The organism is Diaphorobacter sp. LI3, assembly GCF_022807955.1.
Taxonomy (GTDB): Bacteria; Pseudomonadota; Gammaproteobacteria; order Burkholderiales; family Burkholderiaceae_C; genus Diaphorobacter; species Diaphorobacter nitroreducens.
In genome coordinates this window covers 3046394-3157148 of the sequence record NZ_CP094346.1, presented here as the reverse complement: position 1 = coordinate 3157148, position 110755 = coordinate 3046394, and the positions used below count along the sequence as shown (strand labels likewise).

Here is a 110755-nt window from a genome sequence, read left to right as displayed (position 1 = left end):
GCCGAAGTGCGGATTCACACCTACGCCGGAGAAGGCGAACTCCACCATGTGCGTGCGGCCGATGAACGCTGCGCCCGCGCGGCGCAGGCGCGCCACGGCCGGGCTGTCGGCCGGCGCGGGCGGCGCATCCCGCAACACGGTGGAGCCTGCGGCGGTGGTCATGCCCTGGATGTCAAACAGATCCTTGACCGAGACGGCAAGGCCCGCCAGCGACAGACGCTCCACGCCGGGCACGGCGGCTGCTGCGCGGGCCTGGTCGAAGCTGGTCTGGCGGAACACATGGGCGCAGGTGGGCCCTTCGGCAGCGGCGACGCAGCGCTCGATTTCATCGCGTGCGCTGCTATGCCCGGCAGCTACGTGGCTGCGGGTGGAGACGAGGTCAGCCAACATGGGGATATGCTAGAATCTTTGGGTTTTGCTGAGAGCTGCGCGCCGCCGTGCTGCCAGGCACCATGCAGAACTTAATCGCAAACCAGCCCTCTCAAGGTGTTGCCCTCTGCCCTCTCGTGGGACTGCAAGTTCCACGCAAGAGCGATTCAGTGGGCAAGTATTGAGGCTGGATTTTAGACCCAACCTTCGGAGAAACCTCATGTCCGTCACCATGCGTGAAATGCTGGAAGCCGGTGTCCACTTTGGTCACCAAACGCGCTTCTGGAACCCCAAGATGGCCCCCTTCATCTTCGGCCATCGCAACAAGATTCACATCATCAACCTGGAAAAGTCGCTGCCGATGTTCCAGGAGGCGCAGAAGTTCGCCAAGCAGTTGGCTGCCAACCGCGGAACGATCCTGATGGTCGGCACCAAGCGCCAGGCCCGCGAACTGGTGGCCGAGCAGGCCCAGCGCGCTGGCGTGCCCTATGTCGATCAGCGCTGGCTGGGCGGCATGCTGACCAACTTCAAGACCGTCAAGACCTCCATCAAGCGCCTGAAGGACATGAAGGCACAGCAGGAAGCCGGCCTGGAGTCCATGAGCAAGAAGGAGCAGCTGATGTTCTCGCGCGAGCTGGAAAAGCTCGAGAAGGACATCGGGGGCATTCAGGACATGGCTGCGCTGCCCGACGCCATCTTCGTGATCGACGTGGGCTACCACAAGATCGCCGTGTCCGAAGCCAAGAAGCTGGGCATCCCGCTGATCGGTGTGGTGGATTCCAACCACTCGCCCGAGGGTATCGACTATGTGATCCCCGGTAATGACGACTCGGCCAAGGCTGTGGCTCTGTACGCCCGCGGCATCGCCGACGCTATCCTTGAAGGCCGTGCCAACGCCGTGACGGAAGTGGCCAAGGCTGTGGCTGCCGAAGGCTCCGACGAATTCGTGGAAGTGGACGAGAACGCCGCCTAAGTCAAGGGCCGCGCGATGCGTCGCAAAAAAAGCGGGGCCCCTGGTGAGCCCCCTTTTTTTTAGCTTCTGATCCTGTAACGAACTGAACTCAAGAACTGGAGAAACACGATGGCTGCAATTACCGCAAGCATGGTTGCCGAACTGCGTGGCAAGACCGATGCCCCCATGATGGAATGCAAGAAGGCCCTGACCGAGGCCGACGGCGACATGGCCAAGGCCGAAGAGCTGCTGCGCGTCAAGCTGGGTACCAAGGCCGGCAAGGCCGCTTCCCGCGTGACGGCCGAAGGCGTGGTGGCATCGTTCATCAACGGCAACGTGGGTGCGCTGATCGAAGTGAACAGCGAAACCGACTTCGTGTCCAAGAACGACAGCTTCATCGCCATGGCCAACGCCGCCGCCAAGCTGGTCGCTGAGCACAACCCCGCGGACATCGAAGCACTGGGCCAATTGGCCTATGAGCAGGATGGCTTCGGCCCCACCCTGGAAGATGTGCGCAAGGGCCTGATCGGCAAGATCGGCGAGAACATGTCTTTCCGTCGTTTCAAGCGTTTCAGCGGCTCCAACCTGGCCGCCTACCTGCACGGCTCGCGCATCGGCGTGGTGGTGGAGTTCGACGGCGATGCCGTGGCCGCCAAGGACGTGGCCATGCATGTGGCCGCCATGAAGCCCGTGGCGCTGACCAGCGCCGACGTGCCTGCCGACCTGATCGCCAAGGAGCGTGCCGTGGCCGAGGGCAAGGCCGCCGAGTCCGGCAAGCCGGCCGATATCGCCGCCAAGATGGTCGAAGGCTCGGTGCAGAAGTACCTCAAGGAAGTCTCGCTGGCCGACCAGGTCTTCGTGAAGGCCGCCGATGGCAAGCAGACCGTGGCCCAGATGCTCAAGGCCGCCAACACCACGGTGAAGGGCTTCACCCTGTACGTGGTGGGCGAGGGCATCGAGAAGAAGGTGGACGATTTCGCCGCCGAGGTGGCTGCGCAAGTCGCTGCCGCCAAGTCGGGCGCCTGATAGCGCCTGCCGCCCACGCCCTTCATCCCCCCAGTCCAGCCTTACGGAGAATTGCCCATGACCCTCGCCACGCCAGCCCACAAGCGCATCCTGCTCAAGTTGTCTGGTGAGGCGCTCATGGGCGATGACGCATTCGGCATCAACCGTGCCACGATCGTGCGTATGGTCGAGGAGATCGCCGAGGTCACCCGCCTGGGCGTGCAAGTGGCGGTGGTGATCGGCGGGGGCAACATCTTCCGCGGTGTGGCGGGCGGGTCCGTGGGCATGGACCGCGCCACGGCCGACTACATGGGCATGCTGGCCACCGTGATGAACGCGCTGGCCCTGGCGGACGCCATGGACAAGCAGGGGCTGACGGCCCGCGTGATGTCCGCCATCGGCATCGAGCAGGTGGTGGAGCCCTACGTGCGTCCCAAGGCGCTGCAGTACCTCGAAGAGGGCAAAGTGGTGGTGTTCGCCGCCGGAACCGGCAACCCGTTCTTCACCACCGACACGGCCGCCGCGCTGCGCGGCGCCGAGATCGGCGCCGAGGTGGTGCTTAAGGCGACCAAGGTCGACGGCGTGTACACGGCCGATCCGATGAAGGACCCGTCGGCCACCCGCTATGCCAAGCTCACGTTCGACGAGGCCATGAGCCGCAACCTGGGCATCCTGGACGCGACGGCCTTTGCCCTGTGCCGCGACCAGAAGCTGCCGATCCGCGTGTTCTCCATCGTGAAACATGGCGCGCTGAAGCGCGTGGTGATGGGCGAAGACGAAGGCACGTTGGTGTACGCTTGACGGCTTTGCCGCGCCTGGCCTGATTGCCCGCTTGCAGAGGAACCACACATGACGATTGCCGACATCAAGAAGACGACCGAGGCGAAGATGGACCAGTCCATCGCCGCCTTCAAGAACAACCTGGCCAAGATCCGCACCGGCCGCGCCAACCCGCAGCTGCTCGACACGATCCATGTCGAGTACTACGGATCCATGGTGCCGTTGTCCCAGGTGGCCAACGTGGCATTGCTCGACGCGCGCACCATCAGTGTGCAGCCCTGGGAAAAGAACATGGGTGCCAAGATCGAGAAGGCGATCCGTGAAAGCGATCTGGGGCTGAACCCGGCCTCCATGGGCGACCTGATCCGCGTGCCCATGCCGCCGATGAGTGAAGAGCGCCGCAAGGAGATGACCAAGCTGGCGCGCAGCGAAGGCGAGGGCGCCAAGGTGGCCATCCGCAACCTGCGCCGCGATGCCAACGAGGGCGTCAAGAAGCTGGTCAAGGACAAGCTCGCCTCCGAGGACGATCAAAAGCGCGCCGAGGCCGATGTGCAGAAAACCACCGACAAGCACATTGCAGAGATCGATGCCTTGGTGGCGGCCAAGGAGCAGGAAATCATGGCGATCTGATCCGGTTCTGCGGATCGATCCTGGATTCATGCCCACCGTGCAGGGAGCCATTCCCCACCACATTGCCATCGTCATGGATGGCAACGGCCGCTGGGCGACGCGCCGCTTCCTGCCGCGCCTGGCGGGGCATCGGCAGGGCGTGGAATCGCTGCGGCGCTGCGTGCATGCTTGCGTCCAACGCGGCGTGGGCGTGCTTACCGTGTTCGCGTTTTCCTCCGAGAACTGGAACCGTCCGGCGGACGAGGTGTCCGGTCTCATGGATCTGCTTGCCAAGGCGCTGACACGTGAGGTGCCGCAACTGGCCCGGGATGGCGTGCAGGTGCACTTCGTGGGGGAAAAATCGGGCATTTCGGCGCAGGTGCGCGAAGGGCTCCAGCGTGCCGAGGCGGCCACCGCAAGCAACCAGCGCCTGGTGCTCAATGTCTGCTTCAACTACGGCGGCCGCTGGGACATCACGCAGGCCGCAGCTGCGCTTGCAGCGCGGGGCGAGCCCATCACCGAGGCCAGCCTGCATGCCGCCATGGGCATGGCCCATGTGCCCGATCCGGATCTGCTGATCCGAACCGGTGGCGAGCGGCGCATCAGCAACTTCCTGCTGTGGCAGGCCGCCTATACCGAACTGTATTTCAGTGACCGCCTGTGGCCCGATTTCGACGAGGCCGCACTGGATGAAGCCATCGCGGACTTCGCGGCGCGCGAGCGCCGCTTTGGCCAAACCTCCGACCAGGTACAAGCGCAGCAGCCCGGTTCGCTGCGTGCCTGATTCCGTCCACCGCACATCGCTGAAGGGGCCTGGATGCTCAAGCAACGTGTCATCACCGCGTTGGTCCTGCTGGCCATTCTGTTGCCGGCATTGTTCTATCCCTCGTTCGTGCCCTTTGCCGTGGTGACGCTGGTCATGATGGCTGCGGCGGCGTGGGAATGGGGGCGGCTTAACGGCCTCGGCGGCGGCGCCAGCATCGGCCTGGGGGCGGCGTGTGTAGTGCTGTGCGGCCTCGGGTGGGCCGCGGGCTGGCTGCACCAGCCGCTGCCCTGGCTGTGGCTGGTGGGCGGCGCTGCCTGGGTGCTGGGTGGGGCCGCCTTGCTGCGCGTCGGCGTGGCCGGCTGGCCGCAGCTGCCGCGCGGGCTGCGCGTGGCTGGCGGCGTGCTGGCGCTGTGGATGGCCTGGCTGGCCGTGGCCCAGGCGCGCGTGGTGGGGGGCAATTACCTTCTGTCGGTTCTGACCCTGGTGTGGGCGGCCGATATCTTTGCCTACTTTGCCGGCCGCGCTTTTGGCCTGCGCTTCACGCGCAACAAGCTGGCTCCCTCTATCAGCCCCGGCAAGAGCTGGGAAGGGGTGTGGGGTGGCATGCTGGGTGTGCTGGTGCTGGCCGCGGCCTGGACTGCGGCCGATGGGGCCTGGCAGGCCAGCGTGCCCAGCCTGTACTCACGCCTGGCAGCCCAGGGCGTATGGCTGCTGGTCGTTGGCGCATTGTTCATGGCCGCCATGAGCGTGGTAGGCGACCTGGTGGAGTCGCTCATCAAGCGCAGCGCCGGTGTCAAGGACAGCAGCGGCCTGCTGCCCGGCCACGGCGGCGTACTGGACCGCATTGATGCGCTGCTGCCCACGCTGCCCCTGGCCATGATGCTTTCTCATTTCGCATCCGCATGAAACAACGTCTCACGGTGCTGGGTTCCACGGGATCCATCGGCACCAGCACCCTCGACGTGGTGGCACGCCACCCCGATCTCTACGAAGTCTTTGCGCTGAGCGCGGCCACGCAGGTGGACCTGATGCTGGCGCAATGCGCGCAGTTCCGTCCGCGCTATGCCGTGATGGCCAGCAGTGCGCATGCGCGCCAGCTGGCAGACAAACTGCAGCAGAGCGGCTTGCCCACCGAGGTGCTGCAAACACCCGATGCGCTGCAAGCCATTGCCTCGCACGAAGAGGTGGACGCGGTCATGGCGGCCATCGTGGGCGCGGCGGGCCTGGCGCCGTGCCTGGCGGCCGCGCGTGCGGGCAAGCGCCTGCTGCTGGCCAACAAGGAGGCGCTGGTCGTCGGGGGCGAGGTGTTCATGGCTGCGGTGCGCGAAGGCGGCGCCACGCTGCTGCCCATCGACAGCGAGCATTCCGCCATCTTCCAGAGCCTGCCCGAAGACCCCGCCACCTGGCCGCGGCGCGTGGACCACGTGCTGCTCACCGCGTCGGGCGGGCCGTTTCGCACGCGCGACCCGGCCACGCTGCGCGACGTGACACCGGCGCAGGCCTGCGCGCATCCCAACTTCTCGATGGGCCGCAAGATTTCCATCGACTCGGCCACGATGATGAACAAGGCGCTGGAGGTGATCGAGGCGCGCTGGCTGTTCAACCTGGCGCCCGAGCAGATCAAGGTGGTCATCCACCCGCAGCAGATCATCCACTCCATGGTGCAGTTCGTGGACGCGTCCATCATTGCCCAGTTGGGCACGCCCGATATGCGCGTGCCCATCGCCTGTGGCCTGGCCTGGCCCGAGCGGGTGGAAAGCGGCGCGGCACCCCTGGATTTCACGCAACTGGCAGCGCTGACCTTCGAAGAAGCGGATGCCACGCGCTTTCCCGGCCTGCACCTGTCCTGGCAGGCGTTGCGCGCGGCGCCCGGCACCACGGCCGTGCTCAATGCAGCCAACGAGGTGGCAGTGGCGGCTTTCCTGGAGCAGCGCATACGTTTCGACCAGATCCATGCGCTCAACCTTGCAACTTTGGAAGCCGTCGAACCGTCCAACCCGGACTCGCTGGACGCACTGCTGGCGCTGGATGCGCGCACGCGTGCGCGGTCCGCGGAGTTGATGGCGCGCCTGTGACGGATGCTCTTAAAAGGTGAGCGTTTTGCGCTTGTCACATAAGGGTTACAGGTGCCTTTTATATTCAAACCATTGGTGGATAAGCGCCAGGCGCTCTGATTTTTGTAGGAAACCCCAGGCATGCTGCTGACTGTCGTTGCCTTCATCGTTGCGTTGGGCGTACTGATCGCCGTGCATGAGTACGGCCATTACCGCGTGGCGGTGGCCTGCGGTGTCAAGGTCCTCCGCTTCTCGGTCGGCTTTGGCAAGCCTTTGCTGCGTTGGCAGCCCAAGGGTTCACCCACGGAATTCGTCATCGGCGCCTTTCCGCTGGGAGGGTACGTGCGCATGCTGGACGAGCGCGAGGCGCCCGTCGAGCCGCATGAACGCCACCTGGCCTTCAATACCCAGCCCCTGCGTTCGCGCGCCGCCATCGTTGCCGCGGGGCCGCTGGCCAATCTGCTCCTGGCGGTGTTGTTGTATGCCGCCGTCAACTGGAGCGGCGTGGACGAGCCCAAGGCCTACCTGGCCAGCCCTGTAGCGGGCTCGGTGGCCGAGCAGGCGGGCCTGCGCGGCGGCGAACTGGTGGTGTCCGCCGGGCTGGGCGAGGGCGATTTCGAGCCCGTGCGCTCGTTCGAAGATCTGCGCTGGACGCTCACGCGTGGCGCGCTGGACGGGCAGAACGTGCGGCTGCTGCTGCAGCCAGAGCGCGGAACGACGCCGCGCGAGGTGCTGTTGCGCATAGATCAGCTGGACGTGCGCGAGGCCGATGTGCAGCTGTATCGCCGCATCGGCATCACCGCGCCCTGGACGCGTCCCGTGTTGGGCGAGGTCGTGCCAGGCGGCGCGGCTGCGCGTGCGGGGCTGCGCGCTGGCGATGTGGTTCTGCGCCTGGGCAGTGCGGCGGTGGTGGATGGCGTGCAACTGCGCGAGCTGATACGCGCGTCCGTGCAGGCGGGCCAGCCGCTCACGCAGGTCTGGCGCATCGAGCGCGACGGTCAGCCGCGCGACCTGGAAGTCACGCCCGAAGTGGCGCAGGAGGCGGGCGGCGCCGTGGGACGCGTCGGCGCCTATGTGGGCGCGCCGCCCGAGATGGTGAACGTGCATTACGGCCCCTTGGAAGGGCTCTGGAAAGGCACGGTGCGCACATGGGAGGTGTCGGTCCTCACGCTGCGCATGATGGGCCGCATGGTGATCGGTGAGGCTTCGCTCAAGAACCTCAGCGGGCCGCTGACCATCGCCGATTACGCAGGCCGTTCCGCCAGCATGGGGCTGACCCAGTACCTCAGCTTCCTCGCACTCATCAGCGTGAGCCTGGGAGTGCTGAACCTGCTTCCGCTGCCCGTATTGGATGGGGGGCACCTGATGTATTATCTTTGGGAGGGGGTGACGGGACGGGGCGTGTCCGAAGCCTGGATGGAGCGGCTGCAGCGCACAGGCGTCGCGGTGCTTCTCCTCATGATGTCCATCGCCCTGTTCAACGACCTCACCCGGCTTTTTGGCTAACCTTTTCGCCGCCGTTGCGCTGCACTGTCGGCTCCAGCTTCATCCATGAGAAAACATATCAATCGCCTGGGCGTGCGTACGGCATCCGCCCTCGCAGCCATGGTTTTTGCCTCCCAAGCCGCATGGGCGCTGGCGCCGTTCAAGGTGCAGGACATCCGTGTGGAAGGCCTGCAACGTGTGGAGCCGGGCACCATCTTCGCGTCGTTGCCGCTGCGCGTGGGTGACGAGTACAACGACGACAAGGGTGCAGCAGCCATCCGCGCGCTGTTTGCCCTTGGCCTGTTCAAGGACGTGCGCCTGGAGGCTTCCGGCAACGTGCTGGTGGTGGTGGTGGAAGAGCGCCCGACCATTGCCGACGTGGATTTCGCCGGCACCAAGGAGTTCGACAAGGACACCCTCAAGAAGGCCATGCGCGACGTGGGTTTGACCGAGGGGCGCCCCTTCGACAAGGCCCTGGCCGACCGCGCCGAGCAGGAACTCAAGCGCCAGTACATCAACCGCAGCCTGTATGGCGCGGATGTGGTGACCACCGTCACGCCGATCGAGCGCAACCGCGTCAACCTCACCTTCACCGTCACCGAGGGCGAGCCCGCCAAGATCAAGGAAATCCGCATCGTCGGCAACAAGGCCTTCAGCGAATCCACGCTCAAGGGGCTGTTCGACCAGGACACGGGCGGTTGGATGAGCTGGTACACCAAATCCAACCGCTATTCGCGCGCCAAGCTCAATGCTGACCTGGAGACGCTGCGCTCGTACTATCTGGCGCGCGGCTTCCTGGAGTTCCGCATCGAGTCCACGCAGGTGGCGATCTCGCCGGACAAGCAGGACATCTCGATCACCGTCAACGTGAACGAGGGCCAGAGCTATGTGGTTTCAGGGGTGAAGTTGGAAGGCAACTACCTGGACCGCGACGACGAGTTCAAGTCGCTCATCACCATCCGCCCCGGCGAACCCTACAACGCCGACAAGGTGGCCGAAACCACCAAGGCTTTCACTGACCACTTCGGGAACTTCGGCTTCGCCTTCGCGCGCGTGGAGGCCGTGCCCGAGATCGACCGCGAGAACAACCGCGTGGCCCTGGTGCTGCGTGCAGAGCCCTCGCGCCGCGCCTATGTGCGCCGGATCAACGTGAGCGGCAACAACCGCACCCGCGACGAAGTCATCCGCCGCGAATTCCGCCAGTTTGAAGCCTCCTGGTACGACGGCGACAAGATCAAGCTGTCGCGCGACCGCGTGGACCGCCTGGGCTATTTCACTGAGGTGAATGTGGAAACCAAGGAGGTGCCGGGCGCGCCCGACCAGGTGGACCTGGTGGTGAACGTGGCCGAGAAGCCTACGGGATCGCTGCAACTGGGGGCGGGCTTTTCCAGCGCCGAGAAGGTCTCGGTGTCGTTTGCTATCAAGCAAGAGAACGTCTTCGGTTCAGGCAACTACCTTGGCGTGGACGTCAATACCAGCAAGTACCGTCGCACGCTGGTGTTCTCCACCACCGATCCGTACTTCACGCAGGATGGCATCTCCCGTACCTTCGACGTGTACTACCGCACGGCCAAGCCCTACGAATACCAGGGCGGCAACTATGAGCTGGTCACCGCGGGCACCAGTGTGCGCTTGGGCGTACCCTTCAGCGAGACCGACACCGTGTTCTTCGGGGGGGGAGTGGAGCAGACGCGCATCAAGACCGGTACCAATATCCCCGCCGCCTACCTCGCCTATGCGCAGCAGTTTGGTGAAACCAGCCTATCAGTGCCGCTCACCATTGGCTGGTCGCGCGATGACCGTGACAGTGCGTTGGCACCGAACTCCGGGCGGTACCAGCGCCTGAACTCCGAATGGTCCGTGGCCGGCGATGCGCGCTATGTGCGAGCCAACTACCAATACCAGCAGTACATTCCCTTGAACAAGCAGTTCACCATCGCCTTCAACGGTGAGTTGGGCTTAGGCAAGGGCATGAATGGCCGTCCCTTCCCGGTGTTCAAGAATTTCTACTCCGGCGGCCTGGGCTCGGTGCGCGGCTTCGACCAGGGCACACTGGGTCCGCGGGACGTGACCGGTGCGTCGCTGGGCGGCCCCAAGAAGATCACGCTGAATGCCGAACTCATCGCGCCGTTCCCCGGCGCCGGCAACGACCGCACGCTGCGCTGGTTCACTTTCGTGGACGCGGGCAACGTGTACGGCGAGGATGAGAGCTGGGAGCTGGGCGACATGCGCGTCTCAGCTGGTCTGGGCCTGAGCTGGATTTCCCCGCTGGGCCCGCTACGTATCGCCATCGCGCAACCGGTGCGCAAGTTCGCCGGCGATAAAATCCAGAAACTGCAATTCCAGATCGGAACGTCTTTCTAATGAAATCCCTTTCCCGCCACATTCCCCTGGTCGTCCTGTTGGGCTCCCTGGCTGCCGCCGTGCCTGCACAGGCACAGGAGTTCAGGGCCGGCTTTGTGAATACCGACCGCATCTTCCGCGAAGCCAACACCGCTAAGGCGGCGCAGGCCAAGCTGGAGCAGGAGTTCTCCCGCCGGGAGAAAGAACTGGTGGACATGGGCAATTCGCTCAAGTCCGCCACCGAGAAGTTTGAGCGTGAGGCGCCCACGATGGCCGAGAGCCAGCGCACCGCACGGCAACGCCAGTTGGTGGACCAGGACCGCGAATTCCAGCGCAAGCGCCGCGAATTCCAGGAGGACCTGGGCGCGCGCAAGAACGAGGAACTGGGCCAGGTGCTCGAGCGCGCGAACCGCGTCGTCAAGCAGGTGGCCGAGCAGGAGAAGTACGACGTGATTCTGCAGGAGGCCGTCTACATCAATCCCAAGCACGACATCACCGACAAGGTGATTAAGGCGATGAACGCTGCCAACGGCGGCAAGTAAAGCACCGGCACGGGACAGTAGCGCGTGAGCTTGCGACTCGGGCAGATCGTCGATGCACTTGGGGGCAGCCTGGAAGGAGGGGAGAGGGATACCGAAATCCTCCGCATCGCCCCGCTGGAATCCTCCGGCCCGGGCGACCTGTCCTTCCTGAGCAATCCGCGCTACCAGTCACAACTGGCCGCCTCCCAGGCGGCCTGTGTCATTGTGGCCCCCGCGATGCGCAATGCAGCCTTGGAGCGCGGCGCTTGCATCGTTGCGGAGCAGCCCTACACGTACTTTGCACACGTGACGCAGCTGTGGGTGCGCGCGCATGGCCAAGGTGCGCCTGCGGGCATCCACCCCAGCGCCGTAGTCGATCCGCAAGCCCGGGTGGCCCCGACAGCCTCGATCGGTCCCCTGTGCGTGGTCGAGCGCGGCGCAGTGATTGGAGCGCACACGGTGCTCAAGTCGCGGGTGACGGTCGGCGAGCGTTGCACGGTTGGCGAGCGCTGCATCCTGCACCCTGGCGTGGTCATCGGGGCGGACGGCTTCGGCTTTGCGCAGCAGCGCGGCGAATGGATCAAGATCGAGCAACTGGGCGCGGTGCGCATCGGCAACGATGTGGAGATCGGTGCGAACACCTGCATCGACCGCGGAGCGCTCGACGACACGGTCATCGAAGACGGCGTCAAGCTCGACAACCTGATCCAGATCGCTCACAACGTGCACATCGGCCGCCACACCGCCATGGCGGGCTGTTCCGCGGTGGCGGGCAGCACCCGCATCGGCGCGCACTGCACGATTGCAGGGGCCGCGTCCATCGTGGGGCACCTGCAGTTGGCGGACAATGTGCACATCTCCACCAACACGGTGGTGACGCACTCGATCACGCAACCGGGGCAGTACACCGGGGTGTTTCCCATGGACGACAATGCGAAGTGGGAAAAGAACGCGGCCACGCTGCGGCAGCTGTACCGGCTGCGTGAACGCATCAAGGCTCTCGAACAAACACGAAAAGACGGCTAGGCCGCTCACAGAAAAATGATGGATATCCACCAAATTCTCAAACTCCTGCCCCACCGCTATCCGTTCCTGCTGGTGGATCGGGTGAATGAGCTCGAACGCGGCAAGCGCATCCTGGCCATCAAGAACGTGACCATCAACGAGCCGTTTTTCACGGGGCACTTCCCCGCACGCCCGGTGATGCCGGGGGTGTTGATTCTCGAAGCACTCGCGCAGGCGGCGGGCTTGCTGTCGTTCGACATGATGGGTGAGGCGCCGGGCGACGACAAGGTCTTTTACTTCGTCGGTATCGATGGTGCGCGCTTCAAGCGCCCCGTGGAGCCAGGCGATCAGCTCATCCTTGACGTGGAACTGGATCGCATCAAGGGCGGCATCTACAAGTTCAAGGGCGTCGCGCGCGTGGGCGATAGCGTCGCGTGCGAGGCCGAGATCATGTGCACCATGCGCACGGTGGCCTGACGGGCCGAGGATTTCGCTTGGCGCCCAACATCCATTCCACGGCCCTTGTTGATGCGGCCGCGCAGTTGGACCCTACTGTTACGGTGGGGCCGTATGCGGTTATCGGCCCCCACGTGCAAATCGGCGCGCGCACGTCGATTGGCGCGCACTGCGTGATCGAGGGCCATACGCGCATTGGCGAAGACAACCGCATCTTCCAGTTCAGTTCGCTGGGAGCAGCTCCGCAGGACAAGAAATACGCGGGCGAGCCCACGCGTTTGGAGATCGGCCACCGCAACACGATCCGCGAGTTCTGCACCTTCAACGTCGGGACCGTGCAGGACCGGGGCGTCACCTCCATCGGGGACGACAACTGGATCATGGCCTATGTGCACATCGCGCACGACTGCGTGGTGGGCAACCAGACCATCCTGGCCAACAACGCCACGCTGGCCGGACATGTGCAGGTGGGTGACCAGGCCATCATCGGCGGCTTGACCGGCGTGCACCAGTTTTCACGCATCGGCGCCCACGTCATGGCGGGCTTTGCCAGCCGCATCTCGCAAGATGTTCCGCCCTTCATGATGGTGGACGGCAATCCGCTGGCCGTGCGCGGGCTGAACCTGGAAGGCCTGCGCCGGAGGGGTTTTTCCGTGCAGCGCATGGCGGGCATCAAGCAGGCCTACCGCCTCCTGTACCGCCAGGGCCTCACGCTGGAGGCCGCGCTGTCGGCCATGGCCGACGTGCCGCATTCGCATCCCGAGGCGGAAGGCGATATCGCCCTGCTGCGTGATTTCGTGATCGCGTCTCAGCGCGGTATCGCGCGCTGAGACGCCGCTGGCGCCATGGTGGCTGAGTCTCCCCGCGTCGCAATGGTGGCTGGCGAAACCTCTGGCGACCTGCTGGCCGGCCTGCTGCTGGACGGCCTGCGTGCGCGGTGGCCCGCCGTGGCCAGTATGGGCATCGGCGGGCCGCGCATGCAGGAGCGGGGCTTTCAGGCCTGGTGGCCCAGCGAACGGCTGGCCGTGCACGGCTACAGCGTCGAGCTGGTGCGGCGCCTGCTGGGCATTCTGCGGATCCGCCGGCAGCTGCGTGCCAGATTGCTGGCGGACAAGCCCGACGTCTTCATCGGCGTGGATGCGCCCGATTTCAACCTGGGGTTGGAGGCGGACCTGCGTGCCGCCGGCATAAAGACGGTGCACTTCGTCTGCCCTTCGATCTGGGCGTGGCGCGCCGATCGGGTCGAGAAGATTCGTTCCAGCGCGGACCATGTCCTGTGCATCTTTCCGTTTGAGCCGAAACTGCTCGCGCGCCAGGGCATCGCCGCCACCTATGTCGGCCACCCATTGGCCAGTGTCATCCCCCGGGTGCCCGACAAGGCGGCTGCGCGCGCACAGCTGGGCCTGACGGTACACGATGAAGTGCTGGCCATCCTGCCGGGCAGTCGCTCGGCAGAGGTGGCCTACATTGCCAAGCCGTTCTTTCAGGCTGCAGCGCTTATCAAAAAAGCGCGACCAGCTATAAAAATAGTAGTACCCGCGGTGCCGGCCCTGAGGGCTCGTATCGAGCAGATCGCGCGCGAATGCGGGGTGCTGGATGCGCTGACCATCGTCACGGGCCAATCGCACCTGGTGCTCGCGGCCTGCGACGTGACGCTGATTGCCAGTGGCACCGCCACGCTGGAGGCCGCGCTGTTCAAGCGGCCGATGGTCATCTCCTACCACATGCATCCGATCAGTTGGCGCCTCATGCGCCGCAAGCAGTTGCAGCCCTGGGTGGGCTTGCCCAACATCCTGTGCAGGGAGTTCGTGGTGCCCGAGCTGTTGCAGGACGCCGCCACGCCCGACGCACTGGCCACCGCGGTCCAGGACTGGCTGGACGCGCGGTTGCAGGATCCGGCCCGTATCCAACGGCTGGAACAGCGCTTCACGGCATTGCACGACGATCTGCAGCGCGATACCCCGCGACTGGCTGCCCATGCGATCCAGAACCTCCTTGCTTGAGCAGGCCGCCCTGGACTGGCATCCGCCCGGCCTCGTCGCCGGCGTGGATGAGGCCGGGCGTGGGCCGTTGGCCGGCCCCGTGGTGGCGGCTGCGGTGATCCTGGACGACCTGCAGCCCATCGCTGGCCTGGCCGACTCCAAGGTGCTTACGGCCGCACGGCGCGAGAAACTCTACGACGAGATCCGTGCCAAGGCGCTGTGCTGCAGCATTGCGGAAGCATCGGTGGAGGAGATCGATCAACACAATATCCTGCAAGCCACGATGCTGGCCATGCGCCGTGCGGTGCTGGGGCTGCGGCTGAAGCCGGTGCGGGTGTTGGTGGATGGCAATCGCTTGCCGCCGCTGGACGTTCCGGCGGAGGCCATCGTCAAGGGCGATGCGCTGGTCGCATCGATCTCAGCCGCCTCCATTCTTGCAAAGGTCACGCGCGACCGCTGGTGCGCGCAATTGCACCAGCAATACCCGGTGTATGGCTTTGCCGGCCATAAGGGCTACGGCACGGCAGAGCACCTGGCCGCGCTGGAAGTGCATGGGGCCTGTCCCCAGCACCGGCGCTCGTTCGCGCCGGTGGCGCGCGCCTTGCAGGCGCCCGTCGCCGCCTGAGTCTGATCGCTATCCCCCTTTGCGTTTCCTATGCACGCCACGCCTGCTTTCATCCAATCGCGCGACAACGCACTGCTCAAGGAGTTGCGCCGCCTGTCGCAGGACAGTTCCGCATACCGCAAGCAGGGCCGTGTGTGGCTGGAGGGAGATCATCTGTGCAGCGCCGCGCTGGCGCGTGGACAAAAGCCAGCGATAGCGGTGTTTTCGGAGTCATTTTGGCCCCAAGCGCTCGCTGAATATGCGCGAGCAGCTACGAAAAATGTAGTGATCGCTGATGTGCTCTGGAGTGACATCAGCGCTCTGGAATCTCCGGCGCCCATGGGTTTTGTGTTGCCGCTGCCTGAAGCGGAGGGGTTGGACGGCAGGATGCCGACTGTCGTGCTCGATCGCCTGCAGGATGCGGGTAACGTGGGCTCCATCCTGCGCAGCGCATCGGCATTCGGGTTCACGCAAGTGGCGGCGCTGAAAGGCACCGCAGCGCTCTGGAGTGGCAAGGTGCTGCGCGCGGGCATGGGCGCCCATTTCGCCCTGCGGCTGGTCGAGGGGTTGGCGCCCGCAGACATCGACCGGCTAGAGGTCCCGTTGCTGGCAACCAGCTCGCACGAGGGCGACTTCCTCCATCGCGCAGCCTTGCCCTGGCCGTGTGGCTGGATCATGGGCCACGAAGGGCAGGGCGTCTCGCCCGCCCTGCAGCAGCGTGCGCGGCGCCACATCCGCATTGCCCAGCCTGGGGGCGAGGAGTCGCTCAACGTGGGGGCCGCCGCGGCCATCTGCCTCCATGCCAGCGCTGCGGCGCGCGACTCGGCTGGCTGAGGCGTTCACGGGCCTGGCCGCGCGTCCGCCGGCGGTAGGGCGAATCGGTGGGAGAGCCTACTCAGTGCCCGCGAGACAGGGCACATTGATGTCGCGCGCGAACAGCCGGCAATTGATCGAGTGGCTTGCTTCCACGCCGGCGTTGCGGTTGCGTTGGAATGCCGCCAGCTTGTTCTCTTCGTAGCGCGGATGGGGCGGCGCGCCTTCGGGGCGGTCCAGGCTCTCGGCCCACACGGACGCATGGCACAGGCTCTTGCCTTCGCAGGCATTCGCCGCGGCGCGCTGCACATAGGCGCGGTTGCCTGCCTTGTCGGTCGGCACCATCACATACACATGATGGCCATATCGGCCGATCACGGCATCTTGGGCCAGGGCATGCGGGGCGCTCAGTGTGAGCAATAGTCCCAGCAGGGCGAAAGTTGGTCGCTTCATCATGCTCCTCCGGTAATGGTTTTTTCTGTGGCTCGCTGTGCCAGCAGTGAATCTGGGGCCTGCAGGGGCGTTACAAACAAAAAAGCCGCTGAAAAAATCAGCGGCTTTTGCTTGTCTTTGGTGCCCAGGAGAGGACTCGAACCTCCACGATGTTACTCGCTAGTACCTGAAACTAGTGCGTCTACCAATTCCGCCACCTGGGCATTTCAGGGAAGCTCTGATTATAGGAGCCTTTTTGATCGCCTGAACGGCATTTCCAAAAATTTTATGTGTCCCTTGCGCTGCTCCAACACGCCCACATTGTTGAGACGCAGGTAACAAAAAAGGCCACTTCAAATGAAGCGGCCTTTGCTGTCAGAACCCTGGCGGGTTCTCGTTAAACTTGGTGCCCAGGAGAGGACTCGAACCTCCACGATGTTACTCGCTAGTACCTGAAACTAGTGCGTCTACCAATTCCGCCACCTGGGCATTTCAGGAAAGTCATAGATTGTATATCAAAAAAAATCACTCTGAATCATCCGTCGCCAAAGTTTCACTGGACGAGATCGAAGGCACCGTCCAGGGACACCGCGACGGGCATGGCTTCGTCCTGCGCGATGACGGCCAGCCTGACATCTACCTTCCTGCCAATGAGATGCGGGCGGTATTGCACAAGGACCGGGTGCGCGTGCGCATCGCGCGCCAGGACCGGCGCGGCCGGCCTGAAGGCCGCGTGGTCGAGATTCTGGAGCGCCCGCCCCAACCCATCATCGGGCGCCTTCTTCAGGAGAGCGGTGTCTGGCTGGTCGCCCCTGAGGACAAACGGTACGGCCAGGACGTGCTGATTCCCAAGGGTGCCACGGGGGCTGCTGCGACGGGACAGGTCGTGGTGGTGGAACTGACCGAGCCGCCGGCTTTGTTTGGGCAACCCGTGGGACGGGTGGTCGAAGTGCTGGGGGAGGTAGACGACCCCGGGATGGAGGTGGAAATTGCCGTGCGCAAATACGGGGTTCCGCACGAATTCTCCGAAGCGTGCCTTGACCAGGCGAAGGCGCTGCCGGACAAGGTGCGCGCTCAGGACAAGCGTCGACGCGTTGATCTGACAGATGTCCCCCTGGTCACCATCGATGGTGAAGACGCGCGCGACTTCGACGACGCGGTGTATTGCGAACCCGCCAAGATCGGGCGCGCCAAGGGGTGGCGCCTGCTCGTGGCCATCGCGGACGTGAGCCACTATGTGGAGACAGGCAACGCCATCGATATTGACGCCTATGACCGGGCGACCAGCGTTTATTTCCCGCGGCGCGTTATCCCCATGCTGCCGGAGAAACTCTCCAACGGGCTGTGCTCGCTGAACCCCCATGTCGAGCGCCTGTGCATGGTGTGCGACATGATGGTTACCGCCAAAGGTGAAATTCACGCCTATCAGTTCTATCCTGCGGTCATGCTCAGCCACGCGCGGCTTACCTATACCGAGGTGGCTGCGGTGCTGGCCAATACGCGCGGCCCGGAAGCGCTGAAGCATCAAGAGCGCGTGGGCAACCTGCTCAACCTCTACGAGGTCTACCGCGCATTGCTGGCCGCGCGGCAGGCGCGCGGCGCCGTGGACTTCGAGACGACCGAGACGCAAATCGTCTGTGATGACAATGGCCGTATCGAGAAAATCGTCCCGCGTGTACGCACCGAGGCGCACCGCCTGATTGAGGAGGCGATGCTCGCCGCCAACGTCTGCAGCGCCGATTTCATCGGTCATGCCGGCCGGGCGGGGCTGTATCGCGTTCATGAGGGGCCTACGCCGGAGAAGCAAGAGATCCTGCGTGCATATCTCAAAGCCATGGGTGTTGGCATGTCGATCGGGGACGACCCGCGGCCGGCAGAATTCCAGGCGATTGCCGAGGCCACCAAGGACCGGGTGGATGCGCAGCAGATCCACACCATGCTGCTGCGTTCGATGCAGCAGGCGATCTACACGCCTGTCAACAGCGGTCACTTCGGTTTGGCATTCGAAGCCTATACACACTTCACCAGTCCTATTCGCCGCTACCCGGATCTGCTGGTGCATCGCGTGATCAAGTCCATCTTGAGCGGCACCAAATATGTGCTGCCCGCGCTGCCGACGCCGGGGGAGGCTCAGTTCAAGCTGGCCAAGCGTCTGGCTTCCAAGGGGGGGGAATCCTCTGCACGCCCTTCCAAGACGGGTGGCGTTATCAGCGTCCGGGAGACGCAGGCGTGGGAGGCCGCGGGACTGCACTGCAGTGCGAACGAACGCCGTGCGGACGAGGCCAGTCGTGACGTGGAAGCATGGCTCAAGTGCCAGTACATGCGTGAGCATCTGGGTGAGGAGTACAGCGGTGTCGTCAGCGCGGTGACGAGCTTCGGCATCTTCGTGACGCTTGATGCCCTCTATGTGGAAGGGTTGGTGCACATCACGGAACTGGGTGGGGAGTACTTCAAGTTCGATGAGGCGCGGCAAGAACTGCGGGGGGAGCGCACGGGTATCCGCTATGCGATTGGTGCACGCGTGCGTGTTCAGGTCAGCCGCGTCGACCTCGATGGCCGCAAGATCGACTTCCGGCTGGTGCACGAAGCCGGCGACGGTTTCTCCACCAAAGGCCCCAAGTCCAGGGATGGCGCGAAACGCGGTTCCTCGGCAGCGGCCTTGGATGGTCGATCCGCCTCGGTGCCCACGGCCCGGGAAAGCAGAGAGGAGGGGAGCCGGCGGCGCCCGCATAAGCAGGCCTTGGCCGGCAAAAAAGCGGCAGGTGGCAAGAACCCTTCTAAGGGCCGCAAATCCCGCGGTTGAGTAGATTGATGGGTAAGAAGGACAGGAGACAAGCGTCGCATATGGTTAAAGCATCGAAGGTGGCCATCGTTACGGGGGCTGGGTCAGGGATTGGCAAGGCGGCGGCTTTGGCGCTGCTGCGCGATGGATGGAGCGTTGTTCTCGCTGGGCGGCGTGAGTCGCTATTGCAGGAGGTCGTGGGCGAATCAGAGGGTGGGGTGCGTGCGCTCGCCGTTCCCACCGATGTGTCCGACCCCGCTGCGGTGCGCACGCTGTTTGACCGGGCTGTGCTTCAGTTCGGGCGCGTGGATCTGTTGTTTAACAATGCGGGCGTGAGTGCTCCCGCCGTGCCGCTGGAGGATCTGGCGGTGGAGCAGTGGCGGCAGGTGGTCGACGTCAACCTCAATGGCATGTTCTTTTGCATGCAGAACGCTTTTCGGGTCATGAAGACGCAGTCGCCACGGGGCGGGCGCATCATCAATAACGGCTCGATTTCAGCGCACGCCCCGCGGCCCAACTCCATCGCCTACACCGCCACCAAGCATGCGGTGATGGGCCTGACAAAGACAGCGGCTCTCGATGGGCGCAAGTACGATATTGCGGTGGGACAAATCGATGTCGGGAACGCCCAGACCGAGCTGGCCCAGCGCATGACGCAGGGCGTGCAACAGGCCAATGGCCAGATTGCGGCGGAACCTCTGATGGACGTGGACATCGTGGGGCGGTCCGTGCTTTACATGGCCAATCTTCCGCTGGAGGCCAATGTGTTGTTCCATACCGTCATGGCGACCAAAATGCCTTTTGTCGGGCGTGGCTGAGAAATTCATACGCGCCTTGCTGCACGCGGCAGGGGCGCTGTGCATGCTGCTCGCTGCCTCGGTGGCCGCCGCGCCGGCCGTGGATATGGCGCCGCGTGTGCAGGCCTGCACTGCGTGCCATGGCAAGCAGGGGCGTGCTACTCCTGACGGTTATTTCCCTCGCATCGCGGGAAAGCCGGCGGGATATCTGCACAACCAACTGCTCAATTTCCGGGATGGCCGGCGCAGCTATCCGCAGATGGCGTACTTGCTGCAGCATCTGACGGATGACTATCTCCAGGAGATGGCGGACTACTTCGCAAGACTGGACCTGCCCTATGCGCCACCGGTAGCTGCAGCTGTATCAGCAGCCACACTGGCGCAGGGAGAGAGGCTTGTGCGGTGGGGGGATGCGAGCCGCCAATTGCCGGCCTGCGTGCAGTGCCATGGCGATACTCTGGCGGGCGTCGCGCCTTTCATTCCAGGGTTGCTGGGACTGTCTCGCGATTATGTGAGCGCCCAGTTGGGGGCCTGGCAGACCGGTCTGCGGCGCGCCCATGCGCCAGATTGCATGGCGCGCATCGCCGGCAAACTGACCGCTGACGATGTAAGTTCCATCGCGGCGTGGCTGTCCTCCCGTCCTGTTCCCTCAAGGTTCACACCGGCGCCGGCATTCAAGGCGCCGCTGCCAATACCTTGTGGCGGCATGGGTTCTCCGGCGTTGCAGGCTGGCGCGGAGCAGGTGCAATGAGTGCTTGGCGCAAAAGGCTTGCGACGGCGGGGCTTTCCGTAGCGCTGGTTGCGGGAGGGATCTGGGTATTGAACCGGGTGGATGAGGCTCCGCTGCCGCACGCCGAACGCGTGACCACCACGGCCTCTCTCGACATTGCCAGAGGCCGGTACTTGGCACGTGCTGGTAACTGCCTCGCCTGCCACACCAGGCAGGGAGGCGTGGCATTCGCAGGGGGCCGTGGGATAGAGACGCCTTTTGGCGTGATTTACGCCCCCAACCTTACACCCGACCGGGAAACGGGTATCGGAGCGTGGTCTGCATCGGAATTCTGGCGTGCCCTGCACAATGGCCGTTCGCGCGATGGCAGGCTGCTTTCGCCGGCCTTTCCTTATCCCAGCTATACGCGCGTCACCCGTGAAGACTCGGATGCCATCTTTGCCTTCTTGCAAAGCTTGCCGCCGGTGGTGCAACCCAGCGTGCCGTCGCGCATGCGCTTCCCGTTCAATACCCAAGCGGCATTGGCAGTGTGGCGAGCGTTGTATTTTCGGCCTGGTGTATTCGAGCCCGTAACGTCCCGCTCTGCGGAATGGAATCGAGGCGCCTATCTCGTGCAGGGGCTCGGGCACTGTGCTGCATGCCATTCGCCGCGCAACGCGATGGGGGCGGTATCTACAGACGGGCGTTTGAGCGGGGGGATGGCGGCAGGCTGGTACGCCCCAGCGCTCAACACCTCGAATGAAGGAGGTGTGGCGGAATGGCCCAGGCAGGATGTGGTCATGCTTCTGGGGGCGGGGCGCTCACCCCGGGCCGCGGTATCCGGCCCCATGGCGGAGGTGGTCTACCACAGCCTTCAGTATTTGAGCGATGCCGATCTGCAAGCGATGGCGGACTATCTGCAAGCGCTGCCGCCAACGGACAAGGTCGCCGCGCCTCGGCGGCCCCCTTCACCTGCGTCGATGCAGCGTGGGCGGGCCACGTACGAGCGTCAATGCGTGCAGTGCCATGGAGGCGAGGGCCAGGGCGATCCTGAGGCCTTTCCTCCGCTGGCAGGCAACCGGGCGGTGATGCTGGAAAATCCTGTCAATCTGGTGCATATGGTGCTGCGGGGCGGGTATCTGCCAGCCACCGGCGGTAATCCGCAACCCCATGGCATGCCGCCATTCCTGCAGCGTTTGAGTGACGCAGAAGTGGCGGATGTGCTTTCATATATTCGCAACGCCTGGGGTAATGCGGCTTCCAGGGTCGATACGATCGATGTCCATCGGGCCCGTGAGGGGCGTGATTCTTAAGGAACTTCTCATGGGCTCCGAAGCCTTTTTGCCCGATGTTGCTTCACATGCCAGCGCAACGCCGCAGTGGTGGGTTGTGTGTCTGTGCGCACAATGGTGCGGTGTATGCCGTGAATACCGTCAAGCCTTCGACCAAACTGCGCGCGCTTGGCCGCAAATGCGCTTTGAATGGGTGGATGTGGAGGATGAGGAAGAAGTGGTCGGCGACCTGGATGTAGAGACTTTTCCTACTGTCTTGATTGCCGATGGGAGGGCTGCACGGTTTCTGGGGCCCCTATTGCCTCAGGCCACAGTGTTGGGGCGCATGCTTCAAAGCTTGCAGCAGGCTTCCCAAGTAGCCACGATGGACAGCGCAGCGCAGGACCTTTTTGAAAGAATACGGTCAAGCCGCCAGGGTTGATTCCCGCCCGAATGCAAGATACGTGCCTTTGGTCTTTGCAGGTGGCTCGCATATTGGCTACAATACTGGCTTCACGACCAAAACGGGCGGGTACTTACCGCCCTTTTTTTTTGGGCGTTTGATTTTTGGTTTTTGCAGCCTTGCCGGCCCCGGCGGGGCCTTCACTTGGAATTGGATAGAGCGCACGCACGTGGCACTGCAGCAAATCGTAGAACAAACCGTGGCCGGGCTGGGCTATGACCTGGTGGAGATTGAGCGCTCCGCCGGAGGGTTGCTGCGCATTACCATTGACCTGGTTTGGGTGGCGCCCACGGATGAGGTGTCCGCTGCCGTAGGCGTCGAGCAATTCATTACCGTAGAGGATTGTGAAAAGGTCACCCGTCAGCTGCAGTTCGCGCTGGAGGTGGAGGGGGTGGACTACACGCGGTTGGAAGTCTCATCCCCTGGGATCGATCGCTTGTTGCGCAACGAGGCGGACTTCAAGCGTTTCGAGGGCGAGGTGATCGACATCACCCTCAAGCAGCCCATGGGCGCTGCGGCGGGAGGGCAAGTGCATGCCAACCGCAAGAAATTCCGGGGAACGCTCGAGCGTGCCGATTCGGGCGGTTGGCAGATTGTCTGGAGCGATGAGCCGCCCGTGAAGCCGGGGCAGCGCATCAGCAAGAAGCGCGTGCCAGCGCCTTTGCAGGCCCTTGGTTTCACTTTGGATGAGTTGCGCGAGGCGCGGCTTGCGCCGATCGTGGATTTCAAAGGACGAGGGACCAAGCCTGGGGAGCCGGGCTGAAGGTTGCATAACCGGACTGTTCTCTGAGCGGGCAGTTCGTCAGGAATTGAGAAACAGGAGAGCCGTCGCATGAATCGCGAGTTGTTGATGTTGGTAGAAGCCATTTCGCGCGAAAAGAACGTGGAGCGCGATGTGGTCCTGGGCGCTGTGGAGTCTGCTCTGGCACAGGCCACGAAGAAGCTCTACCAGGGTGAAGTGGACATCCGCGTGTCGATTGATCGCGACAGCGGCGAATACGAGACTTTCCGTCGTTGGCTGGTGGTGCCCGACGATGCCGGATTGCAGAACCCCGACGCAGAAGAGCTGCTGATGGATGCCCGCGAACGGGTGGCCGATATCGAGGTGGGGGAGTACATCGAGGAAGCCGTCGAGTCGGTACCGATCGGCCGCATCGGGGCCATGGCGGCCAAGCAGGTGATCCTGCAAAAGATCCGCGATGCCGAACGCGAGATGCTGCTCAACGATTTCATGTCACGCGGCGAGAAAATTTTCACCGGCACGGTGAAACGCATGGACAAGGGCGACATCATCGTCGAGAGCGGCCGGGTGGAAGGGCGCCTGCGTCGCGGCGAGATGATCCCGAAGGAAAACCTGCGCAATGGGGACCGTGTGCGCGCCATGATCATGGAGGTGGACCTCACGCTGCGCGGAGCGCCCATCATCCTCTCGCGCTCCGCGCCGGAGTTCATGATCGAGTTGTTCCGCAACGAGGTGCCCGAGATCGAGCAGGGCCTGCTGGAGATCAAAAGCTGTGCACGTGACCCCGGCAGCCGCGCGAAGATCGCTGTGCTCAGCCATGACAAGCGCGTGGACCCCATCGGCACCTGCGTTGGCGTGCGCGGAACGCGTGTGAACGCCGTGACCAACGAGCTGGCGGGGGAGCGCGTGGACATCGTGCTGTGGTCCGACGACCCCGCGCAGTTCGTGATCGGCGCGCTTGCTCCGGCCAACGTGACTTCCATCGTGGTCGACGAAGAGAAGCACGCCATGGACGTCGTGGTGGATGAGGAAAACCTCGCCATCGCCATCGGGCGCGGCGGCCAGAACGTGCGCCTGGCGTCCGACCTCACGGGCTGGAAGATCAACATCATGGATGCGGCCGAATCCGCGCAGAAGCAGGCCAATGAAACCGATGCTGCGCGTCGCCTGTTCATGGAGAAGCTGGATGTGGATGAGGAGATCGCCAACATCCTGATCGAGGAGGGCTTTGCCAGCCTCGAGGAAGTGGCCTATGTGCCGCTGCAGGAGATGCTGGAGATCGAGAGCTTTGACGAGGACACGGTGAACGAGCTGCGCGCACGCGCTAAGGATGCGCTGCTCACCATGGAAATCGTTCGTGAAGAAAGCGTGGAAAGCGTATCGCAAGACCTGCGTGACCTCGAAGGTCTAACGCCCGAACTGATCGCCAAGTTGGCGGAAGGCGGCGTGCATACGCGTGACGACCTGGCCGATTTGGCCATTGACGAACTGACCGAGCTGACCGGCCAGTCTGCCGAAGATGCGACCGCCTTGATCATGAAGGCGCGCGAGCACTGGTTCTCGGGGCAAGAGTAAGGGTCAGGGAGGTTCGAACACAATATGTCGAGTAACACTGTTGCTGAGTTCGCTGCAGAGCTCAAGAAATCGCCTGAAACCTTGCTGGACCAGCTGAAGTCCGCCGGTGTGGTCAAGGCGTCGCCGTCGGACGTTCTAAACGAAGCCGACAAGCAAAAGCTGCTGGCCCACCTGCAGGCCAGTCATGGCACTGCGGGGGGTGACCGCAAAAAGATCACCCTGGTCAAGAAGTCCACCAGCGAGATCAAGCAGGCCGACGCTTCTGGCAAGGCACGCACGATCCAGGTCGAAGTGCGTAAGAAGCGTACTTTCATCAAGCGTGACGACAGTGTCGACGCGCCTTCCGATGCGACTGAATCCGCTCCTTCGGCGGAGGATCTCGAGCTCGTGCGCCGCGAGGAAGAGGCGCGCCGTCAGGCAGAGCTGATTCGCCGCCAGGAGGAAGAGTTGGCCTTGACACGCCGCGAGCGTGAAGAGCGCGAGCGCCGCGAGCGCGAAGCCGAAGAACGCGCTGCCGCCTATGCCGCCCAGCAGGCGGAAAAGAAGGCGCAGGAGTCTGCGGAGCGTGCCGAGGCGCAGCGCGAAGCTGCCGTGGAGGCCGAAGAACGTGCGAAGGCGCAGGCCGATGCCCGGGCAAAGGCCGATGAAGAATCCAAGGCGCGTGCGGCGGAAGAAACCGCGCGTGCGGCCGACCTGGACGAGCGCCGCCGCAAGGCGCTTGCCGAGGCCGAGGCCATTCGCGCAATGATGGCTGCCCCCAAGAAGGTGCTCGTGGCGAAGAAGCCCGAGGAACCCAAGCCTGCCGCCAAGGCGGGAGCTTCCGGGGATGCCAAGAAGGGTACGCTGCACAAACCCGCCACCGGTTCCGGCACGGGCGCGCGCACCGCTGCGCCATCGGCGCCAGGCGGGGCGGGCAAGGAGGTCAAGTCGGCCAAGCTGTCGTCCAGCTGGGCCAACGACACGACCAAGAAGAAGGAAATCAAGACCCGCGGCGACAGCAGTGGCGGCGTGGGTCGCAACAACTGGCGTGGCGGCCCCCGCGGCCGCCGCGGCAATGACCGCGACGACCAGCGCCAGCAGCAGGCAGCCACAGAGTTCCGCGTGCTCGAGGTCTATGTGCCCGAGACCATCACGGTGGCCGAGTTGGCGCACAAGATGGCCATCAAGGCTTCCGAAGTGATCAAGTCGCTCATGAAGATGGGCCAGATGGTCACCATCAACCAGCCGCTGGACCAGGACACCGCCATGATCGTGGTGGAGGAAATGGGCCACACCGCGAAGGTGGCCGCTCTGGATGATCCGGAAGCCTTCACCGCCGAGGAAGTGTCCAGCCAGGATGCCGAACAACTGTCCCGCGCCCCCGTGGTGACGGTGATGGGCCACGTGGACCACGGCAAGACCTCGCTGCTGGACTACATCCGGCGCAGCAAGGTAGCCTCTGGCGAAGCTGGCGGCATTACCCAGCACATCGGCGCCTACCATGTGGAGACGCCACGCGGCATCGTCACGTTCCTGGACACGCCGGGCCACGAGGCCTTCACGGCCATGCGTGCGCGCGGCGCCCAGGCCACCGACATCGTGATTCTGGTGTGTGCGGCAGACGACGGCGTGATGCCCCAGACCAAGGAAGCCATCAAGCACGCGAAGGCGGCTGGTGTTCCCATCGTGGTGGCGCTTACCAAGGCAGACAAGCCCGAGGCCAACATCGAGCGCGTCAAGCAGGAACTGGTGGGCGAGCAGGTGGTGCCTGAAGAATACGGCGGCGATTCGCCATTCGTGGCCGTGTCGTCCAAGACGGGCATGGGCATCGATGCTCTGCTGGAGCAGGTGCTGCTGCAGGCCGAGGTGCTGGAACTCAAGGCTCCCGTCGATGCGGCTGCCAAGGGTATCGTCATCGAGGCCCAGTTGGACAAGGGCCGCGGGTCCGTGGCCACCGTGCTGGTGCAGTCCGGTACGCTCAAGGTGGGTGATGTGGTGCTGGCAGGCCAGACTTTCGGCCGCGTGCGCGCCATGCTGGACGAAGACGGCAAGCAGACCAAGGAAGCCGGCCCGTCGATCCCGGTGGAGATCCAAGGCCTGAACGAAGTGCCCCAGGCGGGCGACGACTTCATGGTGCTGCAGGACGAACGCCGCGCCCGCGAGATTGCGACGTACCGCGCTGGCAAGTTCCGCAACACCAAGCTGGCCAAGCAGCAAGCGGCCAAGCTGGAGAACATGTTTGCCGAGATGGGGGCGGGCGAGGTGCAGACCCTGCCGCTGATCATCAAGGCGGACGTGCAGGGCTCCCAGGAGGCGCTGGCGGCTTCGCTGCTCAAGCTCTCCACCGAAGAGATCCGCGTGCAGATCGTGTACTCCGGCGTGGGCGGCATCAGCGAGTCGGACGTCAACCTGGCGATCGCCTCCAAGGCCATCGTTATTGGCTTCAACGTGCGCGCCGATGCGCAGGCCCGCAAGACGGCCGAAGGCAACGACGTGGACATCCGCTACTACAACATCATCTACGACGCCGTGGATGAAGTGAAGGCAGCGATGTCCGGCATGCTGGCGCCCGAACAGCGCGAAGAAGCCATCGGCACGGCCGAGATCCGTACCGTGTTCGTGGCCTCCAAGATCGGTACCGTGGCGGGTTCGTACATCACGTCGGGCCAGGTCACGCGCAACTGCAAGTTCCGCCTGCTGCGCGACAACATCGTCATCTACACGGGCGATGTGGAATCGGTGCGCCGCATGAAGGACGACGTCAAGGAAGTCAAGGAAGGCTTCGAGTGCGGTATCAAGCTCAAGAACTACAACGACATCAAGGAAGGTGATCAGCTGGAGTTCTTCGAGATCAAGGAAATCGCACGCACGCTGTAAGGTCTGCACGACATGGCTGCCAAGAAATCATCTTCCCCCAACCGCGGCTTCAAGGTCGCGGATCAGATCCAGCGCGACCTCACCGAGCTGATCCGCGATCTCAAGGATCCGCGGATCGGCATGGTGACGCTGCAAGGGGTCGAGGTGACGCCGGACTATGCGCACGCCAAGGTGTTCTTCAGTGTGCTCATCGGTGATGGTGAGGCCTCCGAGGAGGCCTTGAACCAGGCGGCTGGCTTTCTACGCAACGGCCTGTTCAAGCGCCTGCACATCCACACCGTGCCCACGCTGCACTTCGTGTACGACCGCACCACCGAGAAGGCGGCCGACATGAATGCGCTGATCGCGCGTGCGGTGGCCTCTCGTTCCAAAGACGACGACGCAGCATGACCGAACGCGCTCCCCGCATCCGGGTGCAGCGGCGCCCGGTGCACGGAGTGCTGCTGCTCGACAAACCCCTGGGCCTGTCCAGCAATGACGCCTTGCAGAAGGTGAAGTGGCTGCTGCGCGCCGAGAAGGCTGGCCACACGGGCACGCTGGACCCGCTGGCCAGTGGCGTGCTGCCGCTGTGCTTTGGTGCCGCCACCAAGTTCAGCCAGTTGCAGCTGGAAGCGCCCAAGACCTATGAAGCCGTCGCATTGTTGGGTACCACCACAAGCACCGGTGACGCCGAGGGTCAGGTGCTGGCGCAGTGCGCGGTCGATCCGGCCATGCTCACGCCCGAGCGGCTGGCGGCGGTGCAGGCGCAGTTCACCGGCCCCATCCGCCAGGTGCCGCCCATGCACAGCGCGCTCAAGAAAGACGGCAAGGCGCTGTACGAGTACGCGCGTGCCGGCATTGCCGTGGAGCGCGAGGCGCGTGATGTCACGATCCATGCATTGAAACTGGCGCTAACGCATACGGAGCAAGCGCAACCAGCTATTAAAATAGTAGTGACCTGCAGCAAAGGTACCTACATCCGCACCCTGGGCGAAGACATCGGCCAGGCGCTGGGCTGCGGCGCGCATCTCACGTTCCTGCGCCGTATCGACACGGGCGGTATCGGCGTGGAGCGCTGCGTGACGCTGGAGGCGCTGCAGGCCATGGACGAGGATGCGCGCATGGCCTGCGTGCACCCGGTGGAGACCTTGCTGGCGCAGCACACGGCTGTCACGCTGGACGATGACAATGCCGGGCGTTTCCTCTCGGGCATGCGCCGGCGCGGCCCCTGGCCCGACGCGCCCGCCGTGGCCGTGTTCGGGGCGCGCCCGCGCGTGCTGCTGGGGGTCGGGCATGTGCGGGGAGGAGAGCTGATTCCAGACCGGCTGCTCAGCCCCCTTGAAATTCAACAGATTCTGGAGAGCTCGCCGCGGGCTGAACGCGGCACATTGGAAGCAACTACGCTATGAGCAAACAAATCCGCAACATCGCCATCATCGCTCACGTCGACCATGGCAAGACCACGATGGTGGACCAACTGCTGCGCCAGTCCGGCACCTTCGCCGAGCACGAGAAGGTCGTGGACACCGTGATGGACAGCAACGCCATCGAGCGCGAGCGCGGCATCACCATCCTGGCGAAGAACTGCGCCGTGAGCTGGAACGGCACGCACATCAACATCCTGGACACGCCCGGCCACGCGGACTTCGGCGGCGAGGTGGAGCGTGCCCTGTCGATGGTGGACGGCGTGGTGCTGCTGATCGACGCGCAGGAAGGCCCCATGCCCCAGACGCGCTTCGTGACCAAGAAGGCGCTGGCGCTGGGCCTCAAGCCCATCGTGGTGGTCAACAAGGTGGACAAGCCCGGCGCGCGCCCCGACTACGTGGTGAACGCCGCTTTCGACCTGTTCGACAAGCTGGGCGCCACCGACGAGCAATTGGACTTTCCCGTGGTCTATGCCTCGGGCATCAACGGCTGGAGCGCGCTGGAACAGGGCAACCCTGGTGAGCAGTGGGGTCCCGACATGTCGGCGCTGTTCGAGACCATCCTCAAGCACGTGCCGTCCGTGAAGGGCGACGCCACGGCGCCGCTGCAGATGCAGGTTTCGGCGCTGGACTATTCCACGTTCGTCGGCCGTATCGGTGTGGGCCGTATCACCCAGGGTACGCTCAAGGCCGGGCAGGATGTGCTGGTCATGGCAGGGCCGGATGGCGCCAGCTACAAGGGCCGCGTGAACCAGATCCACCAGTTCCAGGGCCTTGACCGCGTGCAGGTGACCGAAGCCGGCCCCAGCGAGATCGTGCTCATCAACGGCATCGAGAACGTGGGTATCGGCGAGACCCTCACCGACCCCGCCAACCCCCAGCCGCTGCCCATGCTGAAGATCGACGAGCCCACGCTGACGATGAACTTCTGCGTGAACACCTCGCCGCTGGCGGGCCGTGAAGGCAAATTCGTGACCAGCCGCCAGATCTGGGACCGCCTGCAGAAGGAGCTGCGTTCCAACGTGGCCCTGCGCGTCAAGGAAACCGACGAGGACGGCATCTTCGAGGTGTCCGGCCGCGGCGAACTGCACCTGACCATCCTGCTGGAAGAAATGCGCCGTGAAGGCTACGAGTTGGCCGTCTCCAAGCCGCGTGTGGTGTACCGCGACATCGACGGCGAGCGCTGCGAGCCTATCGAACTGGTGACCGCTGATATCGAGGAAGGCCACCAAGGCGGTGTGATGCAGGCCCTCGGCGAGCGCAAGGGTGAACTGGTGAACATGGAGCCCGACGGCCGTGGCCGCGTGCGCCTGGAGTACCGCATCCCGGCCCGTGGCCTGATCGGTTTCACCAACGAATTTCTGAACCTGACGCGCGGCTCGGGCCTCATCAGCAACATCTTCGACAGCTATGAGCCGCATAAGGGCGACATTGGCGGCCGCAAGAACGGCGTGCTGATTTCCATGGACGATGGTGAAATTTTTACCTACGCCCTGGGCAAGCTCGACGACCGTGGCCGCATGTTCGTGAAGGCAGGCGACCCGGTGTACGAAGGCATGATCGTCGGCGTGCACAACCGCGACAACGACCTGGTGGTGAACGCCACGCGTACCAAGCAGCTCACCAACTTCCGCGTGAGCGGTAAGGAAGACGCGATCAAGATCACGCCCCCGATCGACCTCACGCTGGAGTACGGTGTGGAGTTCATCGAGGACGATGAACTGGTGGAGATCACGCCCAAGAGCATTCGCCTGCGCAAGCGCCACCTCAAGGAGCACGAGCGCAAGCGCGCCAGCCGCGAAGGCGCGTGATCGGCAAGGCCTGTTCTGCCTGAACCGGCTTGGCTGCGGCAGCCAAGGCGCTGCGAGCCGACGAAGGGTGAGCCCATCCGCAAGGAGGGTTCGCCCTTCGCGCATCTGAGGCAGCGCGGTATGGCGCCAGCCGCTACCATGCGGGGCTCACGGCATGCGTGGGTAGCACATGCCGACGACACAAGAAATCCACAGGGAGGAGACAGCGATGACCGCGAATGCCTTGCCCGGCCACGCGCGGGCGGTCTGGCTGATGGTGGCCGTCACCTTCATGTGGTCCATCGCGGGCGTCGTCACGCGCCATCTGGACCAGGCGCGCAGCTTTGAAGTGACCTTCTGGCGCAGCTTTTTCATGCTGCTGTCGCTGTGCGTGATCCTGCCGGTGCTGCAGGGCAGGGCGTTGCTGGCCAATCTGCGGCGCGGGGGGCGGGCGGTGTGGATCTCTGGAGTGTGCTGGAGCGTGATGTTCACGGCCTTCATGATCGCCATATTGCTCATCCCAGTGGCCAGCGTATTGGTCACCATGGCCATCGGACCGCTGCTCACGGCATTGCTGGCGCGCGCCTTCATCGGCCACCACATCGCGCCGCGCACCTGGTGCGCGATTGCATTGGCGGGCGCAGGCATCGGGTGGATGTATGGCTCGGGCATCTCCGGCCTGTCCGTGGTGGGCGTGCTTGTTGCCTTGTGCGTGCCGGTGGCGGCGGCCGTGAACTGGGTGGTGGTGCAGCACTCGCAGCGCCAGGGCCATGCGGTGGACCTGGTGCCCGCCGTGCTGCTGGGGGCGGCGCTGTCCGCCCTGGCCACGCTGCCGCTTGCGTGGCCGTTCCAGGCCACGGCGCGTGATTTGTCCCTTCTGGCCCTGCTGGGTCTGGTCCAATTGGCAATCCCCTGCGTGCTGGTGGTGTACTGCGCGCGCGTGCTCAAGGCGCCCGAGATTGCGCTGCTGGGCCTGCTGGAAGTGATCTTTGGCATTCTGCTGGCCTGGGTGGGCGCTGGAGAGCGCCCAGCCCCGGCCGTGCTGATGGGAGGCGCGCTGGTGATCGGCGCGCTCATTTTCAATGAACTGCTTGGATGGAAGGAACAACAATGACGGAGATGACGGCGGAAGTCGTGACCGAGGTGCGCGGCCAGGTGGGCTGCATCACGCTGAACCGCCCGAAGGCGCTGAATGCCTTGTCGCTGGGCATGGTGCGCGACCTGATGGCGGCGCTGCTGGCCTGGCAGCATGACGACAAGGTACTGGCCGTGGCGATCCGCGGCAACGGCCGCGAAGGGCCCTTCGGCGCCTTCTGCGCGGGCGGCGACATCCGCTTCTTGCACGCCGCGGGCAGCACGGGCAATCCGCAACTGGAGGACTTCTTCACCGAGGAATACGCCCTCAACCATCTGATCCACACCTTCGGCAAGCCCTACATCGCCTTCATGGACGGCATCGTCATGGGGGGCGGCATGGGCATCAGCCAGGGCGGCACGCTGCGCATCGTGACCGAGCGCACCAAGATGGCCATGCCGGAGACGGCGATCGGCCTGTTCCCCGATGTGGGCGGCGGCTACTTCCTCTCGCGCTGCCCTGGCCGCGTGGGCGAGTGGCTGGCACTGACGGGCGACGCCATCGGCGCAGCCGATGCCATTGACTTCGGCCTGGCGGACGGCTTCCTGCCGGCGGACCAGCAAGCGGCGGTGTGGGACGGTCTGGCGTTGCAGACGTTTGCCGACGGCGCTGCCGTGCAGCAGTGGGTTGCATCAAAATTTGTAGCTGCTGGCGCTTGTTCTGTAAGCGCTAGAGGCCAAATTGATCACTACTTCGCGTTGGATGATGCGGCGGCCATCGTGGCTGCGCTGGAGCAGTCTGACGACGAGTGGGCATGCGCCACGGCTGCCACGTTGCGCAAGCGCTCTCCACTGATGCTGCATGTCGTGCTGGAGCAGGTCCGCCGTGCGCGCAGCATGGGTCTGGCCGACGACTTGCGCATGGAGCGCGACATGGTTCGGCACTGCTTCTACCTGCGTCCCGGCCAGAGCGAGACGGTGGAGGGCATTCGCGCCCTGGCGGTGGACAAGGACCACAGCCCGCGCTGGAGCCCCGCGCGCGTGGAGGATGTGGAGCCCGCGCTGGTGCAATCGTTCTTCAAGAGCCCTTGGCCGGCGCACGCGCACCCGCTTGCGGCGCTGCGCTGATCTGCTGGTACACCGCCGTGGCCAGCGCCTGCAGCGTGGGCCGCGGCAGTTCGCCGCTGAGGGCGTAGCCAAAACCCTGGTCCACCCAGTAGAAACTGGACACGGTCCCTTCGTCGTGGAACTGGAACGCGGTGGTAGGTGCGGCCGCAGCCTGTAGGCCGTCGAGTGCGCCCAGGTACAGCGTGATTCGCGCACCCGCGGCGTTCTGGTACATGAATTGCGCGCGCGCCCCGCTGCCGCCGGGCAGCAGGCGCCCGCCCATCAATTCGAACCCCTCGGCCTGCAGCCGCGGCACGGTGAGCGGGCGCGCCAGCCGCTTGGACAGCCACTGCACCAGGTGGTCCTGCTGCGCGGCCGCCACTTCCACAGGATGGCGCTGTTCGGGTTGGTAGACCGCGTGCGCCACGGCCGCCTGCTGCACGAACCGTTGCGGGGGGGCCGTGGCCAGTGTGGTTTGTTTGCCGTCCGTCGCATGCAGGCTCCAGCCCAGCCCGAACGCCAGCACCCAGCCCGCGGCAAAGCCGCCCCAACGGGCCCAGTGCTGTTGCGCGGCGTGTGCGTATTGCAGGCGCTCTGCCGCCTGTACCAGCACATTGGGCACAGGCTGCCGCAACCAGTCAGCGTGCAGGGTCTGCAGCTGCGCACGCTGTTGCGCCCACGCTTCGGCACGCTGCCTCTGCGAGGAGTCCATGCGGGAGTGCAGCGACTCTGCCTGGGCGCGCGGCAGCCGGTCGTCCGCCAAAGCATGCAGATGCGTCTCGTCCGAAGGGCTGAAAGGGTCGGGCTTCATGGCGGGCTCACTACGGGCGGAAAGGGCGCTTCATTTCATGCGGCGCAAGGCAGTCGGGGTGGATGACGGCTGGGCGTGGACTGAGGGCTCCATCAATTCGCGCATGCGTGCGCGAGCACGGGACAACCGCGACATCACCGTGCCTTCCGGTATACCCAGCACACGCGCCACGTCGGCATAGGCCATGTCTTCCAGTGTCACCAGGAGCAGCACGGCCCGTTGATCGGCGGGCAGGCGTTGCAGGCAGCGGTCCAGGTCCATGGCTGTTTCGTGGGAGGCGTCAGGCGCGTCCGCGATGGCCGCCAGGGCATCCACATCCAGCGCCTGCACGGGCACCAGGCCGCGGCGCTGGTTGAGGTACAGGTTGTGCATCAGCGTGAAAAGCCAGGCGCGCAGATTGCTGCCGCCGCGCCACAGCAGCCACTTGCGGCAGGCGCGCTCCAGCGTGTCTTGCACTAGATCGTCGGCTGCCCATGCGTCGCCGGTGAGCGCGCGCGCATAGCGGAGCAACCCCGGCAGTTGCTCCACGATCTGGACGCGGTTCATGGACGCATTGTGGGGCTCATGGCTTGGCGGTGCGCCACAGGTTGTTCACGCCGTCCCCCGTCTTGTCGCCGGGCTTGCCGTCCTTGATCCAGTAGTACAGCGGTTTGCCCTTGTAGGCCACCTGCTTGCTGCCGTCGGCGCGCTGGATCAGACTGTAGCCTTCACCCGCGGGGGCGCTGGTGGCGGTCAGGGGCGGCCAGTTGGTGGCGCAGGCGCCGTTGCAGGCCGACTGGCCATCGCCCGCTACGTCCTTGTCGAAGGTGTAGAGCGTCATGCCGTTCGGGCCGACGAGCACGCCGTCCTGGGTGCTGACTTTCGCGGGCGCGAGGGAATAACAGCCGGCGAGTGCCAGCGCGGCGAGCAGGGAACTGAGCTTGGTCATGGTGTTCTCCGGAAGGGTGCCGGCCAGAGGAATTGTGGCCGGACGCTGGCATGAACACCGGGGGCGGTGCGTTTATTCCACCCTCCGCCAAATAAAGATCAGCGGTGGCGGCTCTTCATGACGCGTTCCACCTCGCGCTTGCCTTCGCGCTCCTTGATGGTGTCGCGCTTGTCGTGCTCGGCCTTGCCCTTGGCCAACGCAATCTCGCATTTGGCGCGGCCGTCTTTCCAGTGGAGATTCAGCGGCACCAGGGTGTAGCCTTTTTGCTCGACCTTGCCGATCAGGCGCCGGATCTCGTCCTTGTGCATCAGCAGCTTTTTGATGCGCGCCGCGTCGGGGCTGACGTGCGTGGACGCGGTCTTGAGCGGGTTGATCTGGCAGCCGATGAGAAACAGTTCGCCATCTTTGATGATCACGTAGCCGTCGGTAAGCTGCACCTTGCCCTCGCGCAGTGCCTTGACCTCCCAGCCGTGCAGCACCAGCCCCGCCTCGTAGCGCTCTTCAAAGAAATAGTTGTATGCCGCCTTCTTATTGTCGGCGATGCGGGACGATGTGTCAGGTTTCTTGGCCATGGTGAATAGATGCGGCGCAAACCGGGAGATCAAGGGTCTCCCTACAATTGTTGTCGTCTCGCACCATCGATTCTAGGCCGGCTGTGCCACCAGGCCCATCCAGCCTTCGCCTGCATGAAAACTGTCAACAAGTCCGTCCTCATCTGGTACAGCCCCGAAGAAATGTTCGCCCTCGTGACGGACGTGGCCAAGTATCCGCAGTTCCTGCCGTGGTGCGACCACGCCACCGTCCTGGAAACCCATGCAAACGGCATGAAGGCGGAAGTGGGCATTGCGTTGGGCGGCATACGCAAGTCGTTTGTCACGCGCAATACGCATGAGCCAGGACGCCGCGTCAAGATGGAACTGGTGGAGGGCCCTTTTTCACAGCTCGACGGCGACTGGCACTTTCATCCTGTGGGAGACGGCACGCAGCGCGCATGCAAGGTCGAACTGCAGCTGAGCTACGGCTTTGACAACCGGGCGTTGGCGGCGTTGGTGGGCCCCGTGTTTGACCGCATCGCCGCCACGTTCATCGATGCCTTCATCAAACGGGCCGAGCAGGTTTATGGCTGAAACCTCGCCCCCGCCGGGGCGGCTGCGCATCACGGTGGCCATCTCGCGGCAACCTGCCGATGTGCAGGAGTGGGAGGTGCTACTTCCCGCTGGCGCTACGGTGGCCGATGCTCTGAGCGCCTGCGGACTGGATGCACAGGCTGAGAGGCTTGTCTGGGGCATTTGGGGCAGGGAAGGCGGACTCGACGACCTGCTGTACGATGGTGACCGCGTGGAAGGCTGCCGCCCCTTGCGGGTTGACCCCAAGCTGGCGCGCCGCCAGCGCTTTGCGCGCCAGGGCGCTCGTGCGGCGGGATTGTTCGCCAAACGCCGGCCGGAGGCCAAGTCCGGTTATTGAGAGTGCTTATCAGCATGCGCTGAAAACAAAACGGCCGCCTCATCCATGCGGAAGGGCGGCCGGTGGCAGCGGTTATGGGGTAGCTGCTACTTGCAGTCGGAAGCGATGGTTGCTTCCGCTCGGCGTAATTCTGCTGCGCGGGTTGCATCGTCCATGAAGCCCCGCTCCCCCTTGGCATTGACATTGCTCACCAACTGGCCTGGCGCCAACTGCTCCTTTGCGCGTTTGGCGCGCGCGCAGTTATCGGCACGGGCCTTGGCCACGCGGTCCTCCTCCGCTTTCTTCTTGGCGGCTTCGGCGGCGTCAGCCTTGGCCTTGTTCTCCTCCAGCTGTTTGTCCTTGCCGCTGGCAGGCGGGGCGGCTTCGGATGCGGGGGCCGACGCTGGCGATGCGGGCGCTGCCATGGCGGTACGCGGCAGGGCGCGCTGCGGTTGCTTGAGGATGCTCTTGTCAGGAATGTCCTGTGGCGGCGGGCGGTCGCTGAACACCTTGCGCCCATCCTTGTCCACCCATTGCCATTGAGCCGATGCGCCCATGGCCCAGGAGCAGCCCAGCGTCAGCAGAAGAAGCTTGTGCGGTTTCATGCGAGCGAGTGTAGCGGTGAGCGGCTGCACCCACCAAGGGGCGTTCACGCGGGGTGTGTGCGATTTGTCGCGCGGCGGGTACAATCCTTTTTTTGGAGCTTTCACATGCGCCTTCTTGGAAAAGCGCTCACCTTCGACGATGTGTTGTTGGTGCCGGCGTACTCCCAGGTCCTGCCCAAGGACACCTCCCTCGTCACGCGCTTTACGCGCAACATCACCCTGAACCTCCCGCTCGTGTCCGCCGCCATGGACACCGTGACCGAAGCGCGTCTGGCCATCGCCATCGCGCAAGAAGGGGGGATTGGCGTCATCCACAAGAACATGACGGCCGAGCAGCAGGCGGCCGAGGTGTCAAAGGTCAAGCGGCATGAATCCGGCGTGGTGCACGATCCCGTGGTCATCACGCCCGAACACACGGTGCTGCAGGTGCTGGAACTGTCCGAGAACCTGGGCATCTCGGGCTTCCCGGTCTGTGATGGTGGCAAGGTGGTGGGCATCGTCACCAGCCGCGACGTGCGCTTCGAGACGCGCTACGACGTCAAGGTGCGTGAGATCATGACGCCGCGCGAGAAGCTGATCACCGTCAACGAAAAAGACGGCACCACCCCGGCCCAGGCCAAGGCGCTGCTCAACCGCCACAAGCTGGAGCGCCTGCTGGTGGTGAACGACGCCTTTGAGCTCAAGGGCCTCATCACGGTCAAGGACATCAACAAGCAGACCACGTTCCCCAACGCCGCGCGCGATGCGGCAGGCCGCCTGCGCGTGGCTGCTGCCGTGGGCGTCGGCGCGGGCACCGAAGAGCGCGTGGCGTTGCTGGTCAAGGCCGGTGTGGATGCCATCGTGGTGGATACAGCCCACGGCCACAGCAAAGGTGTGATCGACCGCGTGCGCTGGGTCAAACAGAACTACCCGCAAGTGGACGTGATCGGCGGCAACATCGCCACAGGCGCTGCCGCGCTGGCCCTGGCCGAGGCAGGTGCCGATGCGGTCAAGGTCGGCATCGGTCCCGGCTCCATCTGCACCACACGCATCGTGGCTGGCGTGGGTGTGCCCCAGATCATGGCCATCGACAGCGTCGCCACCGCGCTTCAGGGCACAGGTGTGCCGCTGATCGCCGACGGCGGCATCCGCTTCTCGGGGGATATTGCAAAGGCGCTGGCCGCGGGCGCGTCGACCATCATGATGGGCGGCATGTTCGCTGGCACCGAAGAAGCGCCCGGCGAAGTGATCCTGTACCAGGGCCGCTCCTACAAAAGCTACCGTGGTATGGGCTCGATCGGCGCCATGCAGCAGGGCTCGGCCGACCGCTACTTCCAGGAAGCCACCACGGGCAATCCCAACGCCGACAAGCTGGTGCCCGAGGGCATCGAAGGCCGCGTGCCCTACAAGGGCTCCATGGTGTCCATCGTGTTCCAGATGGCCGGCGGCGTGCGTGCGGCCATGGGCTACTGTGGTTGCGCAACCATCGAAGAGATGAACAACAAGGCCGAATTCGTGGAGATCACGGCGGCTGGCATCCGCGAGTCGCACGTGCACGACGTGCAGATCACCAAGGAAGCCCCCAACTACCGGGCGGACTGAGTCTTCGCCATTCCGCAGGCCCGAACCCGTCTCCAGGTGTTCGGGCCTTTTGTCTTTTACCGACCCTGTCGCTCTCCATGCAACACGCCAAGATCCTCATCCTCGACTTCGGCTCCCAGGTCACCCAACTCATCGCGCGCCGCGTGCGCGAGACGCATGTCTACTGCGAGGTCCACCCCTGCGACGTGAGCAGCGACTGGGTGCGCCAGTTCGCCGCAGACGGCAAGCTCAAGGGTGTGATCCTGTCGGGCAGCCACGCCAGCGTCTACGAAGTGGACGACCGAGCCCCTGACGCCGTGTTCGAGTTGGGCGTGCCCGTGCTGGGCATCTGCTACGGCATGCAGACCATGGCCGCGCAACTGGGCGGCAAGGTCGAGGGCTCGCACAGCCGCGAGTTCGGCTATGCCGAAGTCCGCGCCCATGGCCATACCGCGCTGCTCAAGGGCATCGAGGATTTCTCCACGCCCGAGGGCCACGGCATGCTGAAGGTGTGGATGAGCCACGGCGACAAGGTCACCGAGCTGCCTCCCGGTTTCAAGCTGATGTGCTCCACCGCCAGCTGCCCCATTGCCGGCATGGCGGACGAAACACGGCGCTTCTACGCCGTGCAATTCCACCCCGAGGTCACGCACACGGTGCAGGGTGCGGCGCTGCTCAACCGCTTCGTGCGCGAGATCTGTGGCGCCCAGGCGGACTGGATCATGCGCGACCACATCGAGGAAGCCGTGCAGAAGATCCGCGAGCAGGTGGGCGACGAGGAAGTGATCCTGGGCCTGTCTGGCGGCGTGGATTCGTCGGTGGCTGCGGCCCTGATCCACCGTGCGATTGGCGACCAGCTTACCTGCGTGTTCGTGGACCACGGCCTGCTGCGCCTCAACGAAGGCGATATGGTCATGGACATGTTCGCAGGCAAGCTGCACGCGAAGGTGGTGCGCGTGGATGCCTCGGACCTGTTCCTGGGTGAGCTGGCCGGTGTGTCCGAGCCCGAGCAAAAGCGCAAGATCATCGGCCGCCTGTTCGTGGACGTGTTCAAGGCCGAAGCCGAAAAGCTCAAGGCCAGCGGCCAGGGCCACAAGGGCGCGACCTTCCTGGCGCAAGGCACCATCTACCCCGACGTGATCGAGTCCGGCGGTGCCAAGAGCAAGAAGGCCGTCACCATCAAGAGCCACCACAACGTGGGCGGGCTGCCCGAGCAACTCGGCCTCAAACTGCTGGAGCCGCTGCGCGACCTGTTCAAGGACGAGGTGCGCGAGCTCGGCGTGGCCCTGGGACTGCCGCGCGAAATGGTCTACCGCCATCCGTTCCCCGGCCCGGGCCTGGGCGTGCGCATTTTGGGCGAGGTGAAGAAGGAATACGCCGACCTGCTGCGCCGCGCCGATGCCATCTTCATCGAAGAGCTGCGCAACTTCACCGACGAAGCCACGGGCAAGACCTGGTACGACCTCACCAGCCAGGCCTTCACCGTGTTCCTGCCCGTCAAGAGCGTGGGCGTGATGGGCGATGGCCGCACCTACGACTATGTGGTGGCATTGCGCGCGGTGCAGACCAGCGACTTCATGACAGCCGACTGGGCGGAGTTGCCCTACGCGCTGTTGAAGAAGGTCTCCAGCCGCATCATCAATGAGGTGCGCGGCATCAACCGCGTGACCTACGACGTTTCGAGCAAGCCGCCTGCCACCATCGAGTGGGAGTGATTCGGCGTCCGGCACCGGCTGGCACCTAGTAGCACGAAAACACACCTAAGCCCGCGTCACTGCGGGCTTTTTTGTGATTGCGTTCGGCACCGTCTGGCAACATTTGGCATCGCCAAGCACCGTTTTTTCATGGCATGATGGATGGCATTGAATGCTTCTATGCCATGAGAAGTCGCCGATACCATGCAGCCACCTTGAGGATGTTCATGGTATCGAAGTTGCGTAACTCGATGATTTAATTGCTGTTTTACGCCAGAATGGCCGGTTTCCGGATCATGGTATTTTGGCTGAATCAGGGCGAGAACCATGTTGACCGATACCAAGCTGCGCAACCTCAAGCCGAAGGACAAGCTCTACAAGGTGAATGACCGTGACGGCCTCTATGTAGCCGTCACGGCTGCCGGAGCGATCTCGTTCCGCTACAACTACTCGATCCACGGTAGGCAGGAGACCATCACCTTTGGCCGCTACGGTGTCGGCGGCATCACCCTGGCGGAAGCCCGCGAGCGGTTGGGCGAGGCCAAGAAGATGGTCGCGGCCGGGAAGTCACCGGCCAAGGAAAAGGCGCGGGACAAGGCCCGCGTCAAGGACGCGGAGACGTTCGGGGCCTGGGCGGAAAAGTGGCTGCGCGGCTACCAGATGGCCGACTCCACCCGCGACATGCGCCGCTCGGTCTACGAGCGCGAGCTGAAGCCGAAGTTCGGCAATCAGAAGCTGGTGGAGATCACCCACGAAGACCTGCGCGCGCTGACCGATGCCATCGTCGAGCGCGGCGCGCCGGCGACGGCCGTGCATGTCCGCGAGGTGGTGCTCCAGGTCTTTCGCTGGGCCATCGAGCGCGGCCAGAAGGTCGAGAACCCGGCCGAGCTGGTGCGCCCGACGACCATTGCCAAGTTCGAGCCGCGCGACCGTGCGCTGACGCCCGACGAGATCGGCCTGATGTACCAGTACATGGAGCGCATCGGCACAGCGCCATCCATTCGGGCGGCGGCCAAGCTGCTGCTGTTGACGATGGTGCGCAAGAGCGAGCTGACCAACGCGACCTGGAGCGAGATCAATTTCAGCGACGCGCTTTGGACGATCCCGAAGGAGCGTATGAAGCGGCGCAATCCGCACCTGGTGTTCCTGTCCCGGCAGGCGCTGGACATCTTCATTGCCCTGAAAACCTTCGCGGGGGGATCGGACTACGTGCTTCCGTCGCGGTATGACTCGGACTTACCCATGAGCAGCGCCACGCTCAACCAGGTGCTGACGCTGACATATCGGCTGGCGCAGAAGGAAGGGAAGTCGCTCGCCAAGTTCGGGCCACATGACTTGCGGCGCACGGCCAGCACGTTGCTGCATGAAGCCGGCTACAACACGGACTGGATCGAGAAGTGCCTGGCGCACGAGCAGAGAGGCGTCAGGGCTGTCTACAACAAGGCAGAGTACCGCGAGCAGCGCACGGCGATGTTGCAGGACTGGGCGGACATGATCGACGAATGGACGCTGAGACGGCCGAAGGCGTAAGCCAGAAGAAGGCAGGTTAGGCAGCCCGCCTGAGCATCGAGGCATGGCCTCGGGTTTCATTGACACTTGAGGGGCGCAGCGTTTTAGCCGCTAAAAGGGGCAGCAGAGCCGCCGGCTGCGTATTCCACGCGATGGCGGACACGATTCCATGCTGATGGCGGACAGTGTTCCAGCGTGATGGCGGACAGTGTTCCACGCTGAAGGCGGACAGCATTCCAAACTGATGGCGGACACCTGCGGGGTGTTCTGAGTGACCCGAACGCGGCATACGCTGCCCGGTTTTTTGACCGGAACCAGCGATGCCCACACCCAGGGTCACCATGAGCAAACTACGACACACACTGCAACTGCTGCACCGCGGGGCCTTGAGCACCCGTCAAATCGGTGCCGCCCTCGGCATCTCCAAATCCACTGTCAGCGAGATAGCCAGCTACGCGCGCGTGGCCGGCGTGGACTGGGCACTGGCCCAGAGCCTGAACGACGACGAACTCCAGGCCCGGCTCTACAAGCCACCCGTGGCGCGCGAGTCCCGGCACCTTGAACCCGACCACGCCCACATCCACCGCGAACTGCGCCGACCTGGCGTGACGCTGCAGTTGCTTTGGGAGGAATACCAGCAACAGCACAGCGGGCAGGCGTACAAGTACAGCGCCTTCTGCGAGAAGTACAAGGCCTGGGCCCGGCGCCTGCAGCGCTCCATGCGCCAGACCCACACGGGCGGTGACAAGCTCTTTGTGGACTACGCCGGCCAGACCGTTCCCGTGGTGGATGCCGACACTGGCGAGATACGCCAGGCCCAGGTCTTCGTGGCCGTGCTGGGCGCATCGAACTACACCTACGCCTGCGCCACCGCCAGCCAGAAGACCACCGACTGGGTGGCCAGCATCATTAGCGCGCTGGAGTTCATCGGCGGCGTGCCCCGCCTGCTGGTGCCTGACCAGCCGCGCGCCCTCATGGCCCGACCCGACCGTTACGAGCCCACCGCGCACCGCCTGCTCGAAGAGCTCTGTGCGCACTACAGCCTGGCCGTGATGCCCGCGCGCCCGGCCAAGCCACGCGACAAACCCAAGGTGGAGGTCGCTGTGCAGGTGGTCGAGCGCTGGATTCTGGCCAGGCTGCGCCACCAGACCTTCTTCAGCCTGGCCGAGCTCAACCGGGCGATTGCCGCCTTGCTGGTGGACTTGAACCAGCGCGCGTTCAAGAAGCTGCCGGGCAACCGCACTAGCGCCTTCGCCGAACTCGACCGGCCAGCCCTGCGCCCCCTGCCGCCGGTGCGCATGCCCATCGCGCGCTTCAAACCCGCCCGCGTCAACATCGATTACCACGTTGAGCTCGATGGCCACTACTACTCGGTGCCCCACGCCCTGGTGGGTGAGCCGGTGGAGTTGCGCATCACGGCCGGCACGCTCGAAGTCCTGCACGGCAGCAAACGCGTGGCCGCCCACGCCCTCAATCCCCGACGGGGTGCACACACCACCACGCCCGAGCACATGCCGGCCTCGCACCGGGCGCACCTGCAGTGGACGCCGGCCAAGCTCATCGCCTGGGGTGAGCGCGTGGGCGCGGCCACCGCCGCCGTGGTGCGCTGGCAGATGGAGCACCGCCAGCATCCCGAGCAGGGTTACCGCTCCTGTCTGGGCCTCATGCGCCTGGGCCGTGAGTACGGGGCTGACCGGCTGGAGGCCGCCTGTGCGCGGGCGCAGTCGATTCGCTCACCGTCCTACAAGAGCATCGCCTCCATCCTGGGCTGCGGCCTGGACCAGCGGCCGCTGGATGCGCCGATGGCCGCACAGGCGAGCCTGCCGCTGCACGAGAACGTGCGCGGGCCGGGCTACTACCACTGAACTCCAACGTGCAAGCAAACCTAACAAGGAAGAACCATGCTCAACGAACAGACCTTGAACCAACTGCGCGCCCTGCGCCTGGACGGCATGGTGGCCGCCCTCAGCGACGCGGCCACCCACATCACGGCCAGCGAGCTGCCCTTTGAACAACGCCTGGCGCTGCTGGTGCAGCGCGAGGTGGACTGGCGTGACAGCAAGCGCCTGGAGCGCCTGTTGAAGGCGGCCCGCCTGAAGGTCTCCAGTGCCTGCCTGGAGGACATCGACTGGCGCGCCAGCCGGGGCCTGAGCCGAGAGGTCATCACCAGCCTGGCCGGCGGGGACTGGCTGCGCCATGGCCACAACGTGCTGCTCACCGGCGCCACCGGGTGCGGCAAGACGTGGCTCGCCTGCGCACTGGGGCAGCAGGCCGCGCGCCTGGGCTTCTCGGTGCTCTACACCCGCGCGCCACGGCTGCTGCAGGAGCTGCACGTGGCCCACGGCGATGGCAGCCTGGGCAAACGGCTGGCGCAACTGGCGCGGCTGGACCTGCTCATCCTGGACGACTTCGGCATCGCGCCGATTGCCGCGCACGAGCGAAACGACCTGCTGGAATTGCTGGACGACCGGGTGGGCACGCGCTCGACGCTCATCACCAGCCAGTTGCCGGTGACGGCCTGGCACGCCTGGCTGGACGAGCCCACGCTGGCCGACGCCATCCTGGACCGCATCGTGCACGGCTCGCACAAGATAGCCCTCAAGGGCGAGTCGATGCGCAAGCTCACCAAGGCCGTCTGAGCCGGCCGCGCCGACCGCCATTCCACGCTGATGGCGGACACTTCGGCTACGATTTGAGCGTCACTCAGGACACCCGCGCAACGTGTCCGCCATCGCCTGGAACGCTGTCCGCGATGGGAATGGAATCACTGTCCGCCATCAGTGGAATGCGCAGCCGGCCACGGCAGACGGAGTGAAGCCAGGGCGCATGGCCTGAGTGCCCGACGACTTCCGCGCCTCGATCCATTCCTCGACCTCGGCCAAGTCCCAGGCGACGTTTCGGCTGGTGAGTGCGATCCGGCGCGGAAACTCCCCGCGCTGCTCCATGTTGAAGATCGTGCGCTCAGACAGCGGGATCATCGCCAGTAGCTTCTTCCGATTGATGAGCGTCTTGCTTGTCGTTGCCTGCATCCCCTGGCCTCTTTCAGTCACTTGCGAACATGTGCCTGATGGTGCCTGGCAATGCGGATTGCTTCGTCCTATTAGTTGGTCAATTTGGTTGACGCCGCGAGCGTGGCTTTGTACTCAAGCGGAAAATTGCGGGGATCGCCGCCAGCGCCTTCGATACCGCTTGGCGCTCGATGCCGAGCTTTCGCGCAATCTCCGACTGGTTGAGTCCAGACCACTGGAGCATCAGCATCTGCTTCTTGCGGTCCGACAGCTTCGAGTCCACCATCAGCCGCGCTTGATTGCGCAACTCCGCCTTGTCCGCCGGTTGTAAGGTCTGGCCCGCGACGTAGTGGAAGAAGTAGCTGTCAACCAGTTGATCGCCCGATTTCACTTGGGCAGTGGCCGGCTTCGCGCATTGCTGGCTGAGTCTCGCCAGTTCGAGGTCGAATTGCGCGAGGGATCGCCTTGCTTGTCTGTAGACAGGGTTCCATGCGCCGCTCGGCAATTTAGGCCGGTGATCCAGGCAATACAGGCTGCTTAGTCGAAGCTTTTCCTCTGGATCGTCCGCCTTCGGATCATCGCTCCCGCCGGCGAATGAGGTCAGCTCGGCGAGTGATCCGCAGAACCGGCAGAACCCCTGGAGGCGTTCGCCATTCAGTCGGGTGTCGCGCACCTTCGACTTCACCGGCCGTTTGCAGGCGCAGTCCCATACAAGCCCAATCAACGATTCGAGTGTCGCAACAAACCGCCGATCCTTTGGGGTCTGCGTGTCCTCCGTTTTGATGAACTGGCGCAGCAACTGCCGCTGCATGCGAACCATCGCATCAAGTCCCACCAGTCGAATGATTCCGCTGAAGCTCACCCCTGTTCCTGCTCCGGGGATATGGCCCAAGTAGCGTTGCGGCAGCGTCGCCGTGTACGCAGCCACGGCGGGGTCAATGAGTTCCTGTATCAGCCCAACGATGGGGTAGCGCCGCGAGGAGGCGGAATACGGCCGCCAGCGATCCTCAAACTGCTCGATGGCTTCCGAGACAGTGGGATCGCAGCCTTCCCAGATGACAATGGTTGGATCGTTCTTCATGTCAACCATTTTGGACAACTAATAAGATGTAGGCAACCCCCAATAGCGCCTAACCTTCGTAGCAATTCAGTTGATAACGGAGGTTTACGCAATGACGATAGAAGACACGCTGCTGCAACGCTTCGGCCCGCTGCTGAGCATGGCGCAGCTCGCCTCTGTCCTGGATCGATCACCGGATGGCCTGCGGGTCAGCTTGCGCACGACGAGCGAATGGGCGCGGCGAATCAACAAGGCTCGCTTGAAGATCGGTCGACGGGTCTACTTCCGAACCTCGCAGATCGCCGAGGTGTTGAGCGACGAGTCCCTGTACGGAACGGGGAACTGAGTCGTGGCGATTGACGTCCTGGCGGCGTTCGAGTGCGAACCGCCGGTGCTGGACTTCATATGGCCGGGCTTCCTCGCGGGAACCGTCGGCGCGCTCGTCGCCCCAGGGGCCACGGGCAAGAGCTTCTGGGCGCTGGAAGCGGCCATGAGCATCGCATGCAGCGTTGCCGGCGGCGACCTCGTGGGCCTGGCCCCCGCACACACCGGGCGCGTGGTTTATCTGGCTGGGGAAGACCCGCCGCCCGCGCTTGTGCGGCGCATTCACGCCATCGGCCAGCACCTCGGACACGCGGCACGCCAAGCCATCGCAGAGAACCTTGCGCTTGAACCGATCATGGGCAAGCGCCTGAACGTCATGGACGAGGCTCACTTGCGCCGCGTCATCGAGTACAGCGCTGGGGCGAGGCTGATCGTGCTGGACAGGTGTTGTACGTTGTATGTTGTAGCGCGCTACAACATACAACAGTTCAATTCGATTCCCGGCCACGCCATGAGGCCGGCCATTCTTTTGCGCGCACGTCGAGCTGCAGCATCGTCATTTTCGGCGAGGCTGGCCACGTCCAGGCCACGGTCGACCATCGCCAGTTCCGACGATGGCGGCCGCCGGCGCTGGATCTCGCATCGCCGCTTCTGACGATGACATCCACTCTTTGACACTTGAGGGGCCGAGCGGCGGGGGATTCTCCCGGCCTCCCTCTTGGCGTTCAACCTTCCGTGCTGAATGGGCCGCCATCCCTGTTTAGATGGGCGTGCCTGTGTCATCGGCTCCATGTCAACCATTTCGGCCAATTATTGGAATGTTGTGTAGGCCGGCACTCCGTAACCTTCGGAGTAGTTCAGTTGATAACGGAGGTTTACGGACATGGCGACGACAGAAAGCAGCTATCCCGACGAGCTGGCCGCACGGCTCGCTCTTCAGCAGCAGACCTCGCAGATAAAGCGCAGGGACTACCTGGCCGCTTTCATGGCGGCGCGCGCGGACGTGAAGGAAGCGATGGAGGCCGGCTACGCGCTCAAGATCATCTGGGAGCACATGCGCGAGATCGGGCGAATCCCTTTCCGCTATGAGACGTTCCTGAAATACGTTCGCCAGCACATCACCAATGCGCCGCCTGGCTCCACGGGTCACGGCACGAAGTAAGCAAAGTCCCATGCTCAATCGCTGCAAGCGCATGGCTGAAACGCTGTTACCGGCCTCTTGGATCGCTGCAAGCACACGGACGTTGGCAATTTCCGTTGATTTTCCCGCTGCTGGCGCGCTGTTGCGAAGCAATGGTGCGGTTACAGCGCGAAATTCGATGAGTCATACGAGGCAAAAACAACGCCGTAAGGCGGGCAGGATGTGCGAAGTTAGCTAACCGGGCGAGCCGGTTATCTATCTTCGCTGTCCCTTATTCGCGCCTGCGGCACTCAACGGGCATCCTGCTCTGCGAGGCTCCCGGCTACCGCCGGGGAGAAGCGAGGCAAACGACATGAGTTCCACCTTTCCGCCACTGGACTTGCCCGAGGGCAACGCGGCGAAATCAAAGCCCGCCGAGAAGCGGCGGCAGCACCTACGGGTGCCGGTGTTCCCCGATGAGAAGGAGCTGATCGAGGCGAACGCCAAGAGGGCCGGGGTCAGCGTTGCGCGCTACCTGCGCGACGTGGGCCAGGGCTACCAGATCAAGGGCGTCATGGATTACGAGTACGTGCGCGAGCTGGTGCGGGTAAACGGCGACCTTGGCCGGCTGGGCGGCTTGCTCAAGCTATGGCTGACCGACGACCCGCGCACCGCCCGGTTCGGCGATGCCACGATCCTTGCCTTGCTGGGCCGGATCGAAGCCACCCAGGACGAAATGAGCCGGCTCATGAAGTCGGTGGTTCAGCCGAGGGCCGAGCCTTGAGCGTTTTAGCGGCTAAAACGCCGGAGGCCGGCCGATGATCGCCAAGCACGTGCCCATGCGTTCGCTGGGTAAGTCCGACTTCGCCGGGCTGGTGAACTACGTCACCGACGCGCAGAGCAAGGACCACCGGCTGGGCCAGGTGCAAATCACGAACTGCGATGCCGTGTCGGTGCAGGACTCCATCACGGAGGTTCTGGCGACCCAGCACACGAACACGCGGGCCAAGGGCGACAAGACCTATCACTTGATCGTCAGCTTCCGGGCCGGCGAGCAGCCCGGCGCCGACACCCTGCGGGCGATTGAGGAACGTATCTGCGACGGGCTGGGCTACGGCGAACACCAGCGCGTCAGTGCCGTTCACAACGACACCGACAACCTGCACATCCACATCGCCATCAACAAGATTCACCCGGCGCGGCACACGATGCACGAGCCGTACTACTCGCATCGGGCGCTTGCCGAGCTTTGCACGGTCCTGGAGCGCGACTACGGCCTGGAGCACGACAACCACGAATCGCGCCGGCGGGGTGCCGAGAGCAGGGCGGCCGACATGGAGCGGCACGCGGGCGTGGAAAGCCTGGTCGGCTGGATCAAGCGCGAGTGCCTGGACGAGATCAAGGGCGCGCAATCCTGGCAGGAGTTGCACCAGGTCATGCGTGACAACGGCCTGGAGCTGCGCGAGCGCGCGAACGGCCTGGTGATCGAGGCCGGCGACGGAACGATGGTCAAGGCGAGCACCCTGGCCCGCGACCTTTCCAAGCCGAAGCTGGAGGCGCGGCTTGGCCCGTTCGAGGCTTCGCCCGAACGGCAGGCGCGAACCAAGGCGAAGCGCCAGTACCAAAAAGACCCGATCCGCTTGCGCGTGAACACGGTCGAGCTGTACGCCCGGTACAAGGATGCACAGCAGCACCTCACGGCCACCAGGGCCAGCGCGCTCGCCGAGGTGAAACGCCGGAAGGATCGGGCCGTCGAGAACGCCAAGAAGGCGGCGGCCACCAGGCGGGCGGCGATCAAGCACCTGACCGATGGCCGGCTGACCAAGCGGCTGCTTTACAGCCGAGCCAGCGCCGCGCTGCGGGCCGACCTGGAGGCGATCCACAAGCGTCACGACCAGGAGCGGGCGGCGATCTACCAAGCGCACAGCCGGCGCACTTGGGCTGACTGGCTCAGGCAGCAAGCCCAGGCCGGCGATGGCCAGGCACTCGATGCGCTGCGCGCCCGCGAAGCGGCCCAGGGCCTCAAACGCAACACCATCCAGGGCAACGGCCCCGCCAAGCCCGGCCATGCCCCGGTGATCGACAACATCACGAAGAAGGGCACGATCATCTACCGCGCCGGCAGCTCGGCCGTGCGCGATGACGGCGAGCGCCTGGCCGTGTCCAGCCAGGCCGACCACTCCGGCGTCGTGGCGGCCCTGCGCCTGGCGATGGAACGCTACGGCGAGCGCATCACCGTTAGCGGCAGCGTGGAGTTCAAGGCCGTCGCGATCCGGGCGGCCGTCGATGCCCAGCTACCCATCACCTTCGCCGATCGGGCGCTGGAAAGCCGGCGGCAGGCCGAGGCCATCAAGGCCCAGGTTAAGCGCCGGCCAGGCGTGCCCCCTGTCGGCCAGGAACCGCCGCCGCATCGCCGGCATGGCTTGCGCACGCTGAGCCAGCTCGACGGCCTGCACATCGAGGGCGAGGCCCAGCGACCGGCGCAAGTGCCGACCACCTCGGCCCCGACGCCGGCCAGGGTCCAGAAGTCGGCACCGTCCGAGCTGGAGCAGCGCGAGGCACGGATACGGGCGCAGATGGAAGCCAAGAAGGCGAGACGCCAGAGCAGGAAGGGGCGTGGAGCTTGACGCTTGTGAAGATGACTGCATTTATCTATGATTGCAGTCATGGACAGCAGATGAGGGGTTTTGAATCATGGCAATCTTGACTGTAAGGAATGTGCCCGATGACGTGCATCGCGCTTTGCGCGTGCGGGCGGCCCAGCACGGCCGCAGCACGGAAGCGGAGGTGCGCGAGATTCTGGCGGCCGTGGTCAAGCCGGAGAAGCGCGTGCGTGTAGGGGAAGCCCTGGCCGCCATCGGCCGCAAGATCGGTCTGACCAATGAAGATTTCGCCGTTTTCGAGAGTGTGCGCGACAAGACGCCGGCCAAACCGTTGAGCTTTGACTGAATGATCGTCCTGGATACCAACGTCGTTTCCGAGGCGATGAAGCCGGAGCCAGACGCGGCCGTAAGGGCCTGGCTGAACGACCAGGCGGCGGAAACCTTGTATCTGTCGAGCGTCACGCTGGCCGAGTTGCTGTTTGGCATCCGGGCGCTGCCGGCAGGCAAGCGCAAGAACATGCTCGACCGCGCCCTGAACGAGCTGCTGGAGCTGTTCAAAGATCGGGTGCTGCCGTTCGACACGGATGCAGCGCGCCGTTACGCCGACCTGGCCGTGACGGCCAAGAACGGCGGGCGTGGCTTCCCGACGCCAGACGGCTACATTGCGGCCGTTGCCGCATCGCGGGGCTTCATCGTGGCATCACGCGACACATCGCCCTATGAAGCGGCCGGTGTGGCCGTCATCAACCCTTGGAAGGACGTATAGGGCCAGGGACACCCCGTAAGGGCCGAGAACAGAATCACCGAAGCCCGGGCCTCAGTGCCAAGGGCGATACCGATTAGCTAGTGGCGTAGCTCTTCGATGAAACCTTGCCGTGGGCAAGCGCGAGCTTGGTCAAGGCATTGCCTTTCTTTCATCGAATGGAGATTGCGACCATGAAGCACGTCCGTTTTTTAGCGGCTAAAACCGCGCTCGCCGCCGCTCTGGCCGGCAGCATCATCATCACCCCGGCGCAGGCAGGCATCCCCGTCATCGACGGCGGCAACCTGGTGCAAAACGTCATGACGGCCATCGAGTCGGTGGCGCAGACGCTCAAGCAGATTGAGCAGTACCAGACCCAGTTGCAGCAATACGAAAACATGCTGCAAAACACGATGGCCCCGGCCGCGTATATCTGGGATCAGGCGCAGTCCACCATCAACGGGTTGATGGCAGCCCAAGACACGCTGAACTACTACAGGAACCAGCTCGGCAGCGTCGATGCGTACCTGGGCAAGTTCCAGGACGTGGCCTACTACCGCAGCTCGCCGTGCTTCTCGGCTGCCGGCTGCTCGGATGCCGAGCGCGCCGCGATGGACGAGAACCGCCGCCTGGCAAGCGAGAGCCAGAAGAAGGCGAACGATGCGCTTTTCAAGGGCCTGGATCGTCAGCAGGACGCCTTGAAGAACGATGCCCGACAGCTCGAACGGTTGCAGGCGGCAGCGCAAGGCGCGACCGGCCAGCAGCAGGCCCTCGGCTTCGCCAACCAGCTCGCCAGCCAGCAGGCGAACCAGCTTCTGCAAATCCGTGGCCTGCTGATCGCACAGCAGAACGCCGCGACCGCCAGGATGCAGGCGCAGGCCGACCTAGAGGCGCAACAGCAGGCCGCCGGCGCGACTTCCAGGGAATCCAGGATCGAGCGCACGGCCAACCCAAGAAACTGGCTCGAACTGACCCGCTGACGGAGGCCCTGCACCATGAAGAAAACGATGCTGCTTGCCGGCCTCGTGGTGGTGCTGGTGGCTGGTTGCGACAACAAGCCAGCCATCCCGCCCATGCCCGAGGTCAATGACACCAATTGCCAGATTGAGGCGATCAAGAAGATCGAGGATAGGGCCACGCGCGAGAAATTCGCCGGGCTGTGCTCGCGCCGGTTGCCGGCCGCCGGCGGCATCGCGCCGACCGAGAAGCCCATGAACTGGCTCGAACTGGCCGACCCGAAAGACCAGAAGGAGGTGAAGCCATGAAAGCACTGCACAAGGCGGCGCTGATCGGCGTCGCCCTCGCGCTTTACTCCACCGCCGCATCGGCCCAGCTCACCAACCAGGGGATGCTTGACCAGGTGGTGACGGAGTTCGCCACGCGGGCCACCTCCTGGCAGGCGGTGGTGATGAATGCCGCGATGTTCCTGTTCTGGACGCTGGGCACGATCTCGCTGGTTTTTACGTTCGGCTTCATGGCGCTGCGCAAGGCCGACATTGGCGAGTTCTTCGCCGAGTTCATCAGGTTCATCCTGTTCTTCGGCTTCTTCCTCTGGCTGTTGCGCAACGGCCCGGCCTTCGCAAACTCGATCATCCAGTCACTGGCCCGGATCGGCGAGCAGGCGTCCGGGGTGGCGTCGGTGACACCCTCGGGCATCGTGGATATCGGCTTCATGATCTTGAAGCAGGCATTCAGCAACTCGTCGATCTGGTCGCCCGTGGATAGTTTCATCGGTGTGGCATTGAGCCTCGGCATCCTGATCCTGCTGGCTGTCGTCGCCATAAACATGTTGCTGTTGCTCGTGTCGGGCTGGCTGCTGATGTACGCCGGTATCTTCTTCCTCGGCTTCGGCGGCTCGCGTTGGACTTCGGACATGGCGATCAACTACTACAAGACTGTGCTGGGCGTGGCCGTGCAGATCATGACGATGGTGCTCCTGGTCGGCATCGGGAACGACTTGCTCTCCAGCTTCTACGCCAGGATGAACACCGGCACCCTGAACTTTGAAGAGCTGGGCGTGATGCTGGTTTTCTGCGTGGCGTTGCTCATGCTGGTCAATCGCGTGCCCCCGCTTGTCGCCGGCATCATCACCGGCTCGGGTATCGGCGGGGCTGGTGGGATCGGCAACTTCGGTGCAGGTGCCGCCATCGGTGCGGCTATGGGCGCGGCGAGCATGGCCGCCGGAGCGGCAAGCGTGGCTGGCGCGGCCGTGATGGGTGGTGCGGCCTCGGCCGCCGGCGGCATGTCGGCGATCAAGGCAGCGTTCGAGAAAGCGGGGTCTAGCGCCGGTGGCGAGTCGGGCGGAATGCCCATGCTTGGTGGTGGTTCTGGCGGTGATTCAGATGCTGGATCGTTCGCGCAGGCGGCGGGCGTTGGTGGCGGCGGTTCCAGTGCCGGAACAAGTACGCCGCTCGGCCAGGCGGCCGGCTTCTACAACTCGGGAAGCTCCAGCAGTTCGGGCAGCAGCGGCCAGAGCAAGGGGGCACAGCAGGCCAGCCACGCCGACAGCTCGGGTAGCGGTTCCAGCTCGAAGGCCAGCGGCGGCGGCGCCGGCGGCTCGACGGCCGGCCAACGTGCGGGAAGCCTTCTCGCGGCGACGGCTGCGAACCTGGCGCAAGGCATTGGCGACGTTGCGAAGGCCAAGGCGGCCAGCATCCGCGATGCCGCTGCCGAACGCATCGCCGACACCACTGGCGGAAAGATCGCCGCCGCGATCCGGGCGAGCAGCCAGACAGACCAGGCGGCCGAGGAGGCGCCCAGCTTCGGCGGCAACAGTCTGGCAGGGGCCGATTCGGCCGCTGCTGATCCTGATGATGAAGTGGCGGCGTTCGCCAACCGCGACAAGGAGGTATGACGATGATGCCGAGAGGATTTTTCGACTGCCTGGACGTTGCCGCTGCCGAGCAGCGCCAGGCGCAGGCGATTGAGGTTGAGCCGGTCGACGATCAATCGACTGATGCAGACCCCGCAGCAGAAGTTGCGGCCTTTGTCGATCGATCTGCCCCGCCCGTCATTGAGGCCACCAAGCCGGCGGCCAGGTCGGGCGGCAACGCCAGCAGCTACGGCAGCAGCGCGAGAAACACGCCGCTGGCCGAGGCCGCCGGCTTCTACGGCACCGGCAGCCGATAAGCGCGCCGGCCGGCGTGGGGCCGGCCGACACTTCCACAACCCACCTGTTAGAGAGGTGAATCATGGCAACCCTGAATCCTATCAATGCAACGCAGGCCGTTCATCATGCAGCCGTGCAGCTCGCCGCGCTCGACTGGCTCGACCAGGACGCAGCGCGGCAGCTCGGGCCGCTCGCCGAGGCCGTGGCAAATGCTTTCATGGTCGTGTTCTATCAGGCCGAGACGGGCCGGGCGACGCCTGCTGACTTCCGCGAGGCCCTGGAGGCGGTGCGGCAGTCACTCCGCGCCGCGTAGGCACGCGCACCAGGAACAGCAAGGGCGGCCACTGGCCGCCCTTGCCATTTTCGGGCCTGCATCGTCAAAGATGACGATGCGCGCCGGCGTGCTCGAGCATCGCCGGATCGGACGATGACGACCGCTCTGGCCTTCTCCCTTGGCGTGGATCTCGCGTCGTCGCTTCTAGCGATGAGATCCCGCGCACCAGGTCACGCACGTCGAGCTGCAGCACCGCCAGGAATGACGATGCTGGCCGGCTCTCCTACTCGATGCCGTGCATGGCCTTTGCCCGCGCCGCGACTTCGCAGGCGTGCTCGATATAGGCCGGGTCGGCTGTAGTTTCTGCGTCGGCCAGGAACGCGGCCACGGCCTCGGCGCTTGTCAGCCATTCGGCCGGGTCAAACAGGGTCAGCATTTCACGGCCTGCGGCCTTCGTCATCTGGCGAAGTGCAATCAGTAGCTCGCCCTGGTCGCCATCCTCAAGGATGCTGTGCAGCAGCTCCACCGCATAGGTCGGGTCTTTGCGGAAGGCTTCGGCCATCGCGTCGTCATGCAGGCGTGTGCGCACCTGGTCAGCTTCCAAGGCTTCACCGGCCGGCCACTCGCGACCAACGGCCGGCGCATCTACCCATTCGCGTTGTTCCGGCGGCAGTGGATATCCGCCGGCGGCTTCGGCCTCGGCCAGCAGCTCGGCCAGGGTGTAACGCACCTGGTCAGGCGTGGCGGCGCGGGCCGGGTCGGCCTTCAAGGCGTCATAGGCGGGGCCTGCCTTCTCATACAGCCAGTTTTCAAGGCTCTTCGGTTCGGTCATTCTTATCCCCTATTGTCAGGTCTACGCGCAGGCCGGCGCGGCTATCTGCAATCGCTTCGTCGGTTTCCTTCCTGCCCATGATGACTCCTTTGTGCGGGGATTGCTGTATTGTTTGCTAGCAGTGGCTCTCTGAGCAATCTCAAGGAAGTCATCCGTCAATCTGGCAGTGCTCATGAACTTTCCCTGAACGCCCGCAGCGCCCGTGACAGGGACAGCAGGAACAAGCCGGTCAAACCGAGCGCCGCGATGACCCAATGCTCGCTGAGGAAGGCGCCGGCGGTCGTACCGGCCAGGACGACGGCGAGGATGAGCAGGTGGCAGGGGCAGGTCAGCACAGCCAGTCCGCCCCACAGGTAGCCGGAGATGGGCTTGCGCTCGGGGCCGTTCATGGCAATGTCTCTTCCTGCCGGGCAACCTCGGCCCGCAACGCACTCAACTGCATCTCCAGGCCCGCCAGTGCCCGGCGCCGCTGTTCGACGAGTCGGCGCAGTTCGGCGAGCCGCGCCGCCGCTTCACCGGCATCCGGCGCGTCCAGCGCCCGGCACAGCCGGGCCAGCACGTCCAGGCCGACCCCCGCCTCGAAGGCAGCCCGCACGAAGCACAGCCGCTGCAAGGCATCCGCGTCGAACACACCATAGCCGCCGGCGGTGCGCGCGGCCGGACGCAGCAACCCGCGCAGCAGGTAGTCGCGCACGACGTGCACGCTCACGCCGGCATCCTGGGCCAGGCGCGACACCGTGTAGGCGTTCATCGAACACCTCCTTTTTCCTCAGCCGGCGCAGCAGGACAGTTGCTTCACGTCCTTGCTGAAGGTCTGCGCCGCAAGCTTCAACCCTTCGACCATGGTCAGGTAGGGGAACAACTGGTCGGCCAGCTCCTGCACGGTCATCCGGTGGCGGATCGCCAGCGCGGCCGTCTGGATCAGTTCGCCTGCTTCTGGGGCGACCGCCTGCACGCCGATCAGCCGCCCCGAGCCGGCTTCCGCGACCAGTTTGATGAAGCCGCGCGTGTCGAAGTTGGCGAGCGCCCTCGGCACGTTGTCGAGCGTCAGCATCCGGCTGTCGGTCTCGATGCCATCGTGGTGCGCTTCGGCCTCGCTGTAGCCCACCGTGGCCACCTGCGGATCGGTGAACACCACAGCCGGCATTGCCGTCAGATCCAGCTCAGCAATGCCGCCGGTCATGTTGATCGCGGCACGGGTGCCGGCCGCCGCCGCCACGTAGACGAATTGCGGCTGGTCGGTGCAGTCGCCGGCAGCAAAGATGTGCGGTGCGCTGGTGCGCATGGCGCGGTCGATGACGATGGCCCCTTGCGCATTGACCTCGACGCCCGCCGCTTCGAGGTTCAGGCTGCGGGTATTCGGCGCGCGCCCGGTGGCGACCAGCAGCCGCTCGGCGCGCAGCTCGCCGTGCCCGGTGGTGAGCACGAATTCCCCGTCCGCGTAGGCAACGTGGCTTGCCTGGGTGTGATCCAGCACCTCGATGCCTTCGGCGCGGAACGCGGCCGTGACAGCCTCGCCAATGGCCGGGTCTTCGCGGAAGAACAGCGTGCTGCGCGCCAGGATCGTGACCTGGCTGCCCAGCCGCGCGAAGGCTTGCGCCAACTCCACCGCCACCACCGACGAGCCAATGACGGCCAGCCGCTCGGGGAGCGTGTCGCTCGCCAGCGCCTCGGTGGAGGTCCAGTAGGGCGTGTCCTTCAGGCCAGGGATCGGCGGCACCGCCGGACTCGCCCCGGTGGCGATCAGGCAACGATCGAAGTTCACTTCGCGGGCGCCGCCGTCAGCGGTCGCCACGGTCAGCGTGCGCGCGTCCTTGAACCGGGCGGAGCCGGACAGCACGGTGATGGCCGGGGTGCTTGCCAGGATGCCTTCGTATTTGGCATGGCGCAGTTCCTCGACGCGGCCTTGCTGCTGGGCCAGCAGCCTTTCGCGCAGAACAGACGGCGGCACGGGCGGCAGGCCGGCGTCAAACGGGCTTTCGCGGCGCAGGTGGGCGATGTGCGCGGCGCGGATCATGATCTTGGAGGGCACGCAGCCGACATTGACGCAAGTACCGCCAATGGTGCCGCGCTCGATGAGCGTCACGCGCGCTCCAAGCTCCACGGCCTTCAAGGCCGCCGCCATCGCCGCGCCACCGCTGCCGATCACGGCCACGTGCAGCGCCTGCTCGCCGCTACCGCGCTTTGTTCCGCTACCCAGCCAGCCCAGCGCCTTGTCCAACAGGCCGGTAGGCTTGTTCGGCGTATCGGCGAGCCGTGCGCGGTAGCCGAGCGCGGCCACTGCGGCAACCAGCGGGGTCACGTTCACGCCCGCGTCCGCCTCGATTTCGGCCTGCCGCTGCGCATAGGACACCGAGGCCGAGCGCACGCCGGGCACGTTTTTCAGAGCCTGCTGGACGTGCTCGGCGCACGACGTGCAGGTCATGCCCTCGATGTGAAGGGTGATCGCTTCGGCCATGACCGTGCCCTCACTGCTTGACGCTGGACGGGTAGCCCGCATTTGCGGTGGCCTTGGTCAAGGCGTCGGCATTGGTCTTCGCGTCGTCGAAGGTGACGACGGCTTCCCGCTTCTCGTAACTGACCTCGGCCTTTTGCACGCCGTCCACCTTGGTGAGTGCTTTCTTCACTGTGATCGGGCACGCGGCGCAGGTCATGCCGGGCACCGACAGGGTAACGGTCTTGGTGGCGGCCCAGGCGGGCGTGCTCAGGGCGGCGGCCAGAGCGATCAGGGTGGCGAGTTTCTTCATGGCAATTCTCCTTTCAATAGAACAGCGGCAGGATGTAGGGGAAAGCGAGGGCGACCAGAACCAGGGCGGCCACGATCCAGAAAATCACCTTGTAGGCCGTCCGCACTTGGGGCACGGCGCAAACGTCGCCGGGCTTGCAGGCATGGGCCGGTCGGAAGATGCTGCGCCAGGCGAAGAACAGCGCGACGAGTGCTGCGCCGATGAAGATCGGCCGATACGGCTCCAGCACGGTCAGGTTGCCGATCCACGCGCCCGAGAAGCCGAGCGCGACCAGGACGAGGGGGCCGAGGCAGCAGGCCGAGGCGAGGACGGCCGCGATGCCGCCGGTCGCCAGTGCGCCGCGGCCGTTCTTGGGTTCCGACATAAGGTTCTCCTTCCGGGACTTCGCTTGATACTGTAAGGTTACTTCCGTAGTTAACTACGGAGTCAAGCACCATGGAAAACGCTCAAGAGAATCTGACCATCGGGGCCTTCGCCAAGGCCGCTGGGGTGAACGTGGAGACGATCCGCTTCTATCAGCTCAAGGGTTTATTGCCCCAGCCGGAGCGGCCCTACGGGAGTATTCGCCGCTATGGGCAGGCTGATGTGGCGCGGGTGAAGTTCGTGAAATCAGCCCAGCGCTTGGGGTTCAGCCTGGATGAAATCGGCCAGCTCCTGAAACTGGAGGACGGCACCCATTGCAGCGAGGCGGCCGAACTGGCTGCCCACCGGCTGGCCGATGTGCGCGCACGCATGGCGGACCTCACGCGGATGGAAGAGGCGCTGTCGACGCTGGTGAGCGAGTGCAACGCGCACCAGCGCAATGTTTCCTGCCCGTTGATCGCGGCCCTGCACTGTTGCTGAAGGGTATCTTCAGCCCTTAGCGTACGATTTTTGCTGTTCTGAGAAGACCTCTAGTTGAGGACGCCGTCGCGAAGCCAACGCACTGGCCGCTCGCCAGGATGAACGCCAGGAGAAAAAGAGCATGACAAAGCTGCACCACGATAACCGGGCCGAGCCGTTTTTCATCACTGTGGAAGTAGAGGCTGAGCTGATCGCTGCCGGATACCAGTTTGAACCGCCAAGCCACTTCGCTACCATGCGCTTGCCCGAAGTGCTGGCCGGCCTTACCGATGCGGAGCTGGCGACCTGGCCCAGCGAGCTATCGAAGGGAGAGGTCGAACGCCGGCAGCGCAGCGCATTCAGGGCAGAATGATGAACATGGCATTTATCATGGCATTTGATGCGGCGTCAATCATAAGCCATGGAACTTACTGGTGTTTTTTCTGCCATTAACAATCGAGTGGGAGTGACGCTTACCGGCGTCTAGGAGGCAGTAGGTGCTGCTCCTGTGACCCCCGTCAACTTCCGCACAACGCCCGGTCTGAACGCCGGGCGTTGTTTTTTTTGCTCTAAAAATAGGAGCTGCTGGCGCTTGCTAGGTAGGGGTTGCAGCCTTTTTTTGTGAATATGGATTGCATTGGGGAAGAGGGGGTGGATTGCGCCGAACGGGGCGCACACGGGGCTGCCTATGAGCGTGTGGCTTAGTGCTGGTGCCTGCCAGGCTGCCTGAACAAGCAGAGCGAGCCGCTGGTTCTTGCGCGGGCAGCGCAGTTGTCGGTGCAGGGCGATGCACCGGGGGCGCGGCGATGGGGATGCGGCCGCGTCCGCACATCAGGCCGACGGCAAGAAGCCTCAGCACATCGTCCCAAGCCCCAGGATGACTGGAGATTCCGCCACGATAGAAGCAACCGCTGTCCTACATCTGCGCCCCTGCGCCATGGATAGCGTTTGCACATGCGATCTAAGCAACCCACCGCGAGCGACGCTCTCCCATCTGGCGCGAAGCAGGGGCAGGGCAAGGCCCCCACCTCGACACGCACCCTGTGGAAGGGGGCGATCAGCTTTGGCCTCGTCCATATTCCCGTGGGCTTGTACTCGGCGACCGTCAGCTCGGGCATCGACTTTGACTGGCTGGACCGCCGGTCGATGGAGCCGGTGGGGTACAAGCGTGTGAACAAAATCACGGGCAAGGAAATCGCCACGGCCGATATCGTCAAGGGTGTGGAGTATGAAGAAGGCCGCTACGTCATTCTGACGCCCGAGGAAATCGCGGCCGCCTTTCCTAAGGTCACGCAGACGATCGAGATCGAGGCGTTTCTTGACGCCGACGAGATCCCCTTTGTCTACCTGGAGCGTCCCTATTACACGGCACCCCTCAAGCGTGGCGAAAAGGTGTACGCACTGCTGCGCGAGGCCCTGCGCCAGAGCAACCGCGTGGGCGTGGCCAAAGTGGTGATCCAGTCCAAGCAGCACTTGGCCGTGCTCATTCCGTGCGGCCGAGCGCTGATCCTCAACCTGCTGCGCTGGGGGGGGAGATCCGCTCGTTCGAGCAACTGGCCCTACCGCCGCTGGATGCAAAAGCCGCGGGTATCAAGGACGCGGAGCTGGCCATGGCCATGCAGCTCATCGAGGACATGACACAGGACTGGAACGCGGACCGCTTCCGCAATTCCTTCTCTGAGGAGATCCACAGGCTGGTCGAGGCCAAGGCCTCCGCGGGAGAGATTGCCCATGTCACTCAGCCGGACGAGGGACCGGCGGTGGCTGCGGGCGCGGAGGTGCTGGACCTCACCGCCTTGCTCAAGCGCAGCCTGGAGGGCGCCTCGGCCACACCGCCGCGCAAGGACAAGCCCGCCTCCGTGACACGCCTTGCACCGTCGGGCAAGGCAGCGGCCAAATCGACCGCCGCCAAAAAGTCACCGGCCCGCAAGACGGCGGCCAAGGCGGCGCCTGCCAAGCCCGCTGCGGCCAAGAAGCCTCGCCGCGCGCACGGATAGCCGTGCGTGCACCGGACAAGGCGACGCACCATGCCCCGCAAAGACCCGCTGGCGACCTACAAGCAAAAGCGCAACTTTGCCGTGACGCCAGAGCCCGCGGACGGCGGAGCGCAGTCGCAGGCGCTGCAGTACGTGATCCAGAAGCACTGGGCCAGCCGCCTGCACTATGACCTGCGCCTGGAGCTGGACGGCACCATGAAGAGCTGGGCCGTACCCAAGGGCCCCAGTTACGACCCGGCGGACAAACGCATGGCCGTGCAGGTGGAAGACCACCCGATTTCCTACAACCAATTCGAAGGGCAGATCCCGCCGGGCCAATACGGCGCGGGTCGGGTCATCATCTGGGACCGGGGCTATTGGGTGCCGCAGGGCAATCCGCGCGAAGACTACCGCAAGGGGAAGCTCAAGTTCGAGATCCACGGACACAAATTGCACGGCCACTGGACCCTGGTGCGTATGCATGGCCGGGACGACGATAAGCAGCCCCCCTGGCTGCTGATCAAGGAGCGCGACGGGCTGGAGCGTGCGGCCGAGGAATTCAGCGTGGTCGACGAGATGCCCGACACCGTGGCAGACCAGCCGCCCGTTGCGCCACCGACGCGCGCAGTCGCGCAGCGGGCTGGGCCCGCGCAGATTCAGCCTCCCACGGCAGCGGCGGTGCCGTGGACATCCGCACCCACGGCACCGCTGCCTGACCAGCTATCCCCGCAACTCGCCACGCTGGTGGATGGACCGCCGGCCGACCTTTCGCAGTGGCTGTGGGAGCTCAAGTTCGACGGCTATCGCATGCTGGCCCGGGTTCAGCGCGGCAAGGCACGGCTGTATACCCGTAACGGCAACGACTGGACCTCGAGGATGCCCGCGCTGGCGCAAGCGCTGGCCGCCTTGCCGCTGTCCTCTGCATGGATCGACGGCGAGGTGCTGGTGCTGGACGCCCAGGGTGTCCCCGACTTCCAGGCGCTGCAGAATGCGTTTGACGGGCGATCGACCGACGCGCTGGTCTTTTATGCCTTCGATTTGCCTTATGCGCATGGGCGTGATCTGAGGCAGATGCCCCTCACTGAACGGCGTGCGCTGCTGCGCAGCGTGCTGCAGCCAGCCTCCTCAGACCGTGTGCGGTTCAGCGAAGCGTTCGAAGCCCGGCCGGCGGACCTGGTGGCCTCGGCCTGCCGGCTGGGATTTGAAGGGGTGATCGGCAAGCGCAAGGACAGCGTGTATGCCTCGCGCCGCAGCACGGACTGGATCAAGCTCAAGTGCAGCCATCGGCAAGAGTTCGTCATCGGCGGATACACCGACCCGCAGGGCTCACGCACAGGGATCGGTTCACTGCTGCTGGGCGTGCATGACGAGGGCGGTGCCCTGCGCTATGCCGGCAATGTGGGCACGGGTTTCAGCGAGCGCGTCCTCGCGGACCTGGCCCGGCGGCTGGGCGCTTTGCGCACCCAGGACAGCCCGTTTGCCCAGTCGCGCTCCATCCCCCGCAAGGTGCATTGGGTGAGGCCCACGCTGGTGGCGGAGGTTTCCTTCGCCGAATGGACGAAGGAGGGCAAGGTGCGCCACGCCGTATTCCGCGGGTTGCGCGACGACAAGCCCGCCGCCGCCATCGTCCACGAGGAGCCTGCGCACCTGCAGAGGGCTGCGCCCAGCCGCGCCGCGCGCGTGGGCGGGCTGCAGGTGACAAGCCCGGCGCGCGTGGTGGATCCCTCCACCGGGTTCACCAAGCTTGATCTGGTGCGGTACTACGCCACGGTAGCGCCCCTCATGTTGCCCCACCTGCAGGGGCGGCCGGTATCCCTGCTGCGGGCGCCGCAAGGTCTGGAGGGCGAGCTCTTCTTTCAAAAGCACCTGGACACGGGGGCATTGGACGGGGTGAGTGCGCTGTCACCCGACCTGGATCCTGGCCACCCGCCGCTGCTGGAAGTGGCCACGGGGCAGGGCCTGCTGTCGGCCGCGCAAATGAACACCGTGGAGTTTCACACCTGGAATGCTCGCAAGGACCGGATCGAGCGGCCCAACCGCATCACCTTCGACCTGGATCCGGGCGAGGGCGTGCCGTGGGCGCACGTGCAAGAGGGCGCAGCGCTCGTGCGCTTGATGCTCACCGAGCTGGGCCTGCCATCGTTCCTCAAGACCAGCGGCGGCAAGGGGCTGCATGTGGTGGTGCCCATCAAGCGACTGCACGGCTGGGATGCCGTGAAAGACTTCAGCCAAGCCGTGGTGCAGCATCTGGCGCGCACCCTGCCGCAGCGTTTCGTGGCCAAGAGCGGACCCCGCAACCGTGTGGGAAAGATCTTTGTGGACTACCTGCGCAATGGCTTTGGCGCCACCACGGCCTGTGCATGGACGGCGCGCGCGCGGCCGGGCATGGGCGTGTCCGTGCCCGTCGCCTGGCAGGAACTGGACGCGCTCACGGGTGGAGCCCACTGGACGGTGCAGACCGTGGACCGGCGCTTGAAGACGGGCAATGACCCCTGGTCGGGCTATGACGAGGCTGCCGTGTCCATCGGGCCGGCGATCAAGGCGCTTGGGGAAAAACGCCACCTATAGCCCTGGTGGCCTTGCACATGGTGGGGCGAAGGCATACAAGCGGTCTAGGCAGCCGCTGATTGAACCAGGTTGCTTCCTGTATCCTTTGAATCGCCCCGGTCATCGGCCGGGGCGATTTCTTTTCGCTGCGCGTGTGCCCGGCCACCGGTGGCCGCGGGCCTGCGTGTCTGGTGGCATTCTTCGTTCAAAGACTTCAACATGTCCCTTGATTTCCACGGCCGTGTGGCCATCGTGACGGGTGCGGGTGGCGGCCTGGGCCGTCAGCATGCTTTGGCGCTGGCAGCGCGTGGCGCCAAGGTGCTGGTCAATGATCTGGGCGGTGCCGTGGACGGTAGCGGCGGCTCGGTGTCCGCCGCGCAGGCCGTGGTGGACGAGATCTGCACCGCAGGCGGCGAGGCGCTGGCCAACGGTGCGTCGGTGACCGATTTCGCGGCCGTGCAGGCCATGGTGCAGCAGGCCATGGACGCGTGGGGTCGCGTGGACATCCTGGTGAACAACGCCGGCATCCTGCGCGACAAGTCGTTTGCCAAGATGGACATGGCGGACTTCGCCCTCGTGGTCCAGGTCCACCTCATGGGCGCGGCCCATTGCTGCAAGGCGGTGTGGCCGCACATGCAGGCGCAGAACTATGGGCGCATCGTGATGACGACGTCCTCCACGGGCCTGTACGGCAACTTCGGCCAGGCCAACTACGGCGCGGCCAAGCTGGCACAGGTGGGGTTGATGCAGACGCTGGCGATCGAAGGGGCCAAGTACGGTATCCATGTGAACGCCTTGGCACCCACGGCCGCCACCCGCATGACCGAGGGCTTGATGCCCGAGGACGTGCTGGCTGCCCTCCAGCCCGAGGCGGTGGTACCCGCCATGCTGGTGTTGGCGCATGAGAGCGCGCCCACGCGCACCATTCTGTGTGCAGGCGCGGGCACATTCGAGGCCGCGCACATCACGCTCACCCAGGGCATCCACCTGGGACAAGGTGCCGATGTGCCGGAGCAATTGGCCGCGCGCCTGGCCGAGGTGACGGCCCGCGGAGCGGGTGAGCAGGTACCGCAAAGCGGCGCCGCGCAGGGGACGAACGAGGTGGCGCAGGCCCTGGCTGCGCACCGCTGACACGGCCTGTCCGGGGCGGTGCTGCCCCGCTGCTACCGTACCAAGAGCGACCGTGCTGAGGGCGGTGGCAGTTCCCCGGTGTCAGGCCGGCGCTTGACGTGGGCGCGGGCAGGCCGCAGCGCGGCGTGCTAAGTTCCGGCCCCACCTCAAAAAAGATGGAACAACCACCACCATGAGCACACTCCCACAGCGAATCGCAGCCCTGTCCGCCGACCGGTTGGCAGGCATGCGCCGCGGCATCGAGAAGGAGGGGCTGCGCGTGCTGCCCACGGGCGCCCTGGCGCTCACCCCCCATCCGGTGGCGCTGGGCTCGGCCCTCACGCACCCCTGCATCACCACGGACTACAGCGAATCGCAGATCGAGCTCATCACCGGTGCCCACCGCACGGTGCAGGAATGCCAGGATGAACTGACCGAGATCCACCAGTTCGTGCACCGCGTGCTGCAGCAGCAGCCGGGCGGCGAGATGCTCTGGGTGTCCAGCATGCCCTGCATGTTGCCTACGGACGAGACCATTCCGTTGGCGCGCTACGGCTCGTCCAACCCGGGGCGTGCCAAGAGCGTGTACCGCATGGGCCTGGGCCACCGCTACGGCCGGCGCATGCAGACCATCTCGGGCATTCACTACAACTGGTCGCTGCCCGGCGTGGGCAGCGACGAGTACTTTGCGCTGATCCGCAACTTCCGCCGGCACGCGTTCGTGCTCCTGTACCTGTTTGGTGCATCGCCTGCGCTGTGCCCGTGCTTCGTCGAAGGGCGACAACACAGCCTGCAGCCGCTGGGCGACGGCAAGCGCGCGTTGTACCTGCCGCATGCCACTTCGCTGCGCATGGGGCGCCTGGGCTACCAGAGCGACGCCCAGGCTACGCTGGCCGTCAGCTACAACGGCTTGCAGGGCTATGCCGATTCGCTGCACGAGGCGCTCACGCGGCCTTATCCGGCCTACGAGGCGATTGGCGTGCGCAACCCCGGCGGCGACTACAACCAGATGGGCACCAGCCTGCTGCAGATCGAGAACGAGTTCTACGGCACCATCCGGCCCAAGCGCACCGTCCACAGCGGCGAGCGCCCGCTGCACGCGTTGCGCGAGCGCGGCGTGGAGTATGTCGAGGTGCGCCTGATGGACCTGGACCCGTTTGTGCCCGTGGGCATCACCGCCGACACCATGCGCCTGCTGGACGTATTCCTGCTGCACTGCCTGCTGTCGGACAGCCCGCCCGACACGCCGGCCGAGATCGCCGAACTCAAGAACAACCAGCACCTGGCGGCCGAGCGCGGGCGCGAGGCCGGCCTGCAGCTCATGCGCCGCGGCCAGCGTGTGCTGCTGACCGATTGGGCCGCCGAGGTGCTGGCCGAATGCGCGCCCATCGCCGCCACGCTGGATGCCGCCCACGGCGGCGAGGCTTATGCGCACGCGCTGACGGCGGCCCAGGCGACACTGGCGGCCCCGCACTCCACACCGTCCGCGCGTGTGCTGGCCGAGCTGCAACAGCAGCATGACAACGACTTCACCGCCTTCGCACTCGCGCATTCCCAGTCGGCGCGGGACATCCTGATGGGGCAGCCCTGGAGCGAGTCGCAGCAGGCGCGCTACCAGGCGCTGGCCGAGCGGTCGCTGGAGGAGCAGCGGGCCATTGAAGTGGCAGATGACCTGCCGTTCGAGGCGTGGCGCGAGCGGTTCATGGCGGTCGAGCAGTTGGGGTAGTTTTTTGAGGGCGGCGCTTATGGCGTAAGCGCAGCCAGCTATTCTTTTTGATGTTGCTGCGCGGGGGCGCATAACCCGGTCGGCACCCAAGCATTCGGCAGCAAAAAACTCAAAAACGATAGCTGTCCGCGCTTGCCCCACAAGCGCAAAGCCCCATTTAGCCCTTCAGATCACCCCTTGCGCGCCATCGCCGCCGACCGGATGCCATCCAGCGTTCCCGTGGGTGTGATCGCCTGCGGATCGATCAGGCAGTGCAGCACGCTCGGCAGCCCGCTCGCCCGTGCGCGTGCCAGTGCCGGGGCGAAGTCTTCGGTGCGCTCCACGCGCTCGCCGTGCCCGCCGAAGGCCTGGGCATAGGCCTTGAAATCGGGGTTCTTGAGCTGTGTGGCGCTGATGCGTCCGGGGTACTCGCGCTCCTGGTGCATGCGGATGGTGCCGTACATGGCGTTGTCCAGCAGCACCACTATCAGCGGCAGGCCGTACTGCACGGCGGTGGCGAACTCCTGGCCGTGCATCAGAAAGTCGCCGTCGCCCGCAAACACCACCACCTCGCGCTCGCGCCACAGGCGCTTGGCGCCCACGCCGGCCGGCAGGCCGTAGCCCATCGAGCCGCTGGTGGGGGCCAGTTGGCTCGCATAGGTGGTGAACGGCCAGAAGCGGTGCACCCAGGTGGCGAAGTTGCCCGCGCCGTTGCAGAAGATGGTGTTGGCGGGCAGCACCGCGCGCAGGTGCTGCATCACCTCGCCCATCTGCAGCTTGCCGGGGATGCGGATGGGCGCCGGGTCGCTCCAGGCAAGATACTCGGCGCGCGCAGCCTCGGTGTGCGCGGTCCAGCGCGGCTCGGCCGCGGGGCGCAGGCTGGCCAGTGCGGCGGCCATGGCCTGCGGCGTGGCGTGGATGGCCTGCACCGGGCGGTAGAGTTTGCCAAGTTCGTCGGCGTCGGCATGCACATGTACCAGCGGCTGCGCCGGCACGGGAATGTCGAACAGCTCGTAGCCCTGCGAGGGGATCTCCGACAGCCGCCCGCCCAGCACCAGCACCAGGTCGCTCGCGCGGATGCGCGCCAGCAGCTGGGGGTTGACGCCCAGGCCCAGGTCGCCCGCGTAGCTGGCGTGGCTGGCCGGGAACAGCATCTGCCGGCGGAACGAGCAATACACCGGCAGCCGCCAGGCGCTGGCAAAGGCCTGCATGTCGCGCACCGCCTGGTCGGACCAGCGGCTGCCGCCCACGATGACCACCGGCCGCTCGGCCGCCTGCAGCCGCGCCGCCAGTGCCTGCAGTGCGGGCGCGCCGGGGTAGGTCTCGGGCACGGAGTAGGGCAGGGCATCGGCCACCTGCACGGCATCGGTCAGCATGTCCTCGGGCAGGGCCACCACCACAGGGCCGGGGCGGCCCGAGGTGGCGACGTGGAATGCGCGCGAGACCAGCTCCGGCACGCGCCGCGCATCGTCGATCTGCACCACCCACTTGGCCATGGTGCCGAACACGGCGCCGTAGTCCAGCTCCTGGAACGCCTCGCGCCCCAGCGCACCGCGCGCCACTTGGCCTACGAAGACGATCAACGGCGTCGAATCCTGGTGCGCGATGTGGATGCCCGCCGATGCGTTGGTGACCCCCGGCCCGCGCGTCACGAAGCAGATACCCGGCTGGCCGGTCAGCTTGCCCTGCGCCTCGGCCATCATGGCCGCGCCGCCCTCCTGGCGGCACACGGTGACGGCGATGTTGGCGTCGTGCAGGGCGTCCAGCACGGCCAGGTAGCTCTCGCCCGGCACGCAAAAGAGCTGCTGCACGCCGTGCACGATGAGCTGCTGGACGAGGATCTGCCCGCCCGTGCGGGATGCGGCGGTGGAGGTAGCGGTGTGCGGCATGGAGGTCCAAGAGAAGGCGAAGCTGCAAATATCGCCCAGCCATGCGCGCTTGCATAGCAAAAAAGCGGAACGACTTGTTGCGTAAATCGCATCAAGTGGCAATATCCCGTCTCAGCCCTGCCTGCCGCCAGCGCTTATGGATCAAGCGCTGGCGCCTTATGCGTTACCACAAGCCTTGGTCGGGTTCATTCTTTGACTGCATGAATTAACGCCATGTTTCGCAAACTTTTCCTGCCGCCCGTGGCCGACCTGCTCGCCTTCGAGGCCGCCGCGCGCCACGCCAGCATCTCACGTGCGGCGGAGGAGCTGCACCTCACGCAAAGCGCCGTCTCGCGCCAGGTGCGCCAACTGGAGGCACAGCTCGGTCAGGCCCTGTTCACCCGGGTGCGCCAGCGCGTGGTGTTGACGGATGCGGGGCGCCTGTACGCCGCCGACGTACGCGCCGTGCTGCAGCAGCTCGGTGCCGCCACGCAGAAGGCCATGGCCCTGGCCGATGGCGGCGGACTCCTGCACCTGGCGGTTCTGCCCACGTTGGGCGCGCGCTGGCTGGTGCCGCGCCTGCCTGCGTTCGCCGCGCTGCACCCGGAGCTAACGGTGAATCTTTCTGCCCGTGGCGAGCCTTTTGACTTCGCCCAGGAACCGTTCGATGCCGCTATCCACTACGGTGCGCCCCACTGGGCCGGCGCCGTGTGCGACTACCTGATGCACGAAGAAGTGGTGCCGGTGTGCAGCCCCGCGCTGCGCACCCGCCACCGCATCGAGACCCCTGCCGACGTGGCTGGCCTGACCCTGCTGCACCAGACCACGCGCCCCATGCTGTGGGCCGACTGGTTCGAGCAGGAGGGCGTGCCCGCGCCCCAGGCCCTGCGCGGCCCGCGCTTCGAGCAGTTCGCCATGATCGCCCAGGCCGCCATCTCCGGCCTGGGCGTGGCCCTGCTGCCGCGGTTTCTGATGGAGGAGGAATTGGCGAGCGGCGCGCTGGTGGAGCTGCCCGGTGGCGTGCTGACCAGCAGCGATGCGTACTACCTCGTGGTGCCGCTGGCGCGTGCAGAGTCGGCGGGGGTGAAGGCCTTCAGGGCGTGGCTGCGGGAGGTGGCGGGCCAGCGGGAGCCGGGCCGCGTTGGTGGATGAGCGCATGGTGCGCATTGCGGGCGGACACCTTCCCTGGCAATAGCGGTCAAGCGTCGCCGGACCGGTTCATGCCTGCGGCCAGGGCGGCCAGTGCCAAAAACGCCAGGACCGCCAGTGTGGCGGAGAGCCAGAGCGCCGCGCCGCCCCAGCGCTCCACGGCCAGCCCGAACAGGAATGGCGCCCCGGCCTGCACGATGCGCGCGGGCACCATCAGGAACCCCTGCCGCTGCCCATAGCCTTGTGCGCCGAAGATCAGCAGCGGCAGGGTGCCGATGGCAATGGTCAGGATGCCGTTGCCGAGCCCGTGCAGCACGGCGAACGCGGGCGCCGCGTGGCTGCCCAGCAGCATCAGCAGTACGACGCCCAGCGGATGCGCCAGCGTAGCCAGCCGCGCCGACAACAGCGGATGCGACCGCTTGAGCACGGTGAATTCGACCAATCGCCCCGCGACCTGGGCCGGCCCCACCAGCGCCGCAATGCCGATCGCGCCAGCCAAGGCCACGCCCGAAGCCTGCAGGACCTGCGGCAGATGCGCCGCCATCGCGGTGCTGTTGAACCACGCAATGGCAAACACGCAGGCCATGAGCACGGCCGCACGCCGCCGGGCCGGTGCCGGGCTTGCCGCTGCCTGTGCATGAGGGCTCCCTGCCGCAGCGGCCTGCGCACCGGCCGAAGCGGCCGGCGCGGCCGTGGGCAGCATCGCGTTCAGCGGCAGGCCGATGAGCAGATGCAGCGCCGCCCATGTCAGGCAGGCCTGCCGCCAGCCGAACGCCGACTCCAGGGAGGCCGTCAATGGCCAGCCGATCGTGCTTGCAAAGCCTGCCAGCAAGGTGATGCCGGTGATCGCCCGCCGGGCGTCCTGGCCATGCAGGCGGACCACGGTGGCGAACGCGGCTTCGTAGAGGCCGCTGCCCATGGCCAAGCCCATCAGGGCCCAGGCAGCAAAGACATGGGCGGGCTGTGAGGCCAGGCTGAGCGCCGCGAGCCCTGCGGCAAACACCAGGTTGCTGACGACCAGTACCGGCCGCCCACCAGCCCGGTCAATGGCGCGCCCCGCCCAGGGGCCGGTTGCTGCGGCAAACAGCAGCGCCATCGAGAACGCCCCAAACACCGCCGACGAGGACATGCCGACGTCTCGCCCCATCGGCGCGGCCACCACGGCCGGCAGGTAGTACGACGACGCCCACGCCAGTGTCTGGGCTACGCCCAGCATCAGCGTGGTGGTGGTTCTACGCTGCACGCTTTGCACCCGCGTCGTACCAGCCCTTGGATGAATTCACGACTTTGACGACCAGCAGCATCACCGGCACTTCGATGAGCACGCCCACCACCGTGGCCAGTGCCGCGCCCGACTCGAAGCCAAACAGACTGATGGCGGTGGCCACGGCCAGTTCAAAGAAGTTGGATGCGCCAATCAGGGCGGATGGGCAGGCGACCGCGTGCTTTTCACCCGCCGCGCGGTTGAGCCAGTAGGCCAGCGCCGAGTTGAAGAACACCTGGATCAGGATGGGCACGGCCAGCAGCGCGATGATCAGTGGCTGGCGCAGGATGGCCTCGCCCTGGAAGGCGAACAGCAGCACCAGCGTGAGCAGCAGCGCCGCAATGGACCACGGCCCGATGCGCTGGAGTGCCGCGTCGAACGCGGCCTGCCCCCGTGCCAGCAAGGCGCGCCGCCACCATTGGGCCAGCACCACCGGAATGACGATGTACAGCACCACCGAGGTGAGCAGCGTGTCCCATGGCACCGTGATGGCCGACAGGCCGAGCAGGAAGGCCACCAGCGGCGCGAACGCCACGATCATGATGCTGTCGTTCAACGCGACCTGGGACAGCGTGAACAGGGGGTCGCCGCCGGTCAGGCGGCTCCATACGAACACCATGGCCGTGCAGGGGGCGGCGGCCAGCAGGATCAGGCCAGCAATGTAGCTGTCCAGTTGGTCCGCTGGCAGGTAGGGGGCAAACCACTGGCGGATGAACAGCCACCCCAGGAAGGCCATGGAGAATGGCTTGACCAGCCAGTTCACGAACAGCGTGACCCCGATGCCGCGCACGTGGTGCCGCACCTCGCCCAGGGCGGAGAAGTCCACCTTGAGCAGCATCGGGATGATCATCACCCAGATGAGCAGCCCCACCGGCAGGTTGACGCGGGCCACCTCCCACGACCCAATGGTCCGCGCCGCGCCGGGAAACGCCTGGCCCAGCCCGATGCCCACCACGATGCACAGCAGCACCCACACGGTGAGATAGCGCTCGAACACGCTCATGGGAGCGCCTGCCGCGCGTTGGGCGGTCGTTTCGCACTGGGCACTCATGTCATTTCCCTGCGAGTTCGCGGGCGCTGGCCTGCAATACCGCTTTCTCCAGCTTGTCGGCGGGCAGGTTGATCAGCATGTCCAGGCGGCGCTTGATCAGGTGCAGCGTCTGGCGGAAGGCTTCGAGCTTTTCTGAGTCAGGCGCGTCGCCTTCGGAAGGATCGGCGAAGCCCCAGTGCGCCGTTGCGGGGTGCCCCGGCCAGATCGGGCAGACCTCTCCCGCGGCGTTGTCGCACACGGTGATGATCAGATCCATCGTGGGCGCGCCTGGGGCGGCAAACTCATCCCAGCTCTTGCTGCGCAAGCCCTCGGTGGAGACGCCTGCCTTTTGCAGGACTTGCAGAGCCAGGGGATGCTGCTGCTGGTTGTCGCGCGGGCTGCTGCCGGCAGACCAGGCCTTGAAGCGGCCGCCCGCCATGGCGTTGAGCAAGGCCTCGGCCAGGATGCTGCGCGCGGAGTTGTGCGTGCAGAGAAAAAGAACGTTCAAGGGCGTTGTCATGAAGAACCTTCAGCGCATCAGCAGCAGGTGGATGAGGACGTGGCGGGCCCGCAGCAGGGCGCCTTGGATGTCGTGGCCGCAGGCTCCTTTGGCGCGCAGCACGCGCCGGCGGCAGCCGTTGGGCTGGACTCGTTGAACATGGGAATGTCGCCGAGCGTGTGAAAGTGCTCCCACGCGATGCCCTGCGGGTCGGTAACCCAGTGCTTCTCGCTGCGCGCATAGCAGCAGGTGGTGGCGCCTTCGTCGAGCAGAGCCATGTCGGCCGATGCGGCCCTGGCCTTCAGTTCTGACAGTTCGGCCGCGTCGTCCACCTGAAAGCCCAGGTGATCCAAGCCTGGGGAGGTGCCCCGCGTGGAGATCGCGAAGTTGACCCGCGGATCGTCGAGCATCCACTTCGCGTAATCGGCCTCCACGCGAGCGGGCTCGGCCGCGAAGAGCTGGGAGTAAAAACGGATGCTCTGGGCCAGGTCTTCCACATGCAGGTGGACATGGAATCGCTTCATGGGGTTCTCCTTCAAAACTGGGTCAACAGTCGCAGCTCTTTGCCGTCTCCGCCAGGCAGGACGCGCCCTGGCAGCAGTTCTCCGTGAGGTAGCCGAGCAGATCGTCCATCGTGTCGAAGGAGGCCCGGTAGATCAGGTTGCGCCCCTGACGCTCCTGGCTGACGAGGCCGGAGTGCACGAGCTCCTTGAGGTGAAAGGACAGGGTGTTGGGTGCCACCGCCAGTTGCTCGCACAACGAGCCTGGCGTGAGCCCCTCTGCGCCAGCCACGACCAGTGCGCGAAACACCCGCAGGCGTACTTCTTGGGCCAACGCTGCGAGGGAGCGGATGACATCGATTTCTTGCATAAAACAACTATACAACGATATTGGAATTATTGTAAATTTCTTCGGTGCAACATGACGCATGCCTGAGGCAATCCCTTATCCCCGCCCATTCGGTGCATTGACCACGAACGCTTATGCCATCTCACTTCACCCTTCTGGACGCGCCCACCAGGTACCTGTTCTTCACCGGCAAGGGTGGTGTCGGCAAGACCTCGGTATCCACAGCGGTTTCCATCGCCTTGGCAGACGCGGGCAAGAAGGTTCTATTGGTCAGTACCGACGCGGCGTCGAACCTTGATGAAATGCTCGGCATTGCGCTGCGCAACCATCCGGTTCCTGTGCCAGGGGTTCCGGGCCTGATGGTCCTGAACATCGATCCGGAAGCCGCGTCGCAGAACTACCGTGCCCGCGTCATTGAACAAATGGGCACACAGGCTACGGCTGAGGACGTGGACCTCGTGCGCGAGCAGCTCTCGGGTGCCTGCACCACCGAGATCGCCACCTTCGATGAGTTCTCTCAACTTCTGTCGGAGGGAGGGCGGGATTTCGACCATGTCGTGTTCGATACCGCCCCCACGGGCCATACCTTGAGGCTTCTCAGCCTGCCCAAGGCATGGAGCGGGTTCCTCAAGGGCAATGACCGCGGAGCATCCTGCCTGGGGCCGCATTCGGGGTTGAAGATGCAGGAGCAGCTTTTCAACCGGGCGCTGGCATCCCTGAACGACGCTTCGCTCACCACCATTGTTCTGGTGGCGCGGCCTGAGGCGGGAGCGCTCAACGAAGCCGCCAGGTCCTCAGACGAACTGCGTGAGTTGGGCCTTTCCCACCAGCGCCTGGTGATCAACGCGGTTTTCAAGGCGCAAGACCCTCGCGATGCCGTCGCCCTGGCCATCGAGGCTCTGGGACAGGAGGCCATGCAGGAGATGCCGCAGGCGCTGAAACGTCTGGCGGCTGACGTGATTCCCATGCGGCCCGTCGATTCCGTGGGGCTGCAGGCGCTGCGGGCGCTGCTGTCGCCATCACCGACCGAGGTGCCTGCGGCCGCCCTGGAAGCACCCGACTTCGCGCACCAAAAACTGTCCGCGCTGGTGGCGGAGCTGGCGCGGGGCGAGCGTGGATTGATCATGGTGATGGGCAAGGGTGGCGTGGGCAAGACCACCATTGCCGCGGCGATCGCCCTGGGACTGGTCAAGCTCGGCAAGTCCGTGCACCTGAGCACCACGGACCCCGCCGCCCACCTGGCGGTGACGCTCGACGGCGAGATCCCGGGCCTGACCGTCGGGCGCATTGACCCCAAAGCAGAGACCCAGAAATACGTGGACAAGGTCGTTGCCGCCAAATCGGCCGGCATGACCCCGGCGGAGAAGGACCTGTTGATGGAAGATCTGCGTTCTCCATGCACGGAAGAAGTGGCGGTCTTCCATGCGTTCTCGCATGTGGTGTCTCAGGCCCGCAGTGCGTTCGTGGTGCTCGACACCGCGCCCACGGGCCACTCGCTGCTGCTCATGGATGCCACGGGCGCCTACCACCGCCAGATGGTGCGGGAGTTTGAAGGCAAGGCGTCGGGGCGCATCACCACGCCCCTGATGCGGCTGCAGGACCCTGACTACACCAAGATCATTCTGGTGACGTTGCCCGAGGCCACCCCGGTGTCGCAGGCCGCCGCGCTGAAGGAGGACCTGCAACGGGCCCGGATCGGCACCTTCGCCTGGGTGGTCAACAAGTCGCTGTTGGCCAGCAACACCCGCGATCCCCTTCTTCAGGCCCGGTTGAACAGCGAGAGGCGGCAGATGGAGCGGGTTCAAGCATTGGCGCAAGGCCGGTTCTATCTGATTCCCTGGGCGGCGACCCCGCCCGTGGGCGCAAAGGCGCTGGGGGCTCTGCTGGAGCCTTGACCTGCAGAGGCGGCCCTTCCTGGCATGCAAGAGCTTCGCGGGCCGCGGCACACATTCAGCCTGGTGCAGCGTCAGGAGGAGCCCCCGCCAGGCTGCGCCAGCGCGCCCTGCGCATCTTCGCACCACCACTGCGCCGCCGCATAAAAGCCCTCCCACACGCATCCATTGCACCCGCGGCCGCAGCAGGTGGTGGGCTCAGGCGGCGGTGGGCGCAGCGCTACGCCGGCGTGGGCGGCCTGCGCCTGCAGGGCGGCGAAGCGCTGGCGGGTGGCTTGCAGCATGAAGGTGACGGGGCCTTACCGGCGCCCGCGCCAACGGATCAGGCCGTAGCGCGCCAGGAAGGCGCAGCCCAGCACCAGCGCGAACCACCCCATGACGTGGCCCTGGGCCATCATCTCGCGCACGTCGGGCGAGCGGGCTATGTAGGGGGCCAGCAGGATGATCACGCCAATGAGCGCGCACACCGCGCCCTTGAGCAGCAGCTCGGAATCTTGTTTGCGCTGGGAGAAAGAGGGCATGGCGGCGATTATCCTTGGCGGCTTCGCAAGCCCCATTCGTGAAAGTACACAGTCCATGGCCATCCAGTGGTTTCCCGGTCACATGCACCTGACGCGCAAAGCGATCGGCGAGCGCATCAAGGACATCGACGTGGTGATCGAGCTGCTGGACGCGCGCTTGCCCGGCTCCAGCAGCAATCCGCTGCTGGCCGAGCTGACGGGCCATAAGCCTGCGCTGAAGGTGCTCAACAAGCAGGACGTGGCCGACCCGGCGCGCACGCCCGCGTGGCTGGCCTGGTACAACGCGCGGCCCGGCACGAGCGCGATTGCGCTGGATGCGTCCGACGCCGCGCCCGCGCGTCGGCTCATCGACGCGTGCCGGCAGCTTGCGCCCAACCGGCGCGGCCTCTCCAAGCCCATGCGGGTACTGATCTGCGGCATTCCCAACGTGGGCAAGTCCACGCTGATCAACACCCTGTCCGCCAAGCGCGAAGCCAAGACGGGCGACGAGGCCGGCGTGACCAAGCAGGAGCAGCGCATCGTGCTGGACGATGACTTTTACCTGTGGGACACGCCCGGCATGCTGTGGCCGCGCATCACCGTGCCCGAAAGCGGCTACAAGCTCGCCGCCAGCGGCGCCGTGGGCCGCAATGCGTACGACGAGGAAGAAGTGGCGCTGGAACTGTTGGCCTACCTCAAGCAGCACTACGCACCGCTGCTGGATGCGCGCTACAAGCTGGGGCTGGACGCGGCGGCCATCGCCGCCAAGCACGACGACGAACTGCTGGAGCTGATTGCCAGGAAGCGCGGCGCGGTGATGAGCGGCGGGCGCCTCAACCTGCAAAAGGCCGCCGAGATCGTGCTCACCGACCTGCGCAGCGCAGCGCTGGGCCGTGTGACGCTGGAGACGCCGGCCGAGTTCGAGGCCTGGCTGGCCGCCGCCGAGGTGCAGGAAAAGGAACGCGCCGCGCGCAAGGCCGAGCAGCTGCGCCGCAACGAGCGCCGCGCGCGCAACGCCACGCGGGACGAGGACTGATCAGGGCCAGGTTCGCTCGCAGGATCTGCACAGTTCACAGGCCCTAGGCCAGCACCGGATCGCAGCGCACCTCGGTGGTGACCGAGTTGGCGATGAAGCACTGTTCATGCGCCTCATGGTGCAGGGCGTGCAGCTGTTCGTGCGTGGGCTGCGGGTCGCCGCCAAAGCGCACCGCCGGGCGCAGCGTGACCACGGTCATGGCCATGCGGCCCTGGGCGTTGCGGGCCATCACGCCCTCGGCCGCGTCGCGGTAGTCGTCCACGCAAAAACCCTGCCGCGCGGCGATGGAGAGGAACCACAGCATGTGGCAGCTCGACAGTGCGGCGACGAAGGCTTCCTCCGGGTCCACGGCGGCCGCGTCGGACCAGGGCAGCGGCACGACGTGGGGCGACGAGGAGCCGGCCAACTGCGCGCCACCGTCAAAGCGCAGCAGGTGGCGGCGGCTGTAGCGGTTCTTGAGGAAGTCTTGCGGCGTGGCGTCGCGCGTCCAGGTGATTTCGGCGTGGTAAGTGGCCATGGTGGTGTTTGAATGAAAAATGCCTCTAGCGCCCGCCTGTCAAGCGCGAGCAGCTATGGATATTGAAGCAACGCACGCGCTGCCCCTACCAGGCCAGCGGGCTGGATGCATCCGCCCAGAAGATGAAGCGCCGCAGCTCCGCATAGCGCGACGTGCTGAGCAGGGCCGGGTCGGTGCCGCTGCCCTTGCGCAGCAGCACCAGGTAGCCGCTGGCGCTGCCCACGGCCAGGGTGTGGCCGTCGGGCGCTGCGGCGATCGCCAGGATGGCGCCGCCGATGTGGTGGCGCCAGAGGGCCGTGCCGTCCTCGGCCAGGCCGTGCAGATCGCCCTGTGCGTCGCCCTCCACACGCAGGCCATGGACGGTGGCGGCGGGGCACGATGCAGGCAGGTTTGCCGGTGCGGCCGTGGGGCTCAGCGCCCACGCATCGGCACTGACCCGCCACCACGCGGGTGCTTGCGTGGGATGCACGGGCTCCGTGCGGGCCAGCAGACGGCCATCTTCCAGCCACTGCAGGGCGTCCACGGCGTGGCCGGTGCGTGCGGCGTGGTGGGCATAGACATGGGGCGCGAAGGCAAAGCGCCGGTGAAAGCGTGCGGACAGGTCGCCGTCGGCCAGCGCGTGTACAGCGCGTGCCAGTTGCAGCACGGCGCCAGCCTGGGGGCCGCGCGGGTCGGTGGGCTGCGCAGGCATGAAGTGCACAGGGGCGGGCGGCGGTACGGTCACCGGGGGCGTGCCGGCTGCCGCGGCACCGGGCGCCCCACCATGGGCGGGTACAGCATCGCCTACCGCAGCGGCCGCCACGGCAGCGGCCGCCGCCTCAGCGGATGACGCCGCGGGTTCCGTGCCGTGCTCCAGGGCCGCCGCGGCCTCAGCGGCGTCGGCCTGCTTCAGCCAGTGCTCCCGCACGCGGGCGGCGTGGGCCCGGCCGCGGGCCTGCCAGTCGTGCGACAGCGCCATGAGGACGGGCCCGAACACCTCGGCGTCGGCCTCGTGCGGCGCGAAGGGCGGCAGGCGGGGCAGGGGCGGGGCATCGCCGGACAAGCCGCTGGAGTGCAGTGCCTGTTGCTCTTGTGCATGGGCGGCGTGCAGGCGCTGCTCCAGCGTGGTGAACAGCTCCAGCAGGTGCTGCATGTGCTGCACGGCGTGGTTGGGCAGCGGCGTGCGCGGATCGCTCTGGCGCTGGCTGTAGCTGATGCGCAGGCCGTTCGGGTGGGCCGTGCCCTCCGGCAGGGCATCGCTGGGCGTCAGGTCGATCTGGTAGCAGGTATGTGCGTCGTCCTCGGGGTCGCCAGCGCGCTCGCTGCCGTTGCGCCAGCTGAACTTGAGCGCCCGGCCCCATGAATGGCCCCCCTGCTGGCCGGGCTGGCGCGCGCCGATCCACACGTCGCCCTCCCACCAGCCGTTGCGCTCGGGGTCGCTCCATGTGTTGTAGCGGGTGGTGAATACGGGCAGCAGCGTCAGCGCCTCGATGCGCGCGGGGGTGAGCGTGGCATGCAGCCGCTCGCGCAGCGGCCGGCCGGCGCGGCGCTGGCCCTCGGCCAGGCGCCAGTAGGCCAGCACCTTGCGCCAGCCCTCTCCGCAGGCGGCCAGCGCGCCGGCTGCCGCGTCGCCCGCCCCTGCCTGGGCGGGGAGCGGCTGCCATGCGCCGGGCTGGCCGGTGCTGTCGTAGGCGCGGTATTGGCGCACCAGGCCGTCCGCGCCGGGGGGCGGAGGCGGGACGCCAGAGCGCAACCGCGCCCAGGCCTGCGCCAGCGCGTGGGTAGGTGCATTTTCGGCAGGGGGCAGGGCAAGCCAGAAGTCCCAGCGCTTCCAGAGAGTGATGAACAGGGCGTCGTGGTAGGCGTCCTGGTCTTCATCCACGTGGCTGCGCGTGAGCAGAAAGTCCGTCTGCCCGAACCAGCCGGCTGCCTTGTGCTGGCTCTTGTCGGGCAGGGCGGCCTGGAGCAGCCGCCGCAGTTGCGCCGCGTCCATTGCATCGCCTGCGCACAGTCCGTCGTCCACCGGCAGCCCGGGCTCTTGGAACAGAGCCGGCTTGACCGCGCTGGCAGGCGGAGGCACAAATGAAGAGGGGCTGGACATGGCAAAGGCGCACGGTTGTGTGGCGCATGGTAGCGCCGACACCGCTGCGCCATCAATGTGCGGCCCGTGGGCCCCCACGGGCCATGGGTAGCGGGGCGTCGGCCATGGATGGGCCTGGGTTCTGCCGCTGTGGCGGGCAGCGCGGGGCCTTGCCGACCGGGGCCCGCACGCGGGAGGGACTACAGCACGATCTTGCCGTCGGCGACATACAGCTCGTACTGGTCGCGCGGCAGGGCGGTGAGGCCTGCGGTGTTGTTGTCGTCGCGCCAGCTCAGCGTGACGCTGTCGGTGGCAAAGGTGAGTTCCACCGGTCCTTCCGGAATGGCAATGGGCATGCCGTCTCCTTCCCGGTAGGTGACGTGGCCTTGGATGGTGGCTTGCTGGGGCATGTGCGTGCTCCTGGGTCGTTGCGGTCAAAAGGGGGACGGGTGCCCCCTACCGCATTACAGGCCATCCTGCGGAGTGTCGGCTGTCAGACCAGCGCGCGTTTTGCGCCGCAGGCGTTTGCGTCGAGCCGGAGGCTGGCCCGGGTCCGTCGGGGCGGCGCGCTGTACCAGCGGAATCACCCACAGCACCACCACTGCCAGCAGCGTGGCCAGGATGGCCGTGCTCTCACGCCCCAGGCCCGCGGCCACGCCGATGGCGGCCGTGAGCCAGATGCCGGCCGCGGTGGTCAGGCCCTTGACCTGACTTTCCGCGTCGCCCTTCAGGATGGTGCCCGCGCCCAGGAAGCCGATGCCGGCGATCACCCCTTGCAGCACACGGCTGTTGTCCGCCGGGGCAATGCCCGCCTGCTGCGCGACGAGCACGAACAACGCGGCGCCCATGGCCACCAGCATGTGGGTGCGCATGCCTGCGGCCTTGCCGGCCTGCTCGCGCTCCCACCCCAGCAGGCCGCCCAGCAGCGCGGCCACGCCCATGCGCAAGACCACCCGCGTGGTTTGCTGGGGGTCGCCAATGTCCGAGAACTCGTGGGCGGCCACGGCCAGGGCGTCAGCCCACCAGCCGGTCATGGCGTGCCACGCCTGAAGACCAGGCGAGAAAGGGGCGAAGCGGAGAGGAAAGCGTGGGGCGCTGCACGGTGCATGGCCGCCAGTGTGAAGCGCGCAGACCGGGGTGGGCAGCGGCGGCCGCCGCTCCTGTGGGTAGGACACGGCCGGGTGGCGGGATGCTCCGAAAAGCTGCAGGTCGTTGGGTAAAAATTGGCCGGTAGCGCTTGCTGGGTAAGCGCTACAAGCTACTCTTTTGGTAGCGAATCTTCGATATCCTGCTGCCAGGGCAGGGTCCAGATGTGTTGCTGCCAATCCGGCGCTGCGTCCGCGTTTGGCGGCGTGGGTGCGCTGGCGGTGGTGGATGTTCTGGCAGCGGGCCACTGCAATCCACTGTGCAGCGTGACCAGGCGGCCGTCTGCGGGGTGGGGCAGGCTGAGCTGCCACGCATGCAGCCACAGGCGGTGCAGGCCGAGGCGCTGTGCCCACCAACGGTTGAGCGGCCCTTTGCCGTGGGTGGCGTCACCCAGGATGGGGTGGGCCAGATGCTTGAGGTGGCGGCGGATCTGGTGGCGGCGCCCCGTGGTCGGCTCGGCCCGTACCAGCGATGCGCGCGTCGTGGCAAAGCGGGGGTCGCTGGACTCGGGCAGCTCCAGCCGCGCCAGGCGCGTGAGGCGCGTATGGGCTGGCTGGGTGGGGGCGTCGGGCGGCGCGTCGTCGGGGCGCAGCGGGTGGTCCACTTCGGCCTGCGCCGGTGCCCAGCCGCGTACCAGCGCCAGGTATTGCTTGCGCACGGCATGCCGGGCGAAGGCGTCGGCCAGGGCCCGCGCGGCGGCGGGGTGCAGGGCCATGACGAGCACGCCGCAGGTGCCCTTGTCCAGCCGGTGCACGGGGTAGACGTGCTGGCCGATCTGGTCGCGCAGCGCCTGCATCACGAAGCGCGTTTCGCCTGCGTCCAGACCTGTGCGGTGCACCAGCCAGCCCGCCGGCTTGAAAACGGCCACCATGTGCGCGTCCTGCCACAGCAGGCGCAGCGGAGGGTGCGCGGGCGTCAGGGGTTGCGCCCCGGGGTGAGCTGGATGGTACTCAGGCCCGAATGGGGCGGGTCCTGCTGCGAGGTGAGCCAGTACACCCACAGGCCGCGCAGCCACGCGCCCATGTAGATGATGGACACGGTAAAGATGCCCCACTGCTCGGCCTTCCACGAGGCGTAGAACCAGAACGGCTGCCCCAGCAGCCCGAAGATGCAGGCCCAGCGGCGCAGCGCCGTTCTGCGCGCCTGCGACAGCCAGGCGGCGGTGGCACCCAGCAGGGCGATGGCGATCTGGTCAAGTCCCATGGTGATGTGGCCGTTGCGTGGCGATAGGGTGTTAACTGGATGTTTGTACAGCCATGATAACAGTGGCGGGGGCTGCAGCGGCCAGGGCCTCCCGCAGGCGACGCGGGCGCGCTACGCCTTGGCGGTGGGGAGGGGCGTGCCGGGGAGCCGGTCGCGCCGGGCGATGAATTCGCGGGCCGCCTGGGCGCGCAGGGTGGCCCGGCCCAGCCCGGTGATGGTGATGACGCGTGCGGAGCGTACGGATTCGCCTTCGCCGGGCAGTTCAGCCTGCACCATGCCCGCGGCGCGCAGGACACGCAGCTTGTCCACCTCTGCCTCACCGACGACGGGGGCGGGAAACTGGTCCCGCTGCGCAAGTTGACGGAGAAGTTCCATGGGCATGTGACTGGCTCCCGGTGCTGCGCCGCGCAAACGGTGCGGCGGACGGGGTTATTGTGGCCCCTGGGGCGAGGCCGGTACAACAAAGGCCCCGTTCACAAGTGGGCAGTTCGGCGCCGTGCGCTGACCGACAATCCCACCATGACTGTGTCTTCGCGCTCCACCTTCCTGCCCCTGTCGCTGCTGGCCGCGCCGCAGCGGGACGACCCGCACCCGCTGGTGCTGTACCACGGCCGCTGCGCCGACGGTTTTGCCGCCGCGCTGGCCGCCTGGCGCTTTTATGGCGGTCAGGTCGAATGCCTGGGGCTGACCCACGGGCAGGTGGCCACCGTGGATGACCTGCCGCCGCTGCAGGGGCGGGCCGTCTATGTGCTGGACTTTGCGTTTGCGCCCGACCTGCTCGCCGCCATCGACGCGCGTGCCGCCCGGCTGGTACTGCTGGACCACCACAAGAGCGCGGCCGAGCAGTTGGAGGGCTTTGCCTGCCGCTGCGGGGGCCTGCACTTCGACATGGGCAAGTCTGGTGCGCGCCTGGCGTGGGAGTTTTTCCACCGTGACGCACCACTGCCCGCCTTGGTGCGCCACGTGGAAGACCGCGACCTGTGGGCCTGGCAGTACCCCGACACCGCGGGCTACGTGGCGGCGCTGGACATGGAGCCGTTCGACTTCGCCCGTTGGCAGCAGATCGCCGACTTCACGCCCGCCGAGACGGCGGCCTTCGTCGCGCGCGGGCAGGCCATGGACGAGAAGTTCCGCCACCTGGCGCAGGACGTGGCGGGCGGTGCGCAGCCGCTGGTGTTCAACGGCGAGGCCGGGCTGATGGTGAATGCGCCTGGCGCCTTCCACAGCCTGGTGGGCGAGTTGCTGTCGCGACAGAGCGGCACCTTCGCGCTGATGTGGGTGGTGGGCAAGGACGGGCAGGTCAAGGTGGGCCTGCGCTCGCAGCGCGGCTACGACTGCTCGCCCCTGGCCGTGAGCATGGGCGGCGGCGGCCATGCCCAGGCCTGCGGCTTTCGCCTGCCTGGCGAGCGGCTGGCGCAGTTGCTGTCCGGCGTGTTCCAGGCCGACGAAACGGGTGCGAGTTCCTAGCCAAAATGGCCCGTAGCGCTCGATGGAAAAGCGCGAACAGCTATTGAAATGATAGTCGCCTACCGGCGCCGGCGCCGGTAGTCCCAGGGCGCCTGCGGGCGCGGCTGCGACCACAGCCCGGTCTGGCTCGCGCGTGCCTGGCGCTGCAGCGCCACCAGGTGGGGGTAGCGCTGGGCCTGCGGTGCATAAACCCAGGCCAGGCCGGCGCGCACCTGGGCCGTGCCCACGTCCTGCCCCTGGCAGCGCACATGCGCCAGCGTGCGGCCGTAGTCGTCGTGGCCCAGCGTGCGCAGGGCGGCCTGCTGGCGAAAGCACAGGCGCGCCAGGTTCTGGCGCGCGCGTTGGCCGAAGGCCTGGCGGCTCTCGGGCGCGTCGATCGCCACCACGCGCACGCGCTGCGGGCGCCAGGCCCCTGGCGTGCCGCAACGCACGGTGAGCGTGTCGCCATCGCTGATGGCAATCACAAGGCAGAGGAGGGCGGCAGCGGACACGGGTGGGGCAGAGGTGAAGAGCGGATAAAAGCGCGGTGGCGGTGGCGGTGGCGGTGGCGGTGGCGGTGGCGCGTCGGCATGCGGCCGCTGCGGCCGCGCCGCTGTCGCATGGTGACGCCGCAAGGGCGCGCACTATAACCGCGTGGGATGCGCGCTTGCAGGTCCGCGCGGCATCGCGGCCTTGCCCATGCCGATTGCCTAAAAAATGGGCGATGCGCTGCAGCCCAAAGCCGGCGCGGCCTGCGCGGGGTTGTCCCGGCGGTTGTCCACAGGGCCGCCCACAGGCGGTGGGCATAAGTGGTGCGGCGGCGGGGCGCGCGCCAATGGCCGACAATCGCGTGTCGCACGCGGGCAAAGGCCTGCCCTTTCCTCGTTCGGGTACATGCCTGCTGTTCTCATCCGGATGCGTGCCTGTTGTTGTCTTGCCCGAGGCGGCGACGTTGCGTTGTCGCCGGGTTTTCCGCATCGTTTCTTGTCCACCTGCTGCCGTTGTGATCCAAGGTCTTGTTGCGTCCATCGTCGCGTCCGTTCTGTTCGGCGCCATGTATTACCTGGCACCGGCGCTGGCGCCGCTGGATGGCGAGCAGATCTTCGGCTGGCGCGTGCTGTGCACGCTGCCGTTCACCACGGCGCTGCTGCTGGCGCGCGGGCAGTGGCCGCGCGTGCGCCTGCTGGCTGCGCGCGCGTGGCGGCAGCCGCTGCTGGCGCTGGGGCTGCTGGCCAGCGCCGCCATGCTGGGCGTGCAGCTGTGGCTGTTTTTATGGGCGCCGCTGCACGGGCGGGCGCTGCCGGTGTCGCTGGGCTACTTCCTGCTGCCGTTGGTGATGGTGCTGGCCGGGCGGGTGCTGTACCGCGAGCGGCTGTCGCACCTGCAGTGGCTGGCCACGGCACTGGCGGGTGCAGGTGTGCTGCACGAGGTGTTGCGCGCCGGCGGCATGTCGTGGGAGACCTGGCTGGTCGCACTGGGCTACACCGCGTATTTCGTGATGCGCCGGCGCCTGGGCACCGACCACCTGGGCGGCCATTGGCTGGACATGCTGCTGCTGGTGCCCGCGGCGCTGTGGTTCGTGGTGCGCGCGCCGTCGTCCCTGCCGCTGGTGCTGGAGCATGCGCACCTGTGGGCGATGGTGCCCGTCCTGGGCGTGCTCAGCGCCGTGGCGCTGGCGCTGTACATGGCCGCCAGCCGCCTGCTGCCGCTGGGGTTGTTTGGTCTCTTGAGCTATGTGGAGCCGGTGCTGCTGGCGCTGGTGGCGCTGGCGCTGGGCGAGAGCATCGGCGCGGCGCAGTGGCCTACCTATGGCCCCATCTTCGCCGCCGTGGCGCTGCTGGTGCTGGACGGCGCACTGCGCCTGCGCCGCCCGGCCGTGCAGGTTCAAGGCAAAAAGCCGCTCTAGCGCCCATCCATCAAGCGCTGGCAGCTATTAAAATCGATGTAAACGGTGCCATTCGCAGCACCGCACAGCCACCCGAGGGAGCCCCTATATGCACGCCACCGTGCCCCATCCGCGCCAGCGTTTGCGCGTCTTTTCTGCGGCGAGCGTGTGCTTCGCCCTGGCCACCGCTGGCCTGCTGGCGCTGCCCGCCACGCCCGCGGGCGCGCGCGACGCGTCCACCGCCTGGGGCAAGCGCCTGGTGGAGTCGTTCGAATTGACGCCCGAAGACCTGGCGCGACTGGCGCGCCACCAGGACAAGACGGCCGGCAGCAAGCCTGCGGGCTTTTTCTCCGAAACGGTGGCCTGGAAGGCGCCGCGCGCGCTGGACCTGCCCGCCAGCGGCAACCCCTACACGCTGGTGGTGCACGTGGCCGGCGTGGCCCAGGCCGACGGCGAAGGCCTCACGCGCTGGATGGCCGGCTGGGACACGGACAACGGCACGCGCCTGTCGATGGTGCAGGGCGCTTCGTTCGGGACGGGCACGCGCGCGGGCCAGGTGCTGCAGCTGGCGGGCACGGCCGGGCCGGTGAGCTTCAAGGAGGACCGCAAGGTGGCGCCGGCGCTGGAGTTCGCAGGCGCGAGCAACCTGCGGCTGGACGGCGTGCGCGTGGAGGTGTGGTCCGGCATGCGGCGCAGCTCGTTCGTCGAGCTGCTCATGTCCGCCGTGCCGCTGCTCACGGGTGTGGTGTTCCTCGCGCTGGTCGTCTGGTGGCGCAAGCGCTAGCGCCGCGCGGCGCAACTGCACACCGTGCAGGCCGCCCGTGGCGCTGGCGGGCGCGTGCCGCGCTAGAAGCCCAGCGGCTGGCCGGGCTTCCAGGCGTCGGCCAGGCGCTCGGCCTCGGCAATGTCGCTGGGATGCAGCTTGTCCTTGAGGCGGACCAGGCCTGCACGCGCGCTGGACGGGTAGTGCTGCTCTGTCAGCAGCGCGTCGCGCTCCGGCGTGGCGCGCGAGGCGCGTTCGGCCAGCGTGAGCAGCATCCACGCGGGGACGGGGCGTTGGCTTACGGGATCGGCGCCCCGCGCGTAGAGCATGCCCAGGCTGTACAGGCCCGCGCCGTCGCCCTGGCGCGCGGCACGCAGGTACCAGTTCTCGGCCAGTGAGGGCTGGCGCGGCACATGTTCACCGCGCTCATACAGACCCCCCAGGCGCACGGCGGCGGTGGCATCACCCGCGCGGGCGGCGCGCTCCAGCCATTGCAGCGCCTCGGCCGGGTCCAGCGGCTGGCCGATGGCGTTGCGGTAGCTGCTGCCACCCAGCAGCATGGAGCCCAGCAGCACCATGGCCCGCGGCTCGCCCTCATCGGCCAGCGCGCGCACGGCAGGCAGTGCCTGGGCGCCTTCGCCCATGCGCCACTGGTGTTCCAGTGCATCGATGCGCGCCCGCCCGTCCTGCACGGCGCGGGCCTGGCTGACATCGGCGGCGCGGCTGTCGCTGGCGGCGCGTTGCACCTGTTGGGCGCTGCGCTGGCGCTCGCCGTTCCACTTTCAGCCCAGCAGCGCGGCCCCGGCCAGCACGGCGCTGCCCAGGGCGATCCAGGCCCAGGGCAGACCCGCGCTGGCCCGGGCGCGGCGCGGGTCCAGCGGGACGGGCTGGGTATCGTCCTCTTCATCGTGGCCCGCGCGTGCGCGTGGGCGCGGCGTGGCCTTGTCGTAGACCACCGCGCAGCGCGGGCATTGCCAGGCGGGGGCGGTGTCGCTGGCCTGGCGCGTGTAGTGGCAGCGTGGGCAGGTGCGTGCGACGTGCGATGAGGCCGCAGCAGGCGCGGGTTGCGTGGGCGCGGGGTCGAGCGGGGCGAGGGACAGGCCGTCGCCAGGGTTCGTGGTCATGGTGTTCAGTTCCTCCCGCCGCGATTGTCGCTGCTGGGTGGAGGGTGCTGAGCGTAAGTGAAGAATCCGGCGCAAAGCCAATGCAGGAAAGCGCCAGCAGCTCTACTTTTTGCGGTGGTGCGGCACTGGCGAGGGCGGGCTGGCGGGTTGCCAGCCGCCCGGCTCCAGCCCGTCCAGGGCGTAGGGGCCGATGGCCGCGCGCACCAACCGCAGCGTGGGGTGGCCCACGGCGGCGGTCATGCGGCGCACCTGGCGGTTGCGGCCTTCGCGGATGATGAGTTCGATCCAGCAGTCGGGAATGTTCTGGCGCACGCGGATGGGCGGATCGCGCTCCCAGAGGGCGGGGGGCGGCTCCAGCCGGCGCACGCGTGCGGGCAGGGTGGGGCCGTCGCCGAGCTGCACGCCCTGGCGCAGGGCCTGCAGCGCGGCCTCGTCAGGAATGCCCTCCACCTGCACCCAGTAGGTCTTCTCCATCTTGTGGCGCGGATCGCTGATGCGTGCCTGCAGCGCCCCGTCGTCGGTGAGCAGCAGCAGTCCCTCGCTGTCGGCATCGAGCCGCCCCGCCACATAGACGCCGGGCACGTCGATGAAGTCCTGGAGCCCGCGCCAGCGCCCCTCGGGCGTGAACTGGCTCAGCACGCCATAGGGCTTGTTGAAGCGCAGCAGCCGCGCCGCGCGCTGGGGGGCGGGCGCCGGCGCGGCTGCGGGGCGGCGCAGCGCCAGGCGCGGGCGTGGGGCGGGGGGCGTGCTCATGCGGGCAGGAACAGGGCCGGGTCCACCATGGTGCGGTTGAGCATCACGCCCCAGTGCAGGTGCGGGCCGGTCACGCGGCCGGTGGCCCCTACCCTGCAGAACGCATCGCCCGTGCGCAGTACGTCACCCACCTGGCAGTCCATGCGGCTGAGGTGGCAGTACATGCTGAGCAGGCCGCCGCCATGGTCCAGCCACACGGTGCCGCCGTTGAAGAAATAGTCGCCCACATCGATCACCCGGCCCGCCAGCGGCGCGGCGACAGGGGTGCCCGTGGCGGCGGCAATGTCCATGCCGCTGTGCGGATTGCGCGCCTGGCCGTTGAACACGCGCCGCAGACCGAAGCTGCTGGAGCGCCGTCCCGGCACGGGCTGGCGCATCTGCAGCTCCTCTGGCAAGGGCGTTGAAAAGGTAGCCATGACGTGCTGCTGGTGCGCGCGCTCACGCTCGTGGCGGGCCAGGTCTTCGGGTGCCAGGTCCACCGTGCGCGGTGCCACGGTCAGGCGCTGCTCGCGGTACTGCTTGGCTGCCACGCGGTAAGCCACGCGCCGCGCCGGTGCGGTCGGCGTGGCCTGTACCGTCACCTCGGCCTCGCCCGTAGGCGCGGCCAGCGGGATGCCGACGATGGCCGTCCACTCGATCGCATCGCCCAGCACCAGCACCGGGACGTCGCCCGCGTGCACCACCGGCCGCTCGGCCGCGGGGCCCAGCGACAGCCGGGCCACGCCCCCGGGCACGGCCAGGGCCTGCGGCCATTGCTGGGCGGTGCCCGCCCGGACCAGCGCGGGCATGCCGGGCGCCAGGGCGAGGCCCAGCGCCTGCAGCAGCGTGCGGCGCCGTGCGCCTGAGGGGGAAAGGGGCGGAAAAGTGGGGTCGCAAGGAAATGGCACGGCCGCAGTGTAGAGCGCTCCTGGCCGCCGCCTGCCCGCCGCGTGGGCATGGTTATGCGCAAAGCTAAGGTTCTCATGCGCCTGCGAGGCAGTGGTCCATAATCCGCACCCAATGCCCTGGGCGCCATGGTGCCCGGGGCATTGCCACGTCTGGCACGGCACTTGCGCCCACAAGGTGCGCGCCCGGCTCCAGGGCGCTCCACGGCTGCACCCACCAAGCACCGCCTGCACCTCAGGCGGTGTTTTCACTTGGGGCCTGGCTTTGTTCCCCTTTTGTTTATTCCATTTCGCTAGAAAGCAGATCGACCATGCGTCAAGAACATGACTTCATCGGTATCAAGACCATTCCCCCGGACGCGTATTGGGGCGTCCACACCGCTCGTGCCGTAGAAAACTTTCCCATCACCGGCCACACCGTGGCCCACATGCCCGAGTTGATCCGGGCCTTTGCCTTCGTCAAGAAGGCCGCCGCCCACGCCAATCTGCAGCTGGGCGCGATCAACGCAACCCAAGCCCGCGCCATTGCCCAAGCCTGCGACGACCTGATCGCCGGACAGTTGCACGACCAGTTCGTCGTGGACGTGATCCAGGGCGGTGCCGGCACCTCCACGAACATGAACGCCAATGAGGTGATCGCCAACCGTGCCCTGGAGCACCTGGGATTGCCCAAAGGCCGCTATGACACGATCCACCCGAACGATCACGTCAACGCATCGCAAAGCACCAACGATGCCTATCCCACGGCGCTGAAGATCGCCACCTATTTCGGTATCGAGACGCTGCTCAAGGCCCTGTCGGCCCTGCGCGGCGCGTTCGAGGCCAAGGCCGAGGAATTCAAGGGCATCCTGAAGATCGGCCGCACCCAGTTGCAGGATGCCGTGCCCATGACGCTGGGCCAGGAGTTTGCCGCCTTCGCCGCCATGATTGCCGACGATGAGCGCCGCCTGCGCGAGTCCGCCTACCTGATGACCGAGGTGAACATGGGCGGCACCGCCATCGGCACCGGCATCAACGCGCCCGTCGGCTACGTGGACGTGGTCATCCCTGAGCTGGCGCGGCTGTCGGGCGTGCCGGTCAAGGCTGCGGCCAACCTGATCGCCGCCACGTCGGACACGGGGGCCTTCGTTGACATCTCGGGCGTGCTCAAGCGCATCGCCGCCAAGCTCTCCAAGATCAGCAACGACCTGCGCCTGCTGTCCTCGGGCCCGCAGGCCGGCGTGGGCGACATCCAGCTGCCCGCGCGCCAGGCGGGCTCGTCCATCATGCCCGGCAAGGTCAACCCCGTGATCCCCGAGGTGATGAACCAGGTGTGCTTCGAAGTGATCGGCAACGACGCCGCCATCACCATGGCTGCCGAAGCCGGGCAATTGCAGCTCAACGCTTTTGAACCGCTGATGGGCTGGGCGCTGCACAAGAGCCTGCACCACCTGGCCAAGGCATGCCATACGCTGCAGGTGAATTGCGTGGAGGGCATCGTGGCCAACCAGGGGCTGCTGACGGAACGCATCGCCGCGTCGGTGACGCTGGTGACCGCGCTCAACCCGCTGATCGGTTACGAGAAGGCGGCCGCCATCGCCAAGTCGGCCATTGCCACGGGCAAGCCGATTGCCGTGGTGGCCGAGGACCTGGGCATCATGACCCAGGCCGAGATGCACAAGCTGCTGGTGGCCGAGCGCCTCACGCAGGCGGGCGCCATCCAGGCCGCTGATTGACGGGCGCTGCCGGGGCCTCGGCCGCTGCCGAAGGCGCCGGTAGGCCGCGGTGGCCATCCGCCCAAAAAAAAGCCCAGTCAGGGACTGGGCTTGAAGGGATCCAGGAAACCAGAGTTTCGAGAGGATCCAAGGAGACAACTGGAGGGCCCTGCGACGTTCATTCCCATCGCCGGGCCAGTGAGTGAATTATAGGGGTAAACCCTGAAATCTGCCAGCGACGTGGCAGCGATTCACTCAACGCTTGCGGGGAGCCGCGGTTGCGGCGGTCGCCGTCTTGGCCGCGGTGGCGGCAGAGCTGGCCACGGCGTTGAAGTTGGCTTCGGCCACATCGCTGGCCTGCTTTACGGCCTTTTGCACCGACTCGAAGGCGTTGTTGGCGGCAGACACAGCGCTCTTGAAGACGGCGACGGTGGTCTCGGAACCAGCGGGGGCGTTCTTGGCGGCGCTGTCCACCAGGTTGGTGAAGTTGCGCTGCACTTCTGCGGCCTGGGCTTCGAAGGTCTTGCCGAACTCGGCGCCCGTGCCGGAAGCGATGTCGTACAGGTGGCGGCTGTAAGCCACGGCCTTTTCGGCCAGGGGCTGGAACAGGCTGGCTTGCAGTGCGAGCAGCTCTTGTGCATCCTTGGTGGACAGCACGGCCTGGGTGTGGCTGGCGGCTTCGGCCAGGGCGGCGCGCGAAGCGGTCACATTCAGTTCGACGAGCTTCTCCACGCCCTCGAAGGCCTTGTTCGTCAGGCCGAACAGGGTCTCCAGGTTGGCCTTGTGGGAAGCGAGGATTTGCTCAGGGGTCAGCGACATGTCATATCTCCATTGAATGCCCGGGATGGGCGGGTTGAGACATCTGCCCTGACTGACCTGTGCGTCATGTTGCAGTGCAGCATGAACCGAATTTTAGGGATCCTGTCGATAGGCGCAAGCATTTTTGTTGCAATGCAGCATTTTTAGGGGCAACACCCAAAGTTCTGTTGGTTACATCTGGACCGGCGGTGGACTGCGCGCTGCCTATTACGAAGACAGGGGACAAGGGGAAGCCGCCGCTGGCCGCTGGCAGAATCAGCGCCTCATGAACACGTCCCTCTCTCCCTCAGGTGCGGCAGGCGCTGCAGGCACGGCCCCGCAGCCCCGGCCGCAGCCGCAGCCGCGCGAGGCCTACGCGGTGTTTCGCTCCATCGGTACGCGCTGGATGGACAACGACGTCTATGGCCATGTGAACAACGTCGTGTACTACAGCTGGTTCGACACCGCGGTGAACGCCTACCTGATCGAGCAGGGCGCGCTGGACATCCATCACGGCGACACCATTGGGCTGGTCATCGAGACGCAGTGCAACTATTTCGCGTCGCTGGCGTTCCCGCAAACCATCGACGCCGGCATCCGTGTGGCGCGGCTGGGTGACACGAGCGTGCGCTACGAGGTCGGCCTGTTCGCCCAGGGCGAGGCCATGAGTGCAGCTTGCGGCCACTTCGTGCATGTGTACGTGGGACGGGACGACCGCCGTCCGCGTGCGCTGCCCGATCGGCTGCGCCAGGCACTGCAGCCCTTGTGCGTGGCGCGTTGATCGCGGGCGTGGCGCGCCGGCTTTCCCTGAGGGCTGCCGGGGCTGCGCGCCGGTTTGCGGCGGCCCGGGTGGGTTGATGCCAGAATCAGGGGCTCGCCGGCCCGGCCACGCGTGTGTGGCGAAGCGGCGGGTCCCCATCGCCATGTCCAGTAGCGGGACAGTCTGCCCCGCGCGCATCCATGATCATCACCAGCCTGCTCGACACCGACCTGTACAAGTTCACCATGATGCAGGTGGTGCTGCACCAGTTTCCGGGCGCGCAGGTGGAGTACCGCTTCAAATGCCGCAACCCGGGTGTGGAGCTGGCACCCTTCGTCAGCGAGATCCGCGACGAGATCCGCGCGTTGTGCAGCCTGCAGTTCCAGGACGCGGAGCTGGCCTACCTGCGCTCGCTGCGCTTCATCAAGAGCGACTTCGTCGACTTCCTGGGGCTGTTTCGCCTCAACGAGAAATACATCCGCGTGAGCGCGCTGCCCTCGGGCGAGATCGACATCACCATCACCGGGCCCTGGCTGCACACCATCCTGTTCGAGATCCCGGTGCTGGCGATCGTGAACGAGGTGTACTTCCGCAACACGCAGAAGGTGCCCGACTTTCCCGAGGGGCGCCGCCGGCTCGAAGCCAAGATCGGCCAGCTGCAGCAGCCGGGGTTGGACAGTCTCAAGATTGCCGACTACGGCACGCGCCGGCGCTTTTCGCGCGCCTGGCACGAGGAGGTGCTGCGCGTGCTGTGCGTGCGCCTGGGCTCTGACGACCGGCGCGGCGCGCCGGGGCAGTTTGCGGGCACGAGCAACGTGTTGTACGCAATGAAGCTGGGCGTGACGCCGCTGGGCACCATGGCGCACGAATACCTGCAGGCCTGCCAGTCCCTCGGCCCGCGGCTGCGCGACAGCCAGGTGTTCGGCTTCGAGATGTGGGCCAAGGAATACCGCGGCGACCTGGGGATCGCGCTGTCCGACGTGTACGGCATGAGCGCCTTCCTGCGCGACTTCGACCTGTACTTCTGCAAGCTGTTCGATGGCGCGCGCCACGACAGCGGCGATCCCTTCGCATGGGGCGAGCGGCTGCTGCAGCACTACCGCGACAATCGCGTGGACCCGTTGACCAAGACGCTGATCTTCAGCGACGCGCTGACCGTGCCGCGCATCATCGAGCTGTACCAGCGCTTCAACGGCCGCTGCCAGTTGGCGTTCGGCATCGGCACCAACCTGACCAACGACCTGGGCTACGAGCCACTGCAGATCGTGATCAAGATGACGCGCTGCAACGGCCAGCCCGTGGCCAAGCTGTCGGACGCACCCGGCAAGAACATGTGCAACGACGAGAAATACCTGGCTTACCTGCGCCAGGTGTTCGAGATTCCCTCGCCGCAGTGAGCGCGCGCCTGGCGCCGCCGGCGGCATTTCAACTTTCCCAAGAACGACCCGAGGAGACCTGTCCATGAACCCGATCCGCACCCTGGCCCTTGGGCTGCTGTGCCTGGCACCCGCGCTGGCGGGGGCGGCGGAGATCGACGGCAGCCAGCTGTCGGTGCTGTGGGGTGTTCCGTTTGCAGGCGTGCTGTTGAGCATTGCGCTGCTGCCGTTGCTGGCGCCGCTGTTCTGGCACCACCACTTCGGCAAGGTCACCGCCGCGTGGGCGCTAGCGTTTCTGGTGCCGTTTGCCGTGGTCTTTGGCCCCGGCGTGGCGGCGGCGGGCTTCGCGCATGCGCTGGTCGCGGAATATCTGCCCTTCGTGATCCTGCTCACGGCGCTGTTCACCGTGGCCGGTGGTATCTATATCCGTGGCAATCTGCACGGCAGCCCGGCCCTGAATGCCGGCTTTCTCGCCGTGGGCGCGGTGCTGGCCAGCTTCATGGGCACCACGGGCGCGTCCATGCTGCTGATCCGTCCGCTGATCCGTGCCAACGACAACCGCAAGCATGTGGCGCACGTGGTGGTGTTCTTCATCTTCATCGTCTCCAACGCCGGCGGCTCGCTCACGCCGCTGGGCGATCCGCCGCTGTTCCTGGGCTTCCTCAAGGGCGTGGATTTCTTCTGGACGGCGCGGCACGTGTTTCCGGAAACGCTGTTCCTGATTGGCGTGCTGCTGGTGCTGTTCTATGTACTGGACAGCTGGTACTACCGCCAGGCGGGTGAAGTCAGCCGCACCGACCCCACCCCCGATTCGGCACCGGCCGCGCTGGGTTTTGACGGCAAGATCAACTTCGTGCTGCTGCTGGCCGTGGTGGGGCTGGTGCTGCTCAGCGGCATTTGGAAGTCGCCCGTGGAATGGGTGATCGCCGGCACGCCGCTGGGCCTGCCCGCCCTGGTGCGCGATGCGGGGCTGATCGCGGTGACCGTGGCATCGCTGGTGCTGACGCCGCGGCAAGTGCATGCAGACAACCAGTTCGGCTGGGGCCCAATGCAGGAGGTGGCCAAGCTGTTCGCGGGCATCTTCCTGACCATCATTCCCGTCATTGCCATGCTCAAGGCCGGCGTGAACGGGCCTTTCGGCGCCATCGTCTCCGCCGTCACGCGGCCCGACGGCTCGCCCGATCCTGCGATGTACTTCTGGGCCACCGGCCTGCTCAGCTCGTTCCTGGACAACGCGCCCACCTACCTGGTGTTCTTCAACACGGCCGGCGGCGATGCGGCCACGCTGATGACCACGCATGCCGCCACGCTGGCCGCCATCTCGGCGGGGGCCGTATTCATGGGCGCCAACACCTACATCGGCAACGCGCCCAACCTCATGGTCAAGGCGATTGCGGAGGACCGCGGCGTGAAGATGCCCAGCTTCTTCGGCTACATGCTGTGGTCGTGCGGCATCCTGTTGCCGCTGTTCGTCGTGATGACCTTCATCTGGTTGCAATGAGCCCGGGCCTGAACCGCGGGGTGCCTCGGCACGGCCCCGCGTTCAGGCTGCCGACACCTGACCGAAAGGAGCACTTCCCATGTCCAAGCCCCACATCCTCGTCGCGCGCAAGATCTTTCCCGAGGTCATTGAGCGCCTGACGCAGCATTTCGAGGTGTATGCCAACCAGGACGACAACCTGTGGACGCAGGCCGAGCTTATCGAGCGGCTGCAGGGCAAGGACGGCGCGTTGCTCACCGGCACCCAGCCGGTGAACGCCGAGCTGCTGGCCGCCTGCCCGCAGCTGCGCATCGCGGCCAACATGACGGTGGGCTACAACAACTTCGACATCGCCGCGATGACCGCCGCCGGCGTGCAGGGCACCAACACGCCCGACGTGCTGACCGAGACCACGGCCGATTTCGGCTTTGCGCTGCTCATGGCCACGGCGCGGCGCATCACGGAGAGCGAGCATTACCTGCGCGCCGGCCAGTGGACGCGCTGGAGCTACGACATGTTCGCCGGCTGCGAGGTGCATGGCAGCACGCTGGGCATCCTTGGGATGGGCCGCATCGGACAGGGCATTGCCAAGCGTGGGGCGCATGGCTTTGGCATGAACGTGATCTACCACAACCGCTCGCGCCTGTCGCCCGCGCTGGAGGCCGAATGCAAGGCGCGCTACGTGGGCAAGGACGAGCTGCTGGCCCAGGCCGACCACCTGGTGCTGGTGCTGCCCTACACGCCCGAGTCGCACCATGCCATCGGCGCGGCCGAGATCGCGCGCATGAAGCCCACGGCCACGCTGATCAACATCGCGCGCGGCGGCATCGTGGATGACGCGGCGCTGGCTCAGGCGCTCAAAGAGCGCCGCATCGCTGCCGCGGGACTGGACGTATTCGAAGGTGAGCCCGCGGTGCACCCCGCGTTGCTGGAGGTGCCCAACGTGGTGCTCACCCCGCACATCGCCAGCGCCACCGTGCCCACGCGGCTCGCCATGGCGCAACTGGCGGCGAACAACCTGGTGGCGTTCTTCGACGGGCGCGGCGCCCTCACTCCCGTGAACACGCCCGCCAAGGTGTGAATGAAATCGGCCTCTGGCGCTTGATGGATAAGCGCTAGCAGCTATTGTTTTGATAGTTCAAGAATGACATTCGAAATGACCGCCGCACTGGCGTTGCTGGTGCTCACCGTGGTGTTGCTGGCGGTGCTGCTACTGCGCCGCCCGCGCGTGGACCTGCCGCCCGAATGGCTGGCGCGCCTGCAGTCGCTGGAATCCGCAGTGCAGGCCACGCAGCTGGCCGTGGCCAAGAATGACGGAGCGCTGGATGCCATGGCCCAGCAACTGCGCGGGTTCACCCAGACCACGCAGGCCCTGCTGGACGAGCGGCTGGCGCTGGCTGCGCAGGAGTCGCGCACCAGCCGCGGCGAGCTGCAGGCGTCCTTTGCCACGCTGCAGTCGCGTCTGGAGCAGCACCTGGCGCAGGCGCGCGCCGATGCGGCCGTAGCCCGCAAGGAGCAGGCGGATGCGCTGTCCGCCTTTCGTGCCGAGCTGAGCCAGACGGCGCAGGCGCTGGCGGCCGACAGCCTCAAGTCGCGCGACGCCATGGCCGAGAGCACGCAGCTCTTCGGCCAGCGCATTCAGGAGCGCTTCGAGGCGCTGAGCGGTACCACGCGCGGCACGCTGGACTCGCTCAAGGGCGACATCCAGGGCCAGTTGGGCACCATGTCGGGCGCGCTGCGCGACCAGCTGGAAGGCACCACGCAGCAGCTGCGCAGCCAGTTCTCGGCCCTGCAGGAGTCCATGGGGCAACAACTGTCCGGCCTGGTCGCCAGCAGCCAGAACAATGCCGAGGCGCTGCGGGGCGCGCTCAACGAGCGCCTGGCCGCCATCCAGGGCGATAACGCCGCCAAGCTGGAGGAGATGCGCCGCACCGTGGACGAAAAGCTGCACGCCACGCTGGAGCAGCGCCTGGGCGAGTCCTTCAAGCTGGTGAGCGACCGGCTGGAGCAGGTGCACAAGGGCCTGGGCGAGATGCAGACGCTGGCCGGCAGCGTGGGAGACCTGAAGCGCGTGATGACCAACGTGAAGACGCGCGGCACCTGGGGCGAAATGCAGCTGGGCGCGATCATCGACAACGTGCTCACGCCCGAGCAGTTCGCCCGCAACGTCAAGACCATGCCGGGCAGCGACGATCTGGTGGAATTTGCCATCCGCCTGCCGGGCAAGAGCGACGAGCAGCCCGTGTGGCTGCCCATCGACTCCAAGTACCCCGTGGAGCACTACCAGCGCCTGCTGGACGCGCAGGACACGGCGGACAAGGGGGCCATCGCAGCGGCGGGCAACGCCTTCGAATCCTCCATCCGCCTGGAAGCCAAGAAGATCTTCAGCAAATACGTGGCGCCTCCGTACACCACCGACTTCGCGGTGCTCTACCTGCCCACCGAAGGGCTGTTTGCCGAAGTCATGCGCCGCCCCGGGCTGGTCGAGGCGGTGCAGAACGACTGCCGCGTGATGATCACCGGCCCGGCCAATCTGGCGGCCATGCTCAGCAGCCTGCAGATGGGCTTCAAGACGCTGGCCATCGAGAAGCGCTCGTCCGAGGTGTGGAGCGTGCTGGGCCAGGTGAAGACCGAGTTCGCCAAGTTCGGCGACGTGGTGGAGGCTACGCGCAAGTCCATCGACGCGGCGGCCAAGAAGTTCGAGCAGGTGGATGTGCGCACACGTGCCATCCAGCGCAAGCTGCGCGGCGTGCAGGAGCTGCCCGCGCCGGAGCCGGCGGCGGGGCAGGGCGATGCAGCGGGCGCAACCTTGCCGGACCTGCTGATCGAAGACGAAGGCGAGTGACTTGAACCTGGCGCTCGCGCGGCTGATCGCCGGCCAGATCTGCATCCACGCCAGCATGGCGGGCATGCGCATGGCCGCGCCGCTGCTGGCGCTGCGCGAGGGCTACAGCGCGGCGGCCGTGGGCGTGCTGCTGGCGCTGTTCGCGCTCACGCAGGTGTTCCTGGCGCTGCCCGCGGGGCGCTATGCCGACCGCCATGGGCTCAAGCGCCCGGTGCGCCACGCGGTCGTCGCGGCCGTCCTGGGTGCCGGCGCGGCGCTGGTGTGGCCGACGTTTGCGGTGCTGTGCGTTGCGGCACTGCTCACCGGTGGCGCCACGGGGGCTGCCACGATCGCCTTGCAACGCCACGTGGGCCGCGCCGCGCACGGCGGCACGCAGCTGCGCCAGGTCTTCAGCTGGCTGGCCATCGGGCCGGCGGTGTCCAACTTCCTGGGCCCGTTCTGCGCGGGGCTGCTGATCGATCACGCGGGTGCGCAGGCGGGCGCGACCATGGGCTTTCGCGCGGCCTTCGCGCTCATGGCGGTATTGCCGTTGGCCACCTGGTTCTGGGTGCGCGGCACGCAGGAGATGCCGCCAGTGGTGGCCGCGGAGGACGGCACGCGCGCGCGGGCCTGGGACCTGCTGGCCGAGCCCGGCTTTCGGCGGCTGCTCATCGTGAACTGGCTGCTGTCGTCGTGCTGGGACGTACACACCTTCGTAGTGCCGCTGCTGGGGCATGAGCGGGGGCTGTCGGCCTCGGTGATCGGCTCCATCCTCGGCGCGTTCGCGATTGCCGCCGCGGTGATCCGCGTGCTCATGCCGCTGGTGGCCGACCGGCTGCGCGAATCCACCGTGGTCACCGGCGCCATGGTGGCGACGGCACTGCTGTTCGCGGTCTATCCGCTGCTGCCGACGGCCGTGACGCTGGGAGCGTGCTCGGTGCTGCTGGGGTTCGCGCTGGGCTCGGTGCAGCCCATGATCATGAGCATGCTGCACCAACTCACGCCCGCGCACCGCCATGGCGAGGCGCTGGGTCTGCGGCTGATGGCGATCAACGGCTCCAGCGTGGTGATGCCGCTGCTGTTTGGCACTGCGAGCGCGCTGGTGGGGCTGAGTGGCCTGTTCTGGGCCGTGGGCGCCACTGTGGGGCTGGGTGCGCGCGTGGCCTGGCGGTTGCGCGGCGAGGCGCCGGCCCCTCCGCCGCATCCCTGACAGGCCTGGACAGGCAAGGCGGTCCGCACGGTGCGCCGCTGGTGCGCGGTCAGAGTTCGTAGAACGTGCGGATGATGCTCCAGGCCTCGGCTGGGTCGTCGGTGTAGTGGAACAGCTGGAGGTCCTCGGGCGAGATCGTGCCTTGCTCCACGAGCGCCTCGAAGTTGATCAGCTTCTTCCAGAAGGCCACGCCGAACAACACGATGGGCACGGGCTTGGCCTTGCCGGTCTGCACCAGCGTGAGCACCTCGAACAGTTCGTCCAGCGTGCCGAAGCCGCCAGGGAACAGCACCAGGGCCTTGGCGCGCATCATGAAGTGCATTTTGCGCAGTGCGAAGTAGTGGAACTTGAACGACAGCGAGGGCGAGATGAAGCGGTTGCCGCTTTGCTCGTGCGGCAGCGAGATGTTGAGGCCCACGTTGAGCGCCCCTGCGTCGTGCGCGCCACGGTTGGCCGCCTCCATGATGCCCGGGCCGCCGCCGGTGCAGATGTACAGGCGCTCGGCGGGCGGGCGGCTCTCGCTGTACTCGGCCACCAGGCGCGCGAACTGGCGGGCCTGGTCGTAGTAATAGGCGTTCTTCACCGCACGCTCGGCGCGCGCAATGCGCTCGGTATCGCCGCTGGCGCGTGCATCGGCCAGTTGCTGCTCGGCCGCTTCGGGCGAGATGAAGCGTGCGCTGCCGTACACCACGACGGTGTGCTCGATGCCCTGCGCCGTCTGGCCCAGGTCGGGCTTCAGCAGCTCCAGTTGAAAACGGATGCCGCGCGTTTCGCGGCGCAACATGAACTCGGGGTCGGCAAAGGCGAGGCGGTAGGCGTCGGCGTGCAGCGGATTGCCGGCAACGGCGTAGTTGTGCAGCTCGGCCCAGGCATGCGCCAGGCGGCTGTCTTGAAGGTCGGTATTGGCTTGCATGGATGATTTTTCAGTGGAGGCGGCTGTCTGTGGGGCAGTCGCCGGGGTGCGCAGTGTAGCGAGGGGATTTTAATGAAAATGGCCTGTAGCGCTTATGTATCAAGCGCTAAAAGCTATTAAATTAATAGTGATCAAACGCCTTGCCGCGCGCCCGCCCACAGCCAGGGCAGGCTGTGCAGCCCGGCCCAGGTCATGCACAGCGAGCCGGCCACATGCAGCGCACACAGGCCCAGGGCCTGCGCCAGGCGCTGCTGCTGCAGCAGCCCGACCACTTCGGCCGAGAAGGTGGAGAAGGTGGTCAGCGCCCCCAAAAAGCCCGTGATGAGCAGCGCGCGCCAGACCGGGTCCAACTGCGGCAGTGCCTGGAACAGCGCCAGGCACAGGCCGATGAGGTAGCCGCCGATGAGGTTGGCCGCGAGCGTGCCCCAGGGCAGCAGCGCGCCCTGCGTGTTGAGCCACAGGCCCAGCCGCCAGCGCGCGAGCGCGCCGGCGCAGGCACCGGCGCAGATGGCAAGAACGTGGAACATCGGCGCATTGTAGGGAGGCGCTGCCGAGCGGCGGCGGCCTGGTCAACGCGCCGTCATTTGCTGCGGGAGCCAGGTCACGATGCCCGGAAACACATAGATCAGCGTGACGGCCGCGCACATCAGCAGGAACATGGGAGCGGTCACGCGGGCGATCCACGGCAGCTGCTTGCCCGTCATGCCCTGCAGCACGAACAGGTTGAAGCCCACGGGCGGGGTGATCTGCGCCATCTCCACCACCAGCACGATGAAGATGCCGAACCAGATGGGGTCGATGCCCGCTGCGCTCACCGTGGGCATCAGCACGCCCATGGTCAGCACCACCATGGAGATGCCGTCCAGGAAGCAGCCCAGCACGATGTAGAACACGGCCAGCGCCACCACCAGTTGCGCCTGGCTCAGCCCCAGCGAAGAGATCCATTCCGCCAGGTGCCGCGGCAGGCCGATGTAGCCCATGGCCAGCGTGAGGAAGGCCGCGCCCGCGAGGATCAGCGCGATCATGCAGTACAGCCGCGTGGCGCCCATGAGCGCGTCGCGAAAGCTCGCCCAGTTCAGCGACCCCTGCGCCGCGGACAGCACCAGCGAGCCCACCACGCCCACGGCCGCGGCTTCGGTGGCGGTGGCGATGCCCGTGTAGATGGAGCCCAGCACCGCGGCGATGAGCAGCACCACGGGAATCAGCGCGCGCGATTCGCGCAGCTTGTCCAGCAGGCCCATCTGCCGGTCTGCCGCTGGGACCTGGTCGGGGTGGCGCAATGCCCAGAACATGATGTAGCCCGAGAACAGCGCGGCCAGCAGCACCCCGGGCAGCATGCCGGCAATGAACAGCTTGGAGATCGATACCTCGGCCGTCACGCCGTAGACGATCATGATGATCGAGGGCGGGATCAGCAGGCCCAGCGTGCTGGCGCCGGCCAGCGTGCCGATGACCATCTTCTCGGGGTAGCCGCGGCGCGTGAGCTCGGGCAGCGTCATCTTGCCGATGGTGGCGCAGGTGGCGGCGCTGGACCCCGACACGGCGGCAAAGATGGTGCAGCCCACCACGTTGGTGTGCAGCAGCCGCCCGGGCAGGCCCTGCACCCACGGGGCCAGGCCCTTGAACATGTCTTGCGACAGCCGGGTGCGAAACAGGATCTCGCCCATCCAGATGAAGAGGGGCAGGGCGGTGAGCGTCCAGCTCGACGAGGAGCCCCAGATGGTCACCGCCATGGCGTCGCCCGCGGGGCGCGAGGAAAACAATTGCATGCCGATCCAGGCCACGCCCGAGAGCGTGAGCCCGATCCATACGCCGCTGCCCAGGATCAGGAACAGCGACAGGATCAACAGGCCGGTGATGGCAAGGTCACTCATGAAGGCGTCTTCCGGTCATTCGTTGCGCAGGGCTTCGCCCGGCGTGGCGCCCGCGCGCCGGCCCAGGAGCTGCAGCACCAGCTCGTCCGCGAAGGCAATCGCCATCACCATCGCGCCTACGCCCATGGACAGCTGCGGCAGCCACAGCGGCGTGGCGTCGCTGCTGGTGGAGATGTCGTTGAACGCATGCGACTGCCAGGCCAGCCGCACGCTGTAGTACGCGAACAGCACGGCCAGCAGCGTGCCCAGGGCCAGCGCGAACAGCTCCAGCGCCTGGTGCGCGCGCCCCTTGAGGGCGCTCAGCACCAGCGTCACGCGGATGTGCTCGCCGCGCTTGAGGGTATGCGCCAGCGCCAGAAAGCCCGCAGCCGCCATGAGGTAGCCCGCGTAGGCGTCGATGCCCGGCACATGGAAGCTGAGCTGCCGGCTCACGATGGACAGCAGCACGGCGCACAGAAGCGCCACCATGCACAGCGCCGCCAGCGCGGCGGCGCCGTCATAGAGGAAGTTCAACAGGCGTCGCATCGTGGTCTGGCGCGTGGAGGCTCTGGGCGTTGGTATGCGTTACTTGCGGTAGGCGTCGATCAGCGCCTTGCCGTCGGGCCCGGCCTTGTCCAGCCATTCCTTGAGCATGGTGTCGCCCACCTTGGCCATGTCGGCCTTCAACTGGCCGCTGGGCGGCACTACCTGCATGCCCTCGGCCTTGAGCTTGGCCAATGTGTCCTCGTTCACGCGGCGGCTGGCGGCCCAGCCGCGGGTCTCCGCGTCGGCGGCTGCCTTGAGCACGGCTTCCTGCACGGGCTTGTCCAGCGCATCGAATGCCTTCTTGTTCATGATGAGCGCGTTCTTGGGCAGCCAGGCCTGGGTGTCGTAGTAATACTTGAGGTGCTCGTAGAGCTTGCTGTCCACGCCCGTCGCGCCCGAGGTCATGGTGGACTCCACCACGCCGGTGGCGAGCGCTTGCGAGAACTCGGCGGCCTGCACCGTCACCGGCTGCGCGCCCACCAGCTCGGCGATGCGCGCGGTGGCGGGGCTGTAGGCGCGCCACTTGATGCCCTTCAGGTCGGCGGCGTTGTTCACGGGCTTCTTGGTGTAGATGCCCTGTGGTGGCCAGGCCACGGCGTACAGCAGCACCATGCCTTGCTCGGCCAGCTTCTTCTCCAGGAACGGTTTTTGCGCCTTGTACAGCTTCATCGACGCGTCGTAGCTGTCGGCCAGGAAGGGCAGGCTGTCCACGCCGAAGATCTGCCATTCGTTCTGGAAGTTGGCGAGCAGGATCTCGCCGAGCTGCGCCTGCGCGCCCTGCACGGCGCGCTTGATCTCGGGCGCCTTGAACAGTGCGGCGTTGGCATGCAGCGTGATCTTGAGCTTGCCTCCTGACGCCTTGTCCACGTCGCTGATGAACTGCGCCAGGTTCTCCGTGTGGAAATTGGTGGCCGGGTAGGCGGCGGCCAGGTCCCACTTGGTCTGGGCATGCAGGGCGGGGGCGCACAGGCCGGTGAGGGCAGCCAGTGCAACGGCGGCAAGGTTTCGACGCTTCATCTCGGGGATCTCCGCAGGGGTTGAGAAGAGAGGGGGCTCAGCGGGTTCACTGTAGCGGGGGCCACAGGGAAACGGCCTAGGTGATTCACCTGAATGTCGATAAATTGCCGGCAAATCATCGGGCTGCTCCCTACAATCAATCGACATGCACATCCCATGCCAATGCCATCTGTCGCTTTTGGCGCAGTCCTCGGAGTGAAACCATGACCGCAGCCGCCAGACCCAAGTCCCCGGCCCCCGCTGCCACTGCCAAGGTGGGCAAGGCCGCCAAGGCGCGCGGGCCCATCGTGTCGTCCGCGCACCTGGTGTCGGACCGCAGTGCGGAGATGAGCGAGTTCGAGTTCGGCCTCATCGTCGCGGGCAATGCGTTCCACCGCTGGGTGGTGCACTGCATGGCCGCGGCCGGTCTGCGCGACCTCACGCCGCTGGACGTGGTGGTGCTGCACCATGTGACGCACCGCGCGCGCGACAAGCGGCTGGCCGACATCTGCTTCATCATGAACGTGGAAGACACGCACGTGGTGAACTACTCGCTCAAGAAGCTGCTGGCGCTGGGCGTGGTGGCCTCCAGCAAGAACGGCAAGGACGTGACCTACGCCGCCACCGAGGCGGGGCGCGCCCATGTGCAGCGCTACCGTGAGATCCGCGAGAGCTGCCTGATCGATGCGCTGAATGCCGACGACGGCCTGAACCGCGACATTGGCGAGCTGGCGCGCCTGCTGCGCGTGCTGTCCGGCATGTACGACCAGGCGGCCCGTGCCGCGGCGTCCATGTGAAAGATGCTATTTATTTGATAGCTGTTGGCGCTTACCGGTAAAGCGCTAGAGGCCTGTTTGGCTTGAAGTGCCGACGGGTGATGGCAGATGCGTGGCAATGTCTTGCCAGGCCTGCACGGCGGCCAGGGCGGTGTGCATCTGCACCGTGTGCGCAAAGCGGAAGGCGTCGCCGTGCACCGTCTCGTCGGGGAACTCGGTGATCAGCGTCACCGGCGCATCGTGTGACGTCTGCGACTGCATGCAGGCGATGCCATCCAGCACCTCGAAGGGCAGCGGGCCTGCGTGGTGCTCGTAGAGGGCCCGCTGGCGTGCGTTGAAATCTGCCAGCCCCGGCACTTGCCGCAAGCGCGCGCACACGGCCTCCAGCAGCGCACGCGCGGGCCGCTGCCAGCCGGCGTGGTAGCGCAGGATGAGGAAGAACCCCTTGGGCAGCATCCACTGCTCGAATCCACGCGGCACATAGCCCGACAGCGGTCGCGTCCACTCATGCGCGGGGTAGCCATGCAGGTTCACATGCAGTTGCGCGCCCGACAGCGCCAGCGCGGTCTGGCGGGCCTCGCGCTCGTAGAGCGGCGCGTGGTCGCGGTATTCCACATCGTCGCCCAGCGCGGTGTAGCGCGCGGCATGGTGCATGTGGCCCGGGTGGCGGGCGCACAGCGCGCGGTGCAGAGCGTAGCCGTCGGGGTTCTCCAGCGCGATCAGCGCGAAGTGCGCGCCGGGTTGCGCCTGCAGCACTTCGGCGGCGCGCAACGCGCCCACGATGCCCGATGTCTCGTTGGCATGCTGGCCCGCACTGATGAACACCGGTGCCTGCGTGCCCGCGTGGTACTGCCCCCATACGGTGCGTCCCTGGCGTGACCGGGCACTGAAACGTTGCGCGGGCCAGGCGTGCAGGGTCTGGGTGATGCGATCAGGGGCAGGGGACTTGGCCAGCGTCGCCAAACTGGCCGGGGCGTGGGCCGTTGGGTGGGCTGGCAGGTCGTCGGCGCACGCCGCGAAGGGCAGCAGGTCCACCTGTACGTGCGGAGCGCCGTCGCCCGCGCGCACGTCGGGCACGATCTGCCCGGGCTGCAACCGGCGGTCGCCCACGGGGCGGCCGCTGTGCTGTTGGAAGAACTCCAGCAGCGTGAAGTACAGGTCCTCGTGCAGCGCCTCCAGGGTGCTTATGGTCTCGCCGGTGGCGCCCACGGGCTGCTCGTAGCCCGGCAGGTCCACGCGCAGCAGCAGGCGGTCGAAGTACGGCTCATGGTCCGGCCACGCGTGACCGCGCACCGCCTGCACCGCCGCGGCGAAGGCCTGCTCGTAGTCGGTGCATACGGCGGTGTCGATCAGGTCGGCAGCGCCTTCCTGTGCGCCCACGCGCAGCCAGCCGGTGGGCGAGAGCACCGTGGCGCCCGTCATGTCGGTGTGTACGCGGTTGGGTGCGTGCACGTGCTGCACGGTGCGGGTGCCGTCGCGCAGTTCCAGTTCCACGTGGTAGCCGCCACTGGCGTCGTCGTGGGGCTCCATGTGCAAGATGCCGCCCCCCAGCAGGGCGGCGAGCGGATAGGCCTCCAACCGAAAGCGCTGTGCAGGCCCGTGCGCCGCCAGCGGATAGCGCACGCGGGCCTGCACCACCTGGGTGCAATCCACGTGGTCCATGAAATGCTGTACCAGCGGCTTGTAGGCACTGTGAAAGCGGGCATGCACGCCTGCGGCTGCCAGCTGCTGCGCCGCAGCAAGGCGCGCGGCCTGGCTTTCGAACACCCAGCCTTCCACGTGACATCCGCGCCAGCGCGGCTCGCCAAAGCGCTGTACCCAGGCGTGCAGCGTGCGCTCCAGTGGCAGGTCAAGCAGCCGGGAACCTGTGGCGGCGGGCGGTTGGGTCATATGCGTGGGGGGGTGGTGAATATCCGGTATGGATCATGCAGGCTTGCAGATAAATTATCGGTAAATTGTGGGTTCTTTCTCCGCAATGTTTCACACGCGGCACACAAAGGAAACGGGTATGGCAAAGAAACTCTGGCAGTTCTGGGTGGATCGGGGGGGTACGTTCACCGATATCGTGGGCCGGCGCCCCGACGGCAGCCTGGTGACGCACAAGCTACTCTCCGAGAACCCCGAGCAGTACCGCGATGCGGCGGTGGCGGGCATCCGCCACCTGCTGGGGCTGGCGCCGGGCGAGGCCGTGACGCCTGAATTGGTGGAGTGCGTGAAGATGGGCACCACCGTGGCCACCAACGCGCTGTTGGAGCGCAAGGGGGAACCCACGCTGCTGGTTACCACGCGTGGCTTCAAGGACGCGCTGCGCATCGCCTACCAGAACCGCCCGCGCATCTTCGACCGGCACATCGTGCTGCCGCAACTGCTGTACAGCCGCGTGATCGAGGCACAGGAGCGCATGGGCGCGCACGGCGAGGTGGTACAGCCGCTGGAGGAAGACCACCTGAAGGAACGCCTGTGGGCCGCTTATGACGCGGGCCTGCGCAGCGTGGCCATCGTGTTCATGCACGGCTACCGCTATCCCGCGCATGAGGAAGCAGCCGCCCGCCTGGCGCTGGCTGCCGGGTTCACGCAGGTCAGCACTTCGCACGGCACCAGCCCGCTGATGAAGTTCGTGAGCCGGGGCGACACCACCGTGGTGGATGCGTATCTGTCGCCCATCCTGCGGCGCTACGTGCAGCAGGTGGAGGCCGAGATGCCGGGCGTGCCGCTGTATTTCATGCAGTCCTCGGGGGGGCTCACGGATGCGCACCGCTTCCAGGGCAAGGATGCCATCCTCTCCGGGCCGGCCGGCGGCATCGTGGGCATGGCGCGCACGGCGCAGATTGCGGCGCAGGCCGAGGCAGCGCCAGGGGCCGGTGCGGCCGGAACGCAGCCGCCGGTGCGCGTGATTGGTTTCGACATGGGCGGCACGTCCACCGACGTGAGCCATTTTGCGGGTGAGTTCGAGCGCGAGTTCGAGACCCAGGTGGCGGGCGTGCGCATGCGTGCGCCCATGATGAGCATTCACACGGTGGCCGCGGGCGGCGGTTCCATCCTGGAGTTCGACGGCGCCCGTTTCCGCGTAGGTCCCCAAAGCGCCGGCGCCAACCCCGGCCCCGCCAGTTACCGCCGCGGCGGCCCGCTGGCCGTGACCGATGCCAACGTGATGGTGGGCAAGATCCAGCCCGCGTACTTCCCGCGCGTGTTCGGCCATGGTGCCGACGAGCCGCTGGATGCGGCCGTGGTGCGCGAGCGTTTTGCGGCGCTGGCGGGCCAGACCGCAGGCGCGGCGGATGGCGCAGCCGCGCTGACGCCCGAGGCCTGCGCGCATGGCTTCATCCAGATCGCGGTGCAGCAGATGGCCAACGCCATCAAGAAGATCTCCGTGGCGCGCGGCTACGACGTCACGCGCTACACGCTGCAGTGCTTTGGCGGCGCGGGCGGCCAGCACGCCTGCCTGGTGGCCGATGCGCTGGGCATGCAGCAGGTGCTGGTGCATCCGCTGGCGGGCGTGCTGTCGGCCTACGGCATGGGGCTGGCCGACCAGAACGTGATGCGTGAGAAGGCGGTGGAGGCACGCCTCACACCCGAGGCGCTGCCCGGCATCACGGCCACGCTGGATGCACTGGCCCAGGCCGCCGAGGCCGAGATGGCGCAAGAGCGCCTCTCGGGCGGCGACATCGTGGTGCGTCGGCGCGTGCATGTGCGCTACGAGGGTACCGATTCGGCGCTGGCCGTGCCCTTTGGCGACCTCCAGGCCATCACGCGGGGCTTCGAGGCCGCGTACCGCCAGCGGTTTGCCTTCCTCATGCAGGGCAAGGCACTGATGGTGGAGGCGGTGTCGGTGGAAGCCGTGGTGGCGGGCGATGCGCCGGTCGAGCATGCGCAGGATCTGCAGCCCGAGCGCGAAGTGCCGCGGCGCGACACCGTGCGCATGTTCACCGTGGGCACGGACGGCACGCCGGCCTGGCACGACGCTGCGCTGGTGGTGCGCGAAGACATGCGCCCCGGCGACCTGCTGCAGGGCCCGGCCATCATTGCCGAGAAGAACGCTACCACGGTGGTAGAGCCGGGCTGGCAGGCACGGCTCACGTCCCTGGACCATCTGGTGCTGCACCGCCACCTGCCGCGCGCCCAGCGCCATGCCGCGGGCACGCAGGTGGACCCGGTGCTGCTGGAGGTGTTCAACAACCTGTTCATGAACATTGCCGAGCAGATGGGGCTGCAGCTGCAGAACACCGCGTACTCCGTGAATATCAAGGAGCGGCTGGACTTCAGCTGCGCGCTGTTTGACGCCGAGGGCCAGCTGATTGCCAACGCGCCGCACATGCCGGTGCACCTGGGATCGATGGGCGAGAGCATCCGCACCGTGATCGCACGCAACCGCGGCCACATGCGGCGCGGCGACGTGTTCGTGCTGAACGACCCATACCACGGCGGCACGCACCTGCCGGACATCACCGTGATCACGCCGGTCTACATCGGCGACGACCACGGTGAAGCGGCCGAGCCCACTTTCTACGTGGGCAGCCGCGGCCACCATGCGGACGTGGGGGGCACCACGCCGGGATCGATGCCGCCGTTTTCCACGCGCATCGAGGAAGAGGGCGTGCAGATCGACAACGTGAAGCTGGTGGATGCCGGCGTGCTGCGCGAGGCCGAGATGATTGCGCTGCTGGAGAGTGGCGAGTACCCCAGCCGCAACCCGCAGCAGAACCTGGCCGACCTGAAGGCGCAGATCGCCGCCAACGAGAAGGGCGTGCAGGAGCTGCGCCGCATGGTGGAGCACTTCGGCCTGCCCGTGGTGCAGGCCTATATGCAGCATGTGCAGGACAACGCCGAGGAGTCCGTGCGCCGCGCCATCACGCGGTTGGCCGCGCGCGTGCAGGACGGGCATTTCACCCTGCCGCTGGACAACGGCGCGCAGATCACCGTGGCCGTGCGCATTGACGCGGCCACGCGCAGTGCGGTGATCGACTTCACCGGCACCAGCGCGCAGCAGTCCAACAACTTCAATGCGCCCACGGCAGTGTGCATGGCCGCGGTGCTCTACGTCTTCCGCTCGCTGGTGGAGGACGACATTCCGCTCAACGCCGGGTGTCTCAAGCCCCTGCAGGTCATCATTCCGCCGGGCTCCATGCTCAACCCCAACCCACCGGCATCGGTGGTGGCGGGCAACGTGGAGACCTCCAGCTGCATCACCAACGCGCTGTTGGGCGCCTTGGGCGTGTCGGCGGCCAGCCAGTGCACGATGAACAACTTCACCTTCGGCAACGCGCGCTACCAGTATTACGAGACCATCTCGGGCGGCAGCGGGGCGGGCGGCCAGTTCGACGAGACGGGCGCGCTGGTGGGGGGCTTTGATGGCACGAGCGTGGTGCAGACCCACATGACCAATTCACGCCTGACCGATCCGGAGGTGCTGGAGTTCCGCTTCCCCGTGCGGCTGGAGAGTTACGCCATCCGCGCCGGTTCGGGCGGCGGCGGCCGCTGGAAGGGCGGCGACGGCGGCGTGCGCCGCATCCGCTTCCTGGAGCCCATGACCGCGAGCATTCTGTCCAACGGCCGGGTGCACGGCGCCTTCGGCATGGCGGGCGGGCAGCCGGGCATGCCCGGCGTCAACCGCGTCGTGCGTGCGGACGGCCGGGCAGAGCCGCTGCAGCACATCGGGCAGGCGCAAATGGAAGCGGGGGATGTGTTCGAGATCCACACGCCGGGCGGTGGTGGCTTTGGTGGCCGCTGAGTGCGTTTGAATGAAATAAGGCTCTAGCGCTTGTTGGTCAAGCGCTAGTAGCTATATTTTCAATAGCAAATCACGAATCGAGCGTGCTGCTGTCCGCCACGCGGCTGAGGCTGGGCGGCACCTTCTCGCCCGCGCGGCGCGCGCGAAACAGCGCGGCGCGCATCAGGAAGATGTTGGTCACGGGCACGGTGATGGCGATGAACAGGGCAATCAGCAGCGCATGCAGCGCCAGGCCGTTGCCCGTCACGGAGAAGTACACCAGCGTGGCATGCATGATGCACCAGCAGCCCATGGTGGCGATGATGGACGGTGCGTGCACGCGCTCGAAGTAGGTGGCCAGGCGCAGCAGCCCCAGTGACCCCATGAACGCGATGGTCGCGCCGCACAGCACCAGCGCGGACAGCACGATGTCCAGCCACAGCGGCAGTGCGTCGCTCATTCGATCACCTCGCCGCGCAAGAGGAACTTGGCCATGGCCGTGGAGCTGACGAAGCCCAGCAGCGCGATCAGCATGGCGGCCTCGAAGTAGTTGGTGCTGCCGTAGTAGATGCCCAGTACCAGCATGAGCAGCATGCCGTTGAGGTACATGCAGTCCAGCGCCAGCACGCGGTCCTGCGCGGCAGGGCCCTTGAGCAGGCGCACCAGGCACAGCACCATGGCCGCGGCCAGCAGGAACATGGCGATGGGCAGCGCCCAGGACAGTACGGAACCGGTCATTCGAAAATCTCCATCAGCGGGCGCTCGTAGCTCGCCTTGACGTGGTCGATGATGGCCTGCGCATCGTCCACCTCCAGCACATGCAGCATCAGCAGACTGCGGTCCAGCGACAGCTCGGCCCAGGAGGTGCCAGGGGTGATGCACACGATCATGGCCAGTACGGCGAGGGCGTTGGGGTCGCGCAGTTCCAGCGGAATCTTGACGAAGTCCGGCGGGTGGCGGCGCTGCGACGGCAGCAGCAGAAAGCGCAGCACGGCAAGGTTGGACCGCGTGGTGTCCACCATCACCGTGAAGCACAGCCGGATGATCGTGCCGAGGTGGCGCACGCGCACCTTCTGCGGGCGCAATTCGCTGAACAGCACCGGCAGGCCCCATGCGAGTACCAGTGCCAGCAGGACGTGGCCGATGCTGGTGGTGTGGTTGAGCAGCAGCCACATCACAAACAAACCCAGGGAGACCAGCGGGGCGGGCAGCAGCTTCTTCATCATGGCGCGGCCTTCGTGGTGGCAGAGCTTTCCGCACGCTCAGGCGTCGGCGTCGTGGTGGGGCCGGGAATGGGCGCGGCCGTCATCACGGCGCGTACATACGTGCCCGGCGCATGCAGCCCGTTGGCCGTTGCCTCGGTGAAACGCATCACGCCGTTGGCCTGCAGGGTGAGCGCCACGCAGGCCCCCAGCAGTATGGCGATGGGCAGCCCCTCCATCACGCGCAACTGGGGCGTGGGACGGTCGTGCGCGGCCCAGAAGTGGCGTATGCCCGAGCGCGTGAGCGCCAGCAGCGCCAGCAGGCCGGTGGCGATCATCAGCGCGATCAACGTCCAGCCCGGCAGGCCGGGCTGGGTGCCGGCCGAGGAGCCGAGCCCCAGCGGGTTTATCAGCGCCGTCAGCATCGCGAACTTGCCGATGAAGCCGGACAGCGGCGGTAGGCCCGCAATCACCAGCGTACAGGCCATGTAGGCCAGACCCAGAAACGCGGCCGCGGCGGGGATGACGCGGCCGACCAGCACTTCCTCGTCCTCGTCCAGGTTCAGGCCGGTGGTGGGCATTAGCTCGGGGGTGAGGAAGGGCGCCACGTCGTCCAGTTCGTAAGGCGCCAGCGACGCGCCATCGTTGCGCCAGCGGTCGATGAGGTCGGCCAGCAGGAACAGCGCGCTCACGGCCAGCGTGGAGCTGGGCAGGTAGTACAGCAGCCCGGCAGTGAGCGCGTTCTGCCCGAAGCCTGCTGCCGCCAGCAGCGTGCCCGACGACAGCACGGCCGCATGACCGGCCAGGTGGGTGAGGCGCTGCGAGGCCATCATGCCGATGGCGCCGAAGGCCATGGTGACCATGCCACCGCCGATCAGCCACAGGCTGCCGAACAGGGAGGAGGGACCGGCCTCGCTGCTGAACATCAGCGTCCACAGGCGCAGCAGCGTGTAGATGCCCACCTTGGTCATCAGGGCGAACAGCGCACCCACGGGCGCCGTGGCCGCGCTGTAGGCCGGCACCAGCCAGAAGTTCAGGGGCCACACGGCCGCCTTGATGAGAAACGCCGTGGCCAGGATGGCGGCCGCCGAGTGCAACAACCCCCGGTCGGCGGCCGACACCTGCGGGATGGCCTGCGCCAGGTCGGCCATGTTGAGCGTGCCGGTGATGCCGTAGAGCATGGACGCGCCGATCAGGAACAGCGAGGACGCCGCCAGGTTGATGGCAATGTAGTGCAGGCCGGCCTGCACGCGCGTGCGGCCGGCGCCGTGCAGCAGCAGGCCGTACGAGGCTGCCAGCAGGATCTCGAAGAAGACGAACAGGTTGAACAGGTCGCCCGTGAGGAAGGCGCCCCCCAGCCCCATGAGCTGCAACTGGAACAGCGTGTGATAGTGCACGCCTGCGCGGTGCCAGCGCGCACCGGCGAACACGATGGAGCACAGCGCCACGAAGCCTGTCAGCAGCAGCATCATGGCCGAG

114 protein-coding genes, 2 tRNA genes and 2 pseudogenes (2 of these 118 cut by a window edge) are annotated in these 110755 nt (G+C 66.3%); 69 read left to right on the top strand and 49 right to left on the bottom strand.

Annotated elements, in window-relative coordinates; all coding sequences use genetic code 11:
- Positions 1 to 390 carry the beginning of an amidase gene (locus tag MRB47_RS14730; RefSeq protein ID WP_252101063.1) on the bottom strand. Its footprint begins 957 nt before the window's first position, so only the first 390 of its 1347 coding nucleotides appear in the window; the start codon lies at positions 388 to 390; its stop codon lies off the left edge, out of view.
- Between the two features lie 199 nt (positions 391 to 589).
- On the opposite strand from MRB47_RS14730, the gene rpsB reads away from it, so the two are divergent.
- The 16 genes from rpsB (at position 590) to MRB47_RS14650 (ending at position 15765) form a co-directional block, all read left to right on the top strand.
- The gene (gene rpsB / locus MRB47_RS14725; protein ID WP_011805780.1) at positions 590 to 1342 is read left to right on the top strand and encodes a 30S ribosomal protein S2; all 753 of its coding nucleotides are present in this window, start codon (positions 590 to 592) and stop codon (positions 1340 to 1342) included.
- Between the two features lie 108 nt (positions 1343 to 1450).
- Positions 1451 to 2347: a translation elongation factor Ts gene (gene tsf, locus MRB47_RS14720; protein ID WP_011805779.1), complete on the top strand. Its 897-nt coding sequence runs from the start codon at positions 1451 to 1453 to the stop codon at positions 2345 to 2347.
- Between the two features lie 57 nt (positions 2348 to 2404).
- Entirely contained in the window at positions 2405 to 3127 is a 723-nt protein-coding gene (gene pyrH, locus MRB47_RS14715; RefSeq protein WP_011805778.1) for a UMP kinase, read from the top strand.
- 48 nt (positions 3128 to 3175) lie between these two features.
- Complete coding sequence (gene frr, locus MRB47_RS14710) at positions 3176 to 3736, top strand: ribosome recycling factor (protein ID WP_011805777.1); 561 nt, start codon at positions 3176 to 3178, stop codon at positions 3734 to 3736.
- Positions 3737 to 3764: 28 nt separating this feature from the next.
- Positions 3765 to 4499, top strand: a complete 735-nt coding sequence (gene uppS, locus MRB47_RS14705) for a polyprenyl diphosphate synthase (RefSeq protein ID WP_015912865.1) — start codon at positions 3765 to 3767, stop codon at positions 4497 to 4499.
- Between the two features lie 33 nt (positions 4500 to 4532).
- Entirely contained in the window at positions 4533 to 5387 is an 855-nt protein-coding gene (locus MRB47_RS14700; RefSeq protein ID WP_252101062.1) for a phosphatidate cytidylyltransferase, read from the top strand.
- Positions 5384 to 6556, top strand: coding sequence for a 1-deoxy-D-xylulose-5-phosphate reductoisomerase (ispC, locus tag MRB47_RS14695; protein WP_220638771.1), 1173 nt, complete (start codon positions 5384 to 5386; stop codon positions 6554 to 6556). The genes MRB47_RS14700 and ispC overlap by 4 nt, the downstream gene beginning before the upstream one ends.
- Positions 6557 to 6676: 120 nt before the next feature.
- Positions 6677 to 8041 carry an RIP metalloprotease RseP gene (gene rseP / locus MRB47_RS14690; RefSeq protein ID WP_252101061.1) on the top strand — a complete coding sequence of 455 codons (1365 nt, stop codon included), beginning with the start codon at positions 6677 to 6679 and terminating at the stop codon, positions 8039 to 8041.
- A gap of 45 nt (positions 8042 to 8086) precedes the next feature.
- The gene (gene bamA / locus MRB47_RS14685; RefSeq protein WP_252101060.1) at positions 8087 to 10384 is read left to right on the top strand and encodes an outer membrane protein assembly factor BamA; all 2298 of its coding nucleotides are present in this window, start codon (positions 8087 to 8089) and stop codon (positions 10382 to 10384) included.
- Positions 10384 to 10905 carry an OmpH family outer membrane protein gene (locus tag MRB47_RS14680; protein WP_015912870.1) on the top strand — a complete coding sequence of 174 codons (522 nt, stop codon included), beginning with the start codon at positions 10384 to 10386 and terminating at the stop codon, positions 10903 to 10905. Before bamA ends, MRB47_RS14680 begins: the two co-directional genes overlap by 1 nt.
- 24 nt (positions 10906 to 10929) lie before the next feature.
- The gene (gene lpxD / locus MRB47_RS14675) at positions 10930 to 11910 is read left to right on the top strand and encodes a UDP-3-O-(3-hydroxymyristoyl)glucosamine N-acyltransferase (RefSeq protein ID WP_252101059.1); all 981 of its coding nucleotides are present in this window, start codon (positions 10930 to 10932) and stop codon (positions 11908 to 11910) included.
- Positions 11911 to 11925: 15 nt separating this feature from the next.
- Positions 11926 to 12366 (top strand): 3-hydroxyacyl-ACP dehydratase FabZ, encoded by a 441-nt coding sequence (gene fabZ, locus MRB47_RS14670; protein WP_011805769.1) that lies wholly within the window; start codon positions 11926 to 11928, stop codon positions 12364 to 12366.
- 17 nt (positions 12367 to 12383) lie between these two features.
- Positions 12384 to 13175 (top strand): acyl-ACP--UDP-N-acetylglucosamine O-acyltransferase, encoded by a 792-nt coding sequence (lpxA, locus tag MRB47_RS14665; RefSeq protein ID WP_252101058.1) that lies wholly within the window; start codon positions 12384 to 12386, stop codon positions 13173 to 13175.
- 15 nt (positions 13176 to 13190) lie between these two features.
- A complete protein-coding gene (gene lpxB / locus MRB47_RS14660; protein ID WP_015912872.1) occupies positions 13191 to 14348 on the top strand; it encodes a lipid-A-disaccharide synthase in 1158 nt (385 codons plus the stop codon).
- On the top strand, positions 14323 to 14952 hold the full coding sequence (gene rnhB, locus MRB47_RS14655; protein WP_011805766.1) for a ribonuclease HII: 630 nt from the start codon (positions 14323 to 14325) through the stop codon (positions 14950 to 14952). Before lpxB ends, rnhB begins: the two co-directional genes overlap by 26 nt.
- 30 nt (positions 14953 to 14982) lie before the next feature.
- Positions 14983 to 15765, top strand: a complete 783-nt coding sequence (locus MRB47_RS14650; RefSeq protein WP_015912873.1) for a TrmH family RNA methyltransferase — start codon at positions 14983 to 14985, stop codon at positions 15763 to 15765.
- A 57-nt stretch (positions 15766 to 15822) separates the two neighbouring features.
- Here MRB47_RS14650 and MRB47_RS14645 read toward each other — a convergent pair whose 3' ends face one another.
- The 3 genes from MRB47_RS14645 to MRB47_RS14635 all read right to left on the bottom strand — a co-directional run bounded on the left by MRB47_RS14645 (position 15823) and on the right by MRB47_RS14635 (position 16665).
- Positions 15823 to 16197 carry a hypothetical protein gene (locus tag MRB47_RS14645; protein WP_015912874.1) on the bottom strand — a complete coding sequence of 125 codons (375 nt, stop codon included), beginning with the start codon at positions 16195 to 16197 and terminating at the stop codon, positions 15823 to 15825.
- Between the two features lie 118 nt (positions 16198 to 16315).
- Positions 16316 to 16400: transfer RNA gene (locus MRB47_RS14640), tRNA-Leu, on the bottom strand.
- Positions 16401 to 16580: 180 nt separating this feature from the next.
- Positions 16581 to 16665 (bottom strand) — tRNA-Leu (locus MRB47_RS14635).
- 19 nt (positions 16666 to 16684) lie between these two features.
- On the opposite strand from MRB47_RS14635, the gene rnr reads away from it, so the two are divergent.
- The 13 genes from rnr (at position 16685) to MRB47_RS14570 (ending at position 32766) form a co-directional block, all read left to right on the top strand.
- Positions 16685 to 18979, top strand: a complete 2295-nt coding sequence (gene rnr, locus MRB47_RS14630; RefSeq protein ID WP_015912875.1) for a ribonuclease R — start codon at positions 16685 to 16687, stop codon at positions 18977 to 18979.
- Between the two features lie 41 nt (positions 18980 to 19020).
- The gene (locus MRB47_RS14625) at positions 19021 to 19776 is read left to right on the top strand and encodes an SDR family oxidoreductase (RefSeq protein ID WP_252102639.1); all 756 of its coding nucleotides are present in this window, start codon (positions 19021 to 19023) and stop codon (positions 19774 to 19776) included.
- 43 nt (positions 19777 to 19819) lie between these two features.
- Positions 19820 to 20506: a c-type cytochrome gene (locus tag MRB47_RS14620; RefSeq protein WP_252101057.1), complete on the top strand. Its 687-nt coding sequence runs from the start codon at positions 19820 to 19822 to the stop codon at positions 20504 to 20506.
- A complete protein-coding gene (locus MRB47_RS14615) occupies positions 20503 to 21777 on the top strand; it encodes a c-type cytochrome (protein WP_252101056.1) in 1275 nt (424 codons plus the stop codon). Before MRB47_RS14620 ends, MRB47_RS14615 begins: the two co-directional genes overlap by 4 nt.
- A gap of 10 nt (positions 21778 to 21787) precedes the next feature.
- A complete protein-coding gene (locus MRB47_RS14610) occupies positions 21788 to 22177 on the top strand; it encodes a thioredoxin domain-containing protein (RefSeq protein ID WP_123676591.1) in 390 nt (129 codons plus the stop codon).
- A 190-nt stretch (positions 22178 to 22367) separates the two neighbouring features.
- Positions 22368 to 22961 (top strand): ribosome maturation factor RimP, encoded by a 594-nt coding sequence (rimP, locus tag MRB47_RS14605; protein ID WP_252102638.1) that lies wholly within the window; start codon positions 22368 to 22370, stop codon positions 22959 to 22961.
- A gap of 69 nt (positions 22962 to 23030) precedes the next feature.
- Positions 23031 to 24515 (top strand): transcription termination factor NusA, encoded by a 1485-nt coding sequence (gene nusA / locus MRB47_RS14600; RefSeq protein WP_252101055.1) that lies wholly within the window; start codon positions 23031 to 23033, stop codon positions 24513 to 24515.
- A 24-nt stretch (positions 24516 to 24539) separates the two neighbouring features.
- Positions 24540 to 27371: a translation initiation factor IF-2 gene (gene infB, locus MRB47_RS14595; protein WP_047350560.1), complete on the top strand. Its 2832-nt coding sequence runs from the start codon at positions 24540 to 24542 to the stop codon at positions 27369 to 27371.
- Between the two features lie 12 nt (positions 27372 to 27383).
- Positions 27384 to 27761 (top strand): 30S ribosome-binding factor RbfA, encoded by a 378-nt coding sequence (gene rbfA, locus MRB47_RS14590; protein ID WP_011805755.1) that lies wholly within the window; start codon positions 27384 to 27386, stop codon positions 27759 to 27761.
- Positions 27758 to 28759 carry a tRNA pseudouridine(55) synthase TruB gene (gene truB / locus MRB47_RS14585; protein ID WP_252101054.1) on the top strand — a complete coding sequence of 334 codons (1002 nt, stop codon included), beginning with the start codon at positions 27758 to 27760 and terminating at the stop codon, positions 28757 to 28759. The genes rbfA and truB overlap by 4 nt, the downstream gene beginning before the upstream one ends.
- Entirely contained in the window at positions 28756 to 30585 is a 1830-nt protein-coding gene (typA, locus tag MRB47_RS14580) for a translational GTPase TypA (RefSeq protein ID WP_015912885.1), read from the top strand. Before truB ends, typA begins: the two co-directional genes overlap by 4 nt.
- Positions 30586 to 30793: 208 nt before the next feature.
- Entirely contained in the window at positions 30794 to 31678 is an 885-nt protein-coding gene (locus MRB47_RS14575; RefSeq protein WP_252101053.1) for a DMT family transporter, read from the top strand.
- Entirely contained in the window at positions 31675 to 32766 is a 1092-nt protein-coding gene (locus tag MRB47_RS14570) for an enoyl-CoA hydratase/isomerase family protein (protein ID WP_252101052.1), read from the top strand. Before MRB47_RS14575 ends, MRB47_RS14570 begins: the two co-directional genes overlap by 4 nt.
- On the opposite strand, the gene MRB47_RS14565 is transcribed toward MRB47_RS14570, so the two are convergent.
- The 4 genes from MRB47_RS14565 to smpB all read right to left on the bottom strand — a co-directional run bounded on the left by MRB47_RS14565 (position 32717) and on the right by smpB (position 35056).
- Positions 32717 to 33556: an anti-sigma factor family protein gene (locus tag MRB47_RS14565; protein ID WP_252101051.1), complete on the bottom strand. Its 840-nt coding sequence runs from the start codon at positions 33554 to 33556 to the stop codon at positions 32717 to 32719. The genes MRB47_RS14570 and MRB47_RS14565 overlap by 50 nt on opposite strands.
- Positions 33557 to 33586: 30 nt before the next feature.
- Positions 33587 to 34102 carry an RNA polymerase sigma factor gene (locus MRB47_RS14560; protein WP_252101050.1) on the bottom strand — a complete coding sequence of 172 codons (516 nt, stop codon included), beginning with the start codon at positions 34100 to 34102 and terminating at the stop codon, positions 33587 to 33589.
- 16 nt (positions 34103 to 34118) lie between these two features.
- Positions 34119 to 34484, bottom strand: coding sequence for a hypothetical protein (locus tag MRB47_RS14555; RefSeq protein WP_252101049.1), 366 nt, complete (start codon positions 34482 to 34484; stop codon positions 34119 to 34121).
- Positions 34485 to 34582: 98 nt separating this feature from the next.
- A complete protein-coding gene (smpB, locus tag MRB47_RS14550) occupies positions 34583 to 35056 on the bottom strand; it encodes an SsrA-binding protein SmpB (RefSeq protein WP_011805747.1) in 474 nt (157 codons plus the stop codon).
- 114 nt (positions 35057 to 35170) lie between these two features.
- On the opposite strand from smpB, the gene MRB47_RS14545 reads away from it, so the two are divergent.
- Positions 35171 to 35611 carry a type II toxin-antitoxin system RatA family toxin gene (locus tag MRB47_RS14545; RefSeq protein ID WP_011805746.1) on the top strand — a complete coding sequence of 147 codons (441 nt, stop codon included), beginning with the start codon at positions 35171 to 35173 and terminating at the stop codon, positions 35609 to 35611.
- Positions 35604 to 35948 carry an RnfH family protein gene (locus tag MRB47_RS14540; RefSeq protein WP_252101048.1) on the top strand — a complete coding sequence of 115 codons (345 nt, stop codon included), beginning with the start codon at positions 35604 to 35606 and terminating at the stop codon, positions 35946 to 35948. Before MRB47_RS14545 ends, MRB47_RS14540 begins: the two co-directional genes overlap by 8 nt.
- 86 nt (positions 35949 to 36034) lie before the next feature.
- Here MRB47_RS14540 and MRB47_RS14535 read toward each other — a convergent pair whose 3' ends face one another.
- On the bottom strand, positions 36035 to 36532 hold the full coding sequence (locus MRB47_RS14535; protein ID WP_252101047.1) for a DUF4124 domain-containing protein: 498 nt from the start codon (positions 36530 to 36532) through the stop codon (positions 36035 to 36037).
- A 105-nt stretch (positions 36533 to 36637) separates the two neighbouring features.
- Between MRB47_RS14535 and guaB the strand changes: the two genes are divergently transcribed.
- Together guaB and guaA are read left to right on the top strand one after the other, a co-directional pair.
- Positions 36638 to 38113, top strand: coding sequence for an IMP dehydrogenase (gene guaB / locus MRB47_RS14530; protein ID WP_011805743.1), 1476 nt, complete (start codon positions 36638 to 36640; stop codon positions 38111 to 38113).
- 77 nt (positions 38114 to 38190) lie between these two features.
- Positions 38191 to 39807 carry a glutamine-hydrolyzing GMP synthase gene (gene guaA, locus MRB47_RS14525; protein WP_252101046.1) on the top strand — a complete coding sequence of 539 codons (1617 nt, stop codon included), beginning with the start codon at positions 38191 to 38193 and terminating at the stop codon, positions 39805 to 39807.
- Positions 39808 to 39863: 56 nt separating this feature from the next.
- Here guaA and MRB47_RS14520 read toward each other — a convergent pair whose 3' ends face one another.
- Positions 39864 to 40115, bottom strand: coding sequence for a hypothetical protein (locus MRB47_RS14520; RefSeq protein WP_252101045.1), 252 nt, complete (start codon positions 40113 to 40115; stop codon positions 39864 to 39866).
- Between MRB47_RS14520 and MRB47_RS14515 the strand changes: the two genes are divergently transcribed.
- The 3 genes from MRB47_RS14515 to istB all read left to right on the top strand — a co-directional run bounded on the left by MRB47_RS14515 (position 40114) and on the right by istB (position 43934).
- Positions 40114 to 41316, top strand: a complete 1203-nt coding sequence (locus MRB47_RS14515) for a tyrosine-type recombinase/integrase (RefSeq protein ID WP_252101044.1) — start codon at positions 40114 to 40116, stop codon at positions 41314 to 41316. The two genes, MRB47_RS14520 and MRB47_RS14515, sit on opposite strands and share 2 nt — an antisense overlap.
- Before the next feature lie 299 nt (positions 41317 to 41615).
- On the top strand, positions 41616 to 43160 hold the full coding sequence (istA, locus tag MRB47_RS14510) for an IS21 family transposase (RefSeq protein ID WP_252100662.1): 1545 nt from the start codon (positions 41616 to 41618) through the stop codon (positions 43158 to 43160).
- Between the two features lie 36 nt (positions 43161 to 43196).
- A complete protein-coding gene (gene istB / locus MRB47_RS14505; RefSeq protein ID WP_011805003.1) occupies positions 43197 to 43934 on the top strand; it encodes an IS21-like element helper ATPase IstB in 738 nt (245 codons plus the stop codon).
- 138 nt (positions 43935 to 44072) lie between these two features.
- On the opposite strand, the gene MRB47_RS14500 is transcribed toward istB, so the two are convergent.
- Both MRB47_RS14500 and MRB47_RS14495 read right to left on the bottom strand, forming a co-directional pair.
- Positions 44073 to 44324 carry a helix-turn-helix transcriptional regulator gene (locus MRB47_RS14500; RefSeq protein ID WP_252101043.1) on the bottom strand — a complete coding sequence of 84 codons (252 nt, stop codon included), beginning with the start codon at positions 44322 to 44324 and terminating at the stop codon, positions 44073 to 44075.
- 79 nt (positions 44325 to 44403) lie between these two features.
- Entirely contained in the window at positions 44404 to 45384 is a 981-nt protein-coding gene (locus MRB47_RS14495) for a LuxR family transcriptional regulator (RefSeq protein ID WP_252101042.1), read from the bottom strand.
- A 91-nt stretch (positions 45385 to 45475) separates the two neighbouring features.
- Between MRB47_RS14495 and MRB47_RS14490 the strand changes: the two genes are divergently transcribed.
- From MRB47_RS14490 to MRB47_RS14435, 12 genes and pseudogenes are all read left to right on the top strand, one after another.
- Positions 45476 to 45709, top strand: a complete 234-nt coding sequence (locus tag MRB47_RS14490; RefSeq protein ID WP_077056475.1) for a plasmid-related protein — start codon at positions 45476 to 45478, stop codon at positions 45707 to 45709.
- Positions 45710 to 45712: 3 nt separating this feature from the next.
- A pseudogene (locus MRB47_RS14485) lies at positions 45713 to 46153 on the top strand (AAA family ATPase); the annotation flags it as partial.
- A gap of 417 nt (positions 46154 to 46570) precedes the next feature.
- Positions 46571 to 46849, top strand: a complete 279-nt coding sequence (locus MRB47_RS14480) for a TraK family protein (protein WP_252101041.1) — start codon at positions 46571 to 46573, stop codon at positions 46847 to 46849.
- A gap of 331 nt (positions 46850 to 47180) precedes the next feature.
- On the top strand, positions 47181 to 47591 hold the full coding sequence (traJ, locus tag MRB47_RS14475) for a conjugal transfer transcriptional regulator TraJ (RefSeq protein ID WP_252101040.1): 411 nt from the start codon (positions 47181 to 47183) through the stop codon (positions 47589 to 47591).
- A gap of 34 nt (positions 47592 to 47625) precedes the next feature.
- Entirely contained in the window at positions 47626 to 49434 is a 1809-nt protein-coding gene (gene traI / locus MRB47_RS14470) for a TraI/MobA(P) family conjugative relaxase (RefSeq protein WP_252101039.1), read from the top strand.
- A 67-nt stretch (positions 49435 to 49501) separates the two neighbouring features.
- A complete protein-coding gene (locus MRB47_RS14465; protein ID WP_033945649.1) occupies positions 49502 to 49756 on the top strand; it encodes a FitA-like ribbon-helix-helix domain-containing protein in 255 nt (84 codons plus the stop codon).
- Complete coding sequence (locus MRB47_RS14460) at positions 49757 to 50176, top strand: type II toxin-antitoxin system VapC family toxin (protein ID WP_252101038.1); 420 nt, start codon at positions 49757 to 49759, stop codon at positions 50174 to 50176. It abuts the gene before it with no gap.
- Between the two features lie 170 nt (positions 50177 to 50346).
- On the top strand, positions 50347 to 51132 hold the full coding sequence (trbJ, locus tag MRB47_RS14455) for a P-type conjugative transfer protein TrbJ (protein ID WP_252101037.1): 786 nt from the start codon (positions 50347 to 50349) through the stop codon (positions 51130 to 51132).
- 15 nt (positions 51133 to 51147) lie between these two features.
- Positions 51148 to 51417, top strand: a complete 270-nt coding sequence (gene trbK / locus MRB47_RS14450; protein ID WP_252101036.1) for an entry exclusion lipoprotein TrbK — start codon at positions 51148 to 51150, stop codon at positions 51415 to 51417.
- A complete protein-coding gene (gene trbL / locus MRB47_RS14445) occupies positions 51414 to 53006 on the top strand; it encodes a P-type conjugative transfer protein TrbL (RefSeq protein WP_252101035.1) in 1593 nt (530 codons plus the stop codon). Before trbK ends, trbL begins: the two co-directional genes overlap by 4 nt.
- A 2-nt stretch (positions 53007 to 53008) precedes the next feature.
- The gene (locus MRB47_RS14440) at positions 53009 to 53281 is read left to right on the top strand and encodes a hypothetical protein (protein ID WP_252101034.1); all 273 of its coding nucleotides are present in this window, start codon (positions 53009 to 53011) and stop codon (positions 53279 to 53281) included.
- 62 nt (positions 53282 to 53343) lie between these two features.
- Positions 53344 to 53574, top strand: a complete 231-nt coding sequence (locus tag MRB47_RS14435; protein ID WP_252101033.1) for a type I toxin-antitoxin system ptaRNA1 family toxin — start codon at positions 53344 to 53346, stop codon at positions 53572 to 53574.
- 244 nt (positions 53575 to 53818) lie between these two features.
- On the opposite strand, the gene MRB47_RS14430 is transcribed toward MRB47_RS14435, so the two are convergent.
- The 6 genes from MRB47_RS14430 to merT all read right to left on the bottom strand — a co-directional run bounded on the left by MRB47_RS14430 (position 53819) and on the right by merT (position 57478).
- A complete protein-coding gene (locus MRB47_RS14430; RefSeq protein WP_252102637.1) occupies positions 53819 to 54124 on the bottom strand; it encodes a transcriptional regulator in 306 nt (101 codons plus the stop codon).
- A gap of 413 nt (positions 54125 to 54537) precedes the next feature.
- Positions 54538 to 54756 (bottom strand): broad-spectrum mercury transporter MerE, encoded by a 219-nt coding sequence (gene merE / locus MRB47_RS14425; RefSeq protein ID WP_252101032.1) that lies wholly within the window; start codon positions 54754 to 54756, stop codon positions 54538 to 54540.
- On the bottom strand, positions 54753 to 55118 hold the full coding sequence (gene merD, locus MRB47_RS14420; RefSeq protein ID WP_252101031.1) for a mercury resistance co-regulator MerD: 366 nt from the start codon (positions 55116 to 55118) through the stop codon (positions 54753 to 54755). Before merD ends, merE begins: the two co-directional genes overlap by 4 nt.
- Positions 55119 to 55136: 18 nt before the next feature.
- On the bottom strand, positions 55137 to 56825 hold the full coding sequence (merA, locus tag MRB47_RS14415) for a mercury(II) reductase (RefSeq protein ID WP_252101030.1): 1689 nt from the start codon (positions 56823 to 56825) through the stop codon (positions 55137 to 55139).
- 10 nt (positions 56826 to 56835) lie between these two features.
- Complete coding sequence (merP, locus tag MRB47_RS14410; RefSeq protein ID WP_022579741.1) at positions 56836 to 57114, bottom strand: mercury resistance system periplasmic binding protein MerP; 279 nt, start codon at positions 57112 to 57114, stop codon at positions 56836 to 56838.
- A gap of 13 nt (positions 57115 to 57127) precedes the next feature.
- Positions 57128 to 57478, bottom strand: a complete 351-nt coding sequence (gene merT / locus MRB47_RS14405; protein ID WP_252101029.1) for a mercuric ion transporter MerT — start codon at positions 57476 to 57478, stop codon at positions 57128 to 57130.
- A 71-nt stretch (positions 57479 to 57549) separates the two neighbouring features.
- On the opposite strand from merT, the gene merR reads away from it, so the two are divergent.
- The 6 genes and pseudogenes from merR to gshA all read left to right on the top strand — a co-directional run bounded on the left by merR (position 57550) and on the right by gshA (position 65295).
- Positions 57550 to 57957 carry an Hg(II)-responsive transcriptional regulator gene (gene merR / locus MRB47_RS14400; RefSeq protein WP_252101028.1) on the top strand — a complete coding sequence of 136 codons (408 nt, stop codon included), beginning with the start codon at positions 57550 to 57552 and terminating at the stop codon, positions 57955 to 57957.
- 121 nt (positions 57958 to 58078) lie between these two features.
- Entirely contained in the window at positions 58079 to 58309 is a 231-nt protein-coding gene (locus MRB47_RS14395; RefSeq protein ID WP_252101027.1) for a hypothetical protein, read from the top strand.
- A gap of 581 nt (positions 58310 to 58890) precedes the next feature.
- Positions 58891 to 59933: pseudogene (locus MRB47_RS14390) on the top strand (Ku protein).
- Between the two features lie 30 nt (positions 59934 to 59963).
- Entirely contained in the window at positions 59964 to 62480 is a 2517-nt protein-coding gene (gene ligD, locus MRB47_RS14385) for a DNA ligase D (RefSeq protein ID WP_252101026.1), read from the top strand.
- A gap of 198 nt (positions 62481 to 62678) precedes the next feature.
- Complete coding sequence (locus MRB47_RS14380) at positions 62679 to 63590, top strand: SDR family NAD(P)-dependent oxidoreductase (RefSeq protein ID WP_088888552.1); 912 nt, start codon at positions 62679 to 62681, stop codon at positions 63588 to 63590.
- Positions 63591 to 63762: 172 nt separating this feature from the next.
- Positions 63763 to 65295: a glutamate--cysteine ligase gene (gshA, locus tag MRB47_RS14375; protein WP_088887053.1), complete on the top strand. Its 1533-nt coding sequence runs from the start codon at positions 63763 to 63765 to the stop codon at positions 65293 to 65295.
- A 170-nt stretch (positions 65296 to 65465) separates the two neighbouring features.
- On the opposite strand, the gene MRB47_RS14370 is transcribed toward gshA, so the two are convergent.
- Positions 65466 to 67163: a thiamine pyrophosphate-binding protein gene (locus tag MRB47_RS14370; RefSeq protein ID WP_252101025.1), complete on the bottom strand. Its 1698-nt coding sequence runs from the start codon at positions 67161 to 67163 to the stop codon at positions 65466 to 65468.
- 213 nt (positions 67164 to 67376) lie between these two features.
- On the opposite strand from MRB47_RS14370, the gene MRB47_RS14365 reads away from it, so the two are divergent.
- Complete coding sequence (locus MRB47_RS14365; protein ID WP_252101024.1) at positions 67377 to 68294, top strand: LysR family transcriptional regulator; 918 nt, start codon at positions 67377 to 67379, stop codon at positions 68292 to 68294.
- A gap of 46 nt (positions 68295 to 68340) precedes the next feature.
- Here MRB47_RS14365 and MRB47_RS14360 read toward each other — a convergent pair whose 3' ends face one another.
- The 5 genes from MRB47_RS14360 to MRB47_RS14340 are packed head-to-tail and all read right to left on the bottom strand — an operon-like array spanning position 68341 to position 71954.
- Entirely contained in the window at positions 68341 to 69534 is a 1194-nt protein-coding gene (locus MRB47_RS14360; protein ID WP_411275699.1) for an MFS transporter, read from the bottom strand.
- Positions 69524 to 70606 carry an ACR3 family arsenite efflux transporter gene (arsB, locus tag MRB47_RS14355; protein WP_047350586.1) on the bottom strand — a complete coding sequence of 361 codons (1083 nt, stop codon included), beginning with the start codon at positions 70604 to 70606 and terminating at the stop codon, positions 69524 to 69526. The genes MRB47_RS14360 and arsB overlap by 11 nt, the downstream gene beginning before the upstream one ends.
- Before the next feature lies 1 nt (position 70607).
- Positions 70608 to 71105 carry an arsenate reductase ArsC gene (locus MRB47_RS14350; RefSeq protein WP_252101023.1) on the bottom strand — a complete coding sequence of 166 codons (498 nt, stop codon included), beginning with the start codon at positions 71103 to 71105 and terminating at the stop codon, positions 70608 to 70610.
- A 17-nt stretch (positions 71106 to 71122) separates the two neighbouring features.
- Positions 71123 to 71608, bottom strand: coding sequence for an ArsI/CadI family heavy metal resistance metalloenzyme (locus MRB47_RS14345; RefSeq protein ID WP_252101022.1), 486 nt, complete (start codon positions 71606 to 71608; stop codon positions 71123 to 71125).
- A gap of 22 nt (positions 71609 to 71630) precedes the next feature.
- Positions 71631 to 71954 carry an ArsR/SmtB family transcription factor gene (locus tag MRB47_RS14340; protein ID WP_015912969.1) on the bottom strand — a complete coding sequence of 108 codons (324 nt, stop codon included), beginning with the start codon at positions 71952 to 71954 and terminating at the stop codon, positions 71631 to 71633.
- Between the two features lie 113 nt (positions 71955 to 72067).
- Between MRB47_RS14340 and arsA the strand changes: the two genes are divergently transcribed.
- Positions 72068 to 73828 carry an arsenical pump-driving ATPase gene (gene arsA, locus MRB47_RS14335; RefSeq protein WP_252101021.1) on the top strand — a complete coding sequence of 587 codons (1761 nt, stop codon included), beginning with the start codon at positions 72068 to 72070 and terminating at the stop codon, positions 73826 to 73828.
- A 71-nt stretch (positions 73829 to 73899) separates the two neighbouring features.
- Here the strand turns inward: arsA and MRB47_RS14330 are convergent, their stop codons facing one another.
- Complete coding sequence (locus tag MRB47_RS14330; protein WP_123676493.1) at positions 73900 to 74109, bottom strand: oxidoreductase-like domain-containing protein; 210 nt, start codon at positions 74107 to 74109, stop codon at positions 73900 to 73902.
- Between the two features lie 15 nt (positions 74110 to 74124).
- Positions 74125 to 74346, bottom strand: a complete 222-nt coding sequence (locus MRB47_RS14325; protein WP_252101020.1) for a hypothetical protein — start codon at positions 74344 to 74346, stop codon at positions 74125 to 74127.
- Between the two features lie 55 nt (positions 74347 to 74401).
- Here MRB47_RS14325 and ylqF point away from each other — a divergent pair, with 55 nt between their 5' ends.
- On the top strand, positions 74402 to 75361 hold the full coding sequence (gene ylqF / locus MRB47_RS14320) for a ribosome biogenesis GTPase YlqF (protein ID WP_252101019.1): 960 nt from the start codon (positions 74402 to 74404) through the stop codon (positions 75359 to 75361).
- A gap of 43 nt (positions 75362 to 75404) precedes the next feature.
- On the opposite strand, the gene MRB47_RS14315 is transcribed toward ylqF, so the two are convergent.
- The 7 genes from MRB47_RS14315 to MRB47_RS14285 all read right to left on the bottom strand — a co-directional run bounded on the left by MRB47_RS14315 (position 75405) and on the right by MRB47_RS14285 (position 80661).
- A complete protein-coding gene (locus MRB47_RS14315) occupies positions 75405 to 75878 on the bottom strand; it encodes an OsmC family protein (protein ID WP_047350591.1) in 474 nt (157 codons plus the stop codon).
- Positions 75879 to 75963: 85 nt separating this feature from the next.
- Positions 75964 to 77958: a hypothetical protein gene (locus MRB47_RS14310; protein ID WP_252101018.1), complete on the bottom strand. Its 1995-nt coding sequence runs from the start codon at positions 77956 to 77958 to the stop codon at positions 75964 to 75966.
- Between the two features lie 179 nt (positions 77959 to 78137).
- Positions 78138 to 78347, bottom strand: a complete 210-nt coding sequence (locus MRB47_RS14305) for a hypothetical protein (protein ID WP_011805706.1) — start codon at positions 78345 to 78347, stop codon at positions 78138 to 78140.
- A gap of 54 nt (positions 78348 to 78401) precedes the next feature.
- Positions 78402 to 78971, bottom strand: a complete 570-nt coding sequence (locus MRB47_RS14300; protein WP_252101017.1) for an MgtC/SapB family protein — start codon at positions 78969 to 78971, stop codon at positions 78402 to 78404.
- Between the two features lie 224 nt (positions 78972 to 79195).
- Positions 79196 to 79954: a pseudouridine synthase gene (locus MRB47_RS14295; RefSeq protein ID WP_252101016.1), complete on the bottom strand. Its 759-nt coding sequence runs from the start codon at positions 79952 to 79954 to the stop codon at positions 79196 to 79198.
- A gap of 44 nt (positions 79955 to 79998) precedes the next feature.
- Entirely contained in the window at positions 79999 to 80286 is a 288-nt protein-coding gene (locus MRB47_RS14290) for a hypothetical protein (RefSeq protein WP_088888550.1), read from the bottom strand.
- Between the two features lie 111 nt (positions 80287 to 80397).
- Complete coding sequence (locus MRB47_RS14285; RefSeq protein WP_246867456.1) at positions 80398 to 80661, bottom strand: hypothetical protein; 264 nt, start codon at positions 80659 to 80661, stop codon at positions 80398 to 80400.
- Between the two features lie 144 nt (positions 80662 to 80805).
- On the opposite strand from MRB47_RS14285, the gene MRB47_RS14280 reads away from it, so the two are divergent.
- Positions 80806 to 81753, top strand: coding sequence for a DHH family phosphoesterase (locus tag MRB47_RS14280; protein ID WP_047351103.1), 948 nt, complete (start codon positions 80806 to 80808; stop codon positions 81751 to 81753).
- A gap of 59 nt (positions 81754 to 81812) precedes the next feature.
- Here MRB47_RS14280 and MRB47_RS14275 read toward each other — a convergent pair whose 3' ends face one another.
- Positions 81813 to 82244: a thermonuclease family protein gene (locus MRB47_RS14275; protein WP_252101015.1), complete on the bottom strand. Its 432-nt coding sequence runs from the start codon at positions 82242 to 82244 to the stop codon at positions 81813 to 81815.
- A gap of 491 nt (positions 82245 to 82735) precedes the next feature.
- Here MRB47_RS14275 and rarD point away from each other — a divergent pair, with 491 nt between their 5' ends.
- Both rarD and MRB47_RS14265 read left to right on the top strand, forming a co-directional pair.
- Positions 82736 to 83638: an EamA family transporter RarD gene (gene rarD, locus MRB47_RS14270; protein WP_252101014.1), complete on the top strand. Its 903-nt coding sequence runs from the start codon at positions 82736 to 82738 to the stop codon at positions 83636 to 83638.
- 88 nt (positions 83639 to 83726) lie between these two features.
- A complete protein-coding gene (locus MRB47_RS14265; RefSeq protein ID WP_252101013.1) occupies positions 83727 to 84401 on the top strand; it encodes a hypothetical protein in 675 nt (224 codons plus the stop codon).
- A gap of 62 nt (positions 84402 to 84463) precedes the next feature.
- On the opposite strand, the gene MRB47_RS14260 is transcribed toward MRB47_RS14265, so the two are convergent.
- From MRB47_RS14260 to MRB47_RS14245, 4 genes are all read right to left on the bottom strand, one after another.
- Positions 84464 to 85126 carry a tetratricopeptide repeat protein gene (locus MRB47_RS14260; RefSeq protein ID WP_252101012.1) on the bottom strand — a complete coding sequence of 221 codons (663 nt, stop codon included), beginning with the start codon at positions 85124 to 85126 and terminating at the stop codon, positions 84464 to 84466.
- A 36-nt stretch (positions 85127 to 85162) separates the two neighbouring features.
- Positions 85163 to 85504, bottom strand: coding sequence for a hypothetical protein (locus MRB47_RS14255; RefSeq protein WP_252101011.1), 342 nt, complete (start codon positions 85502 to 85504; stop codon positions 85163 to 85165).
- A gap of 102 nt (positions 85505 to 85606) precedes the next feature.
- Entirely contained in the window at positions 85607 to 86257 is a 651-nt protein-coding gene (locus MRB47_RS14250; RefSeq protein WP_252101010.1) for a pseudouridine synthase, read from the bottom strand.
- Complete coding sequence (locus MRB47_RS14245; RefSeq protein ID WP_312035146.1) at positions 86254 to 87045, bottom strand: M23 family metallopeptidase; 792 nt, start codon at positions 87043 to 87045, stop codon at positions 86254 to 86256. The genes MRB47_RS14250 and MRB47_RS14245 overlap by 4 nt, the downstream gene beginning before the upstream one ends.
- A gap of 407 nt (positions 87046 to 87452) precedes the next feature.
- Here MRB47_RS14245 and MRB47_RS14240 point away from each other — a divergent pair, with 407 nt between their 5' ends.
- A complete protein-coding gene (locus tag MRB47_RS14240) occupies positions 87453 to 88856 on the top strand; it encodes an aspartate ammonia-lyase (protein ID WP_252101009.1) in 1404 nt (467 codons plus the stop codon).
- 234 nt (positions 88857 to 89090) lie between these two features.
- Here MRB47_RS14240 and MRB47_RS14235 read toward each other — a convergent pair whose 3' ends face one another.
- Positions 89091 to 89654: a phasin family protein gene (locus MRB47_RS14235; RefSeq protein WP_015912985.1), complete on the bottom strand. Its 564-nt coding sequence runs from the start codon at positions 89652 to 89654 to the stop codon at positions 89091 to 89093.
- 265 nt (positions 89655 to 89919) lie between these two features.
- On the opposite strand from MRB47_RS14235, the gene MRB47_RS14230 reads away from it, so the two are divergent.
- From MRB47_RS14230 to MRB47_RS14205, 6 genes are all read left to right on the top strand, one after another.
- The gene (locus MRB47_RS14230; protein WP_172206649.1) at positions 89920 to 90414 is read left to right on the top strand and encodes an acyl-CoA thioesterase; all 495 of its coding nucleotides are present in this window, start codon (positions 89920 to 89922) and stop codon (positions 90412 to 90414) included.
- 179 nt (positions 90415 to 90593) lie between these two features.
- A complete protein-coding gene (gene pncB, locus MRB47_RS14225; RefSeq protein ID WP_011805692.1) occupies positions 90594 to 91790 on the top strand; it encodes a nicotinate phosphoribosyltransferase in 1197 nt (398 codons plus the stop codon).
- A 64-nt stretch (positions 91791 to 91854) separates the two neighbouring features.
- Positions 91855 to 93270: a sodium:proton antiporter gene (locus MRB47_RS14220; protein ID WP_252101008.1), complete on the top strand. Its 1416-nt coding sequence runs from the start codon at positions 91855 to 91857 to the stop codon at positions 93268 to 93270.
- Between the two features lie 79 nt (positions 93271 to 93349).
- The gene (locus tag MRB47_RS14215) at positions 93350 to 94330 is read left to right on the top strand and encodes a 2-hydroxyacid dehydrogenase (protein WP_252101007.1); all 981 of its coding nucleotides are present in this window, start codon (positions 93350 to 93352) and stop codon (positions 94328 to 94330) included.
- A 63-nt stretch (positions 94331 to 94393) separates the two neighbouring features.
- On the top strand, positions 94394 to 96094 hold the full coding sequence (gene rmuC / locus MRB47_RS14210) for a DNA recombination protein RmuC (protein ID WP_252101006.1): 1701 nt from the start codon (positions 94394 to 94396) through the stop codon (positions 96092 to 96094).
- 1 nt (position 96095) lies between these two features.
- Positions 96096 to 97283: an MFS transporter gene (locus MRB47_RS14205; RefSeq protein ID WP_172206651.1), complete on the top strand. Its 1188-nt coding sequence runs from the start codon at positions 96096 to 96098 to the stop codon at positions 97281 to 97283.
- Between the two features lie 49 nt (positions 97284 to 97332).
- On the opposite strand, the gene MRB47_RS14200 is transcribed toward MRB47_RS14205, so the two are convergent.
- The 5 genes from MRB47_RS14200 to MRB47_RS14180 form a co-directional block, all read right to left on the bottom strand.
- On the bottom strand, positions 97333 to 98196 hold the full coding sequence (locus MRB47_RS14200; RefSeq protein ID WP_011805687.1) for a TIGR00730 family Rossman fold protein: 864 nt from the start codon (positions 98194 to 98196) through the stop codon (positions 97333 to 97335).
- 131 nt (positions 98197 to 98327) lie between these two features.
- Positions 98328 to 98723 (bottom strand): fluoride efflux transporter CrcB, encoded by a 396-nt coding sequence (crcB, locus tag MRB47_RS14195; protein WP_011805686.1) that lies wholly within the window; start codon positions 98721 to 98723, stop codon positions 98328 to 98330.
- A 42-nt stretch (positions 98724 to 98765) separates the two neighbouring features.
- On the bottom strand, positions 98766 to 100070 hold the full coding sequence (locus tag MRB47_RS14190) for a TRAP transporter large permease (RefSeq protein WP_252101005.1): 1305 nt from the start codon (positions 100068 to 100070) through the stop codon (positions 98766 to 98768).
- 15 nt (positions 100071 to 100085) lie between these two features.
- Positions 100086 to 100595, bottom strand: a complete 510-nt coding sequence (locus tag MRB47_RS14185) for a TRAP transporter small permease (RefSeq protein WP_252101004.1) — start codon at positions 100593 to 100595, stop codon at positions 100086 to 100088.
- A gap of 39 nt (positions 100596 to 100634) precedes the next feature.
- The gene (locus MRB47_RS14180; RefSeq protein ID WP_252101003.1) at positions 100635 to 101612 is read right to left on the bottom strand and encodes a TRAP transporter substrate-binding protein; all 978 of its coding nucleotides are present in this window, start codon (positions 101610 to 101612) and stop codon (positions 100635 to 100637) included.
- A 203-nt stretch (positions 101613 to 101815) separates the two neighbouring features.
- Here MRB47_RS14180 and MRB47_RS14175 point away from each other — a divergent pair, with 203 nt between their 5' ends.
- Complete coding sequence (locus MRB47_RS14175; protein ID WP_015912995.1) at positions 101816 to 102388, top strand: winged helix DNA-binding protein; 573 nt, start codon at positions 101816 to 101818, stop codon at positions 102386 to 102388.
- A gap of 45 nt (positions 102389 to 102433) precedes the next feature.
- Here MRB47_RS14175 and MRB47_RS14170 read toward each other — a convergent pair whose 3' ends face one another.
- On the bottom strand, positions 102434 to 104257 hold the full coding sequence (locus MRB47_RS14170; RefSeq protein WP_252101002.1) for a peptidase M14: 1824 nt from the start codon (positions 104255 to 104257) through the stop codon (positions 102434 to 102436).
- A gap of 118 nt (positions 104258 to 104375) precedes the next feature.
- On the opposite strand from MRB47_RS14170, the gene MRB47_RS14165 reads away from it, so the two are divergent.
- Positions 104376 to 108095 carry a hydantoinase B/oxoprolinase family protein gene (locus tag MRB47_RS14165; RefSeq protein ID WP_252101001.1) on the top strand — a complete coding sequence of 1240 codons (3720 nt, stop codon included), beginning with the start codon at positions 104376 to 104378 and terminating at the stop codon, positions 108093 to 108095.
- 70 nt (positions 108096 to 108165) lie between these two features.
- Here the strand turns inward: MRB47_RS14165 and MRB47_RS14160 are convergent, their stop codons facing one another.
- The 4 genes in view from MRB47_RS14160 to MRB47_RS14145 are tightly spaced (each overlapping or abutting the next) and all read right to left on the bottom strand, a layout consistent with a single transcriptional unit that may run on beyond the window.
- A complete protein-coding gene (locus MRB47_RS14160) occupies positions 108166 to 108534 on the bottom strand; it encodes a monovalent cation/H(+) antiporter subunit G (RefSeq protein WP_123676476.1) in 369 nt (122 codons plus the stop codon).
- Positions 108531 to 108812, bottom strand: a complete 282-nt coding sequence (locus MRB47_RS14155) for a K+/H+ antiporter subunit F (protein ID WP_011805678.1) — start codon at positions 108810 to 108812, stop codon at positions 108531 to 108533. Before MRB47_RS14155 ends, MRB47_RS14160 begins: the two co-directional genes overlap by 4 nt.
- Positions 108809 to 109300 (bottom strand): Na+/H+ antiporter subunit E, encoded by a 492-nt coding sequence (locus tag MRB47_RS14150; RefSeq protein WP_015912998.1) that lies wholly within the window; start codon positions 109298 to 109300, stop codon positions 108809 to 108811. Before MRB47_RS14150 ends, MRB47_RS14155 begins: the two co-directional genes overlap by 4 nt.
- Positions 109297 to 110755, bottom strand: partial view of a monovalent cation/H+ antiporter subunit D gene (locus tag MRB47_RS14145; RefSeq protein ID WP_088887029.1) — the 3' portion only. The gene runs 278 nt beyond the window's last position; 1459 of the gene's 1737 nt are visible here — the last part of the coding sequence; its start codon lies beyond the right edge, outside the window; the stop codon is at positions 109297 to 109299. Before MRB47_RS14145 ends, MRB47_RS14150 begins: the two co-directional genes overlap by 4 nt.

Coding starts and splice junctions, on each gene's coding strand:
- MRB47_RS14440 (WP_252101034.1), top strand. CDS start 53,009: ATGATGCCGAGAGGATTTTTCGACTGCCTGGACGTTGCCGCTGCCGAG.
- MRB47_RS14305 (WP_011805706.1), bottom strand. CDS start 78,347: ATGCCCCAGCAAGCCACCATCCAAGGCCACGTCACCTACCGGGAAGGA.
- MRB47_RS14215 (WP_252101007.1), top strand. CDS start 93,350: ATGTCCAAGCCCCACATCCTCGTCGCGCGCAAGATCTTTCCCGAGGTC.
- bamA (WP_252101060.1), top strand. CDS start 8,087: ATGAGAAAACATATCAATCGCCTGGGCGTGCGTACGGCATCCGCCCTC.
- MRB47_RS14680 (WP_015912870.1), top strand. CDS start 10,384: ATGAAATCCCTTTCCCGCCACATTCCCCTGGTCGTCCTGTTGGGCTCC.
- MRB47_RS14380 (WP_088888552.1), top strand. CDS start 62,679: ATGTCCCTTGATTTCCACGGCCGTGTGGCCATCGTGACGGGTGCGGGT.
- frr (WP_011805777.1), top strand. CDS start 3,176: ATGACGATTGCCGACATCAAGAAGACGACCGAGGCGAAGATGGACCAG.
- trbJ (WP_252101037.1), top strand. CDS start 50,347: ATGAAGCACGTCCGTTTTTTAGCGGCTAAAACCGCGCTCGCCGCCGCT.
- merR (WP_252101028.1), top strand. CDS start 57,550: ATGGAAAACGCTCAAGAGAATCTGACCATCGGGGCCTTCGCCAAGGCC.
- rseP (WP_252101061.1), top strand. CDS start 6,677: ATGCTGCTGACTGTCGTTGCCTTCATCGTTGCGTTGGGCGTACTGATC.
- infB (WP_047350560.1), top strand. CDS start 24,540: ATGTCGAGTAACACTGTTGCTGAGTTCGCTGCAGAGCTCAAGAAATCG.
- MRB47_RS14190 (WP_252101005.1), bottom strand. CDS start 100,070: ATGAGTGACCTTGCCATCACCGGCCTGTTGATCCTGTCGCTGTTCCTG.
- MRB47_RS14570 (WP_252101052.1), top strand. CDS start 31,675: ATGACGGAGATGACGGCGGAAGTCGTGACCGAGGTGCGCGGCCAGGTG.
- rpsB (WP_011805780.1), top strand. CDS start 590: ATGTCCGTCACCATGCGTGAAATGCTGGAAGCCGGTGTCCACTTTGGT.
- MRB47_RS14220 (WP_252101008.1), top strand. CDS start 91,855: ATGAACCCGATCCGCACCCTGGCCCTTGGGCTGCTGTGCCTGGCACCC.
- MRB47_RS14175 (WP_015912995.1), top strand. CDS start 101,816: ATGACCGCAGCCGCCAGACCCAAGTCCCCGGCCCCCGCTGCCACTGCC.
- MRB47_RS14230 (WP_172206649.1), top strand. CDS start 89,920: ATGAACACGTCCCTCTCTCCCTCAGGTGCGGCAGGCGCTGCAGGCACG.
- smpB (WP_011805747.1), bottom strand. CDS start 35,056: ATGGCCAAGAAACCTGACACATCGTCCCGCATCGCCGACAATAAGAAG.
- MRB47_RS14330 (WP_123676493.1), bottom strand. CDS start 74,109: ATGCTGCAAGCCACCCGCCAGCGCTTCGCCGCCCTGCAGGCGCAGGCC.
- MRB47_RS14700 (WP_252101062.1), top strand. CDS start 4,533: ATGCTCAAGCAACGTGTCATCACCGCGTTGGTCCTGCTGGCCATTCTG.
- MRB47_RS14345 (WP_252101022.1), bottom strand. CDS start 71,608: ATGAAGCGATTCCATGTCCACCTGCATGTGGAAGACCTGGCCCAGAGC.
- MRB47_RS14645 (WP_015912874.1), bottom strand. CDS start 16,197: ATGAAGCGACCAACTTTCGCCCTGCTGGGACTATTGCTCACACTGAGC.
- trbK (WP_252101036.1), top strand. CDS start 51,148: ATGAAGAAAACGATGCTGCTTGCCGGCCTCGTGGTGGTGCTGGTGGCT.
- arsB (WP_047350586.1), bottom strand. CDS start 70,606: ATGAGTGCCCAGTGCGAAACGACCGCCCAACGCGCGGCAGGCGCTCCC.
- traJ (WP_252101040.1), top strand. CDS start 47,181: ATGAGTTCCACCTTTCCGCCACTGGACTTGCCCGAGGGCAACGCGGCG.
- MRB47_RS14365 (WP_252101024.1), top strand. CDS start 67,377: ATGTTTCGCAAACTTTTCCTGCCGCCCGTGGCCGACCTGCTCGCCTTC.
- merA (WP_252101030.1), bottom strand. CDS start 56,825: ATGGCCGAAGCGATCACCCTTCACATCGAGGGCATGACCTGCACGTCG.
- MRB47_RS14280 (WP_047351103.1), top strand. CDS start 80,806: ATGACTGTGTCTTCGCGCTCCACCTTCCTGCCCCTGTCGCTGCTGGCC.
- MRB47_RS14290 (WP_088888550.1), bottom strand. CDS start 80,286: ATGGGACTTGACCAGATCGCCATCGCCCTGCTGGGTGCCACCGCCGCC.
- MRB47_RS14295 (WP_252101016.1), bottom strand. CDS start 79,954: ATGGTGGCCGTTTTCAAGCCGGCGGGCTGGCTGGTGCACCGCACAGGT.
- MRB47_RS14650 (WP_015912873.1), top strand. CDS start 14,983: ATGCACGCCACGCCTGCTTTCATCCAATCGCGCGACAACGCACTGCTC.
- MRB47_RS14235 (WP_015912985.1), bottom strand. CDS start 89,654: ATGTCGCTGACCCCTGAGCAAATCCTCGCTTCCCACAAGGCCAACCTG.
- MRB47_RS14160 (WP_123676476.1), bottom strand. CDS start 108,534: ATGAGCGACGCACTGCCGCTGTGGCTGGACATCGTGCTGTCCGCGCTG.
- istA (WP_252100662.1), top strand. CDS start 41,616: ATGCCCACACCCAGGGTCACCATGAGCAAACTACGACACACACTGCAA.
- MRB47_RS14620 (WP_252101057.1), top strand. CDS start 19,820: ATGCTGCTCGCTGCCTCGGTGGCCGCCGCGCCGGCCGTGGATATGGCG.
- guaB (WP_011805743.1), top strand. CDS start 36,638: ATGCGCCTTCTTGGAAAAGCGCTCACCTTCGACGATGTGTTGTTGGTG.
- MRB47_RS14185 (WP_252101004.1), bottom strand. CDS start 100,595: ATGCGACGCCTGTTGAACTTCCTCTATGACGGCGCCGCCGCGCTGGCG.
- MRB47_RS14615 (WP_252101056.1), top strand. CDS start 20,503: ATGAGTGCTTGGCGCAAAAGGCTTGCGACGGCGGGGCTTTCCGTAGCG.
- guaA (WP_252101046.1), top strand. CDS start 38,191: ATGCAACACGCCAAGATCCTCATCCTCGACTTCGGCTCCCAGGTCACC.
- ispC (WP_220638771.1), top strand. CDS start 5,384: ATGAAACAACGTCTCACGGTGCTGGGTTCCACGGGATCCATCGGCACC.
- MRB47_RS14155 (WP_011805678.1), bottom strand. CDS start 108,812: ATGACCGGTTCCGTACTGTCCTGGGCGCTGCCCATCGCCATGTTCCTG.
- MRB47_RS14255 (WP_252101011.1), bottom strand. CDS start 85,504: ATGACCACGAACCCTGGCGACGGCCTGTCCCTCGCCCCGCTCGACCCC.
- MRB47_RS14560 (WP_252101050.1), bottom strand. CDS start 34,102: ATGAACCGCGTCCAGATCGTGGAGCAACTGCCGGGGTTGCTCCGCTAT.
- MRB47_RS14340 (WP_015912969.1), bottom strand. CDS start 71,954: ATGCAAGAAATCGATGTCATCCGCTCCCTCGCAGCGTTGGCCCAAGAA.
- MRB47_RS14575 (WP_252101053.1), top strand. CDS start 30,794: ATGACCGCGAATGCCTTGCCCGGCCACGCGCGGGCGGTCTGGCTGATG.
- MRB47_RS14395 (WP_252101027.1), top strand. CDS start 58,079: ATGACAAAGCTGCACCACGATAACCGGGCCGAGCCGTTTTTCATCACT.
- typA (WP_015912885.1), top strand. CDS start 28,756: ATGAGCAAACAAATCCGCAACATCGCCATCATCGCTCACGTCGACCAT.
- MRB47_RS14350 (WP_252101023.1), bottom strand. CDS start 71,105: ATGACAACGCCCTTGAACGTTCTTTTTCTCTGCACGCACAACTCCGCG.
- merE (WP_252101032.1), bottom strand. CDS start 54,756: ATGAACGGCCCCGAGCGCAAGCCCATCTCCGGCTACCTGTGGGGCGGA.
- MRB47_RS14285 (WP_246867456.1), bottom strand. CDS start 80,661: ATGGAACTTCTCCGTCAACTTGCGCAGCGGGACCAGTTTCCCGCCCCC.
- merP (WP_022579741.1), bottom strand. CDS start 57,114: ATGAAGAAACTCGCCACCCTGATCGCTCTGGCCGCCGCCCTGAGCACG.
- MRB47_RS14435 (WP_252101033.1), top strand. CDS start 53,344: ATGGCAACCCTGAATCCTATCAATGCAACGCAGGCCGTTCATCATGCA.
- merD (WP_252101031.1), bottom strand. CDS start 55,118: ATGAACGCCTACACGGTGTCGCGCCTGGCCCAGGATGCCGGCGTGAGC.
- MRB47_RS14165 (WP_252101001.1), top strand. CDS start 104,376: ATGGCAAAGAAACTCTGGCAGTTCTGGGTGGATCGGGGGGGTACGTTC.
- MRB47_RS14310 (WP_252101018.1), bottom strand. CDS start 77,958: ATGTCCAGCCCCTCTTCATTTGTGCCTCCGCCTGCCAGCGCGGTCAAG.
- ligD (WP_252101026.1), top strand. CDS start 59,964: ATGCCCCGCAAAGACCCGCTGGCGACCTACAAGCAAAAGCGCAACTTT.
- nusA (WP_252101055.1), top strand. CDS start 23,031: ATGAATCGCGAGTTGTTGATGTTGGTAGAAGCCATTTCGCGCGAAAAG.
- arsA (WP_252101021.1), top strand. CDS start 72,068: ATGCCATCTCACTTCACCCTTCTGGACGCGCCCACCAGGTACCTGTTC.
- rnhB (WP_011805766.1), top strand. CDS start 14,323: ATGCGATCCAGAACCTCCTTGCTTGAGCAGGCCGCCCTGGACTGGCAT.
- MRB47_RS14240 (WP_252101009.1), top strand. CDS start 87,453: ATGCGTCAAGAACATGACTTCATCGGTATCAAGACCATTCCCCCGGAC.
- MRB47_RS14555 (WP_252101049.1), bottom strand. CDS start 34,484: ATGACCAAGCTCAGTTCCCTGCTCGCCGCGCTGGCACTCGCCGGCTGT.
- MRB47_RS14150 (WP_015912998.1), bottom strand. CDS start 109,300: ATGATGAAGAAGCTGCTGCCCGCCCCGCTGGTCTCCCTGGGTTTGTTT.
- uppS (WP_015912865.1), top strand. CDS start 3,765: ATGCCCACCGTGCAGGGAGCCATTCCCCACCACATTGCCATCGTCATG.
- MRB47_RS14490 (WP_077056475.1), top strand. CDS start 45,476: ATGACGATAGAAGACACGCTGCTGCAACGCTTCGGCCCGCTGCTGAGC.
- MRB47_RS14610 (WP_123676591.1), top strand. CDS start 21,788: ATGGGCTCCGAAGCCTTTTTGCCCGATGTTGCTTCACATGCCAGCGCA.
- MRB47_RS14170 (WP_252101002.1), bottom strand. CDS start 104,257: ATGACCCAACCGCCCGCCGCCACAGGTTCCCGGCTGCTTGACCTGCCA.
- MRB47_RS14300 (WP_252101017.1), bottom strand. CDS start 78,971: ATGACCGGCTGGTGGGCTGACGCCCTGGCCGTGGCCGCCCACGAGTTC.
- MRB47_RS14325 (WP_252101020.1), bottom strand. CDS start 74,346: ATGCCCTCTTTCTCCCAGCGCAAACAAGATTCCGAGCTGCTGCTCAAG.
- MRB47_RS14370 (WP_252101025.1), bottom strand. CDS start 67,163: ATGCCGCACACCGCTACCTCCACCGCCGCATCCCGCACGGGCGGGCAG.
- crcB (WP_011805686.1), bottom strand. CDS start 98,723: ATGTTCCACGTTCTTGCCATCTGCGCCGGTGCCTGCGCCGGCGCGCTC.
- istB (WP_011805003.1), top strand. CDS start 43,197: ATGCTCAACGAACAGACCTTGAACCAACTGCGCGCCCTGCGCCTGGAC.
- pncB (WP_011805692.1), top strand. CDS start 90,594: ATGATCATCACCAGCCTGCTCGACACCGACCTGTACAAGTTCACCATG.
- truB (WP_252101054.1), top strand. CDS start 27,758: ATGACCGAACGCGCTCCCCGCATCCGGGTGCAGCGGCGCCCGGTGCAC.
- MRB47_RS14520 (WP_252101045.1), bottom strand. CDS start 40,115: ATGGTTCTCGCCCTGATTCAGCCAAAATACCATGATCCGGAAACCGGC.
- rbfA (WP_011805755.1), top strand. CDS start 27,384: ATGGCTGCCAAGAAATCATCTTCCCCCAACCGCGGCTTCAAGGTCGCG.
- MRB47_RS14460 (WP_252101038.1), top strand. CDS start 49,757: ATGATCGTCCTGGATACCAACGTCGTTTCCGAGGCGATGAAGCCGGAG.
- MRB47_RS14250 (WP_252101010.1), bottom strand. CDS start 86,257: ATGAGCACGCCCCCCGCCCCACGCCCGCGCCTGGCGCTGCGCCGCCCC.
- tsf (WP_011805779.1), top strand. CDS start 1,451: ATGGCTGCAATTACCGCAAGCATGGTTGCCGAACTGCGTGGCAAGACC.
- merT (WP_252101029.1), bottom strand. CDS start 57,478: ATGTCGGAACCCAAGAACGGCCGCGGCGCACTGGCGACCGGCGGCATC.
- MRB47_RS14200 (WP_011805687.1), bottom strand. CDS start 98,196: ATGCAAGCCAATACCGACCTTCAAGACAGCCGCCTGGCGCATGCCTGG.
- MRB47_RS14315 (WP_047350591.1), bottom strand. CDS start 75,878: ATGGCCACTTACCACGCCGAAATCACCTGGACGCGCGACGCCACGCCG.
- MRB47_RS14535 (WP_252101047.1), bottom strand. CDS start 36,532: ATGAAACCGCACAAGCTTCTTCTGCTGACGCTGGGCTGCTCCTGGGCC.
- MRB47_RS14625 (WP_252102639.1), top strand. CDS start 19,021: ATGGTTAAAGCATCGAAGGTGGCCATCGTTACGGGGGCTGGGTCAGGG.
- MRB47_RS14265 (WP_252101013.1), top strand. CDS start 83,727: ATGCACGCCACCGTGCCCCATCCGCGCCAGCGTTTGCGCGTCTTTTCT.
- fabZ (WP_011805769.1), top strand. CDS start 11,926: ATGATGGATATCCACCAAATTCTCAAACTCCTGCCCCACCGCTATCCG.
- MRB47_RS14480 (WP_252101041.1), top strand. CDS start 46,571: ATGGCGACGACAGAAAGCAGCTATCCCGACGAGCTGGCCGCACGGCTC.
- ylqF (WP_252101019.1), top strand. CDS start 74,402: ATGGCCATCCAGTGGTTTCCCGGTCACATGCACCTGACGCGCAAAGCG.
- MRB47_RS14180 (WP_252101003.1), bottom strand. CDS start 101,612: ATGAAGCGTCGAAACCTTGCCGCCGTTGCACTGGCTGCCCTCACCGGC.
- gshA (WP_088887053.1), top strand. CDS start 63,763: ATGAGCACACTCCCACAGCGAATCGCAGCCCTGTCCGCCGACCGGTTG.
- MRB47_RS14495 (WP_252101042.1), bottom strand. CDS start 45,384: ATGAAGAACGATCCAACCATTGTCATCTGGGAAGGCTGCGATCCCACT.
- rmuC (WP_252101006.1), top strand. CDS start 94,394: ATGACATTCGAAATGACCGCCGCACTGGCGTTGCTGGTGCTCACCGTG.
- MRB47_RS14565 (WP_252101051.1), bottom strand. CDS start 33,556: ATGAAGCCCGACCCTTTCAGCCCTTCGGACGAGACGCATCTGCATGCT.
- pyrH (WP_011805778.1), top strand. CDS start 2,405: ATGACCCTCGCCACGCCAGCCCACAAGCGCATCCTGCTCAAGTTGTCT.
- MRB47_RS14545 (WP_011805746.1), top strand. CDS start 35,171: ATGAAAACTGTCAACAAGTCCGTCCTCATCTGGTACAGCCCCGAAGAA.
- MRB47_RS14540 (WP_252101048.1), top strand. CDS start 35,604: ATGGCTGAAACCTCGCCCCCGCCGGGGCGGCTGCGCATCACGGTGGCC.
- traI (WP_252101039.1), top strand. CDS start 47,626: ATGATCGCCAAGCACGTGCCCATGCGTTCGCTGGGTAAGTCCGACTTC.
- MRB47_RS14515 (WP_252101044.1), top strand. CDS start 40,114: ATGTTGACCGATACCAAGCTGCGCAACCTCAAGCCGAAGGACAAGCTC.
- MRB47_RS14465 (WP_033945649.1), top strand. CDS start 49,502: ATGGCAATCTTGACTGTAAGGAATGTGCCCGATGACGTGCATCGCGCT.
- MRB47_RS14500 (WP_252101043.1), bottom strand. CDS start 44,324: ATGCAGGCAACGACAAGCAAGACGCTCATCAATCGGAAGAAGCTACTG.
- MRB47_RS14245 (WP_312035146.1), bottom strand. CDS start 87,045: ATGCCCGCGCTGGTCCGGGCGGGCACCGCCCAGCAATGGCCGCAGGCC.
- trbL (WP_252101035.1), top strand. CDS start 51,414: ATGAAAGCACTGCACAAGGCGGCGCTGATCGGCGTCGCCCTCGCGCTT.
- lpxB (WP_015912872.1), top strand. CDS start 13,191: ATGGTGGCTGAGTCTCCCCGCGTCGCAATGGTGGCTGGCGAAACCTCT.